General features: G+C 44.2%; 118 protein-coding genes and 1 tRNA gene (2 of these 119 running past the window's edge). 47 read left to right on the top strand and 72 right to left on the bottom strand.

Annotation, left to right across the window (positions count from 1 at the left end; genetic code table 11):
* The 6 genes from hemF to KS2013_RS11585 form a co-directional block, all read left to right on the top strand.
* A protein-coding gene (gene hemF / locus KS2013_RS11610) for an oxygen-dependent coproporphyrinogen oxidase (protein ID WP_068994114.1) crosses the window boundary here: on the top strand, positions 1-456 show its end. The gene continues 486 nt to the left of window position 1, outside the view; 456 of the gene's 942 nt are visible here — the last part of the coding sequence; its start codon lies off the left edge, out of view; its stop codon occupies positions 454-456.
* Positions 457-466: 10 nt separating this feature from the next.
* Positions 467-1,471 carry a porphobilinogen synthase gene (gene hemB, locus KS2013_RS11605; RefSeq protein WP_068994110.1) on the top strand — a complete coding sequence of 335 codons (1,005 nt, stop codon included), beginning with the start codon at positions 467-469 and terminating at the stop codon, positions 1,469-1,471.
* A gap of 11 nt (positions 1,472-1,482) precedes the next feature.
* Positions 1,483-2,379 (top strand): AEC family transporter, encoded by an 897-nt coding sequence (locus tag KS2013_RS11600; RefSeq protein WP_068994108.1) that lies wholly within the window; start codon positions 1,483-1,485, stop codon positions 2,377-2,379.
* 71 nt (positions 2,380-2,450) lie between these two features.
* Entirely contained in the window at positions 2,451-3,167 is a 717-nt protein-coding gene (locus KS2013_RS11595; RefSeq protein WP_068994105.1) for a DUF4197 domain-containing protein, read from the top strand.
* A gap of 140 nt (positions 3,168-3,307) precedes the next feature.
* Positions 3,308-4,189 carry an alpha/beta hydrolase family protein gene (locus KS2013_RS11590; protein ID WP_228703679.1) on the top strand — a complete coding sequence of 294 codons (882 nt, stop codon included), beginning with the start codon at positions 3,308-3,310 and terminating at the stop codon, positions 4,187-4,189.
* 8 nt (positions 4,190-4,197) lie between these two features.
* Complete coding sequence (locus KS2013_RS11585) at positions 4,198-4,695, top strand: acyl-CoA thioesterase (protein WP_068994099.1); 498 nt, start codon at positions 4,198-4,200, stop codon at positions 4,693-4,695.
* A 54-nt stretch (positions 4,696-4,749) separates the two neighbouring features.
* On the opposite strand, the gene KS2013_RS11580 is transcribed toward KS2013_RS11585, so the two are convergent.
* The gene (locus tag KS2013_RS11580) at positions 4,750-5,034 is read right to left on the bottom strand and encodes a hypothetical protein (protein ID WP_068994095.1); all 285 of its coding nucleotides are present in this window, start codon (positions 5,032-5,034) and stop codon (positions 4,750-4,752) included.
* 273 nt (positions 5,035-5,307) lie between these two features.
* The gene (gene rhlB / locus KS2013_RS11575) at positions 5,308-6,549 is read right to left on the bottom strand and encodes an ATP-dependent RNA helicase RhlB (protein ID WP_068994092.1); all 1,242 of its coding nucleotides are present in this window, start codon (positions 6,547-6,549) and stop codon (positions 5,308-5,310) included.
* A gap of 114 nt (positions 6,550-6,663) precedes the next feature.
* Here rhlB and trxA point away from each other — a divergent pair, with 114 nt between their 5' ends.
* From trxA to KS2013_RS11545, 6 genes are all read left to right on the top strand, one after another.
* Positions 6,664-6,990 (top strand): thioredoxin TrxA, encoded by a 327-nt coding sequence (trxA, locus tag KS2013_RS11570; RefSeq protein ID WP_068994091.1) that lies wholly within the window; start codon positions 6,664-6,666, stop codon positions 6,988-6,990.
* 251 nt (positions 6,991-7,241) lie between these two features.
* Positions 7,242-8,498, top strand: a complete 1,257-nt coding sequence (gene rho, locus KS2013_RS11565; protein WP_068994090.1) for a transcription termination factor Rho — start codon at positions 7,242-7,244, stop codon at positions 8,496-8,498.
* Between the two features lie 531 nt (positions 8,499-9,029).
* Positions 9,030-9,320, top strand: coding sequence for an energy transducer TonB (locus KS2013_RS11560; RefSeq protein WP_068994089.1), 291 nt, complete (start codon positions 9,030-9,032; stop codon positions 9,318-9,320).
* 109 nt (positions 9,321-9,429) lie between these two features.
* Positions 9,430-10,977, top strand: a complete 1,548-nt coding sequence (locus KS2013_RS11555) for a S41 family peptidase (RefSeq protein ID WP_068994087.1) — start codon at positions 9,430-9,432, stop codon at positions 10,975-10,977.
* Positions 10,978-11,067: 90 nt separating this feature from the next.
* Positions 11,068-12,549, top strand: coding sequence for a 4-hydroxy-3-polyprenylbenzoate decarboxylase (ubiD, locus tag KS2013_RS11550; RefSeq protein ID WP_068994085.1), 1,482 nt, complete (start codon positions 11,068-11,070; stop codon positions 12,547-12,549).
* 12 nt (positions 12,550-12,561) lie between these two features.
* Positions 12,562-13,299, top strand: a complete 738-nt coding sequence (locus KS2013_RS11545) for an NAD(P)H-flavin reductase (RefSeq protein ID WP_068994082.1) — start codon at positions 12,562-12,564, stop codon at positions 13,297-13,299.
* 4 nt (positions 13,300-13,303) lie between these two features.
* Here the strand turns inward: KS2013_RS11545 and KS2013_RS11540 are convergent, their stop codons facing one another.
* From KS2013_RS11540 to ftsY, 24 genes are all read right to left on the bottom strand, one after another.
* Entirely contained in the window at positions 13,304-14,524 is a 1,221-nt protein-coding gene (locus tag KS2013_RS11540) for a beta-ketoacyl-ACP synthase (RefSeq protein ID WP_068994079.1), read from the bottom strand.
* A complete protein-coding gene (locus KS2013_RS11535) occupies positions 14,524-15,249 on the bottom strand; it encodes a 3-ketoacyl-ACP reductase FabG2 (RefSeq protein WP_068994076.1) in 726 nt (241 codons plus the stop codon). The genes KS2013_RS11540 and KS2013_RS11535 overlap by 1 nt, the downstream gene beginning before the upstream one ends.
* Positions 15,250-15,267: 18 nt before the next feature.
* The gene (locus KS2013_RS11530) at positions 15,268-15,744 is read right to left on the bottom strand and encodes an ApeP family dehydratase (protein WP_068994074.1); all 477 of its coding nucleotides are present in this window, start codon (positions 15,742-15,744) and stop codon (positions 15,268-15,270) included.
* Positions 15,745-15,747: 3 nt separating this feature from the next.
* Positions 15,748-16,941, bottom strand: a complete 1,194-nt coding sequence (locus tag KS2013_RS11525) for a beta-ketoacyl-[acyl-carrier-protein] synthase family protein (protein WP_068994071.1) — start codon at positions 16,939-16,941, stop codon at positions 15,748-15,750.
* On the bottom strand, positions 16,931-17,539 hold the full coding sequence (locus KS2013_RS11520) for a DUF3261 domain-containing protein (protein WP_068994068.1): 609 nt from the start codon (positions 17,537-17,539) through the stop codon (positions 16,931-16,933). The genes KS2013_RS11525 and KS2013_RS11520 overlap by 11 nt, the downstream gene beginning before the upstream one ends.
* On the bottom strand, positions 17,527-18,777 hold the full coding sequence (locus KS2013_RS11515) for an NAD(P)/FAD-dependent oxidoreductase (RefSeq protein WP_068994063.1): 1,251 nt from the start codon (positions 18,775-18,777) through the stop codon (positions 17,527-17,529). The genes KS2013_RS11520 and KS2013_RS11515 overlap by 13 nt, the downstream gene beginning before the upstream one ends.
* Positions 18,770-21,097, bottom strand: coding sequence for an MMPL family transporter (locus tag KS2013_RS11510; protein ID WP_071890188.1), 2,328 nt, complete (start codon positions 21,095-21,097; stop codon positions 18,770-18,772). Before KS2013_RS11510 ends, KS2013_RS11515 begins: the two co-directional genes overlap by 8 nt.
* Entirely contained in the window at positions 21,087-21,719 is a 633-nt protein-coding gene (locus KS2013_RS11505; protein ID WP_068994058.1) for an outer membrane lipoprotein carrier protein LolA, read from the bottom strand. The genes KS2013_RS11510 and KS2013_RS11505 overlap by 11 nt, the downstream gene beginning before the upstream one ends.
* Entirely contained in the window at positions 21,716-22,159 is a 444-nt protein-coding gene (locus KS2013_RS11500) for an acyl-CoA thioesterase (RefSeq protein ID WP_068994056.1), read from the bottom strand. The genes KS2013_RS11505 and KS2013_RS11500 overlap by 4 nt, the downstream gene beginning before the upstream one ends.
* Entirely contained in the window at positions 22,152-23,699 is a 1,548-nt protein-coding gene (locus KS2013_RS11495; protein ID WP_068994054.1) for an HAL/PAL/TAL family ammonia-lyase, read from the bottom strand. The genes KS2013_RS11500 and KS2013_RS11495 overlap by 8 nt, the downstream gene beginning before the upstream one ends.
* A complete protein-coding gene (locus KS2013_RS11490; protein ID WP_068994050.1) occupies positions 23,686-25,422 on the bottom strand; it encodes a glycosyltransferase family 2 protein in 1,737 nt (578 codons plus the stop codon). Before KS2013_RS11490 ends, KS2013_RS11495 begins: the two co-directional genes overlap by 14 nt.
* A 5-nt stretch (positions 25,423-25,427) precedes the next feature.
* Entirely contained in the window at positions 25,428-25,796 is a 369-nt protein-coding gene (locus KS2013_RS11485; protein WP_068994047.1) for an ApeI family dehydratase, read from the bottom strand.
* Between the two features lies 1 nt (position 25,797).
* Positions 25,798-27,141 (bottom strand): AMP-binding protein, encoded by a 1,344-nt coding sequence (locus tag KS2013_RS11480; RefSeq protein ID WP_068994044.1) that lies wholly within the window; start codon positions 27,139-27,141, stop codon positions 25,798-25,800.
* Positions 27,142-27,151: 10 nt separating this feature from the next.
* Positions 27,152-27,715, bottom strand: coding sequence for a COG4648 family protein (locus KS2013_RS11475; RefSeq protein WP_068994042.1), 564 nt, complete (start codon positions 27,713-27,715; stop codon positions 27,152-27,154).
* An 11-nt stretch (positions 27,716-27,726) separates the two neighbouring features.
* The gene (locus tag KS2013_RS11470) at positions 27,727-27,975 is read right to left on the bottom strand and encodes an acyl carrier protein (RefSeq protein ID WP_068994569.1); all 249 of its coding nucleotides are present in this window, start codon (positions 27,973-27,975) and stop codon (positions 27,727-27,729) included.
* Positions 27,976-27,983: 8 nt separating this feature from the next.
* Positions 27,984-28,247: a phosphopantetheine-binding protein gene (locus KS2013_RS11465; protein WP_068994039.1), complete on the bottom strand. Its 264-nt coding sequence runs from the start codon at positions 28,245-28,247 to the stop codon at positions 27,984-27,986.
* Positions 28,228-29,022 (bottom strand): lysophospholipid acyltransferase family protein, encoded by a 795-nt coding sequence (locus tag KS2013_RS11460; RefSeq protein ID WP_068994036.1) that lies wholly within the window; start codon positions 29,020-29,022, stop codon positions 28,228-28,230. Before KS2013_RS11460 ends, KS2013_RS11465 begins: the two co-directional genes overlap by 20 nt.
* Positions 29,012-29,761, bottom strand: coding sequence for a beta-ketoacyl synthase chain length factor (locus tag KS2013_RS11455; protein WP_068994033.1), 750 nt, complete (start codon positions 29,759-29,761; stop codon positions 29,012-29,014). The genes KS2013_RS11460 and KS2013_RS11455 overlap by 11 nt, the downstream gene beginning before the upstream one ends.
* A 136-nt stretch (positions 29,762-29,897) precedes the next feature.
* The gene (locus tag KS2013_RS11450) at positions 29,898-30,680 is read right to left on the bottom strand and encodes a substrate-binding periplasmic protein (protein WP_083217885.1); all 783 of its coding nucleotides are present in this window, start codon (positions 30,678-30,680) and stop codon (positions 29,898-29,900) included.
* Between the two features lie 235 nt (positions 30,681-30,915).
* The gene (gene rpoH / locus KS2013_RS11445; protein ID WP_068994027.1) at positions 30,916-31,767 is read right to left on the bottom strand and encodes an RNA polymerase sigma factor RpoH; all 852 of its coding nucleotides are present in this window, start codon (positions 31,765-31,767) and stop codon (positions 30,916-30,918) included.
* 218 nt (positions 31,768-31,985) lie between these two features.
* On the bottom strand, positions 31,986-32,564 hold the full coding sequence (locus KS2013_RS11440; protein WP_068994025.1) for a YceI family protein: 579 nt from the start codon (positions 32,562-32,564) through the stop codon (positions 31,986-31,988).
* A gap of 130 nt (positions 32,565-32,694) precedes the next feature.
* Positions 32,695-33,678, bottom strand: coding sequence for a permease-like cell division protein FtsX (gene ftsX, locus KS2013_RS11435; RefSeq protein WP_068994021.1), 984 nt, complete (start codon positions 33,676-33,678; stop codon positions 32,695-32,697).
* A complete protein-coding gene (gene ftsE, locus KS2013_RS11430) occupies positions 33,675-34,355 on the bottom strand; it encodes a cell division ATP-binding protein FtsE (protein WP_068994019.1) in 681 nt (226 codons plus the stop codon). Before ftsE ends, ftsX begins: the two co-directional genes overlap by 4 nt.
* 13 nt (positions 34,356-34,368) lie before the next feature.
* Positions 34,369-35,805, bottom strand: a complete 1,437-nt coding sequence (gene ftsY / locus KS2013_RS11425; protein ID WP_068994016.1) for a signal recognition particle-docking protein FtsY — start codon at positions 35,803-35,805, stop codon at positions 34,369-34,371.
* A 115-nt stretch (positions 35,806-35,920) separates the two neighbouring features.
* On the opposite strand from ftsY, the gene rsmD reads away from it, so the two are divergent.
* Complete coding sequence (gene rsmD, locus KS2013_RS11420) at positions 35,921-36,529, top strand: 16S rRNA (guanine(966)-N(2))-methyltransferase RsmD (protein WP_068994014.1); 609 nt, start codon at positions 35,921-35,923, stop codon at positions 36,527-36,529.
* Between the two features lie 530 nt (positions 36,530-37,059).
* Here the strand turns inward: rsmD and KS2013_RS11415 are convergent.
* From KS2013_RS11415 to KS2013_RS11405, 3 genes are all read right to left on the bottom strand, one after another.
* The gene (locus KS2013_RS11415; protein WP_156769001.1) at positions 37,060-37,464 is read right to left on the bottom strand and encodes a hypothetical protein; all 405 of its coding nucleotides are present in this window, start codon (positions 37,462-37,464) and stop codon (positions 37,060-37,062) included.
* A 140-nt stretch (positions 37,465-37,604) separates the two neighbouring features.
* Positions 37,605-37,793, bottom strand: a complete 189-nt coding sequence (locus KS2013_RS11410; protein ID WP_068994008.1) for a hypothetical protein — start codon at positions 37,791-37,793, stop codon at positions 37,605-37,607.
* Positions 37,794-38,027: 234 nt separating this feature from the next.
* Positions 38,028-38,807, bottom strand: coding sequence for a class I SAM-dependent methyltransferase (locus KS2013_RS11405; protein ID WP_068994005.1), 780 nt, complete (start codon positions 38,805-38,807; stop codon positions 38,028-38,030).
* Positions 38,808-38,846: 39 nt separating this feature from the next.
* Here KS2013_RS11405 and KS2013_RS11400 point away from each other — a divergent pair, with 39 nt between their 5' ends.
* Positions 38,847-39,680 carry an RluA family pseudouridine synthase gene (locus KS2013_RS11400; RefSeq protein ID WP_068994003.1) on the top strand — a complete coding sequence of 278 codons (834 nt, stop codon included), beginning with the start codon at positions 38,847-38,849 and terminating at the stop codon, positions 39,678-39,680.
* Entirely contained in the window at positions 39,677-40,303 is a 627-nt protein-coding gene (locus KS2013_RS11395) for a uracil-DNA glycosylase family protein (protein WP_068994000.1), read from the top strand. Before KS2013_RS11400 ends, KS2013_RS11395 begins: the two co-directional genes overlap by 4 nt.
* Before the next feature lie 3 nt (positions 40,304-40,306).
* Here the strand turns inward: KS2013_RS11395 and KS2013_RS11390 are convergent, their stop codons facing one another.
* Positions 40,307-40,870, bottom strand: a complete 564-nt coding sequence (locus KS2013_RS11390; protein WP_068993997.1) for a DUF1415 domain-containing protein — start codon at positions 40,868-40,870, stop codon at positions 40,307-40,309.
* Between the two features lie 559 nt (positions 40,871-41,429).
* Here KS2013_RS11390 and KS2013_RS11385 point away from each other — a divergent pair.
* From KS2013_RS11385 to KS2013_RS11375, 3 genes are read left to right on the top strand one after another with little or no spacing between them, the layout of a single operon-like run.
* A complete protein-coding gene (locus KS2013_RS11385) occupies positions 41,430-43,964 on the top strand; it encodes an efflux RND transporter permease subunit (protein WP_083217843.1) in 2,535 nt (844 codons plus the stop codon).
* A 25-nt stretch (positions 43,965-43,989) separates the two neighbouring features.
* On the top strand, positions 43,990-44,802 hold the full coding sequence (locus tag KS2013_RS11380) for an outer membrane lipoprotein-sorting protein (RefSeq protein WP_068993994.1): 813 nt from the start codon (positions 43,990-43,992) through the stop codon (positions 44,800-44,802).
* On the top strand, positions 44,802-45,422 hold the full coding sequence (locus tag KS2013_RS11375; protein ID WP_068993989.1) for a TetR/AcrR family transcriptional regulator: 621 nt from the start codon (positions 44,802-44,804) through the stop codon (positions 45,420-45,422). The genes KS2013_RS11380 and KS2013_RS11375 overlap by 1 nt, the downstream gene beginning before the upstream one ends.
* A gap of 96 nt (positions 45,423-45,518) precedes the next feature.
* On the opposite strand, the gene KS2013_RS11370 is transcribed toward KS2013_RS11375, so the two are convergent.
* From KS2013_RS11370 to KS2013_RS11350, 5 genes are read right to left on the bottom strand one after another with little or no spacing between them, the layout of a single operon-like run.
* Positions 45,519-47,063: an FGGY-family carbohydrate kinase gene (locus KS2013_RS11370; RefSeq protein ID WP_068993986.1), complete on the bottom strand. Its 1,545-nt coding sequence runs from the start codon at positions 47,061-47,063 to the stop codon at positions 45,519-45,521.
* Positions 47,064-49,109, bottom strand: coding sequence for an oligopeptidase A (prlC, locus tag KS2013_RS11365; RefSeq protein ID WP_068993983.1), 2,046 nt, complete (start codon positions 49,107-49,109; stop codon positions 47,064-47,066).
* Positions 49,110-49,118: 9 nt separating this feature from the next.
* Positions 49,119-49,874, bottom strand: coding sequence for a glycosyltransferase family 2 protein (locus KS2013_RS11360; RefSeq protein ID WP_068994566.1), 756 nt, complete (start codon positions 49,872-49,874; stop codon positions 49,119-49,121).
* Between the two features lie 4 nt (positions 49,875-49,878).
* Entirely contained in the window at positions 49,879-50,283 is a 405-nt protein-coding gene (locus KS2013_RS11355) for an adenylyltransferase/cytidyltransferase family protein (protein WP_068993980.1), read from the bottom strand.
* Positions 50,284-50,285: 2 nt separating this feature from the next.
* Complete coding sequence (locus KS2013_RS11350; RefSeq protein ID WP_068993976.1) at positions 50,286-51,347, bottom strand: CDP-glycerol glycerophosphotransferase family protein; 1,062 nt, start codon at positions 51,345-51,347, stop codon at positions 50,286-50,288.
* A gap of 96 nt (positions 51,348-51,443) precedes the next feature.
* Here KS2013_RS11350 and gorA point away from each other — a divergent pair, with 96 nt between their 5' ends.
* A complete protein-coding gene (gene gorA, locus KS2013_RS11345; RefSeq protein ID WP_068993973.1) occupies positions 51,444-52,799 on the top strand; it encodes a glutathione-disulfide reductase in 1,356 nt (451 codons plus the stop codon).
* A gap of 54 nt (positions 52,800-52,853) precedes the next feature.
* On the opposite strand, the gene KS2013_RS11340 is transcribed toward gorA, so the two are convergent.
* The 3 genes from KS2013_RS11340 to KS2013_RS11330 form a co-directional block, all read right to left on the bottom strand.
* Positions 52,854-53,867, bottom strand: coding sequence for a TraB/GumN family protein (locus KS2013_RS11340; RefSeq protein WP_068993970.1), 1,014 nt, complete (start codon positions 53,865-53,867; stop codon positions 52,854-52,856).
* A 36-nt stretch (positions 53,868-53,903) separates the two neighbouring features.
* On the bottom strand, positions 53,904-54,791 hold the full coding sequence (locus KS2013_RS11335) for an ATP-grasp domain-containing protein (protein WP_068993967.1): 888 nt from the start codon (positions 54,789-54,791) through the stop codon (positions 53,904-53,906).
* Between the two features lie 121 nt (positions 54,792-54,912).
* On the bottom strand, positions 54,913-57,336 hold the full coding sequence (locus KS2013_RS11330) for a bifunctional diguanylate cyclase/phosphodiesterase (protein WP_156769000.1): 2,424 nt from the start codon (positions 57,334-57,336) through the stop codon (positions 54,913-54,915).
* A gap of 170 nt (positions 57,337-57,506) precedes the next feature.
* On the opposite strand from KS2013_RS11330, the gene KS2013_RS11325 reads away from it, so the two are divergent.
* The gene (locus KS2013_RS11325; RefSeq protein ID WP_068993961.1) at positions 57,507-58,037 is read left to right on the top strand and encodes a gamma carbonic anhydrase family protein; all 531 of its coding nucleotides are present in this window, start codon (positions 57,507-57,509) and stop codon (positions 58,035-58,037) included.
* Between the two features lie 67 nt (positions 58,038-58,104).
* Here KS2013_RS11325 and KS2013_RS11320 read toward each other — a convergent pair whose 3' ends face one another.
* From KS2013_RS11320 to glyQ, 5 genes are all read right to left on the bottom strand, one after another.
* Positions 58,105-58,836: a DUF481 domain-containing protein gene (locus KS2013_RS11320; RefSeq protein ID WP_068993958.1), complete on the bottom strand. Its 732-nt coding sequence runs from the start codon at positions 58,834-58,836 to the stop codon at positions 58,105-58,107.
* 92 nt (positions 58,837-58,928) lie between these two features.
* A complete protein-coding gene (locus KS2013_RS11315; protein ID WP_068993956.1) occupies positions 58,929-59,705 on the bottom strand; it encodes a sugar nucleotide-binding protein in 777 nt (258 codons plus the stop codon).
* The gene (gene gmhB, locus KS2013_RS11310) at positions 59,702-60,259 is read right to left on the bottom strand and encodes a D-glycero-beta-D-manno-heptose 1,7-bisphosphate 7-phosphatase (RefSeq protein WP_068993953.1); all 558 of its coding nucleotides are present in this window, start codon (positions 60,257-60,259) and stop codon (positions 59,702-59,704) included. The genes KS2013_RS11315 and gmhB overlap by 4 nt, the downstream gene beginning before the upstream one ends.
* A gap of 15 nt (positions 60,260-60,274) precedes the next feature.
* The gene (gene glyS, locus KS2013_RS11305; protein ID WP_068993947.1) at positions 60,275-62,419 is read right to left on the bottom strand and encodes a glycine--tRNA ligase subunit beta; all 2,145 of its coding nucleotides are present in this window, start codon (positions 62,417-62,419) and stop codon (positions 60,275-60,277) included.
* A complete protein-coding gene (glyQ, locus tag KS2013_RS11300; protein ID WP_068993945.1) occupies positions 62,419-63,330 on the bottom strand; it encodes a glycine--tRNA ligase subunit alpha in 912 nt (303 codons plus the stop codon). The genes glyS and glyQ overlap by 1 nt, the downstream gene beginning before the upstream one ends.
* Positions 63,331-63,444: 114 nt before the next feature.
* Here glyQ and KS2013_RS11295 point away from each other — a divergent pair, with 114 nt between their 5' ends.
* Both KS2013_RS11295 and KS2013_RS11290 read left to right on the top strand, forming a co-directional pair.
* The gene (locus KS2013_RS11295) at positions 63,445-64,239 is read left to right on the top strand and encodes a tryptophan-rich sensory protein (protein WP_068993942.1); all 795 of its coding nucleotides are present in this window, start codon (positions 63,445-63,447) and stop codon (positions 64,237-64,239) included.
* Between the two features lie 12 nt (positions 64,240-64,251).
* The gene (locus KS2013_RS11290) at positions 64,252-64,800 is read left to right on the top strand and encodes a DNA-3-methyladenine glycosylase I (RefSeq protein ID WP_068993939.1); all 549 of its coding nucleotides are present in this window, start codon (positions 64,252-64,254) and stop codon (positions 64,798-64,800) included.
* Positions 64,801-64,815: 15 nt separating this feature from the next.
* Here the strand turns inward: KS2013_RS11290 and KS2013_RS11285 are convergent, their stop codons facing one another.
* The 5 genes from KS2013_RS11285 to tusA all read right to left on the bottom strand — a co-directional run bounded on the left by KS2013_RS11285 (position 64,816) and on the right by tusA (position 67,762).
* Positions 64,816-65,529, bottom strand: coding sequence for a L,D-transpeptidase family protein (locus KS2013_RS11285; RefSeq protein ID WP_068993937.1), 714 nt, complete (start codon positions 65,527-65,529; stop codon positions 64,816-64,818).
* Positions 65,530-65,895: 366 nt separating this feature from the next.
* On the bottom strand, positions 65,896-66,576 hold the full coding sequence (locus KS2013_RS11280; protein WP_068993934.1) for a type 1 glutamine amidotransferase domain-containing protein: 681 nt from the start codon (positions 66,574-66,576) through the stop codon (positions 65,896-65,898).
* A gap of 135 nt (positions 66,577-66,711) precedes the next feature.
* Complete coding sequence (locus KS2013_RS11275; protein ID WP_068993931.1) at positions 66,712-66,927, bottom strand: hypothetical protein; 216 nt, start codon at positions 66,925-66,927, stop codon at positions 66,712-66,714.
* 4 nt (positions 66,928-66,931) lie between these two features.
* Positions 66,932-67,510: a DUF1285 domain-containing protein gene (locus KS2013_RS11270; RefSeq protein ID WP_068993928.1), complete on the bottom strand. Its 579-nt coding sequence runs from the start codon at positions 67,508-67,510 to the stop codon at positions 66,932-66,934.
* Positions 67,511-67,762 carry a sulfurtransferase TusA gene (gene tusA / locus KS2013_RS11265; RefSeq protein ID WP_068993925.1) on the bottom strand — a complete coding sequence of 84 codons (252 nt, stop codon included), beginning with the start codon at positions 67,760-67,762 and terminating at the stop codon, positions 67,511-67,513.
* Between the two features lie 184 nt (positions 67,763-67,946).
* Between tusA and KS2013_RS11260 the strand changes: the two genes are divergently transcribed.
* Complete coding sequence (locus tag KS2013_RS11260; RefSeq protein ID WP_068993922.1) at positions 67,947-68,423, top strand: Dps family protein; 477 nt, start codon at positions 67,947-67,949, stop codon at positions 68,421-68,423.
* Here KS2013_RS11260 and KS2013_RS11255 read toward each other — a convergent pair whose 3' ends face one another.
* Both KS2013_RS11255 and KS2013_RS11250 read right to left on the bottom strand, forming a co-directional pair.
* Positions 68,424-70,211, bottom strand: a complete 1,788-nt coding sequence (locus tag KS2013_RS11255; RefSeq protein WP_156768999.1) for a tetratricopeptide repeat-containing diguanylate cyclase — start codon at positions 70,209-70,211, stop codon at positions 68,424-68,426.
* A gap of 318 nt (positions 70,212-70,529) precedes the next feature.
* Complete coding sequence (locus KS2013_RS11250; protein ID WP_068993916.1) at positions 70,530-73,739, bottom strand: amidohydrolase family protein; 3,210 nt, start codon at positions 73,737-73,739, stop codon at positions 70,530-70,532.
* 380 nt (positions 73,740-74,119) lie between these two features.
* Between KS2013_RS11250 and KS2013_RS11245 the strand changes: the two genes are divergently transcribed.
* The 4 genes from KS2013_RS11245 to KS2013_RS11230 all read left to right on the top strand — a co-directional run bounded on the left by KS2013_RS11245 (position 74,120) and on the right by KS2013_RS11230 (position 76,389).
* On the top strand, positions 74,120-74,422 hold the full coding sequence (locus tag KS2013_RS11245) for a hypothetical protein (protein ID WP_068993915.1): 303 nt from the start codon (positions 74,120-74,122) through the stop codon (positions 74,420-74,422).
* 80 nt (positions 74,423-74,502) lie between these two features.
* The gene (locus KS2013_RS11240; protein WP_068993913.1) at positions 74,503-74,976 is read left to right on the top strand and encodes a hypothetical protein; all 474 of its coding nucleotides are present in this window, start codon (positions 74,503-74,505) and stop codon (positions 74,974-74,976) included.
* 210 nt (positions 74,977-75,186) lie between these two features.
* Positions 75,187-75,801: a hypothetical protein gene (locus KS2013_RS11235; RefSeq protein ID WP_068993910.1), complete on the top strand. Its 615-nt coding sequence runs from the start codon at positions 75,187-75,189 to the stop codon at positions 75,799-75,801.
* Positions 75,802-75,873: 72 nt separating this feature from the next.
* A complete protein-coding gene (locus KS2013_RS11230) occupies positions 75,874-76,389 on the top strand; it encodes a hypothetical protein (RefSeq protein WP_068993908.1) in 516 nt (171 codons plus the stop codon).
* A gap of 170 nt (positions 76,390-76,559) precedes the next feature.
* Here the strand turns inward: KS2013_RS11230 and KS2013_RS12170 are convergent, their stop codons facing one another.
* On the bottom strand, positions 76,560-77,210 hold the full coding sequence (locus tag KS2013_RS12170; RefSeq protein WP_068993906.1) for a DUF998 domain-containing protein: 651 nt from the start codon (positions 77,208-77,210) through the stop codon (positions 76,560-76,562).
* Positions 77,211-77,612: 402 nt separating this feature from the next.
* Between KS2013_RS12170 and KS2013_RS11220 the strand changes: the two genes are divergently transcribed.
* The 4 genes from KS2013_RS11220 to KS2013_RS11970 all read left to right on the top strand — a co-directional run bounded on the left by KS2013_RS11220 (position 77,613) and on the right by KS2013_RS11970 (position 82,479).
* A complete protein-coding gene (locus KS2013_RS11220; protein ID WP_228703678.1) occupies positions 77,613-79,313 on the top strand; it encodes a hypothetical protein in 1,701 nt (566 codons plus the stop codon).
* Positions 79,314-79,454: 141 nt separating this feature from the next.
* The gene (locus KS2013_RS11215) at positions 79,455-80,840 is read left to right on the top strand and encodes a DEAD/DEAH box helicase (RefSeq protein WP_068993902.1); all 1,386 of its coding nucleotides are present in this window, start codon (positions 79,455-79,457) and stop codon (positions 80,838-80,840) included.
* Between the two features lie 180 nt (positions 80,841-81,020).
* Positions 81,021-82,319 (top strand): hypothetical protein, encoded by a 1,299-nt coding sequence (locus KS2013_RS11210; RefSeq protein ID WP_068993900.1) that lies wholly within the window; start codon positions 81,021-81,023, stop codon positions 82,317-82,319.
* Between the two features lie 16 nt (positions 82,320-82,335).
* The gene (locus KS2013_RS11970) at positions 82,336-82,479 is read left to right on the top strand and encodes a hypothetical protein (RefSeq protein WP_156768998.1); all 144 of its coding nucleotides are present in this window, start codon (positions 82,336-82,338) and stop codon (positions 82,477-82,479) included.
* A gap of 254 nt (positions 82,480-82,733) precedes the next feature.
* Here KS2013_RS11970 and KS2013_RS11205 read toward each other — a convergent pair whose 3' ends face one another.
* Both KS2013_RS11205 and KS2013_RS11200 read right to left on the bottom strand, forming a co-directional pair.
* Entirely contained in the window at positions 82,734-83,852 is a 1,119-nt protein-coding gene (locus tag KS2013_RS11205; protein ID WP_068993898.1) for a serine hydrolase domain-containing protein, read from the bottom strand.
* Positions 83,853-83,856: 4 nt separating this feature from the next.
* A complete protein-coding gene (locus KS2013_RS11200; RefSeq protein WP_068993895.1) occupies positions 83,857-85,296 on the bottom strand; it encodes a serine hydrolase domain-containing protein in 1,440 nt (479 codons plus the stop codon).
* A 154-nt stretch (positions 85,297-85,450) separates the two neighbouring features.
* Between KS2013_RS11200 and KS2013_RS11195 the strand changes: the two genes are divergently transcribed.
* Positions 85,451-86,086, top strand: coding sequence for a DUF4124 domain-containing protein (locus tag KS2013_RS11195; protein ID WP_068993891.1), 636 nt, complete (start codon positions 85,451-85,453; stop codon positions 86,084-86,086).
* 179 nt (positions 86,087-86,265) lie between these two features.
* Here the strand turns inward: KS2013_RS11195 and KS2013_RS11190 are convergent, their stop codons facing one another.
* The 6 genes from KS2013_RS11190 to KS2013_RS11165 form a co-directional block, all read right to left on the bottom strand.
* Positions 86,266-86,592: a hypothetical protein gene (locus tag KS2013_RS11190; RefSeq protein WP_068993888.1), complete on the bottom strand. Its 327-nt coding sequence runs from the start codon at positions 86,590-86,592 to the stop codon at positions 86,266-86,268.
* 29 nt (positions 86,593-86,621) lie between these two features.
* Positions 86,622-87,137: a GNAT family N-acetyltransferase gene (locus KS2013_RS11185; protein ID WP_068993885.1), complete on the bottom strand. Its 516-nt coding sequence runs from the start codon at positions 87,135-87,137 to the stop codon at positions 86,622-86,624.
* A 160-nt stretch (positions 87,138-87,297) separates the two neighbouring features.
* Entirely contained in the window at positions 87,298-87,711 is a 414-nt protein-coding gene (locus KS2013_RS11180; RefSeq protein WP_068993883.1) for a DUF2784 domain-containing protein, read from the bottom strand.
* Complete coding sequence (locus KS2013_RS11175) at positions 87,712-88,398, bottom strand: DUF899 domain-containing protein (protein ID WP_068993880.1); 687 nt, start codon at positions 88,396-88,398, stop codon at positions 87,712-87,714.
* Between the two features lie 116 nt (positions 88,399-88,514).
* Positions 88,515-88,976: a YybH family protein gene (locus KS2013_RS11170; RefSeq protein WP_068993877.1), complete on the bottom strand. Its 462-nt coding sequence runs from the start codon at positions 88,974-88,976 to the stop codon at positions 88,515-88,517.
* A 149-nt stretch (positions 88,977-89,125) separates the two neighbouring features.
* Positions 89,126-89,365, bottom strand: coding sequence for a hypothetical protein (locus KS2013_RS11165; protein ID WP_068993875.1), 240 nt, complete (start codon positions 89,363-89,365; stop codon positions 89,126-89,128).
* Positions 89,366-89,506: 141 nt separating this feature from the next.
* On the opposite strand from KS2013_RS11165, the gene KS2013_RS11160 reads away from it, so the two are divergent.
* From KS2013_RS11160 to KS2013_RS11130, 7 genes are all read left to right on the top strand, one after another.
* The gene (locus KS2013_RS11160; RefSeq protein ID WP_068993872.1) at positions 89,507-89,797 is read left to right on the top strand and encodes an ArsR/SmtB family transcription factor; all 291 of its coding nucleotides are present in this window, start codon (positions 89,507-89,509) and stop codon (positions 89,795-89,797) included.
* 60 nt (positions 89,798-89,857) lie between these two features.
* Positions 89,858-90,829 (top strand): permease, encoded by a 972-nt coding sequence (locus tag KS2013_RS11155; protein WP_068993870.1) that lies wholly within the window; start codon positions 89,858-89,860, stop codon positions 90,827-90,829.
* Positions 90,830-90,840: 11 nt separating this feature from the next.
* Positions 90,841-91,965 (top strand): M14 family metallopeptidase, encoded by a 1,125-nt coding sequence (locus tag KS2013_RS11150; protein WP_068993867.1) that lies wholly within the window; start codon positions 90,841-90,843, stop codon positions 91,963-91,965.
* An 82-nt stretch (positions 91,966-92,047) separates the two neighbouring features.
* Positions 92,048-93,595 carry a glutamate synthase-related protein gene (locus KS2013_RS11145; RefSeq protein ID WP_068993865.1) on the top strand — a complete coding sequence of 516 codons (1,548 nt, stop codon included), beginning with the start codon at positions 92,048-92,050 and terminating at the stop codon, positions 93,593-93,595.
* Between the two features lie 37 nt (positions 93,596-93,632).
* Positions 93,633-93,998 (top strand): DoxX family protein, encoded by a 366-nt coding sequence (locus tag KS2013_RS11140; RefSeq protein ID WP_068993863.1) that lies wholly within the window; start codon positions 93,633-93,635, stop codon positions 93,996-93,998.
* 85 nt (positions 93,999-94,083) lie between these two features.
* The gene (locus KS2013_RS11135; protein ID WP_068993861.1) at positions 94,084-94,437 is read left to right on the top strand and encodes a PDZ domain-containing protein; all 354 of its coding nucleotides are present in this window, start codon (positions 94,084-94,086) and stop codon (positions 94,435-94,437) included.
* A gap of 164 nt (positions 94,438-94,601) precedes the next feature.
* Positions 94,602-95,159 carry a carboxymuconolactone decarboxylase family protein gene (locus KS2013_RS11130; RefSeq protein WP_068993860.1) on the top strand — a complete coding sequence of 186 codons (558 nt, stop codon included), beginning with the start codon at positions 94,602-94,604 and terminating at the stop codon, positions 95,157-95,159.
* 63 nt (positions 95,160-95,222) lie between these two features.
* Here KS2013_RS11130 and KS2013_RS11125 read toward each other — a convergent pair whose 3' ends face one another.
* The 3 genes from KS2013_RS11125 to KS2013_RS11115 are packed head-to-tail and all read right to left on the bottom strand — an operon-like array spanning position 95,223 to position 96,501.
* A complete protein-coding gene (locus tag KS2013_RS11125; protein WP_068993858.1) occupies positions 95,223-95,552 on the bottom strand; it encodes a c-type cytochrome in 330 nt (109 codons plus the stop codon).
* Complete coding sequence (locus KS2013_RS11120; RefSeq protein ID WP_211267767.1) at positions 95,536-96,024, bottom strand: GNAT family N-acetyltransferase; 489 nt, start codon at positions 96,022-96,024, stop codon at positions 95,536-95,538. Before KS2013_RS11120 ends, KS2013_RS11125 begins: the two co-directional genes overlap by 17 nt.
* A gap of 39 nt (positions 96,025-96,063) precedes the next feature.
* Positions 96,064-96,501 (bottom strand): c-type cytochrome, encoded by a 438-nt coding sequence (locus tag KS2013_RS11115; RefSeq protein ID WP_068994563.1) that lies wholly within the window; start codon positions 96,499-96,501, stop codon positions 96,064-96,066.
* 226 nt (positions 96,502-96,727) lie between these two features.
* Here KS2013_RS11115 and KS2013_RS11110 point away from each other — a divergent pair, with 226 nt between their 5' ends.
* From KS2013_RS11110 to KS2013_RS11100, 3 genes are all read left to right on the top strand, one after another.
* Positions 96,728-97,189: a thioesterase family protein gene (locus tag KS2013_RS11110; protein ID WP_068993855.1), complete on the top strand. Its 462-nt coding sequence runs from the start codon at positions 96,728-96,730 to the stop codon at positions 97,187-97,189.
* Between the two features lie 42 nt (positions 97,190-97,231).
* Entirely contained in the window at positions 97,232-98,194 is a 963-nt protein-coding gene (gene rarD / locus KS2013_RS11105) for an EamA family transporter RarD (RefSeq protein ID WP_071890183.1), read from the top strand.
* Positions 98,195-98,290: 96 nt separating this feature from the next.
* On the top strand, positions 98,291-100,066 hold the full coding sequence (locus KS2013_RS11100; protein WP_068993852.1) for an SLC13 family permease: 1,776 nt from the start codon (positions 98,291-98,293) through the stop codon (positions 100,064-100,066).
* 69 nt (positions 100,067-100,135) lie between these two features.
* Here KS2013_RS11100 and KS2013_RS11095 read toward each other — a convergent pair whose 3' ends face one another.
* Both KS2013_RS11095 and KS2013_RS11090 read right to left on the bottom strand, forming a co-directional pair.
* The gene (locus tag KS2013_RS11095; RefSeq protein ID WP_068993849.1) at positions 100,136-102,496 is read right to left on the bottom strand and encodes a TonB-dependent receptor; all 2,361 of its coding nucleotides are present in this window, start codon (positions 102,494-102,496) and stop codon (positions 100,136-100,138) included.
* Between the two features lie 87 nt (positions 102,497-102,583).
* Positions 102,584-102,907 (bottom strand): hypothetical protein, encoded by a 324-nt coding sequence (locus KS2013_RS11090; RefSeq protein ID WP_156768996.1) that lies wholly within the window; start codon positions 102,905-102,907, stop codon positions 102,584-102,586.
* Positions 102,908-103,019: 112 nt separating this feature from the next.
* Here KS2013_RS11090 and KS2013_RS11085 point away from each other — a divergent pair, with 112 nt between their 5' ends.
* From KS2013_RS11085 to KS2013_RS11075, 3 genes are read left to right on the top strand one after another with little or no spacing between them, the layout of a single operon-like run.
* A complete protein-coding gene (locus KS2013_RS11085; protein ID WP_068993844.1) occupies positions 103,020-104,333 on the top strand; it encodes a threonine/serine exporter family protein in 1,314 nt (437 codons plus the stop codon).
* Positions 104,326-104,823 carry a thermonuclease family protein gene (locus KS2013_RS11080; RefSeq protein WP_228703677.1) on the top strand — a complete coding sequence of 166 codons (498 nt, stop codon included), beginning with the start codon at positions 104,326-104,328 and terminating at the stop codon, positions 104,821-104,823. The genes KS2013_RS11085 and KS2013_RS11080 overlap by 8 nt, the downstream gene beginning before the upstream one ends.
* A gap of 15 nt (positions 104,824-104,838) precedes the next feature.
* Positions 104,839-105,720: an aspartoacylase gene (locus KS2013_RS11075; RefSeq protein WP_068994558.1), complete on the top strand. Its 882-nt coding sequence runs from the start codon at positions 104,839-104,841 to the stop codon at positions 105,718-105,720.
* A gap of 232 nt (positions 105,721-105,952) precedes the next feature.
* On the opposite strand, the gene KS2013_RS11070 is transcribed toward KS2013_RS11075, so the two are convergent.
* On the bottom strand, positions 105,953-106,858 hold the full coding sequence (locus tag KS2013_RS11070) for a LysR substrate-binding domain-containing protein (RefSeq protein ID WP_068993841.1): 906 nt from the start codon (positions 106,856-106,858) through the stop codon (positions 105,953-105,955).
* Between the two features lie 118 nt (positions 106,859-106,976).
* Between KS2013_RS11070 and KS2013_RS11065 the strand changes: the two genes are divergently transcribed.
* Positions 106,977-107,834, top strand: coding sequence for a pirin family protein (locus KS2013_RS11065; RefSeq protein WP_068994556.1), 858 nt, complete (start codon positions 106,977-106,979; stop codon positions 107,832-107,834).
* A 46-nt stretch (positions 107,835-107,880) separates the two neighbouring features.
* On the opposite strand, the gene KS2013_RS11060 is transcribed toward KS2013_RS11065, so the two are convergent.
* The 6 genes from KS2013_RS11060 to KS2013_RS11035 form a co-directional block, all read right to left on the bottom strand.
* Positions 107,881-108,621 (bottom strand): slipin family protein, encoded by a 741-nt coding sequence (locus KS2013_RS11060; protein WP_068993837.1) that lies wholly within the window; start codon positions 108,619-108,621, stop codon positions 107,881-107,883.
* A gap of 11 nt (positions 108,622-108,632) precedes the next feature.
* Entirely contained in the window at positions 108,633-110,036 is a 1,404-nt protein-coding gene (locus tag KS2013_RS11055) for an NfeD family protein (RefSeq protein WP_068993834.1), read from the bottom strand.
* Positions 110,037-110,247: 211 nt separating this feature from the next.
* Positions 110,248-110,323: transfer RNA gene (locus tag KS2013_RS11050), tRNA-Phe, on the bottom strand.
* A 53-nt stretch (positions 110,324-110,376) separates the two neighbouring features.
* Complete coding sequence (locus tag KS2013_RS11045) at positions 110,377-110,652, bottom strand: oxidative damage protection protein (RefSeq protein WP_068993831.1); 276 nt, start codon at positions 110,650-110,652, stop codon at positions 110,377-110,379.
* Positions 110,653-111,669, bottom strand: a complete 1,017-nt coding sequence (gene mutY / locus KS2013_RS11040) for an A/G-specific adenine glycosylase (RefSeq protein WP_068993828.1) — start codon at positions 111,667-111,669, stop codon at positions 110,653-110,655.
* A gap of 15 nt (positions 111,670-111,684) precedes the next feature.
* Complete coding sequence (locus KS2013_RS11035) at positions 111,685-113,514, bottom strand: SLC13 family permease (RefSeq protein WP_068993826.1); 1,830 nt, start codon at positions 113,512-113,514, stop codon at positions 111,685-111,687.
* Positions 113,515-113,698: 184 nt separating this feature from the next.
* On the opposite strand from KS2013_RS11035, the gene trmB reads away from it, so the two are divergent.
* Positions 113,699-114,388, top strand: a complete 690-nt coding sequence (gene trmB / locus KS2013_RS11030) for a tRNA (guanosine(46)-N7)-methyltransferase TrmB (RefSeq protein ID WP_068993823.1) — start codon at positions 113,699-113,701, stop codon at positions 114,386-114,388.
* 125 nt (positions 114,389-114,513) lie between these two features.
* Here the strand turns inward: trmB and KS2013_RS11025 are convergent, their stop codons facing one another.
* Positions 114,514-114,702: the final stretch of an META domain-containing protein gene (locus tag KS2013_RS11025; RefSeq protein ID WP_068993820.1), read on the bottom strand. The gene runs 903 nt beyond the window's last position; 189 of the gene's 1,092 nt are visible here — the last part of the coding sequence; its start codon lies beyond the right edge, outside the window; it ends in the stop codon at positions 114,514-114,516.

The raw sequence follows: 114,702 nt of genomic DNA, 5'->3' as shown, positions 1-114,702 counted from the left end.
CCAAAATATAAAAAATGGTGCGATGATTATTTTTACCTCAAGCACCGTGATGAACGCCGAGGTATTGGTGGCCTATTTTTCGATGACCTGAATACCGAAGGGACTGCTTTTTCAGGTGAAGGCTGGGATTTTGAGCAATGCTTTGCCTTTATGCAGTCTGTGGGTGATCATTACATCAAGGCTTACCGACCGATTTTGAACAAGCGTAAAAATATGGCATTTACGGAAGATGAGCGTGACTTTCAGTTATACCGCCGAGGTCGTTATGTGGAATTCAATCTGGTCTGGGATCGTGGCACCTTGTTTGGATTGCAGACCGGTGGACGCACAGAGTCCATATTGATGTCACTACCCAGTATGGTTAGCTGGCGCTATAACTGGCAGCCAGAACCCGGTTCACGCGAAGCCGAATTAACAGAATATTATTTAAAGCCAAGAGATTGGTTAAGCCAGTAAGGTGGATAAAATGAATAGTGGTTTTTTTCCAAGTCGCCGTTTACGCCGTACTAGAGCACAGGCGTTTAGCCGAGACCTAGTGCGTGAGAACAGCCTTTCGGCGAAAGATTTTATTTATCCGGTGTTTGTGCTGGAGGGTGATAATCGCAAAGAATCAGTCGCATCGATGCCCGGTGTTGAACGCAAAACTTTAGATCTGTTGCTCGAAGAATGTGCTGAAGTGGTTGAGATGGGTATTCCGGTGATCGCCCTCTTCCCAGTCATTGGTAATGACAGAAAATCACTGCAGGCGGAAGAAGCTTATAACCCTGAGGGGCTGGTGCCAACTGTAGTAAAGGCGATTAAGGCTCAATTTCCACAGTTAGGGGTTATGACCGATGTGGCGCTTGATCCTTATACTTCACATGGTCAGGATGGCATCATTGATGATGAGGGGTATATCCTTAACGACATCACAAAAGATGTGCTGGTTAAGCAGGCCTTATGCCATGCACAGGCTGGGGCCGACATGGTGGCTCCTTCAGATATGATGGATGGTCGTATCGGCGCTATCCGTGAGGCACTGGAAGCAGGTGAGTATGTAAACACTCTTATCATGTCCTATGCTGCTAAATATGCGTCCAGCTTTTATGGACCCTTCCGAGATGCCGTGGGTTCCGCTGGTGCACTGGGTAAGGCGGATAAGAAAACCTACCAGATGGATCCGGCCAATAGCGACGAAGCGCTGCATGAAATAGCACTGGATATCGAAGAAGGCGCCGATATGGTCATGGTTAAGCCGGGCCAGCCTTATCTGGATATTGTCCGTCGGGTTAAAGACGAATTTAAGATGCCAACATTTGCCTATCAGGTCAGTGGCGAGTACGCCATGATTAAGGCCGCAGCGGCTAATGGCTGGCTGGATGAACAAGCTATTGTCATGGAGTCGCTGTTAGGATTTAAGCGCGCCGGTTGCGATGGCATCCTGACCTATTTTGCTAAAGATGCCTCTCGTTACCTATCTGAAAGCGAATAACAGGCATTAATTTGACGGTTATCTTAAACGCTATCATTCCGGTTGCACTGGTCGTGCTAATCGGGGTGGTATTGGTTAAATGGCGCCTGGTCCGAAATGAATTCTTTGACGACCTATCAAAGGTCGTCTTCAAAGCCTTTGTACCGGTTTTCCTATTCGTTAATGTTTATGAGACGGGACTGGAGGATATCGGCACTACCCTTTTCTCTTACTTTGTTCCGGTACTGGCGGTGTTTATTGTACTGGCTCTAGTATTCAGTCATCGCATAGCCTTAACCTCTACTTTTTCCAATAATGTCTTGGTTGGCATTCCGGTTATTTTGTCCGTAACAGGTCAAAAAGGGCTCGTCATCAGTCTGGCGGTGATTTCGGGTCACAGCCTGATATTGTTTTCCACCTTTTTTCTATTCTCTACCCGGGTCAATGTCACTCCATCGAAATTTAAAGCTGCGTTGAATATTTTCAGTAACCCAGTGATTCTGGGTGTGGTACTAGGGTTACTATTTAACCTGTTCGAAATTCCTATTCCGAAACAGCTGTTCAAGCCGCTGGAAATGATTTCGGATGCAGCATTACCGTTGGCACTTATTATTCTTGGCAGTTCGCTGGCATCGTTAGGCGGAATAAATCGTACTGTCATAACTAAAACAGTGATGGTGACAACGATTAAGCTTATTGCCCTGCCCTTTGCAGTGTTTATCTTTGGTTATTGGGCAATGGGTTTAAATCAGACCCAATTGATGTCATTAACCATACTAGCTGCATGCCCGACCGGTATCAGCGTTATGCCTTTCGTCGAGGCCGTAGAATCGGAGAGGAAGGTTGCTCATAACGCTATAGCGTTAAGTACGTTGTTGTCGGTGATTACGATTCCGACTACGATATGGCTGGTGCAATCCTTCTTTTAAAGAGTCACTCGAACGGATGATACCGAGCCATGCCCTGTTTGGGTATCGTTTAATAATTATAGAGGTATATCATGAAGTTGTTTAAAGCATTTCTGGCGGTAGCAACCACAATATTGTTACTGACGAGTTGTAAAACCACCGATATAAACAGAGTATTGAATACGATTGGTGGCCAGCAACAGTTATCTGAGCAAACGGTTATTGCGGGTTTAAAGCAAGCCTTAGAAGTAGGAACGGAAAACAGCGTTAGCAGTACTAATCGCCCTGGTGGTTTTAGCAACAATCCTCTCATAAAAATTGCTGTGCCAGATCAGCTGGATGATGTTGCCACTACGTTAAGAAAAGTGGGCCTTGGCTCTTATGTTAATAACTTTGAAGGCCAGATGAATCGCGCAGCAGAGAAGGCTTCAGGAGAAGCTAAAGCCGTATTTTTTGATGCTATCAGTAGCATGTCTATCGCGGATGCATGGGGAATTTTACGCGGTGGTGATAATGCAGCGACAAATTATTTTCGTGATAAAACGGCATCCAGCCTGGAAAGACGTTTCCAGCCAATCATTACCGATAGTATGGAGCAGGTAGGTTTTTATAGTGATTATAAAAGGCTATTAGGGGCTTATGAAAAATTGCCTTTTAAAGATAAGCCCAACATGGACATTGAAGACTATGTTATGGATGAAACATTGGATGGAATTTTCACTCTGGTAGCACAGGAAGAAAAGAAGATTCGAGATAATCCTATGGCTCGTACGACAGAGCTATTGCAAAAAGTGTTTGCCAGGCAGTAAACAAAAAGAATGAACGATTAATACAGTTCCTGCGCTTAAGTCAGTCATAATTGTTTGAGAGTTTAGATAAAGGCCGGACCTCTGGCCTTTTGCTCTAAAATAAGGTATCAATAGGACACTATTTCTAAACAGGTTCTATTGTGTCTTATCAGTTTCAAGAAGTGACATTCACTGCATCTGATGGTTTCGAACTCAAGGGTGCTGTTTACCCCGCAAATAATAAAGAAAGGCAGAAACAAAACAGTCGATTTTTGGTGATTGGATCGGCGTTTGGAGTCCCCTACCAGTACTACAAACATATTGCAGCCTTTTTAGCTGACAACGGCATATCTGTTTTAACTTTTGACTATCGTGGGATTAGTCATTCGCAGAAAGGTAATATGCCTCCTGGTGAGATACTGATGGAGCATTGGGGGCAGCTGGATCTTGAAGCGGCACTGCAATTCGTAAAGAAAAGCTATGAGCCCGATGGGTTTTATTATTTGGGACACAGTGCCGGTGGGCAAATTGCAGGTCTGGCGAAAACCAGTATCGAGTTTGACAAGATTGTCATCGCTGCCAGTGGTGTCGGTAGCTGGAGATTATGGCCGGGATGGCAAAAGTATGGGCTTGCAGCAATCTGGTATGTCATTTTCCCACTGGTACTAGCACTCCAGTCAGGTGCTTATTTCTCTTCTAAGCTTTTAGGACCTATCCCTGTTCCAAAGTCAGCGGTTAAGCAATGGCTACGTTGGGCGCGCTCAGAAGAATATTTATTCACGCCAAAGCACGGACTCGATACATCAATCTATAGCAAAATAAAAAGCAAAGTGCTTGGGTTGACCATTTCCGATGACTGGTATGCACCTCAGGAAGCAAGGGACGGGTTATTAAAGCATTACGAAAACTGTCATATCGAGACTCAATTCATTACACCTGCGGACATCGGGCGTAAAACCATCGGCCATTTTGGGCTGTTCAAGAAAAAACAAGAAATTGAGAAAGGAATATGGCAACCTATACTTAATTTTTTGAACGATTAGGTATGACTATGTCAGAGCGTGAAAGGAAACCAGCGGAGTCCATCGAGACCTGGAACTTTGTTTTCCCAAATCAGAGTAATCCCTATGGCAATATGTTCGGTGGAGAGCTACTTGCTATTATGGATTCAACAGCGGCTTTGGCTGCGATTCGTTATTCAGGCAGAACAGTGTCTACGGCTTCTGTTGAGCGCGTTATTTTCAAGCGACCTATCTTTGTCGGGGATAGAATTAAGACTGTCGCCAAGGTTGTTCTGGTCGGCTCGTCATCAATGATGGTGCGTACGGATGTATTTGTGGATAAAGGGGGTGATGAGGGTGACGTCTTAAGCACTACCGCTCACTTCACCCTGGTTGCGTTTGATGAAGAGCGCAATCCCGTTACTGTCCCAGATCTTGTTATTGAAACAGATAAGGAGAAAAAGCACTTTGAGCTGGCCGAGCAAATAAAAGCTCATGTCGGCAGACGAGAGGGAAGAATTAAAAATGTTGTTGAAAAATGGAAGTAGCTTGAAAGTATGTGAAGAAAGGAGCTGAGTTCAATCAGCTCCTTTTTGATATGCTTACTGTCCTTCTGGCGGAGCCATAGTGGAGCGCTGAAGCTGTCTTATTGCCTCTTTGTCGGCTTCTTTTTTGGCCGCGTATTCTTCTCTATTCCAGCATTGGACTTGCTTAAAGTTTGTTCCAACACGATGAGTTCTTTTGCAAATGACTTTTGGACCTTCATCATCCTCTTTTTCAGCAACCTGTTTGGAAGCTTGTGGAGCTGTATTTGCAGTTTTAGAAGTTGTTGTAGCGCAGCCTAAAAATGCAAAAGATAGCCCTATAATTATCAATGGCTTAAACATCAGTACATTCCTTTCTCTTAAATGAGCTCTGAAATTAGCAAATAAACCAAACTAAAATAAGGTAGAGTTTGTAACAAAATATTGCCAAAGATAGACTTTTAACTCATTGTTATTCTGAATATTCTAGAAATATAGGGTATAAGGCTTACAACTAAAAAGTTAGAGAAGAAGCGGCGCTTAGCTTACAGGGTGAGATAAATAAAAAAATGTGAATCAAGTCTCATAAAGCTGGAAGGCTCAGCCGCGGAAACAGCAGCTGAGCATAATAGAAGTTTAATTTTTATTGTGACGACGTTGAGAGGGGTGGCGACGTTTCTGCTTCAGGGCAATAGAAGGCTTCAGCTCAGCAAGATACTCAGCTTTGATTTCAAGCTTAGGTAGTTCATGCCCCACATATTTTTCAATAGCGGTTAAGTTCATTGCAAAATCTTCACCAGCAAAGCTGACAGCGTCACCTTCCGCTCCTGCCCTTGCTGTCCGACCAATACGGTGAACATAGTCCTCTGGATCATCTGGGAGGTGATAGTTGAAGACATGTGTCACATCGTCTATATGCAGTCCACGTGCCGCAACATCGGTGCAAACTAAAACATTCACCGTGTTATTTTTGAGATCATCTAACAGGCGCAGACGCTTTTTTTGCTGCACATCACCAGTAAGTAATCCAGCAGGAATATCGTTACCTCGCAAACATGCCCATACGTGCTCTGCTGCACGTTTAGTATTGGTGAAAATAATAGAACGAGGTGGTTCCAAACGTTGCATTAAACCCACAAGTAAAGGAAGAGCTTCATCGCGGCTTGGGTAAAACAGCGCTTCTCGTATCTTCTTTGCGGTGACCTGTTCTGCCGCAACCTGCACATGTTGCGGATTGTGCATATGTTCATAGGCCAGCTCTTGCACGCGGTGCGATAATGTTGCTGAGAATAGCATGTTCAGTCGATCCTCCGCAGGAGGCATACGGCGGAACAAATAGCGGATATCTTTAATGAAGCCAAGATCAAACATCCGATCGGCTTCATCTAGAACCACACTATCAATTGCTTCAAGACCATAAGCCCCTTGCTTGAGGTAATCTATCAGTCGGCCAGTTGTTCCAATCAGAATATCGACACCATTTTCAAGTTGACGGCGTTGTTTTTCATGATCTTCGCCCCCATATACTACTCGAATCTTGAAATTAGCATGTTTGGCTAACTTCAGCGCATCTTTAGCAATTTGAACTGCCAGCTCACGAGTTGGTGCAATAATGATTGAGCGAGGTTCATTGGGTCGACGACCATCTATCTCGGGTAACGTGAGGATGTCGTTCATTACCCCTAGTAGAAAAGCGATGGTTTTTCCAGTACCTGTTTGAGCTTGTCCGGCAACATTTTGTCCTTTAAGTAGCAAGGGTAATGTTTTTGCCTGAATGGGCGTACAATACTGGAAGCCTAGATCGTTGATTGCTTCGAGTAATTTAGGGTGTAAACCCAGGTCGCTGAATCGTGTATCGGATAAATGTGATTTGTCCATGTATTAAATTTTTTACCGTTGGATACTTGCAAAATCGCAAGTCATTGTATCAAATAGAGCCATTGTGCGTCTGATAGTTGCCAAGCGCAAGTGAATTAGCAGGAGATTAGATAAATGAGTGACAAAATTGTTAAGTTAACTGATGACAACTTTGAAGCAGAGGTAATTAACTCTGATAGCCCAGTATTAGTGGATTATTGGGCTGAGTGGTGTGGTCCTTGTAAAATGATCGCGCCAATTCTGGATGAGATCGCGGATTCTTATGAAGGCAAAGTTAAAGTTGCTAAGTTAAACATCGATGAAAACAGCGATACACCGCCTAAATACGGTATCCGTGGTATTCCAACATTGATGTTGTTCAAAGGCGGTAACGTCGAAGCAACTAAAGTAGGTGCTGTATCAAAATCACAATTGATGGCATTTATTGACAGCAATATTTAATCAGTATTGTTTGTGATTCAAAAGAGGCTTCGGCCTCTTTTTTTATTGATCATGATCTACTTTTTGGCCGGTATTGGTTAATAGTTAGCCTAAAAGGCTAGACACCCCTGAGTTCTAGTGCTACATTTAACCTTGCTGAACACAGCGTCCTAAAATAAGCCCGCGGGCAAATTCCGTTTCTACTCCAAACATATTTCACGGGAACACTAAGCATTGTCTATCAATGCGTCAAAGAAAAATCATTCAACATTATGAATCTTACAGAATTAAAGCAGAAATCCGCTCGAGAACTGTCTGAAATGGCAAAAGCCGTTGGTCTTGAGCACATGGCGCGCATGCGCAAACAAGACATCATCTTCGGTCTTCTAAAAAATCACGCCAAAAGCGGCGAAGATATTTTTGGTGGTGGGGTATTGGAAATTTTACCTGATGGTTTTGGTTTCTTACGTTCAGCGGAAGGATCATACCTGGCTGGCCCAGATGATATTTATGTCTCTCCAAGCCAGATTCGTCGTTTCAACCTACGCACGGGTGATACGATATTTGGCAAAATACGCCCACCTAAAGATCAGGAACGCTATTTTGCCCTATTAAAAGTTGCTGAAATCAATTACGACAGCCCAGAAAACTCTCGCCGAAAACTTCTCTTCGAAAATTTAACTCCACTACATCCAGATGACCGTATGCGCATGGAGCGTGGTAATGGTTCGACAGAAGATATTACGGCACGTGTTATTGATCTGGCTGCTCCAATTGGTAAAGGTCAGCGTGCGCTTATCGTGTCGCCACCTAAAGCCGGTAAAACCATGATGTTACAGAACATCGCACAGTCGATTACCAACAATCACCCTGAATGTATGTTGATTGTATTGTTGATTGATGAGCGTCCGGAAGAAGTTACGGAAATGGAGCGTTCGGTTAAAGGAGAAGTTGTTGCTTCGACTTTTGATGAGCCAGCTGCTCGTCACGTGCAGGTTGCCGAAATGGTTATTGAAAAAGCCAAGCGTCTGGTAGAGCACAAGAAAGACGTGGTTATCCTGCTCGACTCGATTACTCGTCTTGCACGTGCCTATAACACGGTTGTTCCATCATCAGGTAAAGTTTTGACCGGTGGTGTTGATGCTAACGCTCTGCAACGCCCAAAACGTTTCTTCGGTGCTGCCCGAAATATCGAAGAAGGCGGTAGCTTAACCATTATCGCAACGGCGCTGGTAGATACTGGCTCTAAGATGGACGAAGTCATCTACGAGGAGTTTAAGGGAACGGGTAACATGGAGCTTCACCTATCTCGTAAGATAGCTGAAAAACGTGTATTCCCAGCGATTGATTTCAACCGCTCAGGTTCGCGTAAAGAAGACTTATTAACAACTCAGGAAGAACTTCAGAAGATGTGGATTTTACGTAAAATCTTACATCCAATGGATGAGTTAGATGCTATCGAATTCTTGATCGATAAGATGGCGATGACGAAGACGAACGATGAGTTCTTCACATCCATGAAAAAATAACCTAGAAAACGTCTTTTTAGGTTTTTGTTTTGTTAGTCTCTTGCTCGCTCGGTTACGTATTAGTATACGCGCCCTCGCTGTGCGAGAGACTGCCTCACAAAATTCCTAATAATCCTTTTTTCTAGTGATATTTTTACTAAGAAAAATCTTGAGTTTCGTAAGGTTAATATAGTCCCTGCTTTTGTCTCGGGTTTTACTGGGGTCTTTTCGAGGAGGGTTAATCCTAGGAGCTTTTTTGCTAATTACTGCATGGAAGTTTGACGCTTTGTTAGTTCCTTTCCTAGCTACAATGTATGGCCTTACTTACCCACCATATGCATTTGTAGTATATCTTCCTGTAATTTCTTTATTAATATACTTTAAAAAAATAAATGTGCTAATCACTCTTAAAAAGCGAGGGTAGGCGTATGCCAGGCGACTGGGGTGTCGTTTCTTTTGGTTCGTTTTCTTTGCCCCGCAGGGATTCCCGTTGGTCAGACACGAAGAAAATGAAAGTATAAAATTATAAAAAGTAAAAATGTGAAGGGCTATATGAGAATTCTAATAATCACATTGTTAATATTAATATCACCTCTTCTAAAGGCTGATGAAGTTGTATTCTCTGAAGGTATTGAGTCTGGTTATGTTCTATTTGAATTTGATATTTCAAAAAAAGGTAAGCCCATAAATATAGAGGTCATAGAAGACCATCCTAAAGGTGTATTTGTAGAAAGCGCGCTAAAAGCATTAAAGAAGTGGTCTTTCAAAATTAGGTATAAAGGTGGTAAAGCTGTAGAGCAAAAAAACATGACTTATAAAATGGAGTTTGTACTGGAAGAATAAACAAAAAGGGTCTCAAATATAACTTGTTACACATTAATAAACCCTCCCTATATAAATAGCATCTAATCTCAGTATATTCTTACGATAAGAACAAAACTAAGGATTGCATATGAAGATATTGATGTCAGCTTTATTGTGCCTGATGACCATAACTAGTTATGGAAAATCCGAGACCAACGAAAAACCTTTTTTAACAGCTCAACAACAAGAGGACTTTTATAACTTATTGATCAGTGAAATAGAACGTCTGGATGCTGAGATTATAGAAACTAGGAATAACTCAAAAAATGTGTCCTGGCGGGAATTTGTCGATTACCAAAAAGATAAGTTCCTGAATGCTAAAGACTGGGATGAGTTATACCAAACATTTGATGAGTTTCATGACGGGCTGGTTAACTTGCATTCGAGTGCAATATTCTTAGCTTATGAACCTGAACCGAAAAAAAGTCAGTGGCTTAATAGCGCTATATGGTTTGAGTACCCTATCCCAAAGTTTTATCTGGCAAAAACTAAGCAACCGATAGTGGCATTAAATAAAAAACCTATAGGGAAGCTGTTTAAGGCTTTTAGTGACTACCGATGCCGTCATAATAACGAAGCAGGTTGTGTGGCAGATTTTGCCCGTCGAATAGAAGCTGGCGCTATAACTGTCGATGGTGCGAAAATAAAGGAAATAACATTATCGAACGGTAATGAAGAGACTGTCGAGTACGAAGCTATATATGATGCGCCACCAAAGTCACGTACCGATTATATGTCCGAAAATTACTGTGATGCGCACTCAGGGTACGAAGGTTTTACTTCCATATTTAAAGGGCAAAACGCCTGCCTTTATTCGAAGGAAAAAACAGCGGTATTAAGACTTCGGCATTTTATTTATCCCGACCATCAGGATCCAAGTATCTATTGTGATACTAAAGATGCGACGAGCTCATATTGTAGTGATATTAATGGCGTGTTAGCTGAGTTAAAAAAGCACAACATAGAACATCTTGTTTTTGATATGACCCATAATATCGGTGGGATGGAAAACTCTCCGCTACTCGCTGCTTTCATGCCTGATAAATTTAAAGATTTAACTGTGGCCTATAAAAATACTAAAGAAATACATAATCCTACTATTCGGCAGGAGTTGTTTTATGGAAACCCCAAAGGAGAAAACTGGTATCAAAAGAGTAAGAATGTTGAGGGCGAATATTTTGCGCCACGAGCAGATTTCTGCCAAGGAGCAGATGATTGTTCATTAGAGTGGATTGAGCCGAGAAAAGATGCCTTTAAGGCTGAAAAAATATCAATTATATCTGATTGGAAATGCGTCTCGTCATGCGACGATTTTGTATGGAGAATGCAAGACTATGCTGGAGCTGAAGTGTATGGAATTGCACCAGCACAGGATGCAACCTATGCACGAATAAAGTTATACCTCTATCTGGGTGCAAATGGGCAAGTTCAAAAGAAGGTCGTCGGTGAAATGACGGAGTTTAAGGTAAGCGATAAAGAGCTATTATTGGCGGAAGTTAAAATGCCATACTCTAAAACTGTCACCGAGGAAGGTAAATTACGAAACACCGAGCCTGTGAATATCAATGTTGTGCCCTACACAATAAGCAATAGAAAACACTATGCAAGTGACGTGTTACGAACGATCCTGGAGTAATGGGTTAATTAACTTTAACTATAGGCGGCAGATATCATTTCTGCCGCTTTTTCGTTAATATAATCACAATAAATACTATAGCCGAAATCTATGCAATATAAAGACCTGAGAGACTTTATCGAAAAGCTTGAGTCGATGGGCGAGTTAAAGCGCGTGTCGATGGAAGTTGATCCCAATCTGGAAATGACTGAGATATGTGATCGGACTTTGCGTGCTGGTGGCCCGGCAATTCTTTTTGAAAACGTTAAAGGCCATTCGATCCCTGTGTTAGGTAACTTATTTGGCACAACTCGCCGCGTTGCCCTCGCTATGGGAAAAGACGACCTGACGGGGTTGCGAGAGCTGGGGGAGTTATTGGCTTTCTTAAAGGAGCCAACGCCACCTTCAGGCTTTAAAGACGCCTGGCAGCAGCTTCCGGTATTTAAGCAGGTCATGAATATGGCACCGAAGCAGGTCAAAAAAGCACCGTGTCAGGAAATTGTCATAGAAGGCAATGCGGTAGATTTAACCAGTATTCCGGTGCAGACCTGTTGGCCGGGTGATGCCGCCCCGTTAATGACCTGGGGTTTAACAGTGACCAAAGGTCCAAACAAGAATCGACAAAATTTAGGTATTTATCGACAGCAGGTTATCGGCAAAAATAAACTGATCATGCGCTGGTTGGCGCATCGAGGTGGCGCATTAGACTTTAAGGATTGGTGTGAAAAAAATCCGGGCGAGCGGTTCCCCGTCTCCGTTGCATACGGTGCCGATCCGGCGACCATTTTAGGCGCAGTGACTCCGGTACCCGATACACTCAGTGAGTATGGTTTTGCAGGCTTGCTACGCGGACAAAAAACCGAAGTGGTAAAGTCCCTGGGGAACGATCTACAGGTTCCCTCTTCCGCTGAATTTGTATTGGAGGGTTATATTGAGCCGGGTGAAATGGCTGATGAAGGACCTTATGGGGATCACACCGGTTACTATAATGAAGTCGATAGTTTCCCGGTTTTTACAGTAGAACGAATTACCCAACGGGCTGATCCAATCTATCATTCGACCTATACTGGGCGGCCACCTGATGAGCCCGCTATTCTTGGCGAAGCATTGAATGAAGTATTTGTGCCAATACTACAGAAACAATTCCCTGAAATTGTTGATTTCTACCTACCACCTGAGGGTTGCTCATACCGTCTGGCCGTGGTCTCGATGAAAAAGCAATATCCGGGGCATGCCAAACGCGTGATGATGGGCGTATGGTCATTCTTGCGCCAGTTTATGTACACCAAGTTTGTTATCGTGGTGGATGACGACGTCAACACTCGTGACTGGAAAGACGTCATTTGGGCTATCACTACAAGAGTAGATCCAACTCGCGACTGTACTATGGTCGATAATACGCCGATTGATTATCTAGATTTTGCATCCCCGGTATCAGGGCTCGGTTCAAAGCTGGGGATTGATGCCACTAATAAATGGCCTGGGGAAACGGATCGTGAATGGGGTGAGCCTATAGTGATGGATCAGAAAGTGAAAGATAAAGTCGATTCCATGTGGGATGAGCTTGGACTCGAACCTGAAGAAAATTCTTAAAACTGAGGTTATATGTCTGAACAAGTAGAAGCGGAGTTTGTTGAGTGTGAAGTGTCGTTAGTTCGCCGCGCTGGGCGTGACGTTTTCTGGGTAGAACTAGAGCCAGTAAACGGAGAACTTCCACCCTATAAAGCTGGGCAATATTTAATGTTACAGCTGGAAGATGGTTCGCTGAGACCTTTTTCTATCGCCAGCTCACCACTTCAGGATGTTCTGGAACTGCATATTAGACGACTACCGGGGCATGACGAAGCAGACAAAATTATCAGTCAGTTAAAGCACCAGAACCGGGTTAAGGTACAGCTCCCATTTGGCAACTGCGTACTCACAGACTCAAAGCGTCCTGCAGTATTCATTGCTGGGGGCACAGGCTTTGCTCCCTTCCATTCGGTCATTAAAACAGCGTTATGGAAGAACACCAATCGCGATTTGATTTTATATTGGGGAGCACAAACTTCAGCCGATCTTTATTTGCATCGTGAACCAAACGAGTGGTCCTCTAAATACGACCATTTCACTTATGTGCCTGTGCTATCAGGACTGGATGAGGAGTGGCAGGGCCGCAAAGGTTTTGTTCACCATGCATTTCTGCTTGATCACACTGATATTACCAACATGGATATTTACATTGGGGGTTCTGAGCCGATGGTGATGTCGGTCTATCAGGATTTACTGGATCGCGGGGTATCAAAAGACTCCATTCATTCTGACATCCTTGATATTAAACGTGATATGGGCCAGTTAGATTAATGGCTCACTGAGCCCGTTTAAAGATTAGTGATGTGTTGATCCCACCAAAGGCAAAGTTGTTACTCATGATCATGTCGTGTGTCATATGACGATCATTTTCCATGATGTAATCCAACTCAGCACACTCAGGATCTACCTCTGTAAGATTTACCGTTGGCGCATACCAGTTATTACGCATCATCTCGATAGAAAGCCAGGCCTCTATGGCACCACAGGCGCCCAGCGTATGGCCAAAATAGCTTTTAAGAGAGCTGATGGGTACGGCTCGTTTAAAAACTTCGTACGTTGCATGCGTTTCTGCTACATCACCACGATCAGTGGCTGTTCCATGCGCGCTTACATAACCAATATCATCGCTGCTCACATCAGCATCTTGCAGGGCGAGCTTCATCGCTACGGCCATAGTATCTTTTTGCGGCTGAGTTACGTGTGCTCCGTCTGAGTTACAGCCGAACCCTATGACTTCGCCTAATATGGTGGCGCCACGTGCCATAGCATGTTCATATTCCTCGAGAATTAAAGTTGCAGCACCTTCGCCAACCACCAGACCATCGCGCTTTTTATCAAAAGGTTTTGGTGTCGTCTCTGGGCTATTGTTTTGTACCGAGGTGGCGAACAATGAGTCAAACACGGCGCCCTGTGTTATACAGAGTTCTTCTGCACCTCCTGCAATCATCACTTTTTGTCGTCCATACTTGATCGCTTCATAGGCATAACCAATGCCCTGGCTACCCGAAGTACAAGCGCTACTGGTGGGTATAATACGGCCTTTAGTCCCGAAAAATACGCCCATATTGACGGGCGCTGTGTGGCTCATCATCTCGACATAAGATGTGGAAGTAAAACCTGTCATAGGGCCACCCTTGATCAAGTCACCAAATACTGGAATTGTTTTAGTACTTCCTGATGAAGAGCCGTAGGCAATTCCGGTGCTGCCATCCGTCAGAGCCATATGGTTCAGTAGTCCAGCTTCCTCAAGAGCCTTTTGAGTCGCACAGGTTGCTAGCAATGAGACACGGCCCATGCTGCGTATTTTTTTTCTTGGTAGCTTAGGGAACTGATAGTCAACAGGCGCCGCTAAGCTGGTTCGCAATCCTTCGCATTGTTCCCATTCGGGCATAAAGCGTACAGCATTCTTACCTTCTTTGAACTTGCCAGAAATGTCTTCCCAGGTATCACCAAAGGCAGTTATACCTGACATCCCCGTCACTACCACTCGCTTCATTACGCCATCCCTCCATTAACCGAGATAACCTGTCGGGTAAGATAGCCCGCTGTATCGGAGAAAAGGTAACTGACGAGACCGGCAATTTCCTCTGGCTTTCCCATACGACGAGCGGGTATCACTTTCATTGCTTCTTTGGTGATTTCATCATCGATCATATCGGTTTCAATTAACCCCGGGGCGACGCAATTTACGGTTATTTTGCGACGAGCAAGTTCTACTGCTAGAGCTTTAGTGGCGCCAATTAAGCCAGCCTTTGAGGCGCTATAGTTGACCTGACCACGGTTGCCTAGAACACCTGAAACGGACGACATGGCAACGATACGACCACCTTTTTTATTGCGTACCATCGGCATTACCAGGGGGTGGACAACATTATAAAAACCGTCAAGATTGGTATGAATGACGTCATCCCAGTCGCTATCCGTTAATGCAGGGAAAGCACCATCACGAGTAATACCTGCGTTACAGACTACGCCATAGTAGGCTCCATGTTGTTCAATATCGATTTCCAGCGCCGAACGTGTCTGCTTTCGATCAGCGATATCAAACTGGATCAGGTTGGCACTTCCGCCTGCCTTTTGGATTTGTTCTATGGTCTCGTTAGCCTGTTCAACGCCCGAGCGGCAATGAACAGTAACATGGAAACCGTCTTGTGCTAATTGCAGAGCAATACTTTTACCAATGCCCCTGCTAGAACCTGTCACTAAAACTCTTCTACTCATGATTAATATTTATGGTTGTTATGGTTTAAGCTGGCTGCTGTCGCTTGTCTCAAATACATTGAGCTTGGCGTCACTAACCACTGAATCATTATGTCTAATGGTGCAATTAAAGGCACCTAGACCTGAATCATCCATGTAAAGTTCTTCAATGTAAACCTGGTAGCGATTACCCACTGCCAGGATAGGTACAGAGATATTCATTTTTCGTGTGCCTAGAAGGAAGCCAAGCTTGACCTCCTCACCAGAAAGTTTGGCTCTGATACCAGCTAAGGCAGCTATGGCCTGAGCCATGTATTCAATGCCTACCCACGATTCGATCCCTTGGCATGAAGCGTCATAGAACCGGCTATTTTCAGTTACATTAAACTCGGCCAGTAATGAGTTATCGTTAAACTCAACGATGGAGTCAAGCAACACCATAGGCTCGGAATGAGGTACCAAATCTCTTAATGGAATCGATAGAATGTTTAATTTGTCGTTGTGGTTATCTAACATCACTTACCTCTGTGTTCGGCCAATTATAACACTGACGTTATTGCCGCCAAAGGCGAAAGAATTACTCATGACGATTTTGGGAGGCTTGGCTGCTGTCTGCTCCGAGACAAGATTGATTGGAGGCAGTTCTGGATCAAAATCGCCGTCGTACTGGTGTAAAGCGAGGAAATGAGAATTTTCCTGTTGTAACAGTAGCCAGCAGATACCTATTTCCGTTGCTCCAGCGGCACCTAGGGTATGCCCTGTTAGAGGCTTTGTAGAACTACAGGGTGTATCACTGCCAAGAACCCTGGAAACAGCCTGACTTTCCATGCTGTCGTTCAGTTCGGTTGCCGTGCCGTGTAGGTTCAAATAGTCAATGCTATCTGAGTTTAAGCCGGCTTCCTTAAGTGCCATTACCATAGCTTCGGCGGCTCCATCTCCCTTGGGATGTGGGGCTGAGATATGGTGTGCATCAGATGATTCTCCTGTGCCCAAAAGTTCAATTTCAGACGGTTCACGACTGAGGATAAAAATAGCTGCCCCTTCGCCAATATTAATACCGCAACGGTTGGTGCTGAAGGGCTGGCATAATTCACTGGAAACGGCTTCCAAAGAATTAAAACCATTCAGTGTCATGTCACACAGCGAGTCTGCGCCACCGACGATAACGACATCACACAAATCGTTCTGAATCATCCCCTGAGCTGAAGCAAATACTTTACCGCTTGAGGAGCAGGCTGTGGAAATCGAGTAGGCTGGGCCTTTTAAACCAAGATAATCAGCGACGAATTCTGCAGGAGATGACATCTGAATTTGTGAATAGTCAAACTCATCGGGAAAACTTTCTTCTTCCATATACTGAGAAAGTGCCCGCTCACCTTCAGCGATACCAGAAGTGCTGGTACCCATGACAACGCCAACCCTGCTTTTAGAATAAGTATTTAATAAGTCTGACAGGGTTGTATCAAGTTGCTGTAAACAATGTAAAAGCAGGCGGTTATTGCGAGTATTATGGTGTTGTAAATGAGATGGCAGATTGGGCAGTTGTTGAGTTACTTTGCCGACTAGAAAATTATGACCTGTCAGTTTTGAATCGTAGGGCTTCATTCCAGAGCAATCACCGATTCTTAGCTTATGAAGCAGTGATTCGTGTTCAAAACCCATGGCATTAATCAAAGCCATGTTGTTGATATAAACCGGTGATTTAGAGGTCATTATTGCTATTCTCTGGAAATGGTTGGTCAATGGTTTCAATACTAAGAGGTTCTATATATAAGCTGTAACCGCGCTCAAGATGATTAAACCTGATGGTCCCCTCATACGCTGGCTGCTGGCTGTATTCAATTTGGATAATAGGCTGATTATTACGGGTGATTAGCCTCTGCCCGCTGGGCGCCGTTATGATCTTACCGCCTGATAAAGCCTGTTGTATTTCTGCTGCTGGCCATAAGCTAAGCTGGAGATCGGCCAGCAAATAATCAGGCTTAATATTTTCGACAATGGCTGACAACCCCTCTGCAGTGATCTCTCCCTGCTTTAATATGATGGTAAACAGTCGAGTACCTGTGGGGGTTAAACCAACCATCGCCAGGTTGCCTTGACGGATTTCCGTCTGAAAAATTAAGTCATGGCTTTCATTATTATATTCGGCAGTAGCACTCTGAGTCAGTCTTAAGCCATCTTCGAATGGAACGGAAGACAGCAAACTAAACCCAACTTCTTCAGCAACCATAACCTTCCTCTCAGAGCTTTGGTAAAGACTCTGACAGGCTGTTAGTATAGCCGCGAAGAATAGAAGTACTAAGATGCGCATAGACCACCCACTACCTGTAGACGACGTTCGGGTTGTTGTACAAAGGGGTTGTCCTTGTCCCAGGCATATCCAGCTAGAATAGAGCAGATCATTTCTCTGACTTCTGTCGGAGCATCTTTGAAATGAATAATATTCTGGAAATCTCCCTGATACCAGGAGTTAACAAATGCTTTAAAGGTATTTACTCCCTGCTGAAGAGGTTCTGCAAACTCGGTTTGCCAGCAGTAGGGCTGGTTAGTGAACTGTTTGTTTAAAATATCAGTAGCGAGCTTTGCAGACTTGAAGGCAATAGTCACTCCCGAGGAAAATATGGGATCTAAAAATTCACCCGCATTACCGAGCAAAGCGAAATTCCTTCCGTAAAGCTGTTTTACATTAGATGAAAATCCGGTGACTTGGCGAGTGTCTGAAGTTTTCGTAGAGGATGCCAATAAAGTCTGAAAACGACTGGTTTCTGCAATGGCTTGATCCAACAGAGCCTCAGGGGTATCAGCAGTAGTGAGCTGCTCAAAATATTCTGGCTTGGCTACGCAGCCAAGGGAAGAAGTGCCATCGGAAAAAGGTATTAGCCAAAACCATACATCATCCAGCTCTGGATGGGTTTCAATTAAAATTTTATTTCTATCATAATCGGTGTCACTAATATTATCTTTGATATGACAAAAAACTGAGCTACGGACGGGGAAGTCACTGGGTTGACTAAGATCAAGCAGCCTAGGTAGAACCCGTGCGAACCCGCTGGCATCGAGAATAAAGCGAGCGGTTAGCTGTTCACTGATGCCCTTTTCTGTCTGGATGGTAAGAACCGGTTCCGGTTCGAGCTGTAATGAGGTCAGCAAACAGCCAAACTTAAAGTCCGCACCCTGGTTTTCCGCTTCATTCGCCAATAACTGATCGAAGTGGGCTCGTTTGACCTGATAGGTGTGGCCGGGGCCAGCGCTGAATTTCTCCGAAAAATTAAAGTCACTGTACTGGTCGTTAGCTATGAAGGCCGCTCCATTCTTATACTGAAAGCCTAGAGATTCGGCAGCTTCCTCAACTGCCTTCAGCATCTTTGCTTCTTCAAGATAGATCATGGATTGTGGTAATAGGCTTTCACCAATTGAGAAACGTGGGAATGTTTCTTTTTCTATGACTAAAGCACTGTAGCCCTGTTGAACCAGCAAACTGGAAGCAAGACTTCCCGCAGGGCCTGCGCCAATAATGATGACGTCATAATCTGGCGATGGCCTATTCATATTTCAGTCCTTTATGTCTGTAAATAAGGTGTCCCAGTATCGGTGATAATAGGAAAACCGTCAAAATACCGGTAAGCATTGTTAATCCAAAGGCATGGATAGCCGGGGTTTGGCTCAGGGATAACAGGCCAAAGGATAGTAATGTAGTGATTGCAGACAAGCCAATAGCGAGACTTATGTAGGAAGAACGCTTTTTGGCTTCAGCATAAAATAACCCATAGTCTATGCCTATACCAAACACCAGGAATAATGCGAGGGTACTGAATAGATTGAAGCTATTGTTAATTAAAATGTTGATGATAATGGCTAGAGAACCAGCAACCAGTGGTCCCATCAATACATACCCTGCGATTAAAGCGCGATACTTAAGAGTCAAAACAATGAATACAGCACCAATAGCCAGGATTAGCATCATTAATGCCAGCTCGCGATAATTAGCGAACATTGTCGAGATTTTATCCACTTTATTTATGAAATAAAGGTTCTCATGCTTGCTAGCTGCGGCTTCTAGCGAAGGAATATCTTGAATATTATTCAAAGTAATAATAGCCGCGTATTGCTGACTGACCTGACCTAGCCAAAGATAATTAAAGCGCTGTCCGAGCGGTGATTTAAGCCAATCGGTTAGCTGCAGGGGTTCTTGATTATTATATTGTTGCTTTAGTTCATCCACCTGATCTGGCTGCAGTAAACCTAGCTCTACTAATTCCCGCTGGTTATCTTGCAGAAAGTACTGACCTATCAGGTTGTAGTTGTTGTGCTGTTGTTTAAGGGCGGGCACAAACTGTGCAAGGTGCTGGTAGCTACCCATGGCATTGTTGGTGACCAGCTGTTCAAGTGACGGGTTTATCTGGTCTAGTAGACGCAGCAGTTCAGGTGGATTATCTGCCCTAACCACAAAAAATTGATTAGTGGCCGGCGCGTTGACCAAAGCTTTTATCTGTAGTTCTTGTTGATAGAGTTCATCGGGGATTGATTGCAGCTGGCGAATGTTGTCATTATTTTCATCTGTATTAGAGAGAATGAATACTGCCACTATTGGCGCTGCCAATAAAAGGATGATAAACGTTGGTCGTGCTACATATCGACTCATTTGGAACTGTAGTTTGAAGCAGTTAAGGATCCAGTTTGGTGTATTGACCTTGTAAGGTATTCTGTCGAATAACAGCACCACTGTGAAAAAAGCACCGGCTAGCCCTACGGCACAAAATAATGCCATCTGACGCAAACCAGGGAATGGTGCTGTAAACAAGGCAACGTAGCCAATGACACTAGAGATAAGCCCCATCGTAATGGCAATCAGGATGTGCTTCAGGGGTCTTTGGTGAATGTTAGCAGTGGCAAAATAATGAAATGAGTAATCTACCGCTACACCGACTAAACTTGAACCGAATACCAGTGTCAGGATATGGATCGAACTAAAGGTAAGATGAACCACTGTCAGAGCGATGAAAATTCCGGTGGCAAGTGAGCTCAATGTTAATAGCAGTGGAACTGAACTACGAAAAGCCACCAGTAGTAAAACGATAACTGCAATTAATGAGCCAAGGCCTATGGTTGAAATTTCCTGCTTTGCTGATGCTGCAGCATGTTGAGCATAAAAAAGGGCGCCGGTTCTAAGAATGGACAGCTCGTTATTCTGCCGCTCGAACTTTTCGATAACGCCCTTGAGTTCGTTTTGTGTATCGGTATCGAACGGGGAGCTTGAGATCCTGGCGCTGAGTAACGCCGTGAACCGTCCATTTTGGTTGAACACCATAAATTCATCAACCAACTCTGCTGCCTGATTTCGTTTGTTATTGAGAGCGTTTATATTTTGTATATAACGATAGGATAATAAATAAGGGTCGCTAGGAATCAGACTGACTAATCGGCCTGATAAGGGCGAATAGATTAGCTGGAGCGTGTCATCAATAAAGGGATCGCGTCCCTCTTCATGCATCAGTCTTCGATCCTTGTCCGATAACAAATAAAACCTGTGGTTAAAGTATAGCTCAGCGATCGCCCGTTGCTCTGTTTGAGTCAGCTGACTTTGAAAGGACTCTATCAATTTCGTAGCTGATAATTGCTGGCTGAGTCTTTGTGCGCCATCCAAAGCTCCATTCTTATCAGATGCTGAGACGGCAATAATTAACTGTTTAAAATTGTTATCAGAAAAGCGGGTAAAAGCTTCTTCAGCAAAAGGGTCTACTTCTGTTTGTGGTAACAGTTTAAGAATATTGGTTTCAACCTTAAAGCCCTGCTTAAGTTGTCCATAAAAAAGTAAACCGACTATCAGTAATAAAGCAAACCAAAGTGTGGCGCGATAATTATTTTGCAAGATATTTCCTTAATTGCTCAGCTATTGGCTCCGCCTCTTCAGGAAAGAATTGCAAAGCTGTTTTATCACCACTGCTTTCCGTGAAAGCGATTTCATCTATATGGTCTGTTCCAGCAATATGGATATAAGTCATGATTTGCTCGATGGCGTCATTACTGGGTGTTAAAGAAACCTGCCATTCACCATTACTACATGACGTTTCAGCGGTAAAATTTCGCTTCAACTGATCAAAATGGCCAGACAGTATGGCCAGAAAAGTGGATGAAATAACCTGGCTTGCTTCAGTATCAGCTGATTCCGGCAATGACAGTGGCTGATCTTTTTTATTGAATTGCTTAAATTCAGAAGCGGTAATCACGGTGGTGCTTTTGATGGGGTTGCGTGTTTGCCAGATTAAACCGGATTGAGGAGTCAGCAGCAGAAAGCCTTCAGATGATAAAGGACGCGATAAAACGGTTATTGTTTTTAGTTGCTCGAAGCGTGACAACTCTGGCTGGTTGGACAGTCTGTCAGTGATTGTGTCCAGAGAGCATTCTTCTAAAGAGCTGCTGTGAGCCGTAGTAGATACCATTGCCAATAAAGTATAGCTGAGAACTAGAATTGTCTGCTTTAATGTATTCATAATTGTTCGCAATAATCTTCTATTTTTTGTTTTAGGATTGGCGGTGAGATCAGCTGCATTTCAAAGGTGTCGACGGTAACCGCTACTTGGGCTGTGTAGCCCTTACATAGTTTTTCACCACTTTGTGCATGCTGAACCTGATATTCAATTTTTAAACGGTTTTCAAACTCTTTCAGTACAGCGATACAAATTAACTTATCGCCGTACCTGGCTGGTTTAACATACTTCAGTCGCATATCAATAATTGGCCAGTAATAGCCTGACTGTTTCATATCAGGATAATCATAATCAATCTTGCGTAACAGCTGACAACGAGCTTCTTCGAAGTACTTAACATAGTTGCCATGCCAGACTATTTGCATCGGGTCGAGGTCGAAGAAGGGAACTTCAGCAAAATATTCTGCTGCAATGGATAAGTCTTTAAGAGATGCGTTATCCATAGGTACTCCAGTGGCGGGCCTGGATAAGTTGCACAAAATAACGTAATTCCTGTTCTAATGGTCTGTCTTCATCAACCAGCTTAAACTTGGCAAAGACTTCTGAAAGCGTTGCTGTAACACCTTGCGATAAGGACGCTGAGTCCACTTCATCCTGGTTCATACGAATTTGCACTGCCTGGGAAGATGCCATCAATGATGCAGCGGCCACTTGCTCTGTTAGCTGTAAGACCCTTAGGCAATCACGAGCTGCAATGGTGCCCATGCTGACTTTGTCCTGGTTGTGGCACTCGGTGGAGCGTGAAAAAACGCTGGCTGGCATGGTGTTTTTTAAAGCTTCCGCGGTCCAGGCGCTAATGCCAATCTGCACCGCTTTAAAGCCGTGATTGATGGCTTTACGTTCGGAGCTTGCTGCCGATAAATTATTTGGCAGGCCATTATTAAATTTGCGATCCATTAAGAGCGCCATCTGACGATCCATCAGGTCGGCCAGGTTTGCGATACCGGTTTTAAGGGTATCCATGACCATGGCGATATGACCGCCATAGAAATGACCACCATGGAGTACGTGCTGGCCTTCTCCGTCAATAATGGGGTTGTCATTAGCGCTATTGAGCTCATTTTCTATCATCTGGCGCATCCAGGGCATGGAGTCCTTCAGGGCGCCAATGATATGAGGAGCACAGCGAATAGAATATCGATCCTGCAATCGGCTGGAATTACGTGGGTGGCTATGATGGTTCAAATCTTCACGGATCCAGGCCGCCACCTGATTCTGGCCCGGATGTGGCTTGGCGTTGAACAGGATTTCATCGAAATGCGCGCTATTCCCTTGCAATGCAATAGAGCAGAGCGAGGTGATTCGTGAGCATAGCTCGATTAGATACTCTGCTCGCTTATAGGCAAGGCAGGCTAGAGCTGTCATGACGGCGGTACCGTTCATGATAGCCAGGCCCTCTTTGGGCTGAAGTTGAATGGGGTCTATACCCAGTTCATCAAAGGCTTCTTTGGTTGGTACCGTCTGGCCTTTGTAGATCACATCTCTTTCACCAATCAAAGCCGCAGCGACATAGGATAATGGCGTTAAATCACCACTAGCCCCCACCGAGCCTTCTTGTGGAATGCGCGGCATGATGTCATTGGTTAGTAAAGTTTCTAGCTGCTGCAGTAAGCGCCAGCTGACCCCTGAATAACCCTGTGTTAAAGAAGCTAGACGTGCGCCCAGGATAGCTCGTGTTTCTTCTACCGAAAAGGTCTCGCCGAGACCACAGCCATGAAAACGTGTCAGGTGTAGTGGTAGTTCATTTACATTCGACAGTGGTACCTGCTCGGTAACAGAGTCACCATAACCGGTTGTTACACCATAAATGACGCCATCTTCTTTTAGTAGCTCTTGAAGAAAGTCTGCGCCGCACTGAATGGTCTTTTGAAAGGCAGGATCATTATTCAGGCGAGCTGTTGCCTGCCCGTGAGCCAGAGCATGGATATCTTCTATCAGAATTTTGTTTTTACCAAAAATTATGGGTGAGCTAGTTGTCGTCACTGTGGTGTTTCTCTTGTTGTTGGATCGTCCGCTGTATATGCTCCTGATCGTCTTTTTGCCAAAAATCGAAAAAATTAAACCATTGGTATGGTGCTTTCAGGCAATAGTACTCGAGTCGTTCCGCATATCGCTCAATAATGGATTGTAACTGCTGCTTCTTATGAGTTCTAGTCAGCTTCAAGCTATCAGAAAAGTGCTCCAGATAGATATGATACTGGCCGGACTGCTTAAGGCAGAACAGCAGGTAAGCAGGACACTCCAGAAGTCCGGCTAAAATAAAAGGGCCCTGTGAAAATGGTGCCGGCTCTCCCAGGAAGGGAGCGTAATTTACCCTTCCAAACTGAGTCACTGATGTTCTGTCGCCGACAATAATAACAATCTCTCCCGCATCTACCTTTTCCCTCAATTTGATGGCTGTGTCTGCCCCCATAGTGTCAACTTGAATTAAGTTGACCGAAGCTTTGGGATTGAATTTATCTAAAGCAGCCTGGAACTTGAGTGCATGTTTAGTGAAGACAAGTGCATTGATAGTCAGTTTACTGTCGCTTTCACCAATTGCCCTGCACAGCTCAAGGTTGCCCAGGTGGGAGCCAATAAAAATAGCTCCTTTCTGCTTCCCGCTTTGGCGTAATGCCTCAAAGGCGTCAACGTTATGGAAAATGATATCTTTTCGACGAATATCACCAAGCCAGGCTCGGATTTTATCTACCGCCGCCAGTCCAAATTGATAGAAATGCTTATACACATGGTACCAGCGAACGGGACTTTGATTGTTTTGATAGCGGTTTAGTCTTCTCAAGAAATCATAGGAAGCCCTGCGTGCTTTATTGCCAGTAAGTACGAAGTAGGCAATTACCGGTAGTAAGATTAGGCGGAAAAACCATTGACCGAGTACTCTGTAGAGCCAGACAAGCAGTTGAATTCCAAGTGTGGAGCCACGCTCCTTGGTCGCAGACCAGTGTGTATCACGTTGCTCTGCGGAGGCTCGCTTAAACTTCTTAGATATCAGCCGAGGCGCTCTTGGCAACATCCCAAAAAACAGTCGAGTATGCATTTTGGTAATCAGCCAGTTGTCCCTGAATAGCTGGAAATGAGACGAGCCGTCTTCTGGGTAGGTTACCTTAGTCGGCAAATTAATAACGGGAACATTCTGCCAATAAAGCTTAACCAGTATTTCGGTATCGAAGTCCATACGTTTGCCGATACGGCTATTGCCTATCAGCTGGCAGGTAGCTTTGAGAGGATAAAGACGAAAGCCACACATTGAGTCCTTAATTTGAAAAGATAATGTCTCTACCCAGACCCAGAAATGCGTAAGGTAACGGGGAATAAGACGTCCTAGAGGAACTGATTCATCATAATCAGGAATGCCACAGATAACAGAGTCTGGACTTTGCTGACTTAAGCGGATGAACTCTGGGATATCAGACAGATTGTGTTGTCCATCAGCATCAACTTGAATGGCGTGACTATAACCTCTTTGGCTGGCTGCCAGCAATCCAGTCATCACTGCGCCACCTTTGCCCTGATTTTCTGTAAGGTGTATCACCTCCAGAAAGGGAAACTGACTTGGTAATTTATCAAGTAGCTGTGTCGTTACATCATCGCTTCCATCGTTGACCATAATGACAGGTATGGATAATGGTGCAATGGACTGCAGTACATGTTCAATGTGCTGGGTATGGTTATAATTTGGGATGACGATGCAGTAACCGGGCTTCATAAAAATTAGTCCTCTACTGCTTTCAGTAGCAGCTTCCCGGAAGAATGTTGATGCTCAGAACTGGTGATTTTAAACTGTAAAAGCTGTTTTTGCTCATCAAAATGTAGTTCTAAATTGACTGACAATTCGGGGGTAATCACTTGCTGGAACTTGATGGCGGATAATCTATCGACTTGCCAGCGATGACTGCTATTTGATTGGGCCATGTAGTGACTGAAGAAGTGTAAAGCCCACTGAATTTGAACCACACCCGGAACAATAGGAAAGTTATCGAAATGGCCTTCGAAGGCATCTAGTTCCGGTGTAATCATTAAACTAAAAGTACAAGATTTATCCGTATTGACTTGCTGATTGATCACTGGGGGAAACTTCATATCAAAAAAGCTCCGTTAAGGTATTTACAGGTAACTTTCCCTGAGCATTATAGGGTAGCTGTTCAAGGTAGCGCCATTTTCTAGGAATGGCAACGGCATCAAACCTTTGTATCAAGGAGTGTTTTAATAACTTGTTTAGCTCAAGCTTAGAGTGTTGTTGCAGATGGGTCAGCCCTTTTGGGCTCAACTTGATGACAGCACCGAGGAAGCGTCTATTTTGTTGTAGTACAACCAGCTTTGCCTCCTCCACAAACGGAGACTCGCAAAGAGTTGCTTCAACGGCATCCAGTGACACCCTTTTCTCTTCGATTTTTACTACTCTATCTGCTCTGCCTAATAATTCAAATTGCCCGTTTGGCAGGAGCTTGACTCGGTCATCAAGCCTTTGCGGTGCTATTAAATAAGGTGACTCAAGAGTTGCTTTTTGATGATCATCTGTTGTTAGTGACAGGCCGGGAAATAGCGTCCACAGAATATTGTGGTTGTGCTGAGTCCGATAGCCAATTCCGCCAGTTTCTGTGCTGCCAAATACTTCTATCGGGAAAACGCCCAGCTGTTTATGGGCTGCTTCGGCGGCCGACTTTATCAACAAGCTTCCTGAGCTAAAACATGCAGCAAGGGAGACTTTAGTCAATTTATGATCTTGCCGAGATAAAAATGCAGGACTTGAAACCAGGCAACTTTGCGGGTACAGCCTATTAAGCTCAATCAATTGTTCTGGGTATAGGATGATATCGATGAAAAAAGGCCGCCGGTAAAGTAAAGGCCACAACAACCTGAAAATCAGGCCATAAATATGATGGTGAGATACTGTGGCTAAAACGTGACATGTTCCCAATTGTTCCTGGAAAAGTTCTTCCAGGGTATCAACTTCTATTAAAAGTTGAGAAATAGTTTTGGAAATAGCCTTTGGCCTACTGCTTGAGCCTGAAGTATAAAACTGGATTTCACTATCAAAATTTGGCGGTACCGTTAGGGCCGAGTTGTCCAGTTCGGTCTGTATGTCTTCATAATGAGTTGCGCTGAGGTAGCTTTGATGTAAAGGGGCATCAGAAATTATGGCGCCATAAGCACTAGCAATACTATCCAGCCAATCCGGTTTATTATTAGCAGACAACACAACATTTTTATTCAGTAATAAGAGGCTCAGAAGATTAACGGTGAAATGGTAGCTGTTGTCTATGAAGAGCAGATAGGTATTTGAGGGGTTGCTTTTGAGGCTAGCGACACATTGTAATAGATCATGCTGTAATTGCTGCAAATAGATGCTTTTATTTGAATCAAATGCGACTATGCTGGGCTTATCATCAGTAAGCAACGTTTGTAGTTGAGAAATGGCTTTCATAACAATTTCCCTATACCTTCTTTATAATGAACTTTCTTACAATAAGTTCAGCGAGAAAAAGAATTCCCATTAAAACATAGGAAATAAGGCCATTATAAAGGGTCCAAACCGCCATGCTGCTATAAAAAACCGTGTATATAGAAATGGCAAGATTAAGAATAAAGAAACCACACCAGACTTTTGTTACGGTACGGGTATAGGCGACGCCTTCAGGGGGTAAATCAGGCTCCTGGAGTCGAGCTAAGCGTTCAATGACTGTTGGAGGCTTATATAAACTATAGCCAAAAACGACAAGAAAGCTGGTGGTTATAATAACTGGGTAAAGTTTAAGGCCTAACGTCGAGTTTTGAAGAAAGCTTAATGCTGCAACTGTCAGGCCAGCCATTAAGATGATGAACCAAAGGCCTTTAACGCTACTAAGTAATTGGCTCTTGGACAGTAATGCTCTTAGAATGACCAAACCCGCCAAGGTTAGGGCGAGATATTTCGGTTCGATATACTGTAAGCCAAAATAAATCGCTATCGGGTACAGCAATACCACAACAGCGATTGCTATTTTTAGCAGGATGGCCATACGATAAAGTTCTAGCCGTGGACTAAGTCGTGAACGGCATCAACTACATGTTGCATGGTACGTACAGCTTTAAACGTTTCGGGGTTAACCGATTTCCCCGTCATTTCTTGAAGCTTAATCACCAAATCAACCGTATCGATACTGTCCAGATCAAGATCCGTGTAAAGGTTGGCTTCTAAATTGATATCGTCTTCATCAACTTCAAAGTCATCCACCAGTATGTCGACCAATTGATCGTAAATCTGTTCTTTAGTTTCCATGCTTGCCATTATTCAGCTCCTTTTTGTTCTTCAATAAAGTCAGCTAGTGTCTGCACGGAATAAAAGTGCTTTTTAGACTCTTCCGAATCAGAGTCCAATTTGATGTCGAATTTTTTCTTTAGAGCCAAGCCCAGCTCCAAAGCATCTATTGAGTCCAGGCCCAGGCCATCCCCAAACAATGGTTCTTCAGTATCAATATCATCAATGCTCATATCTTCGAGATCAAGTGCTTCAATAATGACGCCCTTAATCTCATTTTCTATCGCTCTCATTTTTTGCTAGTTCCTCTGTGAATACCTTTTTTATTTCCTCCGTCAGTCGTCTGGCTGCTATAGACTCATTTTTTTCGTTATGGATGAACGGAGAAACATCAATTTCCTCTACAACTCTCATCGAGAATTGAGCTCGACGAGGGGGTATTTGATACCATTTTTCTTGTTTTGTCAGAGTTGTTGGGTTGCAGTCGATAATCACCGGCAATAAGTTTTGCTGGCAGCGAACGGCTATATTAGCCGCGCCACGCTGAAGTTTTATCGGGCGATTAGGAACAGTGCGAGTACCCTCAGGAAATATGACCAGATTATAACCTTCTTCAAGGGATCTTTTACAGTTTTCAATCAGTTTATTTACATCCTGATCGTTATTAATAAAGTCAGCGACTCGAACCACGCGTTTTAGGAAAAAATTGTTCCACAGTCCCTGTTTGACTACGCAGTCAGCTCTTGGAATTAGTGAGATCAGAGCCACAACATCAATTAAAGATGGGTGGTTGGCGATGATAACCTTACCCTCAACACCCTCCAGTTGCTGGCGTGCCTCCTCTAAGTGAAAGGTAAAGATGCCAAGGCTTTCCATGAAATTAATAAAAAAGTTCCAACTGCGATGAATCAGGTACCGTGCTTTACGTTTACGAACCTGTGGATCCGGGTTCATTAGCTTAATAAATGGAAAAACAAAAATTGATAGGAACAGGCCACCCAGTCCAAAGGTAGTAAATGAGAGTCCCGTTGCGAAAACGCGCCACAGGTAATTAAGCCTATAGCGCATGTTTTGTAAACTCCCAGTCAGTATCCTCAGAACGGATGGTGGTACTGGAAACATCATTCTGCAGAAAGTTAAAAAACTGTAGCTCAAGAGGCAATTCGGGGTACGTTCTCTTTTCAAACTTATTAAATTTCATGGAAATGTATTGCTGGGAGTCAGGAGCCGATAGGAGTAACGAGTAGCTGTGACTCGGGTGTAGGGCAGACTGCAACGACTGAAAAGGCGGATTTACCTGTGAATCGAAACAGGTCAATAGTACCAGACAGTCAGGGAATCGATGTAAAAGATTTAATGCTTCAATTAATCCATAACCGAAAGTATTAGTGTTGGCTGCAATGCTGGTCCCGGGATGTTTGTTCTTGTTAAAAATAGAGAATAGCCCCAAGGCGGCATTATGGACTGACAGGCTAAAATCTTTGGGGGAGACTTCCTGGTTGTTGACCATGTCATCGACGATACTGACGGTCCGGTTGAGTTCTCCGTGCTGTGAGGCAAATACGGTAATCACGCTACTGGGATCAACCGAGGCTTTTTCCAGGCACTTGAGTGAAGAGTGCATGGCCATTTTGCTAATTCCATTTAATCTGCGACGCTTGATGGCTGGAATTTGCTTTAATTCAATCGGATTGAAGTCCGCTGATAGTAATGTATCAGAGGCAGGGGATTTACCCTCTATATATGCAGCATCTACCCAGCAATGGGAGGATAGAATACTAAAAGAAAGGGTGTTATTACTTGTCATTATTCTATCCACACCGGTGAAGTATTTCTGGCGAAAGTCTATCCGAATTAATAAATAACATCAAACTCATGGAATGTGGAATGAAATAAAAAAAGCTGAGCACAAAGGCTCAGCTTCGGGTGAAGACTTGCTCGGCTTAGAACTGAGCGACCAATGGTTTTATCTGATTATTTGCAACCATATTTTTGACAGCTTCCTGTAGTCTGTCAAGCTGCTCGTCCTTTAACGTCTTTTTACTGAACATAAAGGCTACACTATCACTGGGAATAGTAACCTTTGATGCCTTGATTTTATCACCTAGACGCTTACGGTTGAGTATGTAACGCCCTTCAACCGGATCTGCCAGAACACCATCAATTTCGCTATATAGGATATTGAAAAAGCTTTGCTCGCCTGATTTTGAGTCTACAAAGAGGCTTGAGTATTGAGGATGATTCATCAGTTCATAGACTTCTTTACCATAAAAATAATCGCTGGTAATGCCAACTTTCTGGCTGCGACTGAGGAATCCGCTTAAAGTGTTACCGTTATAGCTGTTACTGGCACGGATGAAAAGGGTAAAAGATTCATCACGATATGGAGTTGAAAAGTGAGCATAGGACTCACGATCAGGAGTTATTGTTGCGCCTGCAAGAACGTCGATTTCGCCCTTTTCTAATGCAGTAAGCAACTCTGTCCAGCTTTTCTCAACAAAACTGACATCGCAATTTATTGAGTCTGCTGCTTTTGTGAAAATTTGAATATCAATACCAGTCACTTCACCATTGCGTTCAAACTGGTATGGAGCTCGCGACTCCCAGCCCATCTTCAGATTACAGTCACGCTTAGCCGTCACCTGTTGTTGTTCTTGTTTTTGAGTTTCTTCGCCACCGCATGCTGTGAGAAGGAAGATTGCTGCTATTGTTAGAATTTTACTCATTGTCATTGTTAGCCTCTCCAGCAATTACTTATTGTTCGTATTTTATACTGCTACGAAATGTGAACTGGATCAAGTGAATAAAGCCAAAATAGTCGCTTTTTTACCCAAAAAGTGTCAATTTTTTATACAATTTGCTGTTTTTAGGCTAACTGGGCATGATTTCTTTGTGCATTAAAAAATAATTCGGACATAAAAAAAGCAGGCGGTGTGCCTGCTTTTTTGGAGGTTATCATTGCTACTGGATAGCATTTCTGATCTTATTCATGGCGTTTTTTTCAAGTTGACGGATACGTTCCGCGGAAACTCCGTACTTGTCAGCTAACTCGTGAAGAGTTGCTTTTTGATCGCTTAGCCAGCGTTGTTGCAATATATCCTGACTTCGATCGTCAAGTGCCTTTAGAGCATACATCAGTCTTTCTTCACGCTGATCCTGCCATTGCTCTTTTTCAACTGCATCAGCTGGATTGGCATCGGAAGCCTGAAGATAATGAACAGGAGCATAAGCTGTATCTGCTTCATCGTCTTGCGCTGGGGCATCAAAAGCAGCATCGCGGGCATTAAGGCGCCCTTCCATGCGACGAACCTCTTCCGGTTTTACACCTAAGTCGTCAGCTACAGCTTTTACCTCTTCATTATTAAGCCAGTTAAGTGACTTCTTTTTAGAGCGTAAATTGAAGAAAAGCTTTCTCTGAGCCTTGGTTGTCGCAACTTTCACTATACGCCAGTTGCGCAGCACGTATTCGTGAATTTCAGCTTTAATCCAGTGTACGGCGAAAGACACCAGACGAACGCCCATTGTAGGGTCGAAACGTTTGACGGCTTTCATCAAGCCGATGTTGCCTTCTTGAATCAAATCCGCCTGAGGCAGGCCGTAACCACTGTAACTCTTAGCAATATGGACAACAAAGCGTAAGTGAGCCATTACTAACTGACGTGCAGCGTCGAGATCTTGTTCATCGCGGAATCGATGCGCTAGTGCCTGTTCGTCTTCAACGGAGAGAACAGGAACCGCGTTAACAGTACTGACGTATCCGTCAATACTACCAGTTGGTACGGCTAGCGCCATGTTCATTGGGATATTGCTCATTCATCCCCTCCTAAAATTAATGGTTACGTTGATATTAGCACTCTTTAACGGAGACTGCTAATTTTTTAGCACTTTAGATATCAGAGTGCTAAATATAACAAAAGTTTCAACTCTTGGGGTAAAGAATTGTCAATAAATACGTGGCTTTGATCGAAAGTATTACTGTTAGACAGCCGGTTAGGAGTTGAGGTTCACTCCAAACCGGCTGTTACGGGATTTTATTTGGCAGATGCTTCAACTTCAATAATGATATCGACATTATCACCCACTGCTGGCACACCGTATTCCATGCCCCACTCCGAGCGTTTGATCGAGCCGCGGGCAGAAAAGCCAACATGCTGTTTTTCAGACATTGGGTGGATACCAGCCTGGTTCAAGGTTAAATCTAGAGTGATAGGCTGAGTCTTGTCTAAAATAGTCAGCTCACCATGTAGAACGCCCTCTTTTTCACCTGTTTTCTCAAGCTTGGTACTTTTGAAGCTCATGATTGGGTGTTTTTCTACGTGAAAGAAATCGGCAGAGCGCATGTGCTCATTCCATTTCTTATTTTCAAGATCAATGGAAGAAGCTTTAACCTCAACGCTGGTGGATGAGTTTGACCAATCTTCCTGGTCAAAAGTTAATTCACCGCGGAAGGTTGGAAATTTACCAAAGGAATTGGAGTAACCGAGGTGATTCACCTTAAATATAATTTGGCTGTGTACGGTATCAAATTCATAATCAACCGCTTGGGCATTACTGCTTTGAGTAAAAGCTAATCCAGAAATAGCGGCTAGGCTGAAAATTAATTTCTTCATGCTAATAGATTCCTTTGTTTTAAGCTGAGAGTAAAAAGTATATATCTAATCTTGCAATCATTTTTATCAGGCTCAATCGAGCTAATCCAATGCACAGGCTATATATTCACTATGATGTGATTAAATAGTGCTATTGTGGATTTATGTCTTTTAAGTGTTTACGAACGGAAACCCAGGCTCCAAGTAATCCCAGTAAAGCGCCGCAAAGGAGTAAGCTTAGGGTAAAGCCAGGAGCAAGTCCGAGTAATGAAAAATTACTACTGTATAGCTGTGCTAGCTGGTGAGTCGATTGCTGCAGTAGCACGAACATGATGTTTACCATCAGTGCCGCTAAAAGCGCCGCTATGGCACCATACCATAGTCCAGTATAAAGAAATGGCCGACGAATGAAGGCATCAGTGGCACCAACAAGTTTTATGACCTGTATCTCTTCGCGACGATTTAAAATGGCCAGTCGGATGGTGTTGCCAACGATCAGTAGCACGCCGAGAGCCAACATGATGCTGATAAAGGTCGCAATTTGCTCAGAGATTTCGAGAATTGAATTGTATTTTTTAATCCATGAGCTATCGAGTTTAGTCTGTGCAACCAATGGCAACTGAGCCAGTTCAGCTGCCAGTAGCTCTAGCTGGTCTGAATCACTAAAAGAAGGCGTAGGTTTCAAGGTAATAGCATATGGCAAGGGGTTGGTATCAAGGTATTCAAGACTATTACCCAAACCAGAATATTGCTTGAACATTTCCAGACCATCGTCTTTGCTAACAAAAACTACTTCCTCAAACTCAACTCTCTGACTAAGTGTAGTGAATAAATCCTGGGCCTGATTCTCTGTGGCTTTATCATCAAGATAAATAGCCATTTTAACTCCGCCATCCCATGACTCTGAGACAGATTGGGCGTTGCTCATAAATAAGTAAAAGGCAGCCGGTAAGGCCAAGGCAATTGCCAGCACCAGGATAGTCATCAGACTATTGGTCGGTTGGCGCAGGATATCCAGCAGTGTCTGAACCACATTCTCGCGATGCAGTTTCATCGTATTTTGAATACGATCGGTCAACTTCACCTTGTAGCTGGTAGCACTAGACTTTCTATGTGTCGGCTGAGAATTACTCATGCAAAATCGACCTCAGCGAGTTCATTGCGGATAGTACGGCCTTCTTTCAGGGTGATGAGCGGGTGCTTCATTCTGGCAATGAGCCCTAGATCGTGACTGGCAATTAAGACGCTGACACCTACTTGATTGAATTGTTCGAAGAGGCTCATGATGTCCTGAGAAAGCTCTGGGTCGAGGTTACCTGTTGGTTCGTCTGCAAGCAGTAATGGCGGCTTGTTTACCACAGCACGGGCGATACCCACTCGCTGCTGTTCTCCGCCAGATAATTCGATGGGTAATTGTTTTTCTTTATTCAGCAAGCCGACCTTATCGAGGGCTGCACGTACGCGCTTGGGTATATCGCGATCAGCAACACCGGCAATGATCAGCGGTAAAGCGACATTATCGTAAACCGTGCGATCGAATAATAAGCGATGATCCTGAAAAATCATGCCTATTTTTCGGCGATGATAGGGAATTTGGCGATCTTTAACGTTAGAAATGTTGATATCATCAAGAATGATTTGCCCGCGTGTTGGGCGCTCCATCAGAGCTATGAGTTTCAATAAAGTACTCTTTCCCGCACCGCTGTGACCGGTCAGAAAGGCCATTTCACCTCGGGGTAAGCCAAAGCTAACACCCTTCAGCGCTTCATGGCCACCTTGATAACGTTTGAAAACATGATGAAATTCAATCATTTATAATTATATTCTAGCTCGTCTCTTCTGTAGTAAAAAGAGCTTCGATAAAGTCATTGGCATTAAATTCGCGTAAATCATCAATTCCTTCACCGACCCCGATAAAGCGGATAGGAAGTTGTAATTTATCCGCTAATGCAAAGATAATACCACCTTTTGCTGTTCCATCCAGTTTAGTGATCGTGACACCGGTCAAATTTATGGCTTTATGGAAATGCTCGGCCTGATTCAGTGCATTTTGACCAGTACCAGCGTCGACCACCAGCATAACCTCATGGGGCGAGCTTGGATCCAGTTTATGCATGACACGCTTAACCTTGGCTAACTCATCCATTAAGTTGGATTTTGTATGCAGTCGTCCCGCGGTATCGGCAATTAAAATATCTATATTTTTTCTTTGAGCGGATTGCAGCGCATCAAAAATTACTGAAGCACTGTCTGCTCCAGTATGCTGTGCAGTAACATGGATATTGTTGCGTTCACCCCAAACTTGAAGTTGTTCAACTGCAGCGGCACGGAAAGTGTCACCTGCTGCTAGCATAACGGACTTGCCTTCCTGTTGGAACTTCTTGGCCAGTTTGCCGATGGTTGTTGTTTTACCAACACCGTTAACTCCAACCATCAGAATAACGTGGGGCTTGTTATCGATACTTAATGGTTCTGAGCATGGTCTTAAAATATCTGATAACAATTCACGAAGGCGGTCCATTAGCGCTTGAGGATCTTTAAGCTCTTTACGTTCAGACTTCTGCGTGAGATCGTCTATTATTCGTCGAGTCGCCTCAACACCCACATCTGCCATTAACAGTTGAGTTTCAATATCTTCTAGTAAATCATCATCAATCTGTTTACTACCCAGAACCAGGTCAGCGATACCACTGGTAAGTTGTGAGCGAGTTTTGCTTAAGCCGTCCTTCAGTCTGGAAAAAAAGCCTTTGCGGGCTGGTTTTTCCTGGGTATCTCCGCTTGTAATAACGGTCTCAGGGCCTGCAGAAATGTCGTTATCAGTAACTTCGGAGTGCTGCGCTTCTGTGGCAGCTTTTTGTTCTAAATCGGTGGGCTTTTTGGCCTGTGTGCTATCAGTATCAATCGTATTTTTATCAGGTTCCGCATTACTGTCGGCTATTGAGTCTTTATTATCAGCTTCGGTATGCTGCGAATGTTCCAAATCAGTCGGCTTTTTGGCCTGAGTACTGTCGGTATCTCTGGTTTGAGCATGTTCATTGGATTCCTCAGCATGATCACTCACTGTTTCCTTGTGATTAGCTTCGGTTTCAAGCTGCTGTTCTAAATCGCTCTCAAGGGCCTCTTCCAAAGCTTCTTCTGCCTGCTCCAGTTTTTCGTCAAGCTCTTCGGGACTGACACTCTCTTCAGTATTATTTTGCGAAGCATCATCTTTCTTGCCAAACCAGCCAAAAAGGCCGCGTTTCTTAGATTTGTTATCGCTCATGAGTCGATTGATCCGTAATATATTTATTCAAAACAATAAAAGCGCTATCCTACCATTTTAAGTGAGTTGCCGTCAGCTATTTAAAGGACGTGCGTATTTGAGGGTGGTTTGGGAAATGGCTAATCGTGAAAAGATTTTCGCCGATAACCGGCGGAGCATCAAACGGGTCAATAAAAGCGGTCAATTTCGAATTATCGGAGGCCAGTGGAAAGGTCGCAAATTGAAGTTTATTGAGGTTGAGGGTCTTAGACCGAGCCTGGATCGAATTCGTGAGACTTTGTTCAATTGGATTCAACGGGAAGTAAGGGGAGCCCGCTGTCTGGATCTTTTTGCCGGCTCTGGCGCTATTGGGATTGAAGCCTTGTCGAGAGGTGCTGCTCATGTGGATTTTGTTGAACTAAACAAGAAAGCTTCGCGACAACTTGAAACGAACCTGGGGCTGCTGGAGGCTGATGACGGTAATGTCTGGCACCAGGATGCCAAGCAATTCCTAACGAGCACGCACCAGCCATACGATATTGTATTTCTGGATCCGCCCTTTAATAAAGGAATGGCACAGGAAATAATTGACAAGTTGGTGCTTACAAACCTGTTAGGTGTTGACTCATTGATATATATCGAAATTGAACAAGGTTTGGAGATAACGATTCCTGAGAGCTGGGAAGAATTAAAAGCTAAAAAAGCAGGACAGCTACAGTATAAACTGTATCGGGTTATCGGCTAATGCTTGCCTCTTAGCCGAGAAAAGAAGAGTTGTAGATATAAATCAATAACTTCCCCGCTCCACATTTTTTCTTTGTCGTTTGCTTGAGATAAGTCTTTGGAAGCTTTTTGGGGGTAAATCTAAAGCTACAGGCGCATCAATATCACCAATTGAGTGAATTGCCATAGCTTTATAGTGCCAGATTTCTGCGTCTTTATAAATTGCATACATATCTTCTAAAACATGTTCCGCTTTAAGTGTGCCTAGAGGAATCTTGCCACGCTCAATAAAAACGGCAGTACTTTTGTACCTTATGTCACACCCACACTTATGACAATGGAGCTAATAGTCATAATGTCAATTTATTACTAGTACAACTGTGGCCAATCAAGAACACTCATATCGGTCGGGCGGTTCAGAGGCAATACTTATGGAGAGTTGTTGGCGTTTAGAATATCAAGCCGTCAACAGACCAATTAGCAGCTGTTGATAGACAAAAACACACCCCAGCTCTTTACAGGCTGTATCATTTATAGCCTTGCTGAGCTTACTTATTCAAAAATAAGCACTAGCTCCAAATCATCGTCAAATACAAGGCCAACTCCGTGACAATAGTATTTGATGGACTCTTCGTGTTTTTCTAGTGAAGTAGTCTCAGTTATTTCAACACAGCTCGAATAATCACCAGCTGGTACGCTAAAATCTAGATCAGAACCAGTATGTTCGGCGCGATCCAATGCTACATCAGGTGCTATTTCTTGATAATAGCGGGCGCCTAAAATAAATGCACCGCCGGGAAAAATGATTCCGGGCTGAGCTTCGTTCTGCCCTGCTCTCCAGGCACCTTCATGGCTAACAATTTCACCATCATCGTAAATGTCTACTTCCTCGCCGAAATAGTAGACGTCTTGTGTTTCACTGCATTCTGCAAAGTAATTACGGGAGATTTCCTCCAATTCTCCGTCGGTCGTTTCATATTCCTGCACTATGCGGGTACTTACATTTGTTATTACACCATCAATTTCCAGTGAGATGACTTCAATGTCGTCGGTAACAGTAATAATTAGTTCTGAAAATTCATCACATTCACCTTCGTCTAGGCAGGAAAGATTATTAAAGTAAAACTGTCGACCTGCCTGTAAAGTAAAATAGGGGTTATTGCCTGTGGTGGTGAAGGTACAGTCACCAAGTGGAAATTGGTCGGAAAATCTCGTTTATCTTTAGATTGCACAGCACCAACCAGCCCTAATGCCAGGGCAAGTGCTGTTAGAATTGGGGTATTCATGGCACATCCTTTCCTATAAGGACTTATGAAAAGACTGCCAATACGGCCTACCTTTAACCAATGACCCTATGTCCGTAAAAGCAGTGCTATTCCGTTAAGCGATCAGGAGGGTATTGGTTAGAGTTATTGAGAGGTTAAAAGTTCGTTTATAAGCCTTCAGGTTATGAGTCAATAATACCTTAAACTGGATTTAAATTTATGAGTTGTAAAAATTCATGGCAGTCTAGCGAAGGGTTAGTTGATTCCTTTCAGCACATACACATCAAAACGATTGCCTTTAGATTCGATACTCATGGAGGGTTTCATTTCATTGAGATAAGGCGCATAACTTGGTCGTTTTACAACAACTCGATATTTTGCATTGTCTAGGGCTATGGGTAAAAGTTCATCTGCGTCAGGATCATTTCCGACGAGTAATTTCACCAAACGCATTTCTTTTTTTACCGCAGCACTTTTGTTGCGCGGCGGAAACATAGGGTCTAGGTAGATAATATCCGGCTGCTGCTCCTGACTAAGCCGACGAATCAGTTCTAGCGACTGGCCTTGGAATAACTCAAAATTGGAACCGAATAATTCGGGATTGGCTTCAGCTGCGCGGTTTATGGCATCCTCGAGTAAACTGGCGACAAAAGGCGAGCGTTCTATTAAACGCATTGAGCAACCCAGGCTGCGCAGTTCTGCAGCATCTCTTCCCAGTCCAGCGGTAGCGTCTATAATGTTAGGAGTCCAGTTGTGTTTGAGGCCACAGGCTTTAGCAATGTGTTGTTTACGCCCTCCCCCATGTTGGCGTCGGTAGGCAACTTTACCCTGCGTGAAGTCAAGATGAAAAGAAGAAAGCTTTCCGTCGAGCATTGCTGAAAATGTAAGGCAAGGATCTTCGTGAACAATCTGGTATGAGAAAAAGCCACTATAGTTATCTAATTCAACAGAGTCAGTGACAGTCGGTAGCTCGCTGAGTAAACTGGGAGAATTCGGAGAATCCGGTGATGAATAAAATGCGAACGATTGAGTCACTGATGTTTCCTTCTTTAATAAAAGAGTAATGATATCAATATGATAGAAACTAATGATTCCAGTTTAGAGGTACAGGTTGGTGTAACCTCTTCTGAACAAAATCCGCTTGAATTATTAGCTGATGAGAGTGGTTTGTCAAAGCAGAAGATAAAAGAAGCGATGACAAAAGGGGCTGTCTGGTTATCCCAAAGTAAAAATAAGAAAGGTTCCGCCAGGCCGGTGCGTCGTAAGAACAGTAAATTACGCGAAGGCGATCAACTGTATCTTTACTATAACCCGGATATTTTGGCTGAAAAAGTGACGGAGCCAAAACTAGTAGCAGACGAAGGCGATTATTCAGTGTGGGATAAGCCCTATGGCGTATGGGCTCAGGGCTCTAAATGGGGCGATCACTGTTCCATAGGGCGTTTAGTAGAAAAGTACTTTGACTATAATCGTCAAAGTTATATTGTGCATCGATTAGACCGGGCTGCAAGCGGACTGATGATTGTTGCTCATAACAAGAAAGCTGCAGCTGCTTTGTCACACCTTTTTGCCAAAAGGGAAGTCGAGAAAATATATATCGCTCGAATTAAAGGAAGACTACCAGAGCCTGAAATGACAGTCAGTGAGGCAATTGACGGTAAGCCCGCGAAAAGCCACATTAAAGAACTAACGGTTGAGAAGGATGAAAGCTTGCTGGAAGTGAGTATTGAAACCGGGAGAAAACATCAGATTAGAAAACATTTATCGGGGATTGGCTGTCCGATTATTGGTGATAGGCTGTATGGTAACGCAACCGAGGGCGATATTGATTTGCAGTTAAAAGCAGCTAAATTGATGTTTAAATGCCCCATTTCCGGTGAAAACCGCTACTACAGCCTGGTTTCATGACTGCCGATCTAGTCAAACAAGTAAAAGGTTGTACCTTATGTGAGGATTTGCCTCTTGGGCCAAAGCCAATTTTTCAGTTTAACTCAAAGGCCAGAATTCTAATAGCGGGACAAGCGCCAGGACGGATCACCCATCGACGAGGAAGACCCTTTGATGACGCAAGTGGCGTACGTCTCAGGCATTGGCTGGGTGTTGATCAGGATTCATTTTATAAGCCTGAGCAATTTGCCATATTGCCCATGGGGTTTTGCTATCCTGGAAAGGGACAGTCAGGCGATCTACCTCCTCGCCCTGAATGTGCAAAAACCTGGCAACATAAGTTATTAAAAGAGTTGAAAGAACTGGAGTTGGTGGTGGTCATTGGGAAATACGCCCTCCAATGGCATCTTGGAATTAAACGGTCGCAGGCCATAACCCCGGTAGTGAAAGAATGGAGGAAATACCATCAAATTGACATTAATTGTTATCAAAATCTAGGTAACGGGGTCGAAAAAACGGTAACTTACTTCCCCCTGCCCCACCCTAGTCCACGCAATAACCTATGGTTGAAAAAAAATCCATGGTTTCAGGGTGAACTGCTACCGGAACTTCGTCTGGCTGTACAAACAGCCTTGGAAAACTGACTTTCAGGGGCTGGCTTTTTTGGCCTGTTGTAAAATCCGCTCGAAGTGAGCGATGCCCTTTTCTCTTGCTATTTGGATATTATTGTCAGGAATGGATCCCGGATCATCGTAATGTTCGAGTGCCCTTTCTAGACTGGCTTCTCTAAGTAGGTGAATCATAGGATAAGGCGAACGATTGGTATAGTTCGCTGGATCATCAGGTTTTAAACCCTCAAAGCAGTAGTCGGGGTGAAAGGTGGCAATTTGATAGGTTCCACTATACTTCAGACGATCCAGTAGCTGAGTAGAAAACTCCACAAGATCCAGATAGTCATCAAATGTATCAAAACTTGATGGATACACGATGAGCGTGGTTTCTATTGTGGAATCCCGATCAAGCAGCTGCAAGGCATCTGCAAGCTCGTAAAGTGCATTTTCAATACCGTTAGCCGAAGATACGTGATATTTAATAGATTTTTTAACGAATTCGCGACGCGCAAAAGGGCAGAAGTTATGCTCGATCACGGTATGCGATAACCAATATTGAGTGCTGGCAACGACTTTCTGAACTGGAATGGTGGATGTCATAGGGCTGTCAATCAAGCGTAATAATGAGGTGATAGAGTATTACGTTGTCACAAGGCTGACAAGTCAGAAGAGAAGAAACCATTGAGTCGGTCGCGTTAGCCAAATATGAATCTGAAACAATAGTCGTTGGAATGGCTTTACAGGAAAAACAGTAGTTCTGTCAGAATAACCGGTTTACGGGCTGGAGCAAGAGGAAATTAATCTACTGTAAAGTGTGGTTAAGTGCCTAAAGAACTCCCGATATCCCCTCGCGTGAAACCAGGTCGTGACGTCAAGCAATGACTCTGAAGATCTTATTCTTAATAAGCCTGTGACAGGGTTGGGACTCTATCGAAGCGGCGAGTTTAGTTCTTAACACATTGTTTATTATGGTATTTTTTGACTCTAATCGAGTCGCAATGATATCCGTATTTTCGTAGTTCCCTGAAAATAGTTTCTACTATAAAGTGTCTATTGAGTTATTGACAGACTAGTTGGTTTGTTATTAAATGGCAGCACTTTTTCACAGCTATGGCCGTTTTCCTCGGCTGTACTTTATTGATTGTCAACAGGAAGGAATATGTCTGAAAAGCAATCGAACAACTCTCACATAAATAATAATAACGCGACAGTGAAATTTGGTCGCTTTATCACAAACAATAGATGGCTCGTTATCATAGCGTCTTTACTATTGCTGGCAGTGGCAGTATACGGCGCGCGATTTTTAGAAATTAAGCCAGACTACAGAGTATTCTTTAAAGAAGATAACCCACAGCTAGTGGCGTTTGATCATATTCAAGACACCTACAACAAAGCCGACAATGCCATGATGGTGCTGACCCCTAAGGAAGGCAAGGTTTTCGATAAAGAAACCTTAAAAACCATACAGTGGTTAACCGAAGAAGCTTGGCAAACTCCATATTCAACCAGGGTAGATTCAGTCACTAACTATCAGCATACCTGGGTTACACCTGAAGATGAGGATTATATGCTGGTAGGGGCTTTATTGTGCGTCCCATCAAAGTCGGCCGATTTCGATAGTACCTGCGAGCATGAAGCTGTGACACCTGACATGATTGATAATATGTCAAAGAAACAACTTGAACGGTTGGAGCAAATCGTACTAAATGAACCTCAGGTTGTTAATCGAATGATTAATCCCGAGGGTACTGTGTCTGCAGTGAATATCACGGTACAACTTCCCGATGATAAAGATCTGGAGGGGTTAGAAGGAAAAGAGCGGGATGAGAAAAAGGCTGAAATTTTATCGGCGGGTCAAACAGTCGCTAATTATGTACGTAACCTTCAAGCCGAAGTAGAAAAGCGTAATCCTAATATAGAGGTTCGTTTAACGGGTGTTGTGATGATGAACACTGCATTCGCCGAAACCGGTTTGAATGATATGAAAACGTTAACGCCCATCATGTTACTGCTTGTCATTCCTTTGGCGTTATTCTTCATGATTAGAAGTATCAGCGGTACTATCGGGAGCGTATTGATCATCATATTCTCGATCATGGGCGCGATGGGCGTAGAAGGGTGGCTCGGTATCTTCTTGACGGCCCCCGTGTTCTCGGTACCTACCGTCGTAGCGACAATGGCAGTCGCAGACTCTGTTCACTTGCTTGTCACCTATATGCAGAACCTTAGGCAGGGTTTGAATAAGAATGATGCAATGGTAGAAAGTTTACGTATCAATATGATGCCAATTTTTCTGACTAGTGTGACCACGGTAATCGGTTTTTTGACGATGAACTTCAGTGATGTACCGCCATTACAGGATCTAGGTAATGTCGTGGCCATTGGTGTGACATTTGCCTTTATTTTTTCTGTGACATTCTTACCCGCATTTATCCTTTTGTTGCCAACGAAAATTCCAAAGGGGCGCTCAGCAAAACATGAGAAAATGGATCAGTTCGCTGACTTTGTCGTTGCAAAAAGGAAGATGTTATTACCCGTCATGACGGTACTTTGTATTGGCATCATAGCCTTCTTGCCGAAGAATGAACTCAACGATGAATTTGTTAAATACTTCGATAAAACCATCGACTTCCGTGTGGACTCTGACTATACAGCTGAGAATCTAACGGGCCTTTATACCATGTTCTATAGTATTCAGACGGAGAAGGATAGCGGTATACATGAGCCAGAGTTTATGTCTACGCTACAGGACTTTGTGAGGTTCGCCGAGGAACAGCCAGAAGTTATTCATGTTCAAAGTTATACCGATGTGATGAAACGTCTGAATAAAAGCATGAATGGAGACAATGAAGGGTGCTACGCGCTTCCAAAGCAAAGTTTGCGTGAAGAGTGTAATGAGGTGTTAAAGGATCCCGAGGCAGAAGGGGAGCTGGATACACGTATCCGTGAGTTAACGGCTCAGTTTACCCTGATGTATGAAATGTCATTGCCTAAAGGCATGGATCTGAACAATCAGGTCAGCAGTGACAAGTCCGGTACACGAGTTCAGCTGGCACTAAAAAATCTATCAAGTGTAGAGCTACTGGCGCTGGAGGATAAATTTGCAGAATGGTTCGATAACAATGCTCCGAACTATACGATACAGGGATCGAGTCCAGCGGTCATGTTTGCTCATGTCGGCCAGAATAATATTTACTCTATGTTGACGGGTACCGCCTGGGCATTGGTGTTAATTTCATTGTTGCTGATCTTCGCACTACGTTCGTTGAAATTGGGATTATTAAGCCTAATTCCTAACATTATCCCCATGGCGGTAGCATTCGGTATATGGGCAATATTCCAGGGTCAAGTAGGCATGGGATTGTCAGTCGTGACCGGTATGACATTAGGTATTGTGGTAGACGATACGGTACACTTTTTAAGTAAGTATCTACGAGCCAGAAGAGAGAAAGGGCTGGATTCGCATGCAGCTGTAAAATATGCCTTCCAGACAGTGGGCATGGCGCTGACTGTAACCACCATTGTGCTGGTATTAGGCTTCCTCGTGCTGGGCATGTCACATTATGTGATGAACAGCCACATGGGTATTTTAACTGCAATCACTCTAGCGGTAGCTTTAATTATCGACTTCTTGTTACTACCGCCGTTACTGATGCTGATTGAGCCAAAAAAGAAACAAGTTGAACAGAATTAATCAATCAATAAATTAGGAGATATTGATGAAGCAAGTATTATTGATAGCAAGCTTATTAGTAGCGTCGTTGACGTCACAAGCGGATCAGATTGTAAATCCGCAAATCACAGACGCTGTCACTCCTCAGGAGAAGGGGCTCGCCATTGCTGAAGAGATGAAAGCCCGTAATACAGGATGGGGCGACAGCGAAGCGAAAATGACCATGATATTACGTGACAAAGGCGGGAACGAAACTGACCGTAAGGTACGCGTAAAAAGCCTTGAAGTAGAAGGCGATGGTGATAAAAGTTTAAGTATTTTTGATGAACCACGTGATGTCGAAGGAACGGCATTCTTAACTTACTCACATATTGAAGGTAATGATGACCAATGGTTGTTTTTACCAGCCTTAAAACGAGTAAAACGTATTTCATCATCCAACAAGTCAGGTCCCTGGATGGGCAGTGAATTCGCGTATGAAGATCTGTCATCGTTTGAAGTAGAAAAGTATGACTATAAATTTTTACGTGAAGACGAGCTTGATGGTGAAAAAATGTATGTGGTGGAATCGTATCCAACGTATGAGAACTCAGGCTATAGCAAGACGATAACCTGGGTGGACCAAGAGCACTTCCGCGTACATCGGATTGAGTTTTTTGATACTAAGGGCGATGCCCTGAAAACCATGGATGTTTCTGACTTTAAGTTATACCTGGATAAATACTGGCGAGGCCATAGACAGGTCATGCAGAATCATCAAACAGGGAAAAGCACCATCGTTAAGTGGTCGGATTATGAATTTAATACAGGACTGGAAGAAAGTGACTTCAATAAAAGTAGTTTGAAACGAGCAAGATAATGTCCGCAGAAGCAATTAAAGAAAGCGTCAGAGATGCTGACGCTACCCGAGGTAAAATTCTTCAGGTGGCCTTTGAGGAGATACTCCTCAAAGGTTATCAGGGGTTACGCGTTGATGGTGTGCTGAAAAAAACATCATTAACTAAAGGTGCTTTTTATCACCACTTCAAAAGTAAGAAAGAGCTAGGTCATGCAGTGATTGACGAGGTTTTAAAGCCTTGGATAGAGCAGCGGTGGATTGTCCCGCTATTGAGCATGAAGCAGCCGATTGATGACTTAATCAGAATGCTCGAAGATGCTCGCGACGAAATTAGTGCCAATGAATTACACACAGGCTGCCCATTAAATAATTTGACTCAAGAGATGTCGCCACTGGATGAAACTTTCAGAACGCGTATTGCTGATATTTGGCAAGAATGGCATCAGGCTTTAGCTAAAACATTACAAAGAGGCATCGATAATGGTTTTGTGAAAGACAGCGTAAAGCCAAATAATGTAGCGCGCTTTCTTATCGCAGCAATGGAAGGCATCATTGGTCAATGTAAATGCTATATGAATGATAATGCCTTTTATGAGGCCGGAGCTTGTCTGCAGGATTACCTGGAAAGCTTAAGGCCATAACCAATAAATAGGTAGAGTACATGCCTGATATGGTTGTTTTAAATTATGGATTCTTTTAGAAAATAGAAAGTAGCTAAAGTGTCTAGAAGAATAAGATTAGGATTTTAAAAGTAAAGCTTTATAAAGAGGCTTAAGCCTTTTATACATTCGTTTATAAATCTTCGAATAAAGCTGTTCGTACTCGGCAACGTTATCAGGGTTAGGATAAAATGTTTTACCCTCGCGGCACATAGCTTTTACAGCTGCAGGGTAATCGGGATATAAGTTAACCCCTACCGCTGCGTTTATTGCTGCACCCAGGGCTGATGTTTCGTAAGTATGTGGGCGTGTCGCTGGCAGGTTAAAAATATCAGCAGTAAGTTGCATGCTGGCGTCACTTTGTGAGCCCCCACCAGACACATAAAGATGTTCAACTTTGTGCTTAGTGCGTTTCTGAATGGTTTCCATACCTTCCCGTAGACTATAGGCAATGCCTTCCAGGATTGCATGGTACACATGCGCCTTTGTGTGAGTATCCTTGAAACCAATAATAGCCCCTCGAGCCTCTGGGCCAGGAACTTTGACGCCAGGTGACCAGTAAGGTTGAAGGATCAATCCGTCAGAGCCCGGAGGAATATCAGAAACAGATTCTTCTAGGATTTGCTCTGCGGAAACGCCAAGCTTATCGGACAATTGCTGCTCAATTTGAGCAAACTCTTCTTTAAACCAGCTCACCATCCAGTAACCGCGATGAATTTGGAATTCAAGCGTATAGGCGTTGGTTATTGAGGATGGGTAGGGCGGAATAAATCGAATGGGCTCGCGGTACTTTTGGCTGGTAACGTTAATGGTAGCTGTGGTACCAAAGCTTAGACAGGCTTGGTGATCATCAATACAGCCTGAGCCCAAAACTTCGGAAGCTTTATCGGAGCCTGCAGCGATTACTGGAAGGCCTGGTTCAAGCCCTGTAGCCTGTGCAGCCCGTCCAGTGATATAGCCAATTGTATCGCCGGGTTTTACCAGTTCAGGCAACTGATCGGGCTTTAAAGGCGCTATTTGCCACTTCCAGTCTGAGGATTTTGCCCATTGGTGGCGTTTATAGTCGAAAGGAATATAACTTACCTGACTGGCAGTAGAGTCCTTAAACTGGGAGGTTAATTTGTAGTTCAAATAGCCAGACAACAGCAGATACTTATCGGTTTTAGCCCAGATGTCGGGCTGGTGATGAGCAATCCAGGCAGCCTGACAACTGGACTGGAAATTGTGTAACGTCGATTCGAGTCCAGCAATTTTAAATAAGTATTTCCAGTACCCCTCAAGTGGAGTGATATTCTTCAGTTTACGTTGATCTGTCCAGATAATAGCGGGGCGAAGGGGTTCGCCTTCAGAATCGAGATTAACAACGGTATTACGTAAGGTGGTGACAGCGACGGCCTTGATGGCATTGAAAGCCTGAGGTGAACTTTCTTTCAATCGTTTGCAGGCAAGGCAAAGGGTATCCCAAAAAAACTGAGGGTGCTGTTCATACCATCCCGGTTTTTCAGAAAGGTAATTGTTTATAGGGATCTGGCTTTTAGCGAGGATACGACCCTCTAGATCAAAAATAATGGCACGCAGGCTTTGCGTACCATTATCAATAGCCAGGATAGTGGTTTTTGACACTTACTTTCCTATTCCTGAGTGGCGAAGCAGAGCTTCGGTAGAAGGTTCTCTCCCACGGAAGGCCTTAAACAGTTCATCCGGTTCCTCTGACCCACCTTTCTGCAGGATGTTAACTAAAAAGTCGTTACCTGTCTGGGGATTGAAGATACCTTCTTCTTCAAAACGCGAGAAAGCGTCAGCTGAGAGAACTTCAGCCCATTTATAACTGTAATAACCCGCTGCGTAACCACCAGCAAAGATATGTCCAAAGCTGTGTTGGAAACGGTTAAATTCAGGAGGGTGAATAACCGCAACCTGCTGGCGAACATTGTCTAAAGTTGATTGGATTTGATCAGGATTTTCGGGATCAAACTCACTATGAATTCTAAAATCAAAAATAGAAAACTCTAACTGACGCATCATCTGCATCGCAGATTGAAAATTCTTGGCTGCCAGGAGCCTTTCTAACTTTTCTGTGGGCAGAGGCTCTCCGGTTTCATAGTGTTTAGCAATTTTGGCCAGACCCTCTTCTTCCCAACAGAAGTTCTCTAAAAACTGGCTCGGTAACTCAACAGCATCCCACGGCACTCCAGAAATGCCAGCCACAGAGGCGTAATTAATCTGGGTCAGCATATGATGCAGACCATGACCAAACTCGTGGAAGAGGGTAGTCACTTCGTCGTGGGTGAAAAGAGCGGGTTTATTACCTACCGGACCATTAAAGTTACAGGTCAGGAAAGCAACAGGTTTTTGAATGCCTGCCGATGTTTCGCGGCGGCCGACAGAGTCAGCCATCCAGGCACCGCCCCGTTTATGACGGCGAGCGTATAGATCCAGATAGAAGCTGGCAATGTACTCATCATCCTTACTGTAGATATCAAAGAAACGTACATCAGGATGCCACGTGTCTACATCGTCTCTCTCCTGAAATTTTATATCAAACAAGGTGCCAGTTATTTCGAACATCCCTTTGATAACTTGATTTTCTGGGAACCAGGGACGTAACTCTTCTTGTGAGATGTTGTACTTTTCATTCTTAAGCTTTTCACTGTAGTAAGCCAAATCCCAAGCCTTTAATTCGCTTATGCCATGCTTATCTTTTGCATATTGCGTAAGCTCTTTCAGATCATTTTCAGCCTGAGGTTTTGATTTCTCTGCCAGGTCAGTCAAGAAAGCCAGTACTTCATCAGTGGATTTCGCCATCTTGGTCGCCAGCGATAGCTCGCCATAATGTGGATAAGCTAAAAGCTTGGCAAGCTCGTGACGTAAAGTTAAAATTTCTGGCATGAGTTCGCTGTTATCAAACTGACCCGCCTGAGGGCCCTGGTCAGAAGCTCGAGTGGAAAAAGCGGTGTATACTTCCTTCCTTAATTCACGGTCATTGGCATGCATCATAACGGGCAGGTATGACGGGAAGTCCAGCGTGATACGATAACCGTCTACATCGCTTGCTTCAGCAGTTTGTTTAGCTGCTGCAATAGCTGATTCGGGCAAGCCATCAAGTGCGTCAGCTGAGTCAAAATCTTTGTGCCAGGCCATCGTGGCATCCAGCAGATTCTGCTCAAATTTAGAGGTTAGTTCCGACAGACGTTTTTGTATTTCGCCGTATCGCTTTTGCTTTTCTGCATCAAGGGCAACACCTGACAGTTTAAAATCTCTCAAATCATCCTTAAGTATTTTGCGTTGTACCTTATCCAGATTGAGCTCTTCAGCACGATCATTGAGGGCCTTAACCGCTTGATATAATCCCTGGTGCTGACCCATTTCTGTTCCGTAGTCAGATAATAACGGTAAACAACGGTTGTAGGCTTCACGGATTTCATCAGAGTTGGCAACAGCATTGAGGTGGCTAATAGGAGACCAGGCACGATCCAGACGGTCGTTAATATCTTCAAGAGGTTTTACAAAGCTTTCCCAGGTGATTGAGTCTTTATCCTGTGCATCTGTCAATTCATTAATGGCTTTGCGACTATCGTTGATGATGGTTTCAATTGCCGGAACCATATGTGATGGCTCTATCTTTTTAAAGGGAGGCAATGTAGTTAGATTTAAAAGAGGATTCGACATAAATACCTTCTAGGATGTTTTGCTGAATTCAAAGAGTTTTGCTTCTTTCAATAAAGCATAATATGCGGACAAATGTGAAAAAATAAAGCCTCTGAGTCCCGAGAAACAGTAGCGGTATACTAAATAATTTCGAATAAACTCTAACGGATAAATAAGAATTAATTTAAGAACCGACGGGCGCTTACCCTTGTGAAACTTTTCTTCGGCTTTGAGTGAGGAGTATTTATTATATTTGTCTGTTAGCTCGGCTATGTTGGAATAACCATAATGCTTAAAATAGACATTGGTATAGCCGATCTTTTTTTCAAAATCAGGCCCTTCGTGTACTTTATCTTCTAAGCGGTACTTGGCATGGGCTTTTAAAAAAAGTCGGGTGTTGGTTGGGAGACGCGTAAACCGGGAGAAAAATCGACCAATAAAAAGATCGTTGCGTCGGCATTTGAGCGCTACACAGTCATGATTTCCGGCAATGAAGCTTTGTACCTCATTAACGAATTCATCGGTTAGCTCTTCGTCCGCATCGAGGTTTAGAACCCACTCATGTTGGCACAAACCCATTGCGAAGTGCTTTTGTCGAGCGTAACCCTGCCAGTCATGATGGACAACTTTTGCACCCTTACTCTCAGCAATAGACTGTGTATTATCTTTGCTGCCGCTATCAACCACAATTATCTCATCAAACATCTGACAGCTATCCAATAAACGACCGATATGCTGCTCTTCATCTTGGGCAATTATAAATACGCTGACAGGAATAGTACTCATATGATTAGTCATGACCGGGAGCTTTGTGACGAACAACTTCGATTATTTCGGTAGTAGATATAGAAGGAGTACGAGGCAAATATTTAACCTGGCATATATCCGATAATTCATCAAATTTACCCTGCCAGTCATCCCCCATAACTAAGAGGTCGGCCTCGTACTGTTGAATGTAATCCCTTTTAAGTTCCAATGACTCTTCTAGGAAAACAAAATCGACACAGGACAAGGCGCTTATGATGCGCATTCGGTCAGCCTCTGAGTATATTGGATATCGGTCTTTTTTAGAGAAATTAAGTTTATCAGATGAAACACCTACATACAGTTCTGTACCGCAAGCTCTGGCCCGCTCTAAAATATTGACGTGTCCGACATGAAATACATCAAAGGTACCGAAAGTAATGACTCTCATGTTTAGTCCTGATTTAAAATAAATTGTGCCACTCGCTGAGAGCTTTGCCCGTCAATTGTTCCAACAACCTGCTGGGTGATTTCCTGGCGTGCCTGTTTATATAGTGAGTGATCCTGAAGATTTGATTCTACCGCAGATTTTAGTTCACGATAATGGTCTATATTAGCGCCCATGGACTGGAACAATTGATAGTCATCCGATAAACGTTTATTAAGACGGAATTTTAAGAGACCTCGATAGCCCCAACGTAATTTCAAGAAGTGACATATCACGACGGGTTTATCCAGAGCAATGAACTCAAAAAGGGCGGAAGAGGTTTCACTGATCATAAGATCGGCGGTGGCCATAAATGGAACCAGGTTTTGTTCGCTCTCTTTGGCTAGATAAACGTTATCGAAAGTTTCCCAGTGTTTTATTAGAGCTCGCTGATTTTTATAAGCGGACTTTATTAAAGACAGATAGTGTGGCTTCAGTAGAATATTATAATCTGAAAACTCTGCAGGCCAGTCCTTGGGAAAGTTCTCAATAGTACTGGGATAAAAAGTTGGAGAATACAGCAGAGTTGGTTTTTTAGGATCTAAACCCAGAGCAGCTAAATCCATTGCTATGGATGGATCATTAATAATAGGATCTAATTTTGTGTAACCCGTGAGTATAAAATGTTTATCAGGGTATAGGCTCTGGAGTTTTTGCTGACGACTTTCTGATTCGACAAAGCGATACAGTATGTCTCCACCGGAGGCATTGTAATAGGTGGATTTGGGACCAAGACCATGCAGTATCAGCGCTGTTTTGCAGAATTGGTTGAGTTCTTCAGCAATTTCCGTAGCGTGACCGAAAATCACCCAGTCGGGATTATGCTTGCGGTAATAGTCTAGCCTCTGTTCAGAATCAACGACTTCCGTTGTAACATTCTTACTATGAAGTGAGTCTGATATTTCACTGGGTGGCTCAGAACTGAAAACCACAGTTATGCTACTCTCTGGATTGTCGAGAAGAGCATTAATTACGGGTTCGAAGTGAGGTAAATAGTATAAATAAGCTACATCAAAAAATATTTTCACAACGGACTACTTTAAATTCTTTTAGCACTTATTATAAATAAGCGCTTGATGTGTTTATAATCCGTTCATTATAACCAGAAAGGCCATGAAATAACTATGACTGTTAAACACTATGATTTTATCGCTATTGGTGGAGGCAGCGGAGGTATTGCTTCCGCTAATCGTGCTTCCATGCATGGCGCTAAAGCTGCAATCATTGAGAGCAAGGCATTAGGCGGCACCTGTGTCAACGTTGGCTGTGTACCGAAGAAAGCAATGTGGTACGGCGCTCAGGTGGCCGAGGCATTTAAATACGCTCCTGATTACGGGTTTAATGCTTCTAATGTGGACTTTGACTGGGGCAAGCTGGTTGAAAGTCGTGAAGCCTATATTTCACGTATCCACAAAAGCTATGAACGAAATCTTGGTAATAATAACGTCGATGTCATTCATGGACATGCCAAGTTTGTGGGTAAGCACGAACTTGAGGTCGATGGAGAGCGTTATACAGCAGATCATATTGTTATCGCTACTGGTGGTTATCCCATTATCCCTGATGTGCCAGGAGCAGAGCATGGCATCGATTCGGATGGTTTTTTTGCACTTAAGCAACAGCCTAAATCGGCTGTGGTTGTAGGGGCTGGCTATATTGCCGTAGAGATCGCCGGCGTGCTTAATGCGCTGGGTACGGAGACCTGTCTGGCTGTACGTAAGCATAAACCACTACGTGATTTTGATGACTTATTGTCTGACAGTCTGGTCGAGGTGATGAATCACAACGGTGTGAAATTACATACGCATAGCGTTCCTCGGTCGGTTAAAAAATTGGATGATGGTCAGTTGGAACTGGAATTGGAAAATGGTGATGTCATAGGCCCTGTAGAAACTTTGATTTGGGCGGTGGGTCGTGCTCCGGCTACTGACAGCCTGAATCTTGATAAAACCAATGTGACTAAAGACGCAGATGGCTTTATCAAGACTGATAAATACCAAAATACGACGGCTAAAGGGATTTATGCTATAGGTGATAATACCGGAAGACTGGCGCTAACTCCTGTCGCTATTCAGGCAGGTCGACGATTGGCGGAACGTCTGTTCAATGGCAAAGATAAGGAGCACCTGGACTATACCAACGTTCCGACTGTGGTATTCAGTCACCCACCCATCGGTACAGTTGGCATGACCGAAGAGAAGGCGAAGGAAACCTACGGTGAGGATAATATCAAGGTCTATAATTCCTCCTTTACATCGATGTACTCGGCACTCACGCAGCATCGAGAGCCCGCTAAGATGAAACTTGTCTGTGCAGGGCCGGAAGAGCGCATTGTTGGGCTCCATGGAATTGGTTTTGGCGTAGACGAAATGCTGCAGGGCTTTGCTGTTGCGGTGAAAATGGGGGCGAGAAAAGCTGATTTTGACAATACTGTGGCGATTCATCCAACCTCTGCAGAAGAATTTGTCACCATGCGTTGATTTTGACAGTAATAAAAAAGCCCGGTAAGTAACCGGGCTTTTTTTAAGAATATCTTAGTAATCTACACGCTCTACCTTATATCCTTTTTCCTCAAGATAGTGGTTTACGCTTTTGTCTCCACCATAATGAGCGGCGCCTACGACTGCGAATAAGGCCTTACCTTGCTCAATCTGTTCAGCGATGCCATCCGCCATGCCACGGTTACGCTGATAAAGCAAAGCATCCATAAATTGCTCATAGGCTTCCTCATCCATTCCTTTTTGCTTAGCATCTTCGTAACTGTTAGCTATGAATTCTTCCACATTACCTTGCTTCCAGGCTGATACCAGCTCGTCAGTATCATTACCTTCTTTGGTAACCACACTGTAGAGAAACATGTCCTGAAGCTCTAGTGGCATCTGATCAAAAAGAGATAACTGAAAATCAATGGATTCGAGTTCAATGATGTTTTTATTTTTGTCTTTAGCCTGGCCAAGGAAGTAATTATCGATACCATACTGTTCGCTATAACCGGACTGTTGCATGCTTAGTGCTTCCAGCGTCATGCCCGCAAACCATGGCTCGAAGGAATTAAACATCTGGCAGGGACTTTTCGTCTCTTCACAGTACTCCTCGTATTCAGCCAGGGTTTCTTCCTTTAACACGGTGTTTAACGGGTTTTCGGGATCAATGGCAATGCTTTGAATAGTTTGTGCAAGCTCTGCTTGATTGATGCTGGAAAGATCGATTTCTACCGCGATAGAATCTGAAGCAGAAAAGGCCTTGTTGACAGCATCTGGAAGAGGGTACATATCAGCCTCTCCCATGTGAATAGAACCGAACAGGTAGGAAGTCGTTCCGTTATGTTCTATTTTCCATAGAGCCGGCGTGTAATCTGTGTTGACACTCTCATCGGTTATCTCTGACTTAACATCTGGTTTACTGTTATGTTGGTTTTCGTCTGACTGTTTTGTCTCAACGCTTTTTGTAGCCTTGCTAACATCAAGGTCTTTATTATTGGTGGGCTCATTGCTGCATCCTATCATTCCAATTAACCCAGCTAAGACAATCCCTAAAATCTTGTTCATTAATATTCTCCAATGTATTTAATGCGTTATTTTAAACTAATGGGTCTTTTGTAGTGTATTTACAAGTTCCTGTGCAAACTTTTTACAACTTTCGCGGCCTCCATGGCGAAAGAATAACGAAGGTTCAATCAGCTCAAGTTCATTAACGAATACCGGTCCCCCTTTATGGTGAAGGAAGTCCACTCGAGCATATAGTGGTGGCCCCGCTTTTTCGGTGATGTATTGGATAGCTTTGTGAGCCTGTTCCAGTTCATCGTCGGTCAAGTGGTACACATAGTCACTGGCTCCATAATCATCCTGTACTCGGAAATCACCTTTCACCGGAACTTTACGGGTGCCGTGACTGTATTTGCCACCAAAGAATATACCAGAAGTCTCCCCGAACGTTTCAACACTGGAAAGATAGGGCTGTAAAACGAGATCTTCTACGGGGCAAAGTTTATCAATGTGTTTTTGTGCTAACTCAAGTTCAAATTCTGAACGGATCGAGAAGCGTAGACACTCGCGAGCATTGGCTCCGACAAGTGGTTTGAGGAATCCTTTTTGCCAGCCATGCTTGTCCATTAATGCTTTGACGTCGTAGGACTGGCCTTGCTGAAGCCATTCCGAAGGTGTAATTCTAATCCCTGCATGTTCCAGCTCTTTCAAATAGCTTTTATGGCTGTTCCACTCAACGATGGCTCTGGAGTTAATCAATCGAGTCTGTGTACTGACAGACTTAATCCATTGCATGAATTCATCGATACGTTCTTGATAATCCCAGGTGGTGCGAAGTAGACAGGCGTCAAACTGTGACCAGTCTGTATCGCTGTCCCAGGCAAGAATCTGATATGAAACACCGAGTTCATCCAGTTCATTAAAGAATGGTATATCGTCTTTTTCCCAGTCCGGTAAATTCTGACAACTGGCAATGGCTATATTCATGGACTCAACCTCAATTTATGCTATCTAAGTATAGCCTCAGTGATAATTATAGCTTACACCAGCTCAGGCCAAATATCCTCAGTCTTGAAGGAAAAAAGTGAAACAAATCAAGTAGCTTATATTATTGGATGTTGATGGTTTGACGGGCTAAACGGGCTTCCCGGTTTAGTAGCTTTGACAGTTGTTGAGCTGGCATGGGGTGGTAGAAGAAAATACCCTGTCCCATATGGCAACCCAGGGATTTGAGAGTGTTGTATTGGTTGGGTGTCTCAATACCTTCGGCAACTGTTTTAAGATTCAGGCTTTGGGCCAATGAAATAATGGTTCGGATAATGTTGAGGTTGATCTTGTGGTCATTGAAGTTAGGACTTAAACGCGAGACAAAATATTTATCGATCTTTAAATTATCGACCGGTAATTGACTGAGATAGGCCAGAGATGAGTAACCTTTACCAAAGTCATCAATCGACAATTTAATACCATTTTCTTGCAGCTGGTTCAGTACCTTGACGGTATTAACAACATCCGTCATGGCAGCACTTTCTGTGATTTCGACTTCAAGCATTTTTCCTGAAACACCAAACTGGTCGATGGTATCGTTTATGTTATGGACTAGATCAAAATATTTGAGGTCTTTCACCGATAAATTAAAAGCAATAGGAATATGGATTCCCATGCCATGCCATTCGACAGATTGCCTACAAACCATTTTGGTAACCAATTGGCTGAGGTCATGAATGAGTCCCGTCTCTTCAGCAATGGGAATAAAGATATTGGGAGGGATACTGCCATTCTCTTTATCATCCCATCGACAAAGGGCTTCAACGCTGGTGATTTTTCCTGAACTGATATCGACCCGAGGCTGATAGTATAAATGCAGATGCTGATCTTCTATGGCAACTTTTAATTTTTTTTCAATCAGTCTTCGTTTGTTTTCCTGCTGACTGTATTTTCGTTGATAAAATTTAAAGCGGTTGCGATCAGATTTTGCTGAATACATTGCCATATCCGCATAACGGAATAAGTCTTCTGCATTACTGCTGTGTTCAGGGAACATACTGATACCAATACTGGCGCCTGATTGCACACGGTGTGGCCCTGCCTGTATTGGTTGCTTTAGATGTCGTAATAATCTTTCGGCAACCGCCTGTGCTTCGTGTGTTTCGGTATTGGGTAAGACGATTGCAAACTCATCACCGCCAACGCGTGCCAAAGTATCACCATTACGCAGGCATTTTTTCATATAATTAGTGACAGAAACCAGAAGATCGTCACCAATGGAATGACCTAACGTATCATTAATCTGCTTAAATCTATCCAGGTCGACATACATGAATGCCAGTTTGGATTGCTTGGCACTACAGCTTTCGATATCGCGTAATAAACAGCTTTGCAGCAGGTGTCTGTTGGCAAGGCCTGTGAGGGCATCATAATTGGCTAACCGATGAATTTCCTGCTCTGCTTCCTTGCGGTCGCTGATGACATGGAAATTAATGGTGACACCCTGAATGTCTGGATCATTCAAGTGGTTTGCGAGACGACTCTCGATCCATAGAATATCGCCATTTTTATGTCTTATGCGGCGTTCGACCACGGAAGATGCTCCGGGGTTCTCGGCAACGTAACGTAAATTGACGGAGGCATCTTCCCTGTCATCCTCATAAATAAATCCTTCCAGGGTTTTGCCCAGTAAATCTTCTTCCTGATAGCCTGTGACACGGGTGACAGAAGGAGAAATATAAGTGACAATTCCTTCTTTGTTATACATCAAGATACAGTCATAGCTATTTTCAACGAGCGTCCGGTAATATTTATCCTTTTGACGGAGAGCATTCTCGGCTTCCTGATCCTTGTTCATTTTATGGATGGTACCGATTTCTATCAGTGGCTCCCCATCCTCGCTGCGAGAGTAGATGGTGCTGTGGACCTGAACCCATATCCAGTCACCATTTTTATGCTGTAGCCTGAACTCTACTGGCACAACCGTTCGGTTGTCACTACTACGAAGCTCTTTTTCCTGCCTGTCTACCGCCTCAAGATCTTCTGGATGAATAAAGCTATATACTCCATCGGGCATGTCCATAATTTCGCGCTCACTATAGCCAAGAAGCTTGGAATAGTTATGCATGCCCTCTGAAAATATCTTTTCTTTGTAATCAAGAACATAGATAAAAATAGGGGAGTTCCTGATTACGGTCTCTTTATAATCTTTAACAACATCGTTCAGATCGGGTGAAGCAAGGTTAAGTGTTGGTAACACCTGTAGGGTCAGAATTCGATCTATATGGGACTCGTCCTCTTCCATCTGTAAAGAGGACACAATGAAATTCTTATCGACGCCAAGCTGAGGAAGCTTAATGATGGCGCGTCGCTCCGAACCATTTTGAACTGCACGAGGGAGGAGTTCCTCCACTGGGCTTCCTTGAAGTAAGCTTTCTGAGATAACGGGATCAATAGAAATAACTTTGATGACATGCGATTTGCTACATATCAGTAATGCTGAATAATCATTGGAAAATAAGCGATTTAGAAGTTGCTTATCCACTGGCCTAGTCCTTTGCTCAAAGTTAACCCCGTGTTGAATTTTATTTTTTTCTAATAAACATACCTAGAATAGCTTGAGTTAGGCTTTTGTCAAATACCCTAATGTGGGTTTTATTTTGCGATTGTGGAGTTTATCGCTAAAATAGGGCAAGCTTATAGCAAAGATACCTTATGACAATTCGAACTTTTCAGAAAAAAACACCAAAACTCGGTGACAAAGCCTTCGTTGATGATTCTGCATTAGTCCTTGGAGATGTTGAGATCGGTGATGACAGCTCAATATGGCCGATGGCAGTATTGAGAGGTGATGTACATTCAATCAGAGTTGGTAAACGAACCAGTATTCAAGATGGAACTGTCTGTCACGTTACACATGCTGGACCTTACGATCCTGAGGGACATGACCTTACTATCGGTGATAATGTGACGGTTGGTCATAAAGCCATCTTACACGGCTGTACCATTGAGGATAACTGTCTGATAGGTATGGGTGCTGTTGTTATGGATGGGGCTATTGTTCGTGAGAATGCCATTATTGGTGCCAACAGCCTTGTCCCTCCTGGTCGTGAGTTGGCGAGTGGTTATCTTTGGGTAGGATCACCTGCGCGTAAAATCAGAAAGCTGACAGAAGAAGAACTGAAATTCTTCAAGTATTCTGCTGATAATTATGTGAAGCTAAAAAATCAGCATATGGAAGATTAGAGAAATACTTTAACATCAAGCATAAAAAAACCGGCTGTTAGCCGGTTTTTTATTATCAAGAGAACTGCTAGAAGCTGTAGCTGATACCGACTGTGGTGGTGCGGTCTGTTTTTTCCGCGCCAGCTGGGACTACTGAGTTGTAGTTAACCAGGTAAGCGAGCTTCATGGCTAGGTTTTCAGAGATCTTAGTAGTAATAGCCGACTTTGAAGTATAAGTATCAACCTCATCACCCCAAACTGCTCGAATGACCTGAGTAAAACGTGCTGTGTCAGTCAATTGGTGGGCAAAGTCAAAGTCACCACGAAGTACGTTTTCTTTTTCATCTTCACCAATGAAAACGGCATTAATACGGTAACCTAAACCAAAACCAAGAGATAAGTGTCCATCATCACTTTTATAAAACTGATGACCGTAACCAACATAGGCACCAGCCTGATAGTCATAAGCACCAAAATAATCATTCATGTAATCAACAAGGCCGTAGAAGAAACTTTTCTCAGTTAAGTCATAACGATTATTCCAGCTAAAGGTATAATTTTCAGCATCACGAGTCCCTTCACTGGAGTTTGTTACTCCCGTAATTTGAATACCGGTGGCCCAGTTCTCACTGGCGCGCGCAGTCCAGTTGAATTCACCGTTCATGCTCTCGGTTTCTGTATTACCAGAGGTACTGATATATCCAATATCGATATTACCGATATAACCCTCTTCAGGCGCGTCAGAAAGTAGACCATCAGCGAAGGCCGTTGGGGCTGCAAAAATAACAGCAAGTGCTGCAAAAGTTTTTTTCATTGTCATAATCAAACTCGCAAACAAACTTTAATATTAAAAGGGGAAATAATGCTGGCCAAATTGTAACAGAAATTAGAGTGTCTTCAGCATGTAAAACGTTAGGAATTGTGAATATTTTCCTTGGCCCAATCAAAAATTGAGGGGTATTTCAGGTGCATACGTTTCAATAGTGCTGAGCGGTAACATTTCTCTGCATTTTTCTCTTCATATTGACCTGTTTTCACAAAGTCCTGAAGCTGTTTTCGCGTAAAAGCATGGCCATCAGAAGCAATGCTCATGTTAATCTCGCGTTCACCAGCATAATGTAGCCAGTGGCACAGGTCCTTCTCATGAATGAGGTTTAGCCATTTGGGGTCTAGGTACTTGTCTTTATCCAGTAGGCTGTCTATCAATTTACTACGTTGATTAGAGTAAAGTCCCGAAGCGCGAACAATACTGGTATTAGGGTGCAGATTAAGCAGACTCTTTTCAGCATCCAGTAATACCTTGCCGGAAAAACTGGCGGGCTTTGGCGTTGTCGACTCGTCGATAACTGGCTCCAGGTTACCCGAATATACCGAAGTCGACGATACAAAGGTACAATGGAACAGGTCTTGCTGCTTGTGCAGGATCTGGACGATATTTGCTACAGCATGGATATAAGTCTGACGGTAAGCAACCTCATTACGTTCATCGGGCGCGACGATAATATAAACCTGATCCAGTTTTGGCAGTTCAGGCAGCTCGACGCCAGCTTTCAGCATATTGAACTGAATATGATTGTCAGACCATTCTTTTTCTGAACGTGACAAGGTTATAGGATTCTCACCCTCACTTTTCAGGAAATTATAAAATCGCTGGCCAAGTTTGCCTGCGCCTATGATAAGAGTATTCATTGTTTGTTCTCTGAATTGATGGCTTCAACTAGTTTAGCCAGGCTTTTTTCCACCGTGATATTTTCGCCAGCCAGTTTGTCCAATGTTTTAAGACCTTTTCCGGTCAACAATAAAACGAAGTCGCAGCCGAACTCCTGTGCACAGTGGTAGTCAGAGCTTGAGTCACCGACAAAGACAACTTCTTCTGGAGATGCGTCAAACTTTTCGGCAATTCGCTTCAACATGGTTGGATTGGGTTTTCGACAGTCACAGCCGTCATCCGGGTGGTGTGGGCAGAATTCAACCTGATCAATATGACCGTCATGCTCGTCCAGAAGTTTCGCCATCTTTTCATGCATGGCATCCAGCACAGACTCGTCATAGTAGCCGCGACCAATACCCGACTGGTTTGTAGCGATGGCTACCTTAAATCGTTTATTTAAAGCCGCGACAGCCGGTAAACTTCCTGCAATGGGAATCCACTCTTCAGGCGACTTTATGTAATTATCTGAATCGTGATTGATGACGCCATCACGATCCAGTACCACGATTTTCTTTTTTGACCAATCGATCATATAAAATCTATAGCTCTAGTTTTGTAGCTGTGAAATGTCTGCAACTGATCCAAACATATCCTCTAGCTTTTTAAGCAGTGCCAGACGGTTAGCTTTAATCGCGGGATCGTCGGCATTCACCATGACATGATCGAAGAATGCGTCTACATCATGTCGTAGTGCTGCCATACGAGTCAGGCGTTCCTGGTAGTTATCAATAGATGCCAGTTCAGACTCTACGGAAGCGATAGTTTTTGCCAGTGATTTTTCGGCGCTTTCTTGCAGTAATGAACTATCTATCGAATCTGGCACCTCAACATCAGCCTTGGCCAGGATATTCTTTACACGCTTATTGGCGGCAGAAAGACTTTCCGCTTCCGGTAGCGTTTGGAAGTGCTGAACGGCCTTAAGTCTTAAATCGAAGTCTAATGGTTGGGTTGGGCGTATTGCTAATACAGATGAAATCATACTATTATTAATCCCTTGGTCAAAATACCAAGAACGTAGACGCTCTATTCCAAAGTTGAAAATAAACTCTATGACATCCTCTCGTGTAAAAACATCAGAGTATATTCTCGGGGACTCTTTTCCCAACACATTTTCCATTTGTTCTTTAAGTTTCCCTTCAATCTTGCTCGGAAGTACATCACCGTAAATCTTAATACTTTTATGTATTAACTCTTTCAAGTCCAAAGGAATTTTCTTTTCAATCAAAGTCCTAACTAAACCAATAGCGGCGCGACGTAGGGCGAAAGGATCTTTAGCGCCTTTTGGAGCCTGACCAATACCAAAGATACCGACCAGCGTATCGACGCGATCAGCGATGGCCAGACATTGACCGACTGGGTTGGCTGCCAGCTTATCGCCAGAGAACTTTGGCAGGTACTGCTCTGTCATGGCAATGGCCACACTTTCATCTTCGCCATCATGACGAGCATAATAAGTACCCATAATTCCCTGTAGCTTATCGAACTCACCGACCATCTGAGTGGTTAAATCGCACTTAGATAATAATCCTGCTCGATGAGCTAACTCAGGATCAGCACCAACGGTCGGAGCAATCGTTTTAGCCAGTTCTGCAACGCGCTCAGCTTTTTCCTGAACCGTACCCAATTGTTTCTGGAATACAACTTTCTTCAGGCGCTCCTGCTGGCTCTCTAGAGTGGTCTGCTGATCTTTATCATAGAAGAACATAGCGTCAGCAAGTCGAGGACGAATAACTTTCTCGTTACCCTCGATAACACTTCTTGGGTTCGAGCTTTCAATGTTACTGATGGTAATAAAGTTTGGCAGTAAGTTGCCGCTCTTGTCCAAAATGTGGAAGTATTTCTGATGCTCAGCCATGGAAGAAATAAGACACTCAGAGGGCACTTTAAGGAATTCAGTATCGAACTGACCGGTCAGTGCTACTGGCCACTCAACTAGACCAGTGACTTCGTCTAACAGGTCGGGATCAATTTGAGCAAAACCACCCAGCTTTTCAGCTTCTGCCTTTACCTGCTCCGTAATGATGCGCTGACGATCTTCATAATCAACCAGGACATTCTCGGCTTTTAGCTTGGTCACATAGTCGTCTGCATCATGTAAAGACACTGGGCCTTCAGCCATAAAGCGATGACCGTGACTGATATTACCAGTCTTAGTTTCTAAGATGGTCGCATCGAGAACCGAAGAACCGTAAAGAAGAACCGTCCAATGAACCGGGCGTATAAATTGAGCTGAACTGTCGCCCCAGCGCATAGGTTTAGGGATTGGAAGTTTTTTCAGGGCGCCCGTTAATATATCTTCGATAAGATCGCTCAGAGTCTGGCCTTTCTGAGAAATGGTATAACCCAGGCGCTCGCCTTTATCCGTTTGGATACGCTCCAGCTGATCCACTTCAACGCCGCAGGACTTAGCGAAACCGGCTGCCGCTGGTTTAGCATTACCATCATCGTCAAATGCGGCTGCAACAGCAGGACCCAGACGCTCAACTTCTTTATCGGGTTGTGCGTCGCTCAGATCGCGTACGATTAGAGCCAGGCGACGAGGTGTGGCAAAAGCCTCTACTTCGTCAAACTCAAAGTCTTTGGCTTTTAATGCGTCGACAACATTCTTTTTTAATGCGTCACGTAATGTTTTTAAACTAACTGGAGGAAGCTCTTCCGTGCCCAGTTCAAATAGTAGATCTGAATGGTGCATTATTTGTCCTCCTTCAACATTGGGAATCCAAGCTGTTCACGAGCATGGAAATAAGTTTCTGCTACGGCACGAGCAATGGTTCTAACGCGCAAAATAAAGCGTTGGCGTTCAGTGACCGAGATAGCGCCACGAGCGTCAAGCAGGTTGAAGGTGTGCGAGGCTTTTAACACCATTTCGTAAGCTGGAAGCGGCAGATTATTTTCAATCAGGCTGTTCGATTCAGACTCGAAATAGTCGAACAGCTCGAACAATTTATCAACGTTGGCATGTTCAAAGTTATATTTGGACTGTTCCACTTCGTTCTGGTGGAAAACATCACGGTAATAAACCTTGCCCAGAGGACCGTCCGTCCATACGAGATCATAGATGCTATCCACGCCCTGAAGATACATCGCGATACGCTCAAGGCCGTAAGTGATTTCTCCCATAACCGGTTTACATTCGAGTCCGCCTGCTTGCTGGAAGTAAGTAAACTGAGTCACTTCCATGCCATTTAACCAGACTTCCCAGCCAAGGCCCCAGGCACCAAGCGTTGGTGATTCCCAGTTGTCTTCGACGAAACGAATATCGTGTTCAAGCGGATCTATTCCAATCGCTCTTAAAGAACTCAGGTACATTTCCTGAATATCCAGCGGTGAAGGCTTGATAACTACTTGATATTGATAATAATGCTGTAAACGGTTAGGGTTTTCACCATAGCGACCGTCTGTTGGGCGGCGGCAAGGTTGAACATAAGCCGCGCTCCAGGGCTCCGGGCCAATAGCGCGTAGGAATGTTGCCGGATGGAAGGTACCAGCACCCACCTCGAGATCGAGCGGTTGCTGAATGACACAGCCTTGGTCGGCCCAGTAGTTTTGTAGGGTTAAGATTAGTCCCTGAAATGTTTTTGTACTATCGTTACCTTGAGTCACGGGATTGCCTTTCGCTAAGGTGTTTCTAAGAATTTGAAATTAATGGTCGGATTATACGGGAATTTGGGTTATTTTCTAACCTAGAAAGCATAACTATTGCAGGAGAAAGTGAAAATGTTGAAGATTAGAGCTGTTGTGAACCTATTATTAGTCGCTGCGGTGATCTTTATCAGTTATTACAGCAGCATTGTGGGTATTAATGGGCAGACACAGGCCACGGTCAGTGCAGCTTATTCATCGGCTTTTACACCGGCAGGCTATGCTTTTACGATATGGGGTGCCATTTTCGTTATGCTGATAATTGTGGCGATAAAAGATATCCGTGCGGTATTTACTGAAGAAACCACAATGACCTTAAATTTTAATGCTGGGTTAAGTGTGGCCATGGTGCTGACTATCGCCTGGGTATTTGTCTGGTCTTATATTCTGATCGGCTGGTCATTGGTGGTAATGGCAGCGATATTTGCATCGCTCGTATGGTCAGTTTTATCGCAGTCGGAGCGTCCGGTAAGCGCCAGTATAACTTTATCTTTATTTTTAGGCTGGATCAGCGTCGCCCTGGTGGCTAATGAAGCTGCCTGGCTGGTCAGTCTGGATCTGGTCAGTGATAACAAAGAGAGCGCTTTCCTTCATGATCCCAGTTTCAGTGTGATGCAGAGTGCTTTGGCCTTGGTCATTTTCGCACTGGTACTCAGCTTCAATCCCATCAGAAGAAGCCTGGAACCAGCGGTGTTCGTGTATCCACTGGTCGGTGTCTGGGCCTATATGTCGATTCTGGTCAAAAACGGTACGGGCAATCCGAACCTGCTGGTCTATGTTTCGGCTTTCTTCGCGCTCATATTATTGCTTATCGCCGCATATCATGGCTCTAAATGGAACAGCTCTTACTCTGCGTCCAGCAAAGATTAAATAAAGACGAACATGACTAAACGCTGTGGCTGGGTCAGCGATGACCCTTTATACATTGAGTATCACGACAAGGAGTGGGGACGGCCTGAATACGACGACCAGAAGCTGTTTGAAATGCTGTGTCTTGAAGGAGCCCAGGCCGGTTTGAGCTGGATAACCGTTTTGAAAAAGCGCGAACATTATCGCCGCGTATTTGATAACTTTAATCCCGTCAAAATTGCCCAATACGATCAATCTAAACGTGAAGAGCTTTTGGCCGATCCCGGCATCATTCGCAATAGGCTCAAAGTGAATGCCTTTATTGTTAATGCCCAGCGTTATCTTGAAATCACACAGCAACAAACCTTCAAAGATTATCTATGGCAATTTGTTGGTGGCGAGCCAGTGAATAATCGTTGGCAAAGTTTAAAAGAAGTACCGGCGACAACACCCGAATCCGATGCCATGTCCAAACAGCTGAAAAAAGACGGCTTTAAATTTGTCGGCAGCACCATCTGTTATGCCTTCATGCAAGCAACGGGTATGGTTGATGACCATGTGAAAGATTGTTTTTTGGGTTAAGCCATATTTTCTCTTCTATTGTTTGTAGTCTGAAAAGTAGTCGCTTAACTTCTTGTATAGTGTTTTACTCCATGCCAAGTCGGCAATAGGCTTTAACGAATTGGTTCTTGGATCGCTTGGAGCGATGGCAACTTCGATATTGTGTTGACCGATATCGCTAGCCAGAATAAATAACTCTTCAGCAACCGAATCTCCCATAGCTAAACAACCAATCGATACGGCTTTACCATGAATGAATATATTGGTTCCCGGCTGATCTCTGCCTTCGGCTCTAGCATGCTTTAAATCAAAACTATTAGGGTAATTAAGTTTCATCGACAGGTGGTATGAACTGTTTGGGTTGAGGTATTCAACTTGATAAATACCTTCTGGCACCTGTCGGTCGCCTTCTCGCAACTTAGGCCCAGCGACTCCGCTCAATGCCTGAATTGGATATTTGCGTATAAAAACTGGGTCGGATTTCGATGTATCCCAAAGCTCGAGTAATGATTCGTCTTTGACTGCCAATAAAGAAACAGATTTTGGAGGGTAGGTTACGCCAGCAGCTTTAAAATAAGGTGTCATGCGCTGGCGGGATTCGTCACCAAATTGAGCAACAACGTCCGAAACAGTACGCGCTCCGGCAACTTTTAAGTACAAAGGATGCCAGTAGGCTCGTCCGTATATAAAAGCTAGATAAAAACCGGTTGCTGCTACCAGTAATACGATGATGGTAATGAGTTTATTCATAGGAGTCCGGTTCCATAAATTTACACAAACCATAACTGAGAAGGTAGGGTTGAGCAAGAAACTGCATTCTCAAGAAGTGCAGTGATTTAACCAAACAGAAAAGTTTCCGTCATATTATCGTCATCTGAGGAAGCGATACTACAACTGAAGAAAGGGTTGGTAGGTTTTAGGAAAAAATAATATAAGATCTAGGAAGGTTTGGGAGAGCACCGGGATTGTGTTCCATGGATTGGGGCCGAAGGACAGGCACTAAGGGATTTCAAATCAAGAACTTTAGGGAAGACGTTGGGCAAAGGAAATGCCCAGAATTTATATTTCTGTCTTAGTCAAAGCAAGCGCTGCTAGGTTTTAGCAGCGCGTTATTTTTTATGACTGCAGTTGTGCGATAACCGCTTTGGCAGCTTCTTCTGAAGATGCAGGGTTTTGTCCTGTGATCAGGTCGCCATCAATCTGAATAAAGTCTTGCCAGTCATCACCTTTGTAATAAAGGCCACCTTTTTCCTGTAGCATATCCTCGACAAGAAATGGCACTACTTCGGTAAGCTGTACGGCGGCTTCTTCGCTGTTGCTGAAACCAGTGACGCGTTTACCTTTTACCAGAGGATCGCCGTTAGGGGCTTTTGTCTGCTTAAATACCGCTGGGGCATGACAAACCGCACCGATAGGCTTTTGCATTTTATAGGCCTGCTCAATGATGGCTATAGAATCTTTATCTTCAGCCAAATCCCACAGTGGTCCATGTCCGCCGGGATAGAACACCGCGTCAAAATCTTCGATATTGATTTCTGATAACTTTGTCGTAGAAGCCAGATCTTTCTGAGCGTCCTCATCAGACTTAAAACGATGTGTAGCATCAGTCTGGGCATCTTCCGAATCACTATTTGGATCCAGTGGAGGTTGTCCACCTTTCGGTGAAGCAAGAGTTATGTCTGCGCCAGCATCTTTAAAGGCGTAGTAAGGCGAGGCAAATTCCTCGAGCCAAAATCCTGTTTTTTCGCCCGTGTCGCCTAACTTATCGTGAGAGGTTAGAACCATTAGTACCTTCATAAAAAAGCTCCTATTGGCGTGAGTGTCCTTATAACATGGTGACGATAATCAGATTATTCAAGGCTAGTAAGTTAATCAGACCAGCAAGTTCAGATCAGTTGTCGCTGACGATACGTGTTGCAGTGAATTTGAAATTTATTTACCGCGAAGAATGTCTTTAAGTTGCTTCACTATACTCACCAAAGAGCCTGAGAGGCCGATAATGACTGCGACCACTAAAATGCCCACGCGTACCTTTGTTGGCAACTCAAGCCACTGCCAGTAATCATTGGCGAGAATGCTTGCAATAACTATGACAGAGATGAGATAGCAGCTGATAGTAAATTTAGATAAGGACTGGAACTTTGGCATAACGTTATATCGTACCCAAACTAAAAAATTCACCGGCGGAAACAACGCCCAAGTGTTTTTTGTCATCAATAATCCGTTCCTCTGCCATCTCGACCAATTGATAGAACACATTACGATGAATTAATGCATGGAGGTTACGTCTGACCATGACATAAGGAGAAGGCTCTCCTGTCCGACTATCCTGTTCTACCCAAAGAGGGTTATCGGAACTTAGTGGGATTGTGTTATCACAATTATCGGTAAAGACGATAACGGGGCCTTTGTCAGTATCTTCCACTTTCATTCTGGTAACCAGGAAAGGTGCATCCTCAACTCGAATTCCGAGCTTTTCCACAGGAGTTACCAGGAAATATTGGTCGTCTTCTTTTTTCAAAACGGTAGAAAAAAGTTTTACCAGACGGTGCCGCCCGATGGGAGAGTTTTGGTAGTGCCAACTGCCATCGCGTTTAATTACCAGCTCCATATCGCCACAGAAGTCGGGATTCCATTGATCAACGGGAGGTAGCTTGTTACCTTCCTGAGACTGATTAATCTGACTCAGTATGTTATTAAAACTGGTGTTAGTGTCTTGTTCCTTACTCAATTAGGGTAACCCTTTTTTGATTAAGTATTTATATGGCATTTCGTCGGTACTGCTTGCCAATAACTGATGATCCATAAAAGTACAGAACTTGGGTATATCCCGCGTGGTTGACGGGTCGTCAGCGATCACAAGCAAGGTTTCGCCTTCCTGCATTTTACGCACGTTTAGGCGAACCATCATTACCGGCTCCGGGCAACGTAGACCCAGTGCATCGAGTTTGCGATCGAAACTGTCAAAGTTGATATCTGTCATGAAGGATCAATATATATGTTATAACATTAAAAATTGTGCGAATTTTAGTCTTTTTAGCCACTTATCGGAAGTAAATTGACGAATTATAGTCAGAATGCATTAAGTTGGTTTAAAGGATTAATTTTGTTAATTTATAAATATTCGTTATAGTAAATGCATAAATTAACGGAAAGGAGATTAATAGATGAACAAGGCAATCAATATTGGAATTGACCAAGGTGCTCGTGAAGAGATTGGTCAAGGTTTATCTCGCTTATTAGCTGATACTTACACACTGTACTTGCAAACTCACAATTTCCACTGGAATGTGAAAGGTCCATTCTTCCAGCAGCTACACGTATTGTTCGAAGAGCACTATGTTGAATTGGCTGAAGCGGTGGACGAAATTGCAGAGCGTATTCGTGCACTGGGTATTTTATCGCCAGGTACCTACCAGGAGTTCTCTAAGCTATCGAGCATTGAAGAAGTTTCTGGTGATATCAGCGCTGAAGAAATGATAAGCCGTTTAGTAGACAGTCATGAAACGGTAGTTAGAACAGCGCGTGAAGCATTAGAGGTTGCACAAGAAGCGAGTGATGAGTCATCTGCAAGCCTCATCGGTGATCGCTTAGTCGTACACGAAAAAACGGCTTGGATGTTGCGCTCACACTTGCAAGACTAATCAGTCTTCATCGGGTTCATCATTAAAGGTCGAAACCACTCGGTTTCGGCCTTCGTTTTTGGCCTTATACAATAATCGGTCGGCCCGATTAATAACCATATCTAAACTTTCATCGTCCGGCATATACTCAGTCACACCGAAACTTGCGGTTAAATGAATGCCTTCGTCCAGATCACGGAAGTCTGCATCAGCAAACTGCTTGTTCAGGCGATCAGCAATCTGAACAGCTTCTTGCACCTTGGTATTGGGCAGGATGACTAAGAATTCTTCGCCACTAATGCGGCCAATGGTGTCGTCTTCGCGAAGCGTATTGCGAGTAATCGCTGCCAGCCTGCTGATAACTTTATCACCCATGCGATGACCAAAGCGGTCATTAATAGTTTTGAAGTGATCGATATCAAAAATGATGAGACTGTAAACCGATCTGCCGCCTTCACTTTTTTGGTGCTCACTGTCGAGCTGACGGAACATTTGTCGACGGTTGGGTAACTCGGTCAGGTTATCGGTAAGAGCCATTTCTTCATTCTTTCGTGCAGCTATGCGGTATTTAATAACTAACCAGATACCAATCCCTATCAGGATTAACAAAAGAATAATCAGAGTAAATAAAATGATGTTGTACTTTTTATACTTCTTAACGTACTTAGTATTAATCTGGTTTTCTTTTTCTAATAGCTTATTTTCAAAAGAAAGGCGTTCCTGATCGAGCTGTTCCCGCGATAGATTGGAAACATAGGTCAGGTTGTCGTTAAACGTCTTACGATAGGTCTCGTATGATTCCTGTAGCAGCTCGTAGGCGCTTTTATAGTTTTCACGGGCAGCACTGATTTCTGAGCGGAGTCGCTTTAAATAAAAGTCATCAAGCGCGGCAACTTTTTCTGCGCTGATAATCGCTTTATCCAGATGACTCTCGGCTTCATCTATTTCATCCAGTTTGAGGTAGGCATAGGCAAAATCAATATGTAGCTCATAACCGAAAAGTTGTTCGCCTACCTGTTCCTGAAGCTCCTTAGCTTTGACTAGTTCGGAAATGGCATCACGATAATCTTCGGTGTTGGTATACACGCGAGCTTTTACCTGATGAGCAAAAGCCTGAAGGGGGACATCACCTTCTTGAATGGCAAGTACTCGTGCCTTTTCGATCAATTCCAGGGCCTTGTCGTATTCTTTATTCATACCATAAGAATCGGCAAGGTTGGCATAGAAATAAATGTTGCTAACCAGTGCCGGGTGACGCTCCATCACTTCAACCGCCTTCTTGAAGTACATGATCGACGACTGGGTATCGTTTAAAAAGCTGTATAGGATGCCGAAAACATTATAAGTTTCGGAGATAAGATAAGGATCGTTCGCTTCAAGCGAGTAGTCCAAAGCTAACTCGAGTAATGGAATCGTTTCCTGGTACATTGATAATAGAGAGCTGATATAGGCTTGTTCTAATACCAGGTCCCCGAGTTTATTCAGTCCCCACTTATCTTTAACTTCATTATAAAGTTCTTCAGCATCGTCAAGAGCTTTGACCAGATCACCTTCGCTACGGAGTACAAAGATATTGACGTAGGTATATTGGTTCTTTAGACGGCTGTCGTTGACACTTTTCATCAGAGGCTCAGCAATGGATAGATACTCTCTGGCTCGCAGGGCTTCACCATTCAGGATCTGATAGTTGGCCATTAGAATATTTGCCAACGCTTCGGAATGATTGTCGAGTTCGGATCGATTTAGCAGGTTGTTAATTTTTAGGAAAAAAGCTTCTTGTTTACGCTCTGGAACCGATAGGTTCGACATATTATACAGCTGCTGCTGTAGGGCCTGGCCTTGGTTAATATTGGATTCTGAAGCGGAAAGAAGTGGGCCTTGAACGTTATTAAAAACATAGGCAAACACGTTACAGCTACATAATATTAAGAAAATAAAGAGGCTTTTCCTAAGAATGTACACGTGCTTCCTTTATATTAATTAGTAGTAATAAATCGCACTGTACACTAAAGCGCTTAAAAAATGAATAACCGAGCAATGCAAAAGCGCATTGCTCGGTTAAAAATATGAACACGATCAGACATGATGCATATTATTACAAACTGATACATGCTCAAAGAGAGAAACTTACTCAAAAAAGAATGAGTTACGATCTTTTTCCTCAGGTGCAATCTGGTTCATTGTCTCGGCTTCATAAAGCTTACCGTTCAACATTACCATGTTAACTTTGTCTGAGTTTCGCAGGTTTTCCAGTGGGTCAGCATCAAGGATAACCAGGTCAGCTAATTTGCCCGCTTTGATAGACCCAATTTCTGAATCCATACCCAGCATTTCGGCACCATCGATGGTACCCGCACGCAGTGCTTCCATCGGTGTCATACCCCCCTGGCCGAACATCCACATTTCCCAATGCGAGGCTAGACCTTCGCGTTGACCGTGAGCACCGAGAAGTACTTTAACGCCAAGGTCCTGCAGTTCGGCCGCAACCGTTGCGTTATTGATATGGTTATAGTCCTCGTCTGGTGCTTTGAAGCGACGACGTGACGCAGGCTCCAGCACATTACGTGGAACAAACTTGCTTAGAAGCGGGTGTTTCCAGACGTCAGTTTTATCGTACCAGTAACGCTCACCCCAGATACCGCCGTAAGCTACGCCAAGCGTCGGTACATAGTCCGTATCAGCCTGACTCCATAACTGCTTAACGTCATCATAGATATGAGCCACCGGAATCGAGTGTTCGATTGTCGTATGGCCATCGATAATCATGCTCATGTTGTGCATGAACAGAGAGCCACCTTCTGGCACTACAAGCAAACCAGTTTCGCGAGCCGCCTGAAGAATTTGTTGACGCTGATCACGGCGAGGCTGGTTATAACTCTTAACCGAGAATGCACCGGCCGCTTTCATACGCTCAAGGTGATTCGTAGCATCATTCATTCCGTCGACTTCAGCCGTAATATAGTGGTTCGCACCATACAGAATCGTACCCGTAGAGAAAATACGTGGCGCTGTAATTAAACCGGCTTTCTGCATTTCACTCGCCGAGAATACCGCTTCGGTATCGGCTGATGGGTTGTGCGTCGTGGTCACACCAAACGCCAGAGAGGCCATGGCGCTCCAGTTAGTCTGAGGCTGGATTTGATCGTTAGCGTAAGAGCCGTGCCAGTGAACGTCGACAAGGCCAGGGATAATGGTTTTGCCGCTAACATCAATGGTTTCTGCACCAGAAGGAATCGACACATCTCCACGTTTGCCGACAGCTTTAATGCGGTTATCTTCAATCACAACCACGCCGTCTTCGATGACCTGTTCGCCTTCCATCGTGACAACTTTAGCGCCAACCAGTGCTGTCAGGCCTTCTGGCTTAGCTGCTTTAACCGGCATAGCGATTTGAGTCGCCTTGGCTTCAGGAACTTCGGCCTCTTCTTCGTTGGTATTACTGCCGTTTGCTAAGAAATCAAATCGATCTGATAGCTTCTGCTGATAAAGCGTTGGGCCGAGTGACCACGAAAGCTCCGTACCGTCTTCTGACCATGCGAGGTTCGCACCCGAGAAAGTCGAGAATTTCTTGACCGGTAGGTTGCGTGCATCAGGGCCGGTGGAAATGGCTTTGCCGCTTTTAACGAAAGGCGTGACGTAAACCTGATAGCGTTGAGTGAACGCAAGCCATTTCTGATCAGGCGAAATAGCAAAATCAGAAATCCAATTGCCCGCATAATGTTCGCGCTCTTCATGACCAGCTAAGTCAGTACTCACCAGCTTACTTTCATAAGTCTCACCGTGTGGAACCGTTTTGCTGAAGAAGACTCGATCCGATTGACCAGCAAAGAAAGGGTTGGAGCCAGAGTCGCTGACTTTAGTCACTTCTTCTTCGTCCAGATCAACGCTGAATATACCCGTGTCTTCTGAGTACAGTGGACTCGTAATATAGCCGCCACTGATCGCCTGATAAACTGCGAAGTCGCCATTCGGGCTGATGCTAGGGTTGGTGTAATGCCCCGGCTTTTCAGAAATTACGTCGCCACGACCACCGCTGGAAGAAACGATACGTACCGTACCCAGTTTCTCGTCGTCCCAGGTGGTGTAGATAATATCGTCGCCATCAGGAGAGTAGCTTGGGTATAGCTCAAAGTGATCATTCTGACGCGTTAAACGCTCAGGCTTACCGTTAGGTAGATCCACTGTGTAGATTTTACCAAGACTCTGGAACACGGCCTGATCGCCTTCAGGAGATACCTGTAGCCAGCGTAGCATTTTTGCGTTAAAGCGCTCTTCGAATGCAGGGTTTTGCTGTTTAACAGCAGTACGCATTTCACGACGATCCTTAACTTCGAAAGGAATCTCTTCGACTTCTTTCGACTCGACGTCGATCTTGTGTACTTTACCCGCAGCCCAGAACACGATCTGTTCGCTGTCTGGAGTCCATGAGAAATTAGGATAAACCCCGTGAATCGCCCAGGTTTCCTGCATATCACGTTCTAAGTCTTTATAAATCGGGAACTCAGCACCAGATTCACGATCTTTCAGGAATAATGCTGACTTACCGCTGATTCGACGAACGAATGCAATGTATTTGCCATCTGGCGAAGGCTCTGGACGTACCGCGCCACCAGGACCATCGATCCAGGTTTCGGTTTCGCCCGTGTCGCGATTGATCGCATAGACTTCATAAATCTGTTTAGTCGAGTCTTTGCTGTACTCGAAATATCCGCCCGGAGTCGAGTCGCGCGAATATAGCACATACTGGCCATCAGGCGTGAAGGCTGGTTCGCCCAGATCTTTCTGTTCGTTCGGGCGCTTGTTTAACTGAACGCCACTACCGCCAGACTTGTGATATAACCAGATTTCACCGGCACCCAGCGAGCGTGTGCCTGTGAAGTGTTTACGAGCCGCGATATAGTCACCGTCAGGGCTCCATTTAGGGTTGTTCAACAGGCGGAAATTTTCTTTAGTTACCTGAACCTGGTCACTACCATCCAAATCCATAATCCAGATGTTGTCGCCGCCGCCCTGATCCGAAGTGAAAGCCAGCTGCTTACCGTCCGGAGAAAAGTCAGGCTGCATATCCCATGCCATACTGTTGGTAATGTTCGTCGCCTTACCGCCAGAAATCGGCATAGTATAGATGTCGCCTAATAAATCGAAGGCAATGGTTTCGCCATCCGGGCTAACATCAAGGTTCATCCAAGTACCTTCAGTCACGTTTAATTCGGCAAAGATTGCTTCGCCGGGAGGATTGTTCACGTCCCACTTAGCCTCTTCTTTCTTCTCCTCAGCCTGCGCCGCGAAGCCCAAAGAAGCCACTAAAAGGCCGCTTATCATGGAATATTTATGCATTGTCACATTCTTATAAAATGGTCCGAACATAGCAATATAAAGACTTGGCACGCAAAGGGCAAAGAAGGGCGGGATAAGTTTTGTCGAAAATTGTAAGAAAAGGTTAATCCGCTAAGCAGGGTACTGAATTTCCGATGATTTTGACTCAAATAGGGGCATGCAGTAGTCTTAACATTCAATTAATAAAAAGAATAGAAGAAACTGGAATAGCTTGTAGGAAAAAAGCCACTTAGTACCGAAAAACTCGGAAATCAGAACGATAATGTACTAGATGGCCGCCTTTACTATGGTATTAGCCACTTTTTTGGAACTGTAAAAATACTTCCTTATGAATTATAGGGTTACAAGCCAATTCTGGTATTCTTATGTTAAGTGTCTTTATGGAAAATGTGAATATTCCACAGATAATACAAAAAGCAATGCTTGGAGAGGTTCCTGCAACACTTAGGTTTCTTTATGCCTATATGTCATCAGATACATTGCATTTTCGTGCTGTATTCACCGACGATGCACCTGATGACCATCTTGAGTGTGCAAGTGTAGTGCTTGCTGAAGTACTAGCCTGTTTCTCTAGTGAAATAAAGTTGCATGAGTCTATTGAGCGAGATAGCTATGCTCATTGGAAAGTTGGCTCAGGAGAAAACCTGTTGTTTTTGAGATACGGCGAGCTAAGTGACACTTAACAAGAACGCGCAGTGGATTGATTACGCTACGCTCCACCAACCACTGGCGTAAGCGTTATATAGAAACATAGAGTCTTGATATGGAAAATAAAGAAAAAATAGAAATATTAAAAATTGAAATGACTTTGATTCAGAGTACGTTAGATAAGTACGATGATTTAATTTTCAGAAATAGGAATTTCTTTATTACTCTTTGGTTAGCATGTCTGGGTTTGTCTTTTACAATTAAATCGACTTTTGTTCCTAACCTTGCAGCTTTCCTTTCGATACTGTATTGGTTTTTTGAGGGTATGATGAGACATCAGTATTGGTTTAAATATGTAGATAGATACCGTTTCCTAAGAGACACACTTAATTCTAGCACGCCAGAATTATCAGAAATATCTGTATATGATCTTACTAACAAATATCATCGAAAAGATGTTTCTGTATTTCAAAAATTAAAGGCATGTTTTTTTAAATTAGAACCTACAATTCTCTTTTTACTTATGGGAGCTGGTGCTTTATTAATCTGGTACTTTGTAAGTAAAGGTGTTATTTCTTTTCCGAATTGAAAGTAGTAAGCAAGCAGGTTGCACCTAGGGGCAGACACGGGTCAGTTATTGAACCCCAGCTATGCTATATGGAACTTCGCTGATTGTATAGAATGCATTAAATTAAGGATAACTCATCGCTTTTTATCATTTATAGTATACGGCTAGTTTCAGCCTATCCTATTAGTTGTATCAATACGAAAGGACACAATATGAAAACAAGGAGGCTGTTTGGATAAAGAATTACTACAAAAAATAAAGGGGCATCATGGAGAGTTTCTCTGCGAAGCAATTGGTTCTGAATCCAAAGAAAAGATAGTAAGGTTCAAGCACCATATAGAACCTCCCCAGAGCAGTTTCTCAGTCCCAAATATAGGTGGACTAAGAGAATTCTATGATTTGGCATCATCGCTCACCCTGTATTCTTGTGAGAAAGATAATGAAGCAGCTTTCTATATTGCAAAACCAGAGCAATGGGAAACTCTTGAAAACGAATTTTCAGGCTGGACAAATATGCTCGATGAAGATGAAAAAGAGGCGGTGCTACCAGACTGGTATGGGGAACATATAGTAATTGGAGAAATTCCTGCTAGCGGAAACTATATTCTAGTTATTACTGACGGTTTTGAAGCAGGAGCGACATATGAGTTTGAACATGATGGCTTTGAGTTTATTAAGCTGGGCAACTCTATTACTGACTTTGTTCAAAAGGCATTAGATCCTGATGAGGCAGCCTTTACAAATATGGCGTCTCATATGCGATTTATTGATGGCGAATCCGATCAGCAGTGGTGGGCTAGGGAGCTGAGACATCATCACGGCAAGGTCATCACAAACAATGTCTAAGCCAAATTTATGGAATGGATAATAGCAGGTTTTCTGAGGGACTTTGTAACCGGGGTATAATGGGGAAAGTTGATGAGATTTTTATATGTTTTGATAATAGCTTCCATACTGGGAGTTGGAGCTTCATGGCTAATAAATTACTACATTAAATCCAAGTATGAAATTGATGAAAATGTCACAAAAGAAGCAGTAGAAGAAATATACGGGGAATTACTGGGTAAAGTTGAATCTCTGTATTACATCGAGAGCGAAGAAAAATTAAAGAAAAAGATAAACGAGCTTAACAAAAACTTTCCCACAAACCTGGGTGTATTAAAATTGAAACAGAGGGATAAAGGCATACAGCATTACAGCTATGGGGTTAACTATTTTAGTTACGAACGAGAAATGTACCCCCACTCTTACTTTTATACCGACTCATCTTTAAGGCGTTCTCCAGGTCTAATGCGTGGTTATGTAGAGAATCGAGAGGGGGATGAAACTGATTCATTAAAGTACGAGCGAGTGATAAAAATAAATGACCAAGAGCTCGATATTGAGTTAGTGGTTGATTATCAAAAGCTGCAAAGTCTTGTAGAGGAATTATAAAAAATTTTGCGAGAACTAGTTGAATAGGATGCACGCAGGGGCAGGCCCGGCTAGCGTTAGCGAAGCCCATCGTTTTAAGCATGTTTTCATCTTGATGGGTTACGGCGATTGCCTAACCCATCCTATAAACTGCGAATCTCTAACCGGGTCTGTTCCTTAGGTGCTACCTATTAAGCTTCTCTTTGGTGCGCGTTGCCACAGGATTTATAAATACTTACGCCATACCACACAGTCATTAATAGGATAAATATCCGCTGAGTTAATCCTATATATCCATGGGGATCAAACTGTGTCAGCATTAACCACATATAAATCATTCCTAGAATTGCGGTAATAATTGAATAAACTTGAAACGTATAAGAATTAAGTCTTTCTTTAAACTCGAGTGCAAAGATTATGGGCACTAATGGGCTGAAAAAGGCCATGCCATACAATCCATGCAAAGGACTTCCCATTTTATACAAGCCATTGAATATCATCGCGACACCAAAAGCTAAGGACGGTATGGAGAACCATGCAAACCGTTTTAGAATATAAGAAGCACCTATTGAATATACGCAGACTGACAGGCCGAGACAGATACTGATTATTTGTAACACGAGAGGCCATGGCGATGAGTATAAACTGATGGTACTGAGGTGTTGGGAGATTGAATCATGTCCAGGCGCTAGCAGTCCCACGATTATTAACGCAGCTCCCCAGAGTGGTATGGATATTCCTTGGTAAAAAGAAAAGTTAAGTAATTTTTTCAATGTAAATTTCCCTTTGGTATTTTTTTTGCCAAAGGCACTATAGCATTCTTCCACGATTTTTAAATACATGGTTTAACTGCAATAATAACTGAACTGTGTACGGTAAACGGATCAGTACAGGTTGCTCAGAGTGCTCTATCACTCTAATCGATTACACAGAAAACTCTTAAAGAAAACAGTATACTCCGCACATAAATAACAGGATTTAGAACAATAGGTGTTATGGATATGAAATCAAAATTTATTCCTTCGTTTAGTTTGGGGCAAACGAGCGGGAAGCGTTTCTACACGACAGCGATTGCGGGTCTCATAGGTTTAATGATGGCAATCCCGGCGGCCAATGCTGTCTGCACGACGCCTCCCGGTGGTGGTACTTCTACAGCAATCTGGGATGCCCACATGAATGAAATCGCCAGTATGGGTGAAATCGAGCCGGTGGATTTTCAGATCGGCGATCAGATGATTTATCGGGTGCGTAAGCGTAGTGATAGACGCACCAGGGATAGCGTGCTGGAACATCTGCGAGCAATTGCTCCGCGCATTGAAGAGTTTCAACGTTATTTCCCGACTGCCGCGGAGCGTGAGGAAGCTCTGGAACGGGTAGAAAGCGGAGATGAAGATGAATTGAAGTATGTACCGACTCCTCCCGATCGTCCTGTCTTGCTAGTTGAAAGCGACCTTGACCTTTTGGGCAGTACCCTGGCGTTCACAACCTGTGCCGAAAAAGGGGAAATGCATGATTTAAACAGTTTCGTCGAAGTGGATGAGGATGGGGAAGTAATAGAGCGTGCAGTCCCGCTGCCAGAGAGCCTGTGTATAGTTGCCGTTCGATCGCATACCATCGACAGTGCCGAGGAGATGCGCTTTGTGCTGGCTCACGAGTGGGTACATACGATGCAGAGCGGTTCTTATGACTTTACTGAGAAGCCATTGTGGTGGCAGGAGGGCTCTGCGGAGTGGGGCGCGCATAAAGTCATCGAAGGTTCTGATATTCGAGATCATAAGATTGAGCAATTCTTTGATCGCCAGCCGGAATGTTCGCTGACTCAACACAGTTATGACGCCCAGCCATTCTTTTTCTGGGGTGAGCAGGAATACGGAACCGACTGGGGGATCTCTTTAGGCATGGCTGGACCGGAATACCTGAAATACCCACGCCGTGCTGCGGAAATTCTACCACCAGCGCAATGGCTGGAGTGGGCGATAGCTCAGGCTGATCAGAGTATCACCATGCCCGATGGTCGACCTTTACCACACAAGGCAGAGTTCGAGCCGCTAAGGATTACCGGTTCTTGCGAGACGACCATCGAGGGGCCGCCGCTGTCGGTACAGTTGCGCGAAGTAACCTTCCCGGAAGGCGCTGCGTCGCCATTAACCATTAATCCAAATGGCGCTCAATTGGCCTATCGCTATGTGGTAGACCCGAATGGAAGTGGTGAACCCAGTAAATGGGCGCCAGTCTCTGATACGACCGAGCTGGAACCGCCAAGTGGCCCGATGCAAATTGCCGCCATCATGCCATCGGGCGAAGATCTAAACGTCACCATGTCGCTGGATAATAGCGGGGGCTTAACCTGCGCCTGTCATATTGGCAGTTGGATGGAGCAGGCCACGGCGGATGATGAAGCCGAAGATACCTTCGATGGCGCGCTCGAAGCAATTGAGATGTACCGCGGCATGGTACCGCCGGATCAGCTTGCTGAGTTGGAAAAGGCCAAGCAGATGATCCAATCGTCGGACACCAAGGACCGATTCCGCTTTCGAGGAGCTGCCGAGCAGATTTTTGAGCTGGGTGGTGAAGGAGAGGTCACTTACGATAACGATGGCCCGATAGTCACTTTTAAGCCTGGCGGTTCGTTCATCATCGAAGATCCTCATACGCTTACAGACGGTAAAAGTACCGTTAATTACAATACCTATATCCATTCCGGTGAGTGGATAATTGAGAACGGTGTGCTAAAAATTGACCTGCAAGACTTTACCTACAAGGGTACAGTCGAAGGCCCCGTGTCGGATGGACCACAAACCTTCGGGGGCAGCAATAAACACTCGTCCTACGTCGGCGGTGGTGGCCAGTGGATTGCCTCTTGCGATGATAATGGCGTAACGCTAATACCAGCCGACGAAAGAGAACGCGGCCCCGGCAAAGATGCCGTTTTAAAGGCAAGGTAAGAAGTTGAAAGTGATATTGTAATCAAATAGGATGCACCCAGGGGGCAGGCCCGGTTAGCTTCAGCGTAACCCATCTTTTAAATTAGGAGTTTACTGGCATAACCGTTAAACTAGTGGCCTATTGCACTGATAAAGCCTTTGATGACCTTTTCTAACCTTAATTTGATCCAACCCCTTCTCGATGCCTTGCACAAGAGCGGCTACGAAAAACCTTCCCCAATCCAGCAGAAAGCGATTCCTCTGATCCTCGCTGGCGAGGATATTATGGCGGCCGCGCAGACGGGGACGGGTAAAACCGCGGGTTTTGCGCTTCCTATGTTGCAGAGGCTGTCGGAGGGTAAAAGGCCAGCGGGGAATTCAGCGCGTAGTTTGATTCTAGCGCCGACGCGAGAGCTGGCGGAGCAGGTACATCAGAGCGTACAAAAATATGCCGCTAACTTATCGCTAAAATCCATGGTGGTGTACGGTGGTGTAAAAATTAATCCACAGATGCTGAAACTACGAAAAGGTACGGACGTGCTGGTGGCGACACCAGGGCGATTACTGGATCTGATGGAAAAGAATGCCGTGCGTTTTGATGATCTGGAGCTTCTAGTCCTGGACGAAGCGGATCGCATGTTGGATATGGGCTTTTTACCGAGCATTAAACGTATTATCGGAAAACTGCCTAAACAGCGCCAAACGCTACTTTTTTCTGCGACCTTCTCCGAGTCAATTAAAAAATTAAGTCAGCAGTTCCTAAACAATCCGAAACTGATTGAAACGGAAACCACCAATACCACCGCGTCAACGGTCAAACAGTGGATACACCCGGTCGATAAAAAACAGAAAGCTGCCCTGCTGAGCCATTTGATCGAAGACCATCGCTGGCATCAGCTGCTGGTATTCGTCAGAACGCGCCGAGGCGCGAACAGGTTAAGCCTTGCGCTGGAAAAGCGCGGCATAAAAGCCACCTCGATTCATGGCGGTAAAAGCCAGAACGCGCGTAACCGTGCGTTACAGGAATTTAAATCGGGCAAGGTTCATGCCTTAGTCGCGACCGACGTCGCTGCACGCGGGCTCGATATTGATCAAATGCCAGTGGTAGTGAACTACGATCTACCAAACGTCGCCGAAGATTATGTTCATCGTATTGGCCGTACCGGTCGTGCCGGAGAAAAAGGCCACGCAATTTCCTTAGTCAGCGCCGATGAAGTCGATGATCTAAAAGCGATCCAGAACCTGATCCAAAAACAATTAGAAAGAAGAATTGTCGACGACTTCGAGCCGATTCATTCAGTTCCTGAAACGGATCTAAAAGCCGCAAAGAAAAAGAAGCCCCATAAAAAGAAACTGGCTAAAGCAAAGCTGAAAGAATCAGGCAAAAAATCAGGCAGTAATAAAGATAAAGGAAGCCAACCCAAAAGAGGCAAGAACGGTTATAAAGGCAAGTCAGCGAATAAAGGAAAATCTACAGTTAAAAGAAAACCGAGTAAGAAGAAACCGATCAATAAGAGTGCGAATAAAAACCGGAACAAAAACGGTTAACGAACTCGGTATGTCATTTAAGTAATAAATGGGGCGAGTAAATTGTACTCTACCCCATTAATTTTGTATACGTTGAAATGACCGTTTAACGTGTCAACTATAAGAGGCTTTATTAAATTAGCGGGTTAGTGGTAAGTTAGTACTAATGAACGATAAAAATAAATAAAAAAGGAGATAATAATGACAGCAGAAGTAGCAGTGATTAACCAATATGGAGTTGCTTTAGCCGCTGATAGTGCAGCAACTTTAAATAATGGAAAAGTATACAATACAGCAAATAAATTATTCATGCTTTCTAAATATGAACCTATAGGAATTATGATCAATGGTTCAAGTCACTACATGCATGTTCCTTGGGAAACTTTAATAAAAGACTTTAGAGAAGAGCTTAGGGACGGTGTATTTAGTACTCTCTCTGAGTATGTAGAGCATTTTTGGTCATACTTAGAGGTTGGTAATGGGAGTAAATACTTTACTGAAAATGTACAGAGAAGTTTATGTGAGAAGAGAGTGGGGCAGCAAATCGAGTCACTAAAGAAGTTAATATTGAATTGCTTTGATAAAGAGCTAGATCAAGAGCTTGATTATCAGAAGTTGAAAGCTCGAGCATATGAGTTGACTTTACAATTGATTGATAATGAGAAAGAAAAAGCTAAAGAAGGTGAGATATTAAAAAACTTTAATGATGAAGACAAAGAGAAGTTCATAGAAGAGTATTCAGATACTGTTATTGATATGTCTAAATCAATATTGGGTTATGCGGTTGAGCAGTTCAAAGATGAAGATTTTAAAACTTTAGTCGATTTACTCGGAGAATTAATAATTCGAAGAAGTTTTATTGTATATAGTGAGGTAGTAATAGCTGGATACGGGAAAGAAGAATTATTTCCACAACTTCAGGCTTTTAATGTCGGAGTAATGTTCAATAACAAAATAAGAAAATCTCAATCTTCTATCCATGAAAGCACCAACGAAGAAGGCTGCCAAGGCGATGTAATTACATTTGCACAAACCAACACTGCTAGGAGTTTTATAAGAGGTGTAGATCCAATTCTAGAAGGGTATATATATGAATATAGTAATACACTTAAAAATCAATACATATCTTTATTAAAAGACAGTGGTGCACTGCAAAAGTTAGCGGAAATTGAGTTTGATACCGATAAGCTAGTAGAAGAAATGAGTAAATGTGCGGAATCCAGTAAAGAAGATATTTCTAGCTATATTGTTAGTGAGCACTTAAGCCCAATGGCAAGTGTAATAAACTCTTTACCAAAGAATGAGTTAATAGAGATGGCAGAATCATTAGTAAGTATGGTAGCATTAAGGATGAAAATGTCAGATGCTGCAGAATCCGTTGGTGGTCCTGTAGATGTTGCAGTTATTTCGAAAGGTGACGGTTTTGTTTGGGTTAAAAGGAAGCATTACTTCAAACCGGAGTTCAATCGACACTTTTTTGATAACTATTATAGGCATTAACGCAAGGGGGAAAACTATGATGTTAGGAACAGAAACTAAGAAGGAAAAAAGCCGCAAACTAGATCGTAAGGATTTGATAGAGCGTCGTTTTTTCAGAAATGAAAATAAAAAAATGGAAGATTCTACCCAAGTTATGGAGAATGCTTTAAAGAGCTGGTAGGAAAGAACTAACAAAATTCGTAGCTACAAAAACGCCATTCTTATGGCGTTTTTTTTTCAAGCACATTATCGACAAACATCCTTCATCAAATGCAGGATCAGCCCCGGTGAGCCAAGTCCTTTAACACTAGTAGTGCCACCTATAGTCGCTGTAGCCTTGTATGGAGTTTGCTCCGCCCCAGATCATGACGAGTTGTTTGTGCTTTAATGCAGATGCGCATTGCACGGTTGTATCAAGACTATAGACTTCAAAAGTTAGTGGTAAGGGTAGGGTTCGTCAAGATAACCCAGGATTTGTTTAGCGAATTGCGAAGCAAAAAACTTGTCGGTGTTACTGAACATGACGATGCCAAAGGGTTTGTCTTGGTAGAAGTGACAGTAGGCGCGAGTGTCGCCATTATTGCCGGAGTGGGCAAAGCGGATTTCGCCGTCGACTTCCCAGTAGGGGAAGAGCAGGCTTCGATAGTTGCCGTTCGGTACTTTGGGTAAATCGTTTTGCAGTGCTAGAGATTGTTGGGCAAGATTCTGGTTTTGTTCTTGGCTGTGGTTTTGGTGCTGCATGAGATAGAGCAGGAATTGTGCGTAGCTCTTGGCGTCGGTGTGTAAACTGCCTGCCGAGCCAAACCAGTCGGCTGGGCCTTGCGAGCTGTTGTCCGTTGGTTCACCGTTTCGGTGCGAATAGGCTTTGCGTTTTGCGTATTCTTCTTTCCAGGTGAAGGCCATGTCGCTGGTGTCGAAGTAGCTGCTGTTTTCGTTACGAAAGTATTGGTCTAGTTCAATATCCGACAATGATAGTTGATAGGCCAGGGCTCGCTTAAGGTATTGATAGGCTTCGCCAGAATAACCGTATTGGGTTCCCGGTTTAAAGGTAAAACGTAGCTTGTCTTTTTTGTTGTTATCTTCTGATTTTTCACGCCAGTTCACAAAGCCCGAACTGTGATTAAGGATCATCCGTGCGGTTAACAGTTTGTGGTTTGGATCCTGAGTATCAATCTCATCGTCCTGATAATATTCGGCAATAGGCTGGTCGAGATTGATCACGCCTTTCTCGGCCTGCTGTAAAACAAAAAAGCCGAATAGCGGTTTAGAAACCGAGGCAGCCTCGAATAAGGTATCAGGCGCGACAGGCTCTTTGGTGAGACTATTTTTTACGCCAAAGTTTTTGCTGTAGGTTAATTCGTCGTCAGTAATGATAGCGATAGACAGCCCCGGGATATCATGCTGCTGCATTTTCTGCTCAACAAACTGTTCAAACTCCGCGACCTTAATGTCTCTGCCGGTACTGGTCTTGATGGTTGGCTGCACTGGTTTAGTTGTGGCGCAGGAGCATAGCGCCACAGCAAAAATATAAATCAACTTGTTTAAGGGATTCATGCGGCTACATCCTGTTCGCGGTGGTTCTATCGCCGTTAGCTTTCCAGATTGTGACCTGATCTAAATTGTCTTCATCAAAAATAATTTTTAACGAATTGTCTGGCGATAAGAACTGATTCTTGGCGATAGGAACCAGCAAGAAGCGTTCGTTATTGATTTGCATATAGAAGCCATCTTCTTCATCGCTGAAGTTCATGTAGTTACCATTCCATTCGAACTGACGCGAAATCTTTAGCAGGTCAATGGTTTCGCCCTGATACACGTCATAAGCTTCAGGTCTGAAGTAGTCCCACTGGTACTCTTCGGCGACGGCTCGTTGAATATGATCAAACAGGTCCTGTGTGTTATCGCTGTTAGTCATGACTACGATGGCCTGCTGGTTATTGACCGAGCCAAAGACAAAGGAGGTGAAGCCGGGGTTATGGCCTGTGTGGCGGAATACAATATCATCTTTCCACGCCCATAGCGCGAAGCTGAGTCTGTTACCATCCTGATCAAAAATTTGATTGGTCAGCTTCTGCGATAAAAGCGTGTTGGTTCCTGCGTGATGATCATTTAACAGGGTGATAAGCCATCTGCCTAAATCATTCGATGTCGCCCAGAGTCCGCCAAGCGCTTTAAAAGAGTAGGCTCGATAAGGGTACGGTTTTTGGTTTGCAGAATACCCGGTTGCTTTCTTGTCTTTCAGATGAGCTGCGATAGGTTGCTGAAAAGAACTGTGGCTCATGCCTGAAGGTTTTAGAACCAGCTCATCCAGCGTCTCTACGAAAGATTGTTGCGTTACGTCGGTCAGCAATTCTTCCAGCACTAAATAGCCGGGGTTGGAATATTTATAACCGTAGCCAGGCTCATAGATAAGTTTCGCTGGCTGATCCTTGGATGGTGCTTCTCCGCTTAGCATTTGTTCCACCGTCGGCATCTGCTCTTTAGGAGAATAGCGTGAGTGGAAGTATCGATTAAAACCCGCGGTATGGCTGATGAGCCTGCGCAGTGTTACTTTTTCATTCTTGGTATATTCGTTCTCGGGAACTGTCCAGCCTTTAAGGTACTGATTAACGTCGCTGTCTAAAGTTAGAACGCCTTGATCGACCAAAGCCAGCGCCGCAGTGGCCGAGACGGGCTTACTGACTGAGCCCGCAGCGAAAACCGTGTCCTTGGTAACCTTGGTTTTATTCTCAAGATTGGAGTAGCCATAGGTTCTGGTCCAGGCGATTTGCCCTTTATCAATAAAGGTCATGCTCAGGCCCGGAATCTTATCCCTCTGCATAAAATCCTGAATCGATTTGCGGGGCGTTTTGCCTTTAATGGAATAAATCGGCGTTAAGTTTTGTTCGATATTGTTGGCGCGAGAAGACTGATTGTCTGTATCTTGAAGTTCCTGCTTTGCCGCAACGTAACATGACGACACCAAAAGTGACGTCAAAAGCGCATAGATGATCCTCATTCCCCATATCCTTTTTACTGCTATTGTTAGTTATTAAGATGCGCTTGGTCAGTAAAAGGTTTAGTTGTGAAAAATAAGCCAAATAGGTTTTATGGCTTCAAATATCATAATCTGTTGGGTAGACTTGAATCATAACTATATACAAGGAAGTGTAATGCGCTATTTAATCGGAATACTTATTGGAATGTGTTTTGTCTTATTATTTTTCGGCATATTCACTATCTATCAATATTACGAAATGGATCGTAAGTATAAAGTTAAAGAAGTACCAAGCCAGAAGACGGTTCCGCCGAATAGGAACTTACTCAAAGATCCGCAAAAACCTACTCAGAAACCCGTAATTAAAAATGAGAACGTTACTACTATCAATAAAAGGGAGCCGTCACTGTATACCTGGAAAGATGAGAAAGGAAATGTAGTCATTTCAGAGAGACCACGTACAAAAGGGGAATACCAGAATTTAGAGTTGTCAGAAGATGGTTATAGCGTGGTTGAAATGGAAAAAGCAAAACCAATGAGGCGTGAAGAGCGTAGGACAAGTTCAAGCTATAGTGATAAGCCTCTTAATCCAACCATTCTGAAGCAGCAGCTAGTCGCTAGAAATAGCACAGCAAAATGTCGTTGGCTGGTTGGTCGTGCTTATGAGCTGCATACGAAGATTAATCAACATAGCGGTGCAAACCGAAGTATTCACTGCGATGAGCTCTCGGAAAGAATTGGTGAGATGAATAAATTAAGGAGGGAAGGAGAGAGTTGCTATTTCCCTTATGGTTATTCGGCTAAGTGTTAATGCGGCAGTACTTCGCAGGCGAACAGCTTAATTGGCTTACTTGAAAGTGGATATTATTCGTACATTAAGCGTTTTATCATTCAAAGGTTGTACCCAGAGGGAGAGCACCGGGTGAATGTATGAACCCTAACACTTGATATTCGTTGGGCATCGCTATGCTTAGCCCAACCTACTTATACTTACCAGCTGATACCAAAAAAGTGGATGCACATCAGAACCGCGCCTACCACGACAATGGCGAGAACAGCTAGTACTGTGAAAAAACGGATAAGGTGATGCGGGTGTTTCGTCACCATATAAATTGCAAGCACTAAACCAAGTGCGCCGCCAAACAGAGCACCATAAAAAAGATAGGCGAAGTTACCGAGTCCGTGTCCGCCGAGGTCATCGAGGAGGCCCAAACTTTGGAGAAAAGGAAGTAATAAACCGCAGGCGATAGCCAGCAGGACAGATGCTAGTGCAATGAGCAGAATGTTTTTCAATATAGTCAAAACGGGCTGACTCATTAGATTATGATTCCCTCCCTGATAGTTGTTTATTTCTCTGAATACAGCGAATATTCGTAAAATACGACGGGCTCGTCCTCAGCTGGTCTGACAACGAAGCCAAGCTTGGTTAACAGTCGGGACGAAGCTTTATTGTGTTTATCGACGCCGCCGACTAATGTCGTCCAGTTTTCTGTCTTCGTTACGTGTTGAATAAAACCTTGTAGCAATTCGCTGGCTAAACCCTGACCCCAGTAGTGTTCTCCCAACAGATAGCCGATATGAACGTTATGCGGATGTTCGGTAGAAGCGAACAGCAATCCAATAATCGAGTCTTTGTCATTTTCCTTGACGATAAACAAACGACTTTCAGACATCATCCTATCGTACCATGCCTGAGCATCCGTATCCGAAGTGATGTCGTGGAAGTGAGGTGGAAGATTCTCAGTTACAGCAGGAGTGAGAAGCTTCGGCAGTCGAGACAGAAGCTCTGATACTTCACGCTGACCCGTGTCGCTGGTAAGTTCAAAAACACTTAATCTTGGTGTTACGTATGCTGGAGTCATGCGGTTCCTAGGAGAGAGCTATCTAGACTGTTGCCGGTTAATATAGACAGGCTTATGTGGATTCGCAACTTATAAGAATTTTCCGGCTGTAATAAAGCAGCTATTTGAAATGCACAAAATGCCATAAATGTTGAGCCTTTAGATGTTATTCGATTCTCAGCTAGTTTCGGCTGTTTTTGCGGAAGTGCGGTGGGTAACAAATCCAGGTGAGCAGTACCAGCAGACCAAAGGTTGAGTATGCAGCGGTAAACACCCAGGCAGGCAGATCCCAGTAGAGGATCATTTGTACCCAGTGCTCAATAAAGCCTTCCTGATATGTTGTATTACCTGCCTGATGACGTAACCACATTTCCAGCGTGGTTAAGGGACAAACCATCCCCAGCCAGACCTCAGCAATAATCACGATAACAATGGCTAGATGAAGCAACCTGAACCATAATCGATTGACCCAGTGCCAGCGGCGGATATTACCGATAACAATGAGGACCAAACCGCCGACAACAAATAACACCAGCGACATGTGCAGGATGAGCACGATGTCTGCCAGCCACTGGAGCAGATTACTGTTTTTCATTTATTCGTATTCATCATGGCGCTTTTGCCATTCGTAGGTTGGCGTTTGTGGCCATCCTTTGGGGGAGTCCTCCCATTCTTCCTGTCGACCGTAAGGAGTTAAATCTAAATAACTCCAGTGAGTTCCCAAATATTCCACACCGCGTGCGCCGACATGGTAGGTCTGATAAATATCATTCCCGTCGCGTAGAAACACGCTGACGCCGTGCTGCTCTCCGTTGTCGGTGGTGGCACCAAAGTCATAATTAAAATCGTTATTCAGCGAAGAATACCAGGGAATCGGTTTATTCCACTCCATGCGCTTACGGTACTGTTGAAGCTTCTCCAATGGAGCGCGAGAGATCATAACAAAGCTGGTGTCTCGTGCATGGAAGTGAGCAGGGTGTGTCATGGCGTCCGTGACCCATGAGCATCCGGGACATCCTGCGTCCCAGTCTGGGCCAAACATAAAATGGTAAACAATGAGTTGTTTGCGACCGTCGAACATATCCAGCAGGCTCATGTCACCTTTGTCGGACTGGAAAATGTATGCCTTATCGACTTTTCGCATGGGCAGTCGTCGACGCTGTGCATTTAAAGCATCGCGGGCGCGAGTCAGCTCTTTTTCTTTCTCAACAAAGTCATCTATGGCGGTTTGCCATTTCTCAGAAGAAACAATGGGTGGTAATGCTTTGTGCTTTTTGGCCATAAGAACTCCATTTTTAGGGAAGTCTTATATTAAGATTACGCTTTATTAGATAAATAGTGAACCGAGTAGGTAAAGATTAAGCCCCCTTTAGAGTAGTAAGAGGGCATAATAAAGTACTATTCCATCATTCGACCTTTGACGAAGTCGCGGTGAATGCGCCACTGCCCGTCGTCAAGTTTCCAGATAACAACATAACGTTGTTTGCCTAGCGATTTACCTTCTTTGTCATACGTAGTCGCTACGCCGTATTCGTAAATATGGTGACCATAGTCTTCGACATCTTTGGCTTCTGCTTTAATAGTGTAACCGGCTTCAATCATTTGTTTGAAGGCCTGACCTATCGCTTCTCTACCCTCGACCATGCCTCCGGTCGGTGGGAAAAAGTGAGCGTCTTCGGTGTAATACTCGTTGGCTAGTTCCATTGGCTTACCTTCTTCCAGGAACTTAGTAAAACCTTTATAGGCTTGGTTGATTTCTTTTTTAAATTCTTCGGATTTGTCTTTAACTTTTTCGTGTGCCACGCTGACATTCAGAATGGGTAGCAATAATAGAAAAATATAAGGAAAGAATTTTTTCATAACGTCATTAGTCCTTTTGTGTTGTTAAATTCCGAGTAATACCCTACAGAAGTTAAAATAAAAAGTAAAAATGACAAAAGCAAAAGTGAAGAGAGACATTTACTTAATTGGGTAATGTCGTTAATAACATTAAGTTGTAAATCGACTGACTATTTTTTTGTTTTAAGATGTTGTTGGACAATATCAATGATGGCTAATAGCACACCGAAACCAATGAGGGAGTAGCCAATCAGGCGGTCTTCGCCGAAGGTAATGCCAAGAATGACAAACACAAAAGCTAAAGCGGCAAGGGCAGTGAAGGTTTGTTTGTCAGTGTCCTTGCGACGTTGAAAAATTACACCAGCGATAAGCAGTAACGCCACGATAGAAATAATAATGTAAAAAGTCATAGCAACTCCTTTGCGATAAGCTATTACTACCAATCCTACCCCTTATACCCGTAATAAGGAATAATTAAGTCTGTAATAAATACATTTCGATATTTCTAGAAATGTCTTGATCTTGGTATCTGCTAGCTATAAACTTCAGGCATGAAAGTTGAACAAGCTGCTGCACAGTTAGCGGAGTTGGGACATACCACCCGCCTTAAAATCTACCGTACTTTGGTCCGAGCCGGACGAGAGGGGCTTGCGGTTTCGGCTATTCAACAGAAGCTGGATATTCCGGGCTCAACCTTATCGCATCATATTTCTCGGTTGATGAAAGTTGGTCTTGTTAAACAGATTCGAGAGGGGCGGGTACTAAGATGTGAAGCGCAGTATAAGGAACTTGATAGTTTAATAGAGTTTCTTTCTGAAGAATGCTGCCAGGGGACAAATTAAAATTTTTTACGACTATATTTCTATATATCTAGAAATATAAAATTAAGAAAGAGGTTTCATATGTTTGAATCTGAACGATGGCAAAGTGCCTTAGATTTTTTTCTCACAACTTTTGCGGAACTCGCGATTTTATTTGTTGGGGTGAGTTTTTTAGTTAGCTTGCTGGATCACTTCCTGCCAAAGGATAAGGTCAGGCAATTGCTGTCTGGCAATCATGGTTATGGAATCGCGATGATGATCGGAGCAGCGACTCCGTTTTGCAGTTGCTCGACACTGCCGATGATGGTTGGTCTTCTTAAAGCGCGGGCTAAATTCGGACCGGTAATGGCTTTCCTATTCACATCGCCATTATTAAACCCATTTGTGGTCGCTTTGTTCTGGGTGATATTTGGTGCTCAGGTAACCATAGTGTACTCAGTGTTCGTATTGCTAATGGCCTATATCTTCGGTGTTTTATTGCAAAACTTCGGCTTTGAGCGATATGTTCGAAGAGATTTAATGCAGGACGAGTCTTGTAATAGCGATTCAAAAGTAAAAATTCGGGAAGAGGAAAAGCAGGCAAAGTGTCATAACAGTACTAAAACAAGTTGTAGTAATACCACTTCCGACAAAAAGCAGTCACTGGGGATGAAGTTGGCCAGGGAGTCAATGAGTCAGCTGAGAATCATGTTGCCATACATGGTGGTAGGAGTAGCTGTGGGCGCTGCACTGCACGGATTTGTTCCTTCAGAACTCTTCAGCAAATTATCGTCACGTCATTTACTGATCATGATACCGCTTTCAGCGATTATCGGGGTTTTCTTGTACGTAAGAGCTTCTACCATGATCCCTATCGCTGCTTCACTGGCTGCGAAGGGGATGGCGTTAGGTGCCGTGATGTCTTTAACTATCGCAGGAGCGGGAGCCAGCCTGCCTGAGCTTATTATGTTGAAAAAATTATTCCATTGGCCGCTTCTAGTTGCGTTTATTGTGCTGGTTTTTGTTACCGCTTGTGTGACAGGTATAAGTATTGAGCTATTAACTATTATTTAAAGGAGAAAGAAATGATTAGTATCAGGGGAGATTTTGAAAGTGGTTCGGTTAACGTACTTTCTGCAAAAAGGGCAGGGGATATAAGACTGGAAATACCAAAAGATAGCAAGGCTTGTACCCGTCAATGGTTCTATTTTTCAGTAACAACTGAAAAGCCGGAAACTCAAAAAATAAGTCTTGTAAATGCAGGAAAGACTACTTATTTGATGGGATGGAAAGGGTATAGAGCTTTTGCTTCTTACGATCTACAAAACTGGTTTCGTGTGGACACCATATTCGAACAGGGTGAGCTTAAGATTGAGCATCAGGCAACAGAACAAAAGGTGTACTACGCCTACTTTGTGCCCTATCCACTGGAGAGGAAAAGCAACCTTATAGAAAAACTTAAAAAAAGTTCGTATGTAGAGATAGAGGAACTGTGTAAAACACCGCTAGAAAACTCGATAGAGCTAATAAAGCTGAGGGCGAAAAAAAAGAATAACAAAAAGGTATGGTTAATTGCCCGGCAACACCCCGGAGAGAGTATGTCGCAATGGGTCATAGAGGGTATGTTAGAGTCAATTTTAAACGAGCCAAAGTTGGAACAAATACTATCGGAAGTAAATTTTTATATTGTTCCCAACATGAATCCCGATGGGTCTCAGATAGGTAATCATAGAACCAATAATGCGGGTATAAACTTGAACCGAGTTTGGCATAGTGCCGATAAGATAGAAGCCCCAGAAGTATTTTATGTGCGTGAAGCTTTATTAAAACATGGAGTTGACGTATTCATTGATCTTCATGGAGATGAAGCTATTCCGCATAACTTTATGATGGTCAGTGGTGATATGAAATCTGGAAACAAAATAAAGGAAAAATTAGCTTCAGTTAATCCGGACTTTCAACTGGTATATGACTATGACAATGATGGCTTAGACAGTTCGGAGTCCTGTTGCCAGACAAGCTGCTGTAATTCGAGCTGTAATATCAGTGCTAAGGCTACTGACTTCGTTGCTGAAAATTTTGATGCTGTATCCCTGATACTCGAAACTTCGTTTAAGGAACTGGAAAGAAATGGAACAACGGTGGCCTGGGATCATGATGGCTGCAAGAGGTTGGGAAAAAGTTTATGGGATGTAATTACACAAGAGTAACCTCTGGCAAATAAACTTGTATGAAAAATGAGCAGGGCTTACAGTAGGGGCAGTACGAGAAAACATTGCGCCAGGAGGGAGCATGAGTAAGCCTGTTGTTGCTGATAATAAACCAAAGAAAGTCGAGCTAAAAAATGGCGAAGAATATTACTTCTGCCGCTGTGGGCGTTCTGAGAATCAGCCATTTTGTGATGGCTCGCATAAGGGCACGGATTTTACGCCAAAAAGTTTTGTGGCTGAGGAAGATGGTGACGCCTACCTCTGTCAATGCAAGCATACCAATGACTCACCCTTTTGCGATGGAACGCATAAGCAGTTTTCCGATGAGGATGTAGGTAAGGAAGGCCCGGGTGTAGAAGATAAAAAGGGCAAAGCTCCGGAAGCAAAGGCTACCAAAGAAGAACCAACCGTAGAGCTTATTCATCAGATGGCACGGGAAGGTCTCAAAAAGATGGGACAGCATGGCCCCATGAGCGCGATGGGTGTACCTCGATATAAACTGCCGAATTGGGATGATATTCAAATTATGGTGGCACAGATGTCGACCCAGCCGCTAATGGAAGATGTTCCGGTAGGCACAGAGCTGGTGATTGGGCCTGAGGCAAAGAAGCCACTGAAGCTGGATATTCCATTGTTTGTATCCGACATGAGTTTTGGTGCTTTATCGGAAGAAGCCAAAATTGCCCTGGCGCGTGGCGCTGAGCTGGCCGGGACTGGCATATGCTCAGGTGAAGGCGGAATGTTACCGGAGGAACAGCAGGAAAACTCACGGTATTTTTATGAGCTGGCCAGCGCCAAGTTCGGTTATAAAGAGAAGTTGCTGACACGTGTACAAAGTTTCCACTTTAAGGGTGGACAGGCGGCAAAGACAGGTACAGGAGGGCACCTTCCAGGGAATAAAAATGTGGGTAAAATTTCAGAAGTGCGTGGAACGCCAGAAGGACAAGATGCGGTATCCCCGCCGACATTTGAGGATCTTCATTCAGTCAAAGACTTTAAACGTTTCGCCGATCGTGTTCGTGAGATTACCGGGGGAATTCCCGTTGGATTTAAACTCAGCGCCAATCATATCGAACGTGATATTGAGTTCGCTCTGGAGGCGAGCGCAGATTATGTCATTCTGGACGGTCGAGGAGGAGGAACCGGCGCAGCGCCGTTGATATTCCGTGATCATATCAGCGTACCGACGATACCGGCCCTTGCTCGTGCAAGACGGTTTTTGGATGAACAGGGAGCAAGCGGAAAGGTCACTTTAATAATAACCGGCGGATTGCGAACCCCGATGGATTTTGTAAAGGCGCTGGCGTTAGGTGCTGATGGTATTGCTTTAGCCAACAGCGCGATTCAGGCGATAGGGTGCGTAGCTGCTCGAATCTGTAATACCAACAACTGTCCTTCAGGGGTTGCTACCCAGAAGAAAGAGTTACGGCAGTTGCTGGATATCGATAAATCAGCGCAACAGCTGAAAAACTTTTTTGAAGTTTCAGTAGCGCAAATGCAAATTATGGCACGAGCTTGCGGTCACAAACATTTAAGCAAGTTTAATGTCGATGACTTGGCGACATTTCATCGTGACATGGCGATGTTATCGGGTGTTCAATATGCGGGTTTTATTGAGCCATCCTATTAGTCACAGTTAAGCCTGGGTTTGGAAATAGAGAGGGTCTATGAAAAGTAAAGTTGTGGTTCTGATCTTACTGGTGATCTTCCTGGTATCAGGGAGTGCGAAATTAATGGGGCTTAACTTTGAATTGGAAGCATTTACTCGCTGGGGTTATCCCATCTGGTTTATGTACCTGGTTGGCTTCATAGAAATTGCAGCGGTGGTTTTGTTGCTAATACCGAAGGTATCTAGTATTGGAAGTCTCGTCATGGCTGGGGTGATGGCTGGTGCGATAGCAACCCATATGATGCATCATGAATGGCTGATGCTAATTGTTGCCCTAGCTATCTTGGTGCTGACGTTATATCGCACTTACCTGGGACGAGAAAAAATTCAGATATTAATCGAGCGTTCATTATCCAGACGTTAGCATAGTCATTCTTATTGATGTAGCTGAAACTATTGAGATAACCATGGTCTCATTAGTGAGTTTTTAATTATAAAAAGGGAATACTATGAAAAAGATTATTATTGTTTTGTTTGCCGTTGCAGCCACCATGAGCTCATCAGCTTTATTAGCAGAAGAAGAAAAGGGCTCACTGGGCTTTTCCGGGAATGTTGGAGTGGATGGCATTTTTAATCCTGAAATTTCAAGCTTTGAAGTTGACGGTGTTGTCGAAGGATCTGCTGCCGAGGCGGCTGGATTAAAGAAGGGTCAAAAAGTTGTCGCCATCGAAGACTGCAGGATACCCGGCTGTGATACTGATGATGCACAGGAGTTAATGGAAGTGGCTCCGGGAGAAGAGCTTATCTTGACTGTGCAGGATGAAGCAGGGGAAGAAAAACAGATCGTCATAAAGGCTAGATAATTAGTTTATTGACGGTAATAAGCTCCTGCTGTTGAAATCTGAATAACTATCGCCATGTCTTTAGTAGATAGATTAGACTCTTAAGGCAGTGTAAGAATCAACTGTAACATTTGCAGCTTCCGATACTCTTAAGAGTACATTCATTAAGGCACAGGAGTTTATTGATGAGCTTATTTACAAGTCATACAACAGAAACTGCTCCAGAAGAATCGAAAAGTATTCTAGAAAGCGCGGAAAAACAGTTAGGTTTTCTGCCAAACTTATATGCGAACTTAGCTGAGGCTCCGCAAGCTTTAAAAGCTTATATGCAGCTGGATAAGTTGATGGAAAATTCAAGCTTCAGCAAGGAAGAACAGCAGGTTATTTTATTAAGTGCCAGCGTTGAAAATAACTGTGAATTCTGTGTTGCAGCACACTCGGTCATTGCAAAACAGATGGTCGGTGTCGATGAAGGAATTGTAAATGCTATTCGTGAACAGAAAGACAGCGACAAGGATAAGATTAATGCGTTAATTGAATTTACGCAGGAAGTTGTTCGTCAGCGTGGATGGGTCGATGAAAGCAAGGTTAAAAAATTCCTTGATGCGGGCTATACCCAACAGCAAGTGCTGGAAGTGGTACTTGGTGTAGCGATGAAGACTATCAGTAACTACACCAACCATATTACGGGTACGGAAGTGAACAAGGAGTTTGAAGCTGAAGCCTGGAGTAAAGACTCCTAATTGCTGGAGCTTAGGTTAGATCAAAGGGCAAAGGTTGTTTTAAATTTTTGCCCTTTTTTTTGTTCACTTCTGCTTTAAATCGTCCGGCTTTATCATAAACTCTAATGCCATCTGTAACTCTTTTTCACTACAGTCAAAGCAGCCGCCTTTAGGTGGCATTCCTTTGTAGCCGTTTACCATACTGTCGAGCAATACATCCTCACCTTTATCCAGTCTTGGTTGCCATTGTTCCATATTGCCTGTAATCGGTGCGCCACCATGACCACGTTCATGGCAACTAAAACATGAGCGATAATAAATGCTTTCACCGTCTCGTTTCTGTGGCTCCGGAGTGCAGGCAATAAGGGTTACAGGAATTAACAGAGAAGTAATCAGTTTATAAAGATTGCGCATTGTCTTTAACCATGTAGTAACAGTTAGCCATCGGGATCATTTCAGGATATTCCTTGATTACGAAACCGAGCTTTTCATAGAGGTGTTTTGCTCGTTGATTTTCAGCCAGCACGAATAGTGAATAGCCTGACGTATCAAGACACTGATCACCCAGTGCCATCAGCTGTTGGATTAGTTCTTTTCCAATACCTTGCCCCTGGTTGTCAGGGTTGACGACTAATCGTCCGAGGTGGGTATGACCAAGTCGATCATAAACTTGGCCAAAAGCAACAAGTTTACTGCCATCAATCAGAACCCGGCTGTGTAATTTATCCAGTTGAAGATCTTCAGTAAAGCTTTTCTGATCGTAAGGGTAACGAAAACCCGGGCCAGCCCAGATATTAAAAATCTTGGGAGGCTTCACCCACTCCATGATGGTGCGGATGTGTTCGGGAGTCGGCTTGATCAGTTCCATTGGAAATATGACAGGCACAAAAAAGCCGATCACTAGGATCGGCTCTTGAAATAATGCTTACTTACTTTGCTCAACCATGTAATCAACAACGGCTTTGATTTCGTCGTCTGAACAGTCTGAACAAGTACCTTTTGGCGGCATTGCGTTAATGCCGTTAATAGCGTTTGAGTAAACAGTCTCGATGCCGTTAGCAAGACGTGAATCCCAAGCGGCAACATCACCTAGCTTAGGAGCGCCAGCTACGCCCGCGACGTGACACGCAGAGCAGTATGTATTGTAGATATCTTCTGGTGCGCGAGGACCAGATGTAGCTGCTGTAGTCGGAGCGGCGTTTGATACCTGTGGTACATCATCACCCTCAACATACACCTTGTGCACCGGTTCCAAGCGATCTTTAACATTTTTGTCGCTTAAGTGTTTCGCTGCCGCTGCTCCGGCAAATACTGCTGCTGTGAAGCTCACAGCTAAAACGAACATTAATTTTAATTTAGTCATGGTCTCTCTCATCAAAATAGACAGTTAGAGTAATCGCTTAGCGGCTTAAGCGATATCTCAGCACCCGAAGGTGGAAAATTCAGTGGGCAAATTATAACCGTAAACAGGCCGTGATCAAATAGGCAAGACAAAATAAGCTGTCGTTATATGGATTATTCCGATTTAGGCATACTTTTTTAGGAATGTTTCAGGCACAATAAGCACAAATACTCGGTGCTGAAATCCTATGAGTTCTTTACCTCAAGAAGCCCTGCACATGCTGGGCGAAGCCTTAGTCAATAATATTCCTTTTAATCGGCATATTGGTCTTACATATCAAACAGTTAGCGAAGAAGAGTGTGTCATCACTTTCGATATGAAACCAGAGCTGGTGGGTAACTATATCCAGGGTATATTGCATGGAGGAGTCATTTCCTCGGCTATGGATATGGTTGGAGGGACTATGGCCGCGGTGGGTATATTACATAGTAATCCAGCCACGCACCTCGAAGAGCTTCAAAAGAAAATCGCAAAATTAAGTACCATCGATCTAAGGGTGGACTTTTTACGCCCGGGCCGTGGCAAGCAGTTTATTGCCAGGGCAGAATTATTACGCGCCGGTAAACGGGTTGCGGTGGTTCGCACTGAACTACGAAATGAAGAAGGCGTACAGATAGCTGTCGCTACGGGAAGTTTTATGGTGGGCTAAGCCGCTAAGACTCTTTCCGAAACAAATCAGAAGGTTAACCCCATGAAAGCTGAAAATACACCAACTCAGCAGAGTACTAATTCAGGTCAGGAAGAGCCAAGCCAAAAGACAGGCTATGTTTTTGCCTTGGGCGCTTTTATTATCTGGGGCTTGGCGCCGATATATTTTAAGGCACTACAGGAAGTGTCAGCACTGGAGATTCTGGCGCATCGCGTTGCCTGGTCGGTACCGGTGGTGTTGCTGATTATGTGGGCGATCAAACGCCCATTCCCCAAAGGAGTCCTCAGGGACAGAAAGACAATGGGGATTTTGTTTATTACTTCAATCCTAATTTCGGGTAACTGGCTGGTGTTTACCTGGGCGGTAACTCACGACAGGGTCTTAGAAACCAGTTTGGGTTATTTTATAAACCCCCTGATTAGTGTGGCACTCGGTATTTTATTCCTTAAAGAAAAGTTGACGTTCTGGAGTAAGCTGGCACTGGGGCTGGCAATAGCAGGTGTCGGTTATAGAATATATGTTTTAGAGGGCCTTCCCTGGGTGTCTCTGGTGTTAGCTTTTTCATTTGGTTTTTATGGCTTACTGCGTAAACAGGTCAACATTGGTCCTTTGCAGGGTCTGCTGGTTGAAACCCTTATTGTATTACCTGTTACAGCTGGCTATATCTATTACCTTTGGGACACGGGAACAGGTAAGTTTTTATATTCTTCGGTAACTATAAACTGGTTACTGGTCGCTGGTGGTGTCATTACGACTATTCCGCTAGCTCTGTTCTCAGCGGGTGCGAGAATTCTGCCACTCAATACAATTGGCTTTATTCAATATCTAGCGCCAAGTCTGACTTTCCTCCTGGCGGTTTTCGCTTTCAAGGAACCGCTCGATCTGCACTTGCTGGCAACCTTTGCCTTAATCTGGGCTGGCCTGGTGGCCTACACTATTGGCGTGGTCAAGCAGCAAAATAAGCGACGACGGGCTTCCAGGCTGACAGCGAAAAAAGCATCCTGATATAGAGTATAGGGCTGGTGCCAGGCCTTAAAGTGGGTTTAGGCCTTTTTAAAATGTGATAAATTGGAGTTTATCCTACAGGTAAATGGAGTACCTATGACCCTTGAAGCAATATTTGTACTAGTCCTGGTACTGGCTGTCTTTATTGCTTTTGTTTGGGAAAAATATCCACCGGAAGTGGTCGCGCTGACTTCCTGCGCGGCGTTATTGTTGACGGATGTTCTGGGTACTGAAGAGTTCCTGTCCGTTTTCAGCAATAGTGCTCCAATAACGATTGCCATGATGCTGATACTCAGTGCAGCCTTAGAGAGAACTGGTGTGCTTCAGGTGGTCAGCAATATTTTAAAACGCAAGGCCAAAGGCTCCTACCTGCGTTCACTCTTTATCATCATGTTTTTCTGCATGGTGGCATCGGCTTTCATGAATAATACTCCCATTGTTTTGATGTTGACTCCTGTGGTTATATCGCTGGCCGCCAGTGTTAATATGACGCCTTCAAAGCTTCTTATTCCCCTGTCTTTTGCTTCAATTTTCGGTGGCACTTTGACCCTGGTTGGAACTTCTTCAAATATTTTGATGAGCAGTATTGCTGCCGATCATGGGCAGGCCGAGATAGGGATGTTTGAAATGACTTTGCCGGGGCTTTGTTTTGTGGCGGTGGGGTTTATTTACATGCTGACGGTTGGGCGTTGGCTGCTGCCTGACAGGTTGTCGTTATCTGATGTGATGAAGCAAAAATCACAACGCAAATTTATTGCCGAAGTTTTCATCCCTACCGGCTCGACGCATATAGGAAAGACGGTAACGGAATTTGCCAAAGCAATGGATGGTGCTCGATTGATTGATATGGTTCGGCACAACATTTCGGTCAGGAGAGGAATGCATCAGTTAAGCATCAAGGCTGGTGACCGTCTGATTTTGAAAACTGGAGCAAGTGAACTCTTGAGTCTGAAAGAAGATGGTGAAGTTGAGTTTACCGCTTCATTGCCGCAGGGTGTTGAGCCGGTTACCGCAAGCGAGTCGCTGATTATGGAGGCCAGTATCAGTCTGAAGTCTCGGCTGATTGGACGTCGTGTTGCAGAGTTGGGGCTGGCTCGTAAGTACGGTGTTTATGTCATCGCTGTTCATCGTGAAGATGAAAGTATCAATGAAAATTTCGACAAAATAAAACTTAAATTTGGTGATACTCTGTTGCTGGAGGGAGCCCCTGAGGGTATTAAGCGGCTCATTGAAGATGGTAACGTCATCAATCTTACTGAGCCGCAGGACAGGCCTATTAGACGAGCAAAGGCACCGGTTGCATTTATGACCATTTTAGTGGTGATGGTACTGGCCGCAATGGAAGTACTGCCCATTGCCGGTCTGGCTATAATCGGTGCTTCTGTTGTGTTATTGACGCGGTGCGTTGACCCCGACGAGGCTTTTGAGGCGATTGACTGGCGAATTTTGTTTTTAATATTCGGTATGCTGGGCCTCAGTCTTGGTCTGGAAAAGACTGGGGCAGCACAGTGGTTAGTCAGCAGTATTGTTACAATCAGTAGTGATGTCGGCCCTCATGGCATCTTGTTTGCGGTCTATCTGGTAACAGCATTGTTAACACAGATGGTGAGTAATAACGCCGTAGCCGTTTTAATCGGTCCAATTGTGATTGCACTGGCTCAGCAGCTTGGGCTGGATCCGAGACCTTTTATTATGGCTGTCATGTTCGCTGCCAGCGCGAGTTTTGCTACGCCGATTGGTTACCAGACGAATACATTTATTTATGTCGCTGGAGGCTACAAATTTAACGATTTCCTTAAGGTTGGCGTACCATTAAATTTACTTTTTGCGATTGTGGCCACGGTGGTGATACCGTGGTTTTTCCCATTATAACGGTCTTTTAATACGAGAAGGCGAGCAGTCACCTGATGGAAACTGCTCGCAAAATGTTGAAGAACAAGGCTAGAATGTCAGACGGAACCCTGCTGACAAAGTTCTTCCTGCTCGGGTCGTTCTATCCTTTAAGAATGATGCATGGTCACGAATTTCTTCATTCGCCATATTCTCCCCTTTCAGGAATAGCAGTAGATCAGAGTTATCAAAGAAGATGCTATAGCCGAAGTTCATATTGATTAGCGTGTAGCCATCTGTTGGTAATTCGTCTTCCGCCAGCTGAGTTTGATCGGTGACCTTGATTGCGCTGAAGTCTGCACTGAAACCGCCATCGACAAAGCCAAAATTACCACCGAAACGTTTAGCCGGTGTGCGTGGCAGGTAACCGCCCTGATCTAAGGTCGCACGGGTATAATCAGCGAATAGACCTGCTTTCCAGTACTTATCGCCCTGATAACCAAAGGTCCAGTCGATTTCTGCTTCGAGTCCGGTAAAGGTTGCGTCGTTCTGGGTATATTCCAAGATTGGAAGATCCTCGTGAACGCCATCATGCCCATCAGCTTCATGTTCAGCATGTTCCAGATAAATGTAGTCTGAGACCTGGTTATGGAATAGTGAGATCGAAGCATGAATGTCATCGGTATGGTAACGCAAACCAAGATCCAAATTATTAGCAGTTTCTTCATCGAGCTCTGGGTTGCCCACTTCAATTGTCAGAGTTGCTAAGTGTGGTACATAAGTGCTTTCATCTTTTCCTGCATTCGAGTAGAGCTCTTCAACTGACGGTAGACGCTGTGCGTATGCTGCGTTAATTGGTAAAGACCAGTTATCATCAATGTGCCAGACGGTACCCGCTGCAAAACTGAAGGCATTGTCGTTGCGTTTCGCACCGGCAAAAGCGCCATCAGAAGCGACATCAATTTCCTGCTTATCTACTCGCAGACCAAGCTCGGTATGCCAGTCACCTTTATCCACTTCTTCCAGCCAGAATAAACCGTAGTTTTTAGTATTAGAGCCGGGGATAAATGTCTCTGCACCGATGGCAGCAAAGTCACTGTCGCTCAGCTGGAGGCCGAAAGCCCCTTGCCATCCATGCCATGCTTTATGAACGGCTTCAACTCTAAGCTCCTGTGCGTCGTTAGTGAACTGAGTGCTGATCGCTTCACCTTCAACTTCCATATGCTCATAGTCGGTCTTGGCATAGCTGAATTTAAGGTTCTGAAAGCCTGCGAACGGATCGTCAAGTTGCCCTTTGAGGTCATAACGTTTTTGCTTAACATCGATCATGACGCTTTCTTCTTCGGCATGCTCGGCGTGCTCTTCAGGCGTTTCACCCTCGTGGATAGGCTCTTCGTGAGCATGACCAGGTAGACCGTAGGAGCGATCATACTCTGTGTAGGAGGCACCGATATAACCATCGTCACCGATATAAGACAGACCAAAGCTGCCGCCTTTAGTATCGGTATTGGTATTGTTCAAAGTACCGCCAAATTCTTCTTCATGCTCAGCATGCTCTTCCGCCGTTTCTCCTGCATGCTCGGCTTCTTCCTGCTCACGCAGATAAGAAGATTCAGCATAGCCAGGAATTTCATAATCATCAGTTTTAGATTTAAAAGCGTCTAGATTAAACGCAAAATTACCTGACGAGGTGGTAACGGTGCCGACGGTTGTGCGCTCACCTGTAGTAGCATCAGCGATGCGGGCCTCAAAGCCACCTTCGATGCCATCTGTGAGATGCTTCGGAATGCGATGGTCAACCACATTGACTGCACCGCCTACTGCACCTCCACCGTAAAGTAATGTAGCCGGACCCTTTAATACTTCTACACGATCAGCCAGTAACGGCTCTGCGGCAATCCAGTGATCCGGACTTGAGTTTGAGGCATCCTGAGTCGAGGTGTTGTTGCTTAAAACCGTTACGCGATTACCCTGTTGGCCTCGAATAACCGGGCGACCAGCGCCTGAACCGAAACTGGATAAATTGATGCCCGGGGTTTGTGCCAGGGTTTCTCCTATATTGGCGCCGCGATTTTTAATCAGTTCTTCGCCGCTGATAATTACTGAGGGAGAAGCCATTTCGAGGCTGGAGTGCTCAAGTGGATTACCCGTTATGACCATAACTTCAGCATTATCTGGAGTAATTTCGATACTGTGCTCGCTACCATCATGCTGAATGGAGCGATTGATGTGGCCGTCAGGGCCCGCTTCGATATCAAGGACGTAGCGTCCTTCTTCCAGGTTATCAAACACGAACCTACCGGATTCGTTCGTGGTGGCTGTAAGGTTTAGAGCACGTACATTAACTTCGATACCGGCCATCGGCTGGTCATTATCATCGGTAATAATACCTGTAAGATTCTTTTCTGCGGCTAGCGCACTATTCGTAGCCAGGACACTGAGTACTAGTAAGCTTAATTTAGTCGGTTTCATTGTCATGATTCCTCAATCGTAAAATACACGGATACTTTCCCCAGGCTCTAACTTTAGAGCAGGAGAAATCTAAATAGTTTTAGAGAGTTATACGAATTGAGGTGGGGCGCGGCCGTTGAATGGGCGAATAGGACGAACAAACACCTCGCTGTCAGAAACGAGTTCAGATTGAACGTTGACTTCTACAGGTTGTGGAACATGGATCTGATCTGGCGTTGTATGAAGCTGTGTTCCAGCATGATGTAAACAGAAGGTACATTCCTGGAAGTCTTTCGCCTGCTCATGAATCGGTGAATTTGCGTGCGCCACGCCAAGCAACGCCATACTTAACAGGGCGCTAAGAATAATAGCTTGTCGTAATAACTTATTCATATCGGGTCCACGCAATGGATTCAAGTTCGAAGTTTTCACTTCAAGTTTGCAATGCTATTCCATAAGAAAGTAATATGCAAACAGATCCCAGGGGATATTTGTAACGAGATATCACAAGCCCAATACTGCTAAAGTCCAAGGAATACCTGCTATGGCTGAAGAATTGCCAGTCTCCATTGCTGAGAGACGTCTTGATAACGTCCCTCATTATCCCGATCGTCATGAGCCTGTGGGATTCATGCTTCGATTGGTAAAAGCGTTACATACTTATGGGGTTCCCAGCTATGAACTGGAGCGATTGATGACTAATGTCGCCGATCAGCTAGGCTATGGTCTTCAAACCACAGCTGTGCCTACCAGCATCACCATGACCTTTATACAGGACGAAGATAAACCGAGAACCTACGTAATTCGTTCGAATGCGGGTGAAGTAAATGTTGATAAATTGAGCCGAACTACTGATGTGGCGCATGCCGTTATTAACGGTGAGATGTCTACTGAGGAAGGTGCCAAAGAGTTAACAGAGATTGCTAATTCAGCACCGTTGCATAATAAATTCTGGATGATTTTCTGCTTTATGATTGTTTCGATATGCATCTCCAGAATTTTTGGTGGCGGTGTAGAAGAAATTATTACGGCTTCGGTAACCGGCCTGGTGGTGGGGACCTTCGTCAATATCGGTGGCCTCCGTTCAGAAACCGTTTCTAATCTGATGCCCGCCCTGTCGGCTTTTATAGCGACGGTAATTTCATTTGGTTTTAATTATTGGCTTGGGTTGAGCTCAACTTATATCCCGGTGGTTTCCGGCATCATGGTGTTGATACCCGGAATGATGCTAACCATTGCCATGGCCGAGCTTGCAACTCAGAACCTGGTATCTGGAACGGCGCGTCTATTGGGAGCTGGAGTTATCTTTATTCAGATGACTTTAGGTGTGGCAATCGGAACCCAGGTAGCATCATTAATTTTTGGGCAGGCCAGTATTACCACAAGCATTGATCATCAGTTGCCGGAGTGGACGGTCTGGCTTGCAATCACAATCAGTTCCTGGGCGTTGATGATGCTGTTCCAGAGTCGCAGTAAGCATTTGCCCTGGATAGTGGTGACCATCTGCTTATCATTTTTTATCTCACGGTGGGCAGGAAGCTATATGGGTGTTGCCACAGGTGCTTTCTTTGGTGCCTTAACGGTTGGTGTGTTTTCGAATCTGGCTTATCGTATAAAGCAGGTTCCAACGGCAGCGATTATGATGCCTGGATTTATTATTCTGGTTCCGGGAAGTGTTGGCTTTAAAAGTCTTACTGAGTTACTCGAACATAACATTATTGGTGGTCTGGAAACGGCCTTTAATATGATGATTGTTGGTGTCTCACTGATTACAGGTCTACTGGTATCGTCTATTGCGACCTTGCCCAAACCAGCAATTAAAACAGAAACAACGGTAGGGCCAGAAGATAATGAATAAAGTTATTTTAAGAGGGCTACAATTCGCGATCGTTTTAATCGCATTAATAGCTTGTGACTCGTCTAGTAAAGAGACGGATAGTTATTATCTTGTTTATGTACAGGACGGCGACAGTGTGGTTTTGTGCTGTGAAATAGGGAATAAATTTACGGTCCGTTTATTGGATATAGATGCACCGGAGCGATACCAGCCTTATGCTGAAAATTCTAAGCAACAGCTGCACGATTTACTGGATAAAAAATCCCTGACCCTGCTGGGAGCAAAGTTTGATAAATATGGCAGACGATTGGCTGTAATCGAGGTTAATGGCATCAATATTAATGCTAGAATGGTAGAAACAGGAGCCGCCTGGGTCTGGCGCTTCAGTAAGAACCGAGGACTAAAGAAACTTCAGGAAGAAGCCCGGGAGCAAAAGCGAGGTCTGTGGTCGTTGCCCGAGTCAGAGATACAGGATCCTTGGCTATGGCGACAAAGCCACTCGCGTAAATAAATGGAGATCTTAGGTATGAGGAAAGATAAAGTTGGCCATGTGACATTAGTCGGTGGCACCCATGGTAACGAATTTACTGGTATCTATTTATTAGATAAATATCGCAAGATTCAGGGTGGTGTCGGTGAGTACAATTTCGACCTCGACTTATACGATGCTAACCTGAGAGCGTTCGAAGCAAATCGTCGATATATTGATAATGATCTGAACCGTAGCTTCAGACTGGCTGATTTAAATGATGAAGAACTTGATGGTTATGAGAACCGTCGAGCGAAAGAGATAAATCAGGCTCTGGGGCCTAAGGGCAACAGTAGAACTGATATGATCATAGATTTGCATACCTCTACCGCACCGATGGGAGTCAACCTGGTGCTGACCCAGACCGATACGTTTCATCTGATGTTGGTTGATTATGTCCAGCAGCGGATGGATAACGTTAATATTACGCTTGAGGATATGAAGGATCACCATTTTTTAATGACAGTAGCGCCGCGCCATGTTTTGGTAGAAGTAGGGGCAGTACCACAGGGGCAGCTGCGTCAGGACGTGTTTGATCAAACTGATATGGCTGTCCGCTTAATTTTGGATTTTATTGAGCAATATAATCGCCACGAATTGCCCCAACCCTCAGAATCAATCGATATTTTCCGATACTTCGATTTTACTTTTTTGCCAGTAGATGAATCGGGCGAAATAGCTGGAATGGTGCATAAAAATATTCAGGATCGAGATTTTACACTGTTACGAAATGGTGAGCTGATTTTTAAAATGTTGAATGGTGACGATGTGGCTTATGAAGGTGAGGACTGTTACATCAGCTTTGTCAACGAAGCCGCTTACTATGATCAGAAAAAAGCTTTTGCCATGTCTCGCAAAGAGCGATTCCATATTGGCTGATGATAGTCGGTCTTTCAGAATAAAAAAACCGCCCACCAGGGCGGTATAGCGTGAAGAGACCTATGATAGCAATTATTATTATTGGAATTCTTTGTCAACCTGTTAAGGCTTATACTAGTAAGTAACCGTTCACCAACTTATCTAATTAAACGATTACCGAAGCATGGAAAGAATCATACATTGAAAATAATTTAAATGCAAACGATTCTCATTTGTCTTTGTCCATTTGTTTTTAATCCTGCTCCAGTTCACGAAATTCATTGCCCAGATAGTCTAGAAACTGTCGAATGGAAGGCATAAGCCCTCGGCGAGAGGGAAATACGGCATGAGCAATTTCCGGGCGTGGTGTCCAATTTGGTAAAACCTGTACCAGCGATTGATCTCTAAGCTGTTGTTCAATCATCAGGGTTGGCAGCTGTACGATACCCACAGCACCAACAGCTGCTTCACGTAGCGCAACCATGTCACCGCATCGCAGGCGGGGGTTATGACTAATGATAGTTTCTTCGCCACTGTGATGAAAAAGATGCCACTGATGGTGGTGTTGTTGGGCTCCCAGCCCAAGGCTTGGTATAGCTGTAAGATCGGCTGGCGTGTTTATTGTCTCATATCTGGACAGTAAGTCCGGGCTTGCGACAAGACACTGGGTCCTTTGCCCTAAAACTTTTAGAACTAAGTCACTGTCTGCCAGAGGCGGCGGCCTGACCCGAATTGCGACATCAATTCCTTCTTCCACGAGATCGATGGCACGATTGGTTGCATGCAGTTCTATTTCCACATTTGGGTTCTGTTGCATAAAGCGAGCAACAATTTGACTGATGCTGATTTGTAATAAGGCGATAGGGCAGCTTACGCGTATTAAACCACAGGGTTCACTTCGGGTTTGCTCAATGGCATCTTCTGCTGCCTGCGCTTCTATCAGGATAGCCTGACAATGCTGGTAGTAAAGATTGCCAATATCGGTAACAGAAATATGGCGGGTAGTACGATGAAGTAATCGAACCCCCAGCCTTTCCTCAAGATCAGCTACACGACGGCTTAGCTTGGATTTAGGAATACCGGTAGCTCGTTCGGCAGCGGCAAACCCTTCATGGTCGACGACCAGGGCAAAATAATACAGATCATTGAGATCCTGCATGATTGTCCTATAAATAGAACGGTTTGTGTCATTTTAGCCTCTGGTTGAATGATTGTCATGCCAATATAATCAAAGGTATCAATGAAACAGCCCAAAAGCGGGAGTTTACACCATGAGTATTAAGTCAATTGCCGGCATTTATCGTGCACCTGCCGGGCACTGGGTTGGTGATGGTTTTCCAGTTCGTTCACTGTTTGCCTATAACAATAAGGGGCAGCAGATCAGCCCGTTTCTGCTTCTCGATCATGCGGGGCCAGCGAACTTTGATGCCAGTGATACGCCAAGAGGGGTGGGAGAACACCCACATAGAGGATTTGAAACAGTCACCATTGTGTACCAGGGCGAAGTATCGCACAGAGACTCAACTGGAAAAGGCGGGACCATTTATCCTGGAGATGTGCAGTGGATGACCGCTGGAGGCGGCATACTTCATGATGAGTTCCACTCAAAAGAGTTTACTGAGCGTGGCGGTATGATGGAAATGGCGCAGCTATGGGTTAATCTTCCTAAGAAGCATAAAATGACTAAGCCAGGCTATCAGGCGATCAAGGCCGATGATATTCCAAATATTGAGCTGGAAGGTGGTTTGCTACGTGTCATAGCTGGAGAGTATCAGTCAGCTAAAGGACCGGCAAAAACCTTTTCACCAGTGAATGTCTGGGATCTGGTCATGCAGGAAAATGCTGAGCAGTCCCTGAGTATTCCAGAAGGTTGGAATGCGATAGTGGTGGTGCTGAAAGGTGCTATTGATATTAATGGTCACCAGGCTTCGCTGGAAGATACGGTTGTATTCGATAATTCTGGAACTGATATCAGTATCAAGGCAAAAGAAGATAGCACCTTGTTAATTCTCAGCGGCGAGCCCTTAAATGAGCCGATTGTGGGTGCAGGACCATTCGTCATGAACAGTGAGGAAGAGATCATTCAGGCGTTCAATGACTTCAAGGCAGGAAAGTTTGGTAATCGACTGTCCTAAAAAAAGTCTGGCTTTTGAGCCAGACTTTTCTCAAAACTTTCCCACACTACTTTTTCATAAAGTTTTTAAGGAAGTCGATGGGTAACGGGAAGACAATCGTACTATTATGTTCTCCAGCCAGGCTAGACAGTGTTTGCAGGTAACGAAGCTGAATGGCTTCTTCCTGCTCGGATAACACTTTGGCCGCTTGAAGAAGTTTTTCAGACGCTTCCATTTCACCTTTAGCATGAATTACTTTGGCGCGACGTGCACGTTCTGCTTCCGCCTGCTGTGCGATTGCCCGGATCATGCTCTCGTTCAGATCAACGTGTTTAATTTCGACATTGGCAACTTTGATTCCCCAGGCATCGGTCTGTGCATCTAAAATTTCTTGAATGTCGGCATTAAGCTGCTCGCGTGAAGCCAGCATTTCATCCAGCTCGTGCTGACCCAGTACCGAGCGAAGTGTGGTTTGTGCCAGCTGACTGGTAGCATCAAAATAATGCTCAACATTGATGATCGCTTTTTGTGGATCAATGACGCGGAAATATACGACGGCGTTCACTTCGACAGAAACGTTATCGCGAGAAATAACATCCTGAGTAGGAACGTCCATAACTACGGTACGTAAATCGACACGGACAATTTGTTGGACAAACGGGATCAAAACGATCAGGCCGGGGCCTTTCACTTTCCAGAAGCGGCCCAGCATAAAAATAACACCGCGTTCATATTCCCGAAGAATCTTAAACATACTGGCCAGCAGTAGTACCACCACTGCCAGAATTATGGGATAGAAAATATTCATACTAAGTCCTTCTATTCTGATTGTTGAATTGAATCCGTCGATACCGGCTCGACCGTAAGCTCGAGATCATCGACAGCGATAACTTTGACATGCTGCCCTGTTTTCAGGGGCGTTTTGCTATGGCTTTTCCATATTTCTCCATGAAGCCGAACCCAGCCTTCACCTTCAAAATCCTGAGTCACCTCGCCAATCTCCTGTAGCAGCTCTTCTCGTCCGCTAACAATGGGTCTCGATCTTGCTCTTAAGGCGAGGCTAAGAACAAAACTGAGGAGAGCGACACTAATGACGGTAACAGTAACTAAAATAGGCACTGCAATGGCGATGCCTGTTTCAGGTTCGTTGAATAGCAGGAAGGAGCCGATAAGGAACGATATGATGCCACCTATCCCCAGTATGCCGAAACTTGGCGCAAAAGCCTCGACTACCAGTAAGGCGATGCCAAGCAACAATAAACCAGCGGCAACATAGTTCACCGGAAGAATCTGTAAGGCATACATAGCGAGTAATAAGCAGATAGCACCAATGACACCGGGAACTAATCCACCTGGGTTATAACCCTCGAAAATAAGACCGTAGATACCGAGTAGTAATAGAATATAGGCAATATTGGGATCGCTGATAATACTCAACAGCTCGGTCTTCCAGTCAGGCTCAACATTGGTGATGACCATGTTATCGGTGACCAGATTCGTTTTGCCGGAAGGTAGACGCACTGTTTTATTATTGATGGCGGTTAAAAGCTGCTGGGGATCGTTGGCGATTAGATCGATAACACCAATATCGAGCGCTTCTTCCGAGGTCAGACTCTCTCCTTCTCGGACAGCATTTTTTACCCAATCAATATTGCGATTATGGTAGGCCGCCAGCCCACGTAGATAAGCCTCGGCATCGTTAATGACTTTCTTTTCCATAGCAGACTTATTGCCAGAAGTTGCAGCAGGCTTTTGCTCTTCTTCGCCTTCTTTTTTCTCCTGAGTTTTGTCAGGCTCGGAAGGGCTCGGCATACCGCCAATAGAAACTGGAGTGGCTGCACCCAAATTAGTCGCTGGTGCCATGGCTGAAATATGGCTGGCGTAAAGGATATAAGTACCTGCACTGGCAGCCCGGGAACCCGGAGGATAAACGTAACTGGCTACTGGGATAGGCGAGTTGATAATTTCACGGATGATATCGCGCATGGCCAGATCAAGTCCGCCAGGGGTATTCATCTGGATGATAATTAAATCGTATCCCTGCTCGGGCGCTGACTGAATATTAGAAACTAGATAATGTGCAGTCCCCGGATTCACTGAACCGTCCAGCACCAACAGCATGGCCTTCTTAGATTCTTTCGGGGTGGATTCTTCGGCACAAAGAGCGGGTGACGCTGATAGTAACAGCGCTAAAAAAAGGCAAAAACCGATAACCTGCTTCATAGAAAATCCCTCTATTAAGCTGAGTCCTGAATGGCTCGAAAAGCTCAGTACTAATGTAGCGCGATTAGTAATAGATTACAAAGTGTACAGAGCAAGAAAAAGACAAGGCTTTTTGAAATTTGGTTAAGGTCAAAAGTTAATCAGAAGAAAAGAAAAAATTGAGCCTAAAACGAAAAAAGCCCGACTATTTCTAGTCAGGCTTTTAGAATGATGGTGGCCCGGGGCAGAATTGAACTGCCGACACAAGGATTTTCAATCCTCCGCTCTACCAACTGAGCTACCAGGCCAACGGACGCGTATTAAACCGATTCTTCGGTTTTAAGTCAAGCCCAAATTTAAATTATTTCTTATCTTCAGGTACGTAGCCTTCGGCTTCGTCGTAGTCGCCACCAAAAAGGAATTTTTCCATCTGTTCGGCAAGATATTTCTGCGTATCCTGATCTACCAGACTCAGGCGTTTTTCGTTAATCAGCATGGTTTGATGCTCCAGCCACATCTGCCAGGCTTCTTGTGAAATATTGTCGTAAATACGTTCGCCGAGTTCGCCTGGGAATGGTTTAAAGCCGATCCCTTCCGCGTCTTTCTGTAGTTTCTTACAAAAAACAGTACGTGACATTTAATTCTCCGCTAATGTTTGCAGTAATTTGCTGACTGGTGTCGGTAAGCCAATTTCAGCAATCTCATTGAGTGCAAAGGTGTCTATTTGATTGGGCTCCATGATACCCGTGTCAGCGATATTTTTCACTAGTAACGGCTGAACTTCGAGGTCATAGTGACTAAATTTATGAAGAAAAGAGTCTAGTTTTTGCTGATGCTCAGGTTCGCTCTGTGATTGCTCAATTTCTGGGAAGCACCAGAGCCCTCCCCAGATACCTGATGGGGGGCGTTTGTGCAAAACAACCTGGTCGTTTTGTAAACAAACCAGCCAGTACACCGCACGTTTGGGGCGTGCCTTTTTGGGCTTTTTGCCAGGCAGTGCTGAAATCATATCGTGTTTAAGGGCGTAGCACTTGTCTGATAGAGGACAGGTATCGCACTTGGGCTTGGTGCGAGTACAAACTACCGCGCCCAGATCCATCATCGCCTGATTGTATTGTGCCGTATGAGTGTCTGGCGTGTTGGCTTCAGCGCGCTGCCATAGGGAGTTTAATACGGATGCTTTACCGGCCCAGCCCTCAATGCCATAGCAGCGAGCAAGTACACGCTTGACGTTGCCATCCAGTATAGCCGTGGACTGATCGAAAGCGAACGCGGCGACTGCGCCAGCGGTTGAGCGACCGACGCCTGGAAGTGCTTCAATCTCTTCTTGTGTTTTAGGGAAGTCCCCATTAAATTCATCGGCAACTTTTTTAGCGGCTTTATGCAGGTTACGGGCACGACTATAATAGCCAAGACCGCTCCACAGGTGCATGACTTCATCTTCACTGGCTTTGGCAAGATCAACGATGGTCGGAAAGCGTTGAAGGAAGTTTTCGTAATAAGGAATAACAGTGGAGACCTGTGTCTGCTGCAGCATAATTTCTGATAGCCAGATACGGTAGGCGTCTTTGGTCCCTTGCCACGGCAGGTGTTTTCGCCCATGCTTGCGATAATATTCGATGACCTTGTGCTGAAAGTCTTTGGGTTGCCACATGGCTGTTACTCGGGCTTAGAAGTCGTAGAGGATAGGCAGGATAATCGACAATGAAATCCACATCAATACCACCAGCGGTACACCGACTTTAACGAAGTCGGAGAACTTGTAGCCACCAGCATTCATCACCAGCAAGTTAGTCTTATAAGCCATTGGTGTAGCAAAACTCATGTTAGCACCGAACAGAACCGCGATAACGAATGGTTCGGGGGGTAAGTTAAGCTGGGTAGCAACACTGACTGCAATCGGCGTTCCGATTACCGCCGCAGCGTTATTGGAGACAACGTTGGTTAGTATCGCTAGCAGCAGCATCAGGCCACTAAGCAGTACTGCGGGTGGAGCTCCATGAAGCACCGATACGAAGGCCTGCGCCAGATATTCTGCGGCTCCGGTTTCGGTCATACCGATACCGAGCGCCAAACTGGCTGCGACAATTAAAACGACAGGTGCGCTTAAAGCGTTCATGGCATCGCGCCAGGTAATGCAGTGGGTCAGTATCATTAAGAGCGCACCGGCGAGGGCACTGACAGAAATGGGTAACAGTCCTACTGCGGCAAAGAAAATAACCAACCCCATAATAATGAGGGCTCTGGGAGCACGATGGGAGCGGGGCAAATCGGTAGTAGCGTCAAGCACTAGAATATCGCCTCGCTTTTTGAATTCTGAAATTTCTTTTTGTCCGCCCTGAACCAATACGACGTCACCAACGTGCAGGGTCACTTTGCCCAGACCTTTGTTATGCATATCAACCACTCGATCATTGCGATGAAGTGCAATAGCAACCAGTCCGTACTGATTCATGAAGCTAACGTCTTTTAACGAGCGACCAGCGAGAGGGGACCCCGGCGTTACCACCAGTTCAGACAGCTGTTGATTTTCAGCGGTCAGAGGATGGTCGTCACTAACTTCCTGGCCCGCCTTATAAAGACGTGCACCAAGAACCTGTTCATATTCTTTTAATCGATTCGGAGTGTCAGTGACACGGAGTTTGTCTCCTGCGCGAACGATGGCATCGGGCATCGGCATAATGGTTGCTTCCGAGCCGCGGTGAATTCGGGTCACTTTCATCATGCCATCAGTTTTGCCGATAACGTCTGCCAGCGTCTTACCATCAGCAAATGAGTTTTCGTTGATGTGTAGTTGAGCTGTGAAAATACGTGGTGAGGTATTTTTCATGATGGCCTGACGTTCTGGCGTTATTTTTGGTGCCACCAGCCATAAATAAAGAACTGCTATTGCGCCCGCCATGGCCGCAGGCAACATAAAGTCGAACATGCCGAAACGTTCAAGTCCAAGGTCGGCTGCGACCGAAACCACCAGTAAGTTAGTCGAAGTACCAATTGTTGTGGCCATGCCGCCGACAATAGTAGCAAAGCCCATCGGTAGCAAAAGACCAGAAGGGTTGCGGTTAGAGCGCACGGCAACACTGATCAAAATAGGTAAAAGTAAGACAACAATCGGCGTATTGTTGACAAATGCGCTTAAAACGCCGGCAATGATTAAAGTGATCAAGAGAGAAAATAAGGGCGCTATTTTCCAGATTCTAGCCAGAAATCGCCCAATGGGTTCGAGTGCACCTGTTCGTACCAGGCCTTGCCCAGCAACCATAAGTGCACATACGGCGACCAGTGCTTCATGCCCGAAACCGCTGAAAAACTCCATCGGTTCAAGGTAGCCGTTAAAGTTATGGAATGGTGCAAAGGTAAAGCCCATGGTAAGAACCAGCAGCACGATAACGCAAGAAGTCTCTAGCGGTATGTCATCGCGGCGGAACAAGTATAAGGCAAAGACCGTCAGCAACAGCACAAAAAGCGCGTGCCCATTCGGTAGATCCGGAAATGGCATTCCTATTCCTAACTCCTGAACTTTCTTATTAATTTTCTACAAACCCGAATGAACCACCTTACTGATTTGCCTCGTTTTTGGCAACGTCTTTATGCCTGACAGAACATAATTTACCTCAAACTTTTACATTATGGTAAAATCGCCTCCAAGAGATGATTGTTGGATAATATAGAGAGCTATCCCCTTGAATTCTGAAGAAAAACCAAAACGTAAGATTCGTAGCTTCGTGTTGCGTAAGGGCCGTTTAACTAAGGGCCAACAGCGAGCTATGGACCTGCATTACCCGAGATTGGGTCTGGATTATCAGCAAGAATTATACGACTTTGAGGCAATCTTTGGTCGTCAGGCTCCCTTGGTGCTGGAAATAGGTTTTGGCATGGGAAAATCGCTGGCGGAGCAGGCTCGCGATAATCGTGATAGCGACTTTATTGGTATTGAGGTTCACAACCCCGGTGTTGGGGCTTGTCTGGTGCTGGCAGAAGAGTATGACCTGGAAAATATTCGTGTAATCAACCATGATGCTGTAGAGGTTATCGAAAACTGTATCCCAGATCATAGCCTCGACCGTATACAAATTTTCTTCCCCGATCCATGGCATAAAAAACGTCATCACAAGCGCCGTATCGTACAGACTGAATTCTGCCAAAAATTACATAAAAAACTCAAGCCCGGTGGCATATTACATCTGGCTACTGACTGGGAAAACTATGCTGAGCATATGCTCGAAGTATTGAATCCCATGCCTGAGTTTAAGAACTTGTCAGAAACGGGCGACTATGTACCAAGGCCGGATTCGCGTCCACTGACTAAATTTGAGGTCAGAGGGCAGAATTTGGGGCACGGTGTTTGGGATATGATGTTTTCAGCTAAATAGATAATGGCCTATTTTTCCGAGAATGCCGCATTCTCGGAAAAATATTTTCATTACTAAGAGGGTGCTTGCTACTCATAGCGTGATAGTCTCGAAATTCAAAGAATCTAATGAGTAAAAAAGTAAGACTAATGCCTTGCGATAATTCTCTTGCCATCCTTTGTCGTTAGAATCAATGCTCCTTTCCCATCGATGTCATATCTATTGACTTCAGACAGCATGGTCAGGAACTTTTGTTCCTGCGACATGAGGGCTGGGATACAGGCTTTCATAGTATTCACTGGCGTTTTAAATGTCAGATTTTCCCCCGTCATTTC

The sequence above is a fragment of the Kangiella sediminilitoris genome (assembly GCF_001708405.1).
GTDB lineage: Bacteria > Pseudomonadota > Gammaproteobacteria > Enterobacterales > Kangiellaceae > Kangiella > Kangiella sediminilitoris.
Note: the sequence above shows the minus strand (reverse complement) of the source record. Positions and strands in the feature narration are given on the sequence as shown.

Bases quoted from the DNA above. Each gene is read 5' to 3' on its own strand.
- mutY (WP_068993828.1), bottom strand. From the start codon at position 111,669: ATGTGGCAACCCAAAGACTTTCAGCACAAGGTCATCGAATATTATCGC.
- trxA (WP_068994091.1), top strand. From the start codon at position 6,664: ATGAGTGACAAAATTGTTAAGTTAACTGATGACAACTTTGAAGCAGAG.
- KS2013_RS11320 (WP_068993958.1), bottom strand. From the start codon at position 58,836: ATGACAATGAAAAAAACTTTTGCAGCACTTGCTGTTATTTTTGCAGCC.
- KS2013_RS11210 (WP_068993900.1), top strand. From the start codon at position 81,021: ATGACAGCAGAAGTAGCAGTGATTAACCAATATGGAGTTGCTTTAGCC.
- KS2013_RS11190 (WP_068993888.1), bottom strand. From the start codon at position 86,592: ATGAGTCAGCCCGTTTTGACTATATTGAAAAACATTCTGCTCATTGCA.
- KS2013_RS11545 (WP_068994082.1), top strand. From the start codon at position 12,562: ATGTCTGAACAAGTAGAAGCGGAGTTTGTTGAGTGTGAAGTGTCGTTA.
- KS2013_RS11290 (WP_068993939.1), top strand. From the start codon at position 64,252: ATGACTAAACGCTGTGGCTGGGTCAGCGATGACCCTTTATACATTGAG.
- KS2013_RS11585 (WP_068994099.1), top strand. From the start codon at position 4,198: ATGTCAGAGCGTGAAAGGAAACCAGCGGAGTCCATCGAGACCTGGAAC.
- KS2013_RS11455 (WP_068994033.1), bottom strand. From the start codon at position 29,761: ATGACAAGTAATAACACCCTTTCTTTTAGTATTCTATCCTCCCATTGC.
- KS2013_RS11095 (WP_068993849.1), bottom strand. From the start codon at position 102,496: ATGAAACCGACTAAATTAAGCTTACTAGTACTCAGTGTCCTGGCTACG.
- KS2013_RS11480 (WP_068994044.1), bottom strand. From the start codon at position 27,141: ATGAAAGCCATTTCTCAACTACAAACGTTGCTTACTGATGATAAGCCC.
- KS2013_RS11035 (WP_068993826.1), bottom strand. From the start codon at position 113,514: ATGCCATTTCCGGATCTACCGAATGGGCACGCGCTTTTTGTGCTGTTG.
- KS2013_RS11140 (WP_068993863.1), top strand. From the start codon at position 93,633: ATGAAAAGTAAAGTTGTGGTTCTGATCTTACTGGTGATCTTCCTGGTA.
- KS2013_RS11560 (WP_068994089.1), top strand. From the start codon at position 9,030: ATGAGAATTCTAATAATCACATTGTTAATATTAATATCACCTCTTCTA.
- KS2013_RS11185 (WP_068993885.1), bottom strand. From the start codon at position 87,137: ATGACTCCAGCATACGTAACACCAAGATTAAGTGTTTTTGAACTTACC.
- KS2013_RS11485 (WP_068994047.1), bottom strand. From the start codon at position 25,796: ATGAAGTTTCCCCCAGTGATCAATCAGCAAGTCAATACGGATAAATCT.
- KS2013_RS11470 (WP_068994569.1), bottom strand. From the start codon at position 27,975: ATGGAAACTAAAGAACAGATTTACGATCAATTGGTCGACATACTGGTG.
- KS2013_RS11335 (WP_068993967.1), bottom strand. From the start codon at position 54,791: ATGAATATAGCCATTGCCAGTTGTCAGAATTTACCGGACTGGGAAAAA.
- KS2013_RS11315 (WP_068993956.1), bottom strand. From the start codon at position 59,705: ATGAATACTCTTATCATAGGCGCAGGCAAACTTGGCCAGCGATTTTAT.
- KS2013_RS11155 (WP_068993870.1), top strand. From the start codon at position 89,858: ATGTTTGAATCTGAACGATGGCAAAGTGCCTTAGATTTTTTTCTCACA.
- KS2013_RS11505 (WP_068994058.1), bottom strand. From the start codon at position 21,719: ATGAATACATTAAAGCAGACAATTCTAGTTCTCAGCTATACTTTATTG.
- KS2013_RS11100 (WP_068993852.1), top strand. From the start codon at position 98,291: ATGACCCTTGAAGCAATATTTGTACTAGTCCTGGTACTGGCTGTCTTT.
- KS2013_RS11145 (WP_068993865.1), top strand. From the start codon at position 92,048: ATGAGTAAGCCTGTTGTTGCTGATAATAAACCAAAGAAAGTCGAGCTA.
- gmhB (WP_068993953.1), bottom strand. From the start codon at position 60,259: ATGATCGATTGGTCAAAAAAGAAAATCGTGGTACTGGATCGTGATGGC.
- gorA (WP_068993973.1), top strand. From the start codon at position 51,444: ATGACTGTTAAACACTATGATTTTATCGCTATTGGTGGAGGCAGCGGA.
- KS2013_RS11440 (WP_068994025.1), bottom strand. From the start codon at position 32,564: ATGAAGAAATTAATTTTCAGCCTAGCCGCTATTTCTGGATTAGCTTTT.
- ftsX (WP_068994021.1), bottom strand. From the start codon at position 33,678: ATGAGTAATTCTCAGCCGACACATAGAAAGTCTAGTGCTACCAGCTAC.
- KS2013_RS11230 (WP_068993908.1), top strand. From the start codon at position 75,874: ATGAGATTTTTATATGTTTTGATAATAGCTTCCATACTGGGAGTTGGA.
- KS2013_RS11340 (WP_068993970.1), bottom strand. From the start codon at position 53,867: ATGAACAAGATTTTAGGGATTGTCTTAGCTGGGTTAATTGGAATGATA.
- KS2013_RS11380 (WP_068993994.1), top strand. From the start codon at position 43,990: ATGAAGCAAGTATTATTGATAGCAAGCTTATTAGTAGCGTCGTTGACG.
- KS2013_RS11540 (WP_068994079.1), bottom strand. From the start codon at position 14,524: ATGAAGCGAGTGGTAGTGACGGGGATGTCAGGTATAACTGCCTTTGGT.
- KS2013_RS11255 (WP_156768999.1), bottom strand. From the start codon at position 70,211: ATGTCGAACCTATCGGTTCCAGAGCGTAAACAAGAAGCTTTTTTCCTA.
- KS2013_RS11195 (WP_068993891.1), top strand. From the start codon at position 85,451: ATGCGCTATTTAATCGGAATACTTATTGGAATGTGTTTTGTCTTATTA.
- KS2013_RS11295 (WP_068993942.1), top strand. From the start codon at position 63,445: ATGTTGAAGATTAGAGCTGTTGTGAACCTATTATTAGTCGCTGCGGTG.
- KS2013_RS11530 (WP_068994074.1), bottom strand. From the start codon at position 15,744: ATGTTAGATAACCACAACGACAAATTAAACATTCTATCGATTCCATTA.
- KS2013_RS11200 (WP_068993895.1), bottom strand. From the start codon at position 85,296: ATGAGGATCATCTATGCGCTTTTGACGTCACTTTTGGTGTCGTCATGT.
- KS2013_RS11160 (WP_068993872.1), top strand. From the start codon at position 89,507: ATGAAAGTTGAACAAGCTGCTGCACAGTTAGCGGAGTTGGGACATACC.
- KS2013_RS11410 (WP_068994008.1), bottom strand. From the start codon at position 37,793: ATGAATACCCCAATTCTAACAGCACTTGCCCTGGCATTAGGGCTGGTT.
- KS2013_RS11490 (WP_068994050.1), bottom strand. From the start codon at position 25,422: ATGAAGCCCGGTTACTGCATCGTCATCCCAAATTATAACCATACCCAG.
- rarD (WP_071890183.1), top strand. From the start codon at position 97,232: ATGAAAGCTGAAAATACACCAACTCAGCAGAGTACTAATTCAGGTCAG.
- KS2013_RS11125 (WP_068993858.1), bottom strand. From the start codon at position 95,552: ATGCGCAATCTTTATAAACTGATTACTTCTCTGTTAATTCCTGTAACC.
- KS2013_RS11325 (WP_068993961.1), top strand. From the start codon at position 57,507: ATGACAATTCGAACTTTTCAGAAAAAAACACCAAAACTCGGTGACAAA.
- prlC (WP_068993983.1), bottom strand. From the start codon at position 49,109: ATGTCGAATCCTCTTTTAAATCTAACTACATTGCCTCCCTTTAAAAAG.
- KS2013_RS11060 (WP_068993837.1), bottom strand. From the start codon at position 108,621: ATGAATATTTTCTATCCCATAATTCTGGCAGTGGTGGTACTACTGCTG.
- KS2013_RS11390 (WP_068993997.1), bottom strand. From the start codon at position 40,870: ATGACATCCACCATTCCAGTTCAGAAAGTCGTTGCCAGCACTCAATAT.
- KS2013_RS11110 (WP_068993855.1), top strand. From the start codon at position 96,728: ATGAGTTCTTTACCTCAAGAAGCCCTGCACATGCTGGGCGAAGCCTTA.
- ubiD (WP_068994085.1), top strand. From the start codon at position 11,068: ATGCAATATAAAGACCTGAGAGACTTTATCGAAAAGCTTGAGTCGATG.
- KS2013_RS11355 (WP_068993980.1), bottom strand. From the start codon at position 50,283: ATGAGAGTCATTACTTTCGGTACCTTTGATGTATTTCATGTCGGACAC.
- KS2013_RS12170 (WP_068993906.1), bottom strand. From the start codon at position 77,210: ATGTATTTAAAAATCGTGGAAGAATGCTATAGTGCCTTTGGCAAAAAA.
- KS2013_RS11385 (WP_083217843.1), top strand. From the start codon at position 41,430: ATGTCTGAAAAGCAATCGAACAACTCTCACATAAATAATAATAACGCG.
- KS2013_RS11170 (WP_068993877.1), bottom strand. From the start codon at position 88,976: ATGAAAAAATTCTTTCCTTATATTTTTCTATTATTGCTACCCATTCTG.
- KS2013_RS11085 (WP_068993844.1), top strand. From the start codon at position 103,020: ATGGCTGAAGAATTGCCAGTCTCCATTGCTGAGAGACGTCTTGATAAC.
- rpoH (WP_068994027.1), bottom strand. From the start codon at position 31,767: ATGAGCAATATCCCAATGAACATGGCGCTAGCCGTACCAACTGGTAGT.
- KS2013_RS11450 (WP_083217885.1), bottom strand. From the start codon at position 30,680: ATGAGTAAAATTCTAACAATAGCAGCAATCTTCCTTCTCACAGCATGC.
- KS2013_RS11070 (WP_068993841.1), bottom strand. From the start codon at position 106,858: ATGCAGGATCTCAATGATCTGTATTATTTTGCCCTGGTCGTCGACCAT.
- KS2013_RS11245 (WP_068993915.1), top strand. From the start codon at position 74,120: ATGGAAAATGTGAATATTCCACAGATAATACAAAAAGCAATGCTTGGA.
- KS2013_RS11475 (WP_068994042.1), bottom strand. From the start codon at position 27,715: ATGGCCATCCTGCTAAAAATAGCAATCGCTGTTGTGGTATTGCTGTAC.
- KS2013_RS11165 (WP_068993875.1), bottom strand. From the start codon at position 89,365: ATGACTTTTTACATTATTATTTCTATCGTGGCGTTACTGCTTATCGCT.
- KS2013_RS11460 (WP_068994036.1), bottom strand. From the start codon at position 29,022: ATGCGCTATAGGCTTAATTACCTGTGGCGCGTTTTCGCAACGGGACTC.
- tusA (WP_068993925.1), bottom strand. From the start codon at position 67,762: ATGACAGATATCAACTTTGACAGTTTCGATCGCAAACTCGATGCACTG.
- KS2013_RS11250 (WP_068993916.1), bottom strand. From the start codon at position 73,739: ATGCATAAATATTCCATGATAAGCGGCCTTTTAGTGGCTTCTTTGGGC.
- KS2013_RS11520 (WP_068994068.1), bottom strand. From the start codon at position 17,539: ATGCGCATCTTAGTACTTCTATTCTTCGCGGCTATACTAACAGCCTGT.
- ftsY (WP_068994016.1), bottom strand. From the start codon at position 35,805: ATGAGCGATAACAAATCTAAGAAACGCGGCCTTTTTGGCTGGTTTGGC.
- KS2013_RS11400 (WP_068994003.1), top strand. From the start codon at position 38,847: ATGATAGAAACTAATGATTCCAGTTTAGAGGTACAGGTTGGTGTAACC.
- KS2013_RS11275 (WP_068993931.1), bottom strand. From the start codon at position 66,927: ATGCCAAAGTTCCAGTCCTTATCTAAATTTACTATCAGCTGCTATCTC.
- KS2013_RS11130 (WP_068993860.1), top strand. From the start codon at position 94,602: ATGAGCTTATTTACAAGTCATACAACAGAAACTGCTCCAGAAGAATCG.
- KS2013_RS11180 (WP_068993883.1), bottom strand. From the start codon at position 87,711: ATGAAAAACAGTAATCTGCTCCAGTGGCTGGCAGACATCGTGCTCATC.
- KS2013_RS11175 (WP_068993880.1), bottom strand. From the start codon at position 88,398: ATGGCCAAAAAGCACAAAGCATTACCACCCATTGTTTCTTCTGAGAAA.
- rhlB (WP_068994092.1), bottom strand. From the start codon at position 6,549: ATGGACAAATCACATTTATCCGATACACGATTCAGCGACCTGGGTTTA.
- KS2013_RS11285 (WP_068993937.1), bottom strand. From the start codon at position 65,529: ATGAATAAACTCATTACCATCATCGTATTACTGGTAGCAGCAACCGGT.
- KS2013_RS11045 (WP_068993831.1), bottom strand. From the start codon at position 110,652: ATGTCACGTACTGTTTTTTGTAAGAAACTACAGAAAGACGCGGAAGGG.
- KS2013_RS11115 (WP_068994563.1), bottom strand. From the start codon at position 96,501: ATGACTAAATTAAAATTAATGTTCGTTTTAGCTGTGAGCTTCACAGCA.
- KS2013_RS11515 (WP_068994063.1), bottom strand. From the start codon at position 18,777: ATGAATAGGCCATCGCCAGATTATGACGTCATCATTATTGGCGCAGGC.
- KS2013_RS11055 (WP_068993834.1), bottom strand. From the start codon at position 110,036: ATGAAGCAGGTTATCGGTTTTTGCCTTTTTTTAGCGCTGTTACTATCA.
- rsmD (WP_068994014.1), top strand. From the start codon at position 35,921: ATGGCTAATCGTGAAAAGATTTTCGCCGATAACCGGCGGAGCATCAAA.
- hemB (WP_068994110.1), top strand. From the start codon at position 467: ATGAATAGTGGTTTTTTTCCAAGTCGCCGTTTACGCCGTACTAGAGCA.
- glyS (WP_068993947.1), bottom strand. From the start codon at position 62,419: ATGCACCATTCAGATCTACTATTTGAACTGGGCACGGAAGAGCTTCCT.
- KS2013_RS11500 (WP_068994056.1), bottom strand. From the start codon at position 22,159: ATGGATAACGCATCTCTTAAAGACTTATCCATTGCAGCAGAATATTTT.
- KS2013_RS11150 (WP_068993867.1), top strand. From the start codon at position 90,841: ATGATTAGTATCAGGGGAGATTTTGAAAGTGGTTCGGTTAACGTACTT.
- ftsE (WP_068994019.1), bottom strand. From the start codon at position 34,355: ATGATTGAATTTCATCATGTTTTCAAACGTTATCAAGGTGGCCATGAA.
- KS2013_RS11240 (WP_068993913.1), top strand. From the start codon at position 74,503: ATGGAAAATAAAGAAAAAATAGAAATATTAAAAATTGAAATGACTTTG.
- KS2013_RS11135 (WP_068993861.1), top strand. From the start codon at position 94,084: ATGAAAAAGATTATTATTGTTTTGTTTGCCGTTGCAGCCACCATGAGC.
- KS2013_RS11555 (WP_068994087.1), top strand. From the start codon at position 9,430: ATGAAGATATTGATGTCAGCTTTATTGTGCCTGATGACCATAACTAGT.
- KS2013_RS11535 (WP_068994076.1), bottom strand. From the start codon at position 15,249: ATGAGTAGAAGAGTTTTAGTGACAGGTTCTAGCAGGGGCATTGGTAAA.
- KS2013_RS11580 (WP_068994095.1), bottom strand. From the start codon at position 5,034: ATGTTTAAGCCATTGATAATTATAGGGCTATCTTTTGCATTTTTAGGC.
- KS2013_RS11395 (WP_068994000.1), top strand. From the start codon at position 39,677: ATGACTGCCGATCTAGTCAAACAAGTAAAAGGTTGTACCTTATGTGAG.
- KS2013_RS11465 (WP_068994039.1), bottom strand. From the start codon at position 28,247: ATGAGAGCGATAGAAAATGAGATTAAGGGCGTCATTATTGAAGCACTT.
- KS2013_RS11970 (WP_156768998.1), top strand. From the start codon at position 82,336: ATGATGTTAGGAACAGAAACTAAGAAGGAAAAAAGCCGCAAACTAGAT.
- KS2013_RS11280 (WP_068993934.1), bottom strand. From the start codon at position 66,576: ATGAAGGTACTAATGGTTCTAACCTCTCACGATAAGTTAGGCGACACG.
- KS2013_RS11525 (WP_068994071.1), bottom strand. From the start codon at position 16,941: ATGACCTCTAAATCACCGGTTTATATCAACAACATGGCTTTGATTAAT.
- KS2013_RS11260 (WP_068993922.1), top strand. From the start codon at position 67,947: ATGAACAAGGCAATCAATATTGGAATTGACCAAGGTGCTCGTGAAGAG.
- rho (WP_068994090.1), top strand. From the start codon at position 7,242: ATGAATCTTACAGAATTAAAGCAGAAATCCGCTCGAGAACTGTCTGAA.
- KS2013_RS11205 (WP_068993898.1), bottom strand. From the start codon at position 83,852: ATGAATCCCTTAAACAAGTTGATTTATATTTTTGCTGTGGCGCTATGC.
- KS2013_RS11595 (WP_068994105.1), top strand. From the start codon at position 2,451: ATGAAGTTGTTTAAAGCATTTCTGGCGGTAGCAACCACAATATTGTTA.
- KS2013_RS11075 (WP_068994558.1), top strand. From the start codon at position 104,839: ATGAGGAAAGATAAAGTTGGCCATGTGACATTAGTCGGTGGCACCCAT.
- KS2013_RS11080 (WP_228703677.1), top strand. From the start codon at position 104,326: ATGAATAAAGTTATTTTAAGAGGGCTACAATTCGCGATCGTTTTAATC.
- KS2013_RS11375 (WP_068993989.1), top strand. From the start codon at position 44,802: ATGTCCGCAGAAGCAATTAAAGAAAGCGTCAGAGATGCTGACGCTACC.
- KS2013_RS11215 (WP_068993902.1), top strand. From the start codon at position 79,455: ATGACCTTTTCTAACCTTAATTTGATCCAACCCCTTCTCGATGCCTTG.
- KS2013_RS11360 (WP_068994566.1), bottom strand. From the start codon at position 49,874: ATGAGTACTATTCCTGTCAGCGTATTTATAATTGCCCAAGATGAAGAG.